We start from the raw sequence: 115,343 nt of genomic DNA, 5'->3' as shown, positions 1-115,343 counted from the left end.
TGGCGCGGTGTCCGTCGAAGGCGATGGCCAGCGTTTCAGTCCCTGGGGCTTTGCCGGAGGCGCGGATGGCTCACCCGCCAACGTCGACCTGATACGCGCCGACGGGCAGATCGAGGCCTTGCCGTCAAAGATACCCTATCGCCAGTTGAACAAGGGCGATCGCATCACGGCCTATGGTCCCTGCGGCGGCGGCTACGGCGACCCGATGAAACGGGAACCTCTGGATGTGCTGGACGATGTGCTGGACGGGCTGATCGACAATGAGGCCGCACGACAGAAATATGGCGTCGTGATCCACAATGGATGCGAGGTGGATCGTGCGGCGACCGAAAGACTGCGCACCGCCGGATAAGAGCGGGCATGCAGAAGAAACGTAAGAACTGAACCAACGAGAGGGAAACAAGAGAATGACACAGACATTCAAGAACGCCGCGATGATCCCGGCGCTGCTGCTGGCGACGAGCCTGCCCGCCATGGCGCAGGATGGCATCGCCAATGCACAGGCCAATATCGCCGCCTATTCCGGCATTCCCGAATTTGTAGCACCGGGCGTGCCGTTTGACGCCAAGGCCTGCATGGCGGACAAGTCGATCCTGACGATCCCCGCCTCCAGCGCCATTCCCTTTATCAAGGTCATTGCCGATCACAAGGGCCAGCTGGCCGAGGGGTTGGGGTTCAAACACGAGCAATGGGAGAACCAGGGCAACCCGACACAGTGGATCCAAGGTATGGAATACGCCGCAAACAACGGGTTCGATGTGATCTCGCTGCTGGCAGGAGCAGACCCGCGGTTTTTCGAACCACAGGTCAAGGCGGCACAGGAAAAGGGTGTCAAGGTCGTGACATCGCACCTGACCGGGCTCGAGATAGACGCACCTGCTGGCGTGGATTCAAACACCGCCATCGACTACAAGCAGGCGGGCAAACTTATGGCGGACTGGACCATCGCGCAGACGGGTGGCAAGACGAATGCGCTGATCCTGGTATCGAACGAAGCGTTATCGACGGACAGCCTGACCGATGGCCTGACCGAGGCGTTCGGGGCGAATTGTCCGGATTGCCAATACGAAATCGTAAATGTCCCGATTGTCGATTGGGCGACCAAGATTCAGCCGACGGTGCAGGGAAAATTACAGGCAAACGCAGATCTCAATTATGTAATTCCGATCTACGACAGCATGTCCACATTCGTGACACCGGCCATCGCCATCGCGGGCAAGCGTGACAGTGTGAAGGTCGCCACATTCAACGGCACGCCTTTCGTTCTGGACCTGATCCGCGACGGCACGGTCGAAATGGACATTGGCGAGAATCTGGACTGGATCGCCCATGCGATGCTGGACGCCGAAATGCGGCTGCTCTGCGATCAGGAGCCGATCACTGACAGCAAGGTACCGCTGCGCGTCTTCACGGCGGACAACATCGCCGAGGTCGGGAACCCGGCAGATGCCGCGATGGGCTATGGCGACGCCTATGTGCAGGGCTACCGCGATCTGTGGATGACGAACGAGTGACGACGGCTCACGCTCCACGCCTTGAGCTGCGGGGCGTGACCAAGACGTTCGGAGGGGTCCAGGCGCTGAACAACGTGGCCCTTTCGATCCAACCTGGTGAGGTACATGGGCTGCTGGGCACCAATGGGTCCGGCAAATCGACACTGATAAAGGTTCTTTCGGGCTTTCACGCGCCCGATGCCGGATCGCTTGAAATCGATGGACGACCCGTCACACTCCCGATGCCGTTGGGACGCAGCGAGGCGCATGGCCTTGCATTCGTGCACCAGAACCTTGGATTGCTGTACGAGGCGAGCGTTCTGGAAAACCTGATCGCGGGCGATCACGAGCGGCTGAACCCTTGGCGGATCAACTGGCGGGCAGAAGCCGAGCGCGCCCGCGTGCTGCTTGCTGAGTATGAGCTCGATCTCATGCCGGATCAGATCGTCGCTGACCTTTCTCCGGTTCAACGCGCGCAGCTTGCCATCGTGCGCGCCGCCGACCGCGTGCGCGAACACCGGCACTACGGCGCGCCCGGCGTACTGGTGTTGGACGAGCCGACCCCCTTCCTGCCGGAGGAGGACGTCGCCAAGCTTTTTGCGATCATGCGGCGGCTCAAGGAAAGCGGCGTGGCGATCATCTTTGTCAGTCACGACATCGACGAGGTGCTTGAGGTCACCGATCGTTCCACCGTTTTGCGCGATGGCAAGGCGATCGGAACCTATTACACCGCAAGCACGGATCGAGAAACATTGGTGCATGCCATCGTTGGCCGCGCGGTGTCGGTAGATCGGCGCGTCTCGACATTGTCCGAATCGCGGCCCATCGCGACGATTACGCGGTTGTCCGGGAAAATCCTCCGGGATGTCTCGCTGTCGGTGCGCCCAGGCGAAATACTGGGGCTGACAGGGCTGATCGGCTCGGGGCACGACGAAGTTCCGATGTTGCTGTCGGGTGCGGTACAGGCGGTGTCGGGAGATCTGATGCTGGATGGGTGCTCGCTTGACCTGACACAGTTGCGCCCTGCGGATGCTATCGCCGCCCGGATCGCTTTCATTCCGGCGGATCGTCAACGTTTGGGTATCGCGCCCGAGCTCACGCTGACGGAGAACGCCATGTTGCCCATACTGGGGCACGGCGCGTGGTTGAACCACGAAAAACTGCGCCGTGCCACGGCCGAGCTGATGAAACGGTTCACCGTCAAGGCCGACAACCCGGGACAGGCCGCGTCAGAGCTGTCGGGAGGAAACCAGCAAAAGCTGGTGCTGGGAAAATGGTTGCAACTGGGACCGCAACTGGTCCTGCTGGATGAGCCGACCCAGGGCATAGACGTGGGCGCGCGACAGGAAATCTATGACCGGGTGGCCGAAGCCTGTGCGCGCGGCGGCGCCGTGATCTGTGCCACGTCGGAGTTCGAACAACTCGAAACCATCGCGCACCGCGTTCTGGTGTTTGAGCGTGGCCGGATCAAGGCCGAGCTGAAAGGCGACGACGTGACCAAGGCATCCATCGCACAGGCTTGCTATGAAGGGGCGCAGACGCATGCGGCAGAGTGATCTCACATATCAGCTGGAACGGTTCGGATTGTTGTTCGTGTGGCTGGCGTTTATCGCCCTGTTTGGAGCTATGCGGCCTGACACGTTTCTGACCTGGTCCAACTTTTCGACTATTTTCGGGTCAGAGGCGGTGCTGGTGATCGTGACGCTAGGGTTGATCATTCCGTTGACTGCGGGGGATTTCGACCTGTCTATCGCGCAGGTTCTCACCCTTGTGTCGATGACGACCGCCATCCTGGACGCGAGGCTGGATGTACCGCTGGTCCTGGTGATTCCGCTGGTATTGGCTCTGGGTGCGCTGATCGGGTTGATAAACGGAGCGATCACACTGTATTTTCGGGTTCATTCGCTGATCGTCACGCTGGGTGTCGGGACGTTTCTGCACGGCATTACGCTTTGGATTGGCAATTCGCAGACGATCTCGGGCGTGTCTCCGATGCTGATGGAATGGGTCATTATCCAGCGGTTCTGGGGTATTCCCATCGCATTTTATTATGCCATGCTGCTGGCGGTGTTGATCTGGTACATGCTGAGCTATACAGCTTTTGGCCAGCAATTGCTCTTCACCGGACGCGGCCGTGAAGTGGGCCGGCTGACCGGTGTGGCTGTCGGGCGCGTGCGGCTGGCCGCCTTCGTCCTGTCGGGGATCATGGGCGCGATTGCCGGTATCCTCTATACCGGAACGACCGGCTCGGCGAACCCTAGCTCCGGCACGTTCCTTCTGCTGCCCGCGTTTGCGGCGGCTTTCCTTGGGGCGACATGCATCAAACCCGGACGGTTCAACCCCTGGGGCTCGGTCATCGCCGTCTATTTCCTGGTCACGGGCATCAACGGACTCTCGGTGCTGGGCTTTCGTACGTTCGTGCAGGATTTGTTCTATGGGGGTGCGTTGGTGCTGGCCGTGATGGTATCGCAACTGGTGTCAGGCCGTAAGGAGCGCGGGTTATGAACCGTCAGAATGCCATCAAGGTGAACGCGGAACGTTTGTGGGCACGTCATATGGAGCTTGCGCGCATTGGTGCCCTCGGGGAAACGGGGAGTTGCCGTTTGTCCCTGTCGGATGAGGACGCGGAGGCGCGGGATCTGTTTGCAGGGTGGTGCCGTGCGGCGGGGCTGACCCTGCACAGCGACCGGGCGGGCAACATGTTCGCGGTTCGGCCCGGCCGTGATCCGAAACGTTCGATTGTGGCGGCGGGCAGTCACCTGGATACACAGCCCCATGGCGGACGGTTTGACGGAATATCTGGCGTGCTGGCCGCGCTTGAGGTGGTTGAAGCGCTCAACGATGCCAGTGTGGAAACCGAGGCTCCCTTGGCAGTCGTGAACTGGACGAACGAGGAGGGTGTTCGTTTCGCACCGGGCTTGCTCGGTTCAAACTGGTACATTGGTGCCATCGACGATGCGGTCTTGGACGACATTCGCGCATCAGACGGTGCGCGCTTTGCGGATGAGGTCGAACGGATCGGCTGGCGCGGCGCGACACGGCCCGAGGACCTGCCGCTGGATTCGTTTTTCGAATTGCACATCGAGCAGGGACCGATCCTTGAAGCGGCGGCGGTGCAGGTTGGAGTCGTGACGTCGGTGCAGGGGCTGTGTTGGCTGGATGTCAAGGTGACTGGCATGGACGGCCATGCGGGCACGACGCCGCTGGATGGCCGACAGGACGCGCTGTTGGCGGCGGCCGCGATGCTGCTCAGGATCAACGAAGCGGGACGCGCCGAAGGCGATGAAGCGCGGGTCAGTGTCGGTCGGTTCATCCCCGAGACCGACGGGCCAAGCACGATCGTCGGCGCATTGGACTTTGTAGTCGACATCCGTCATCCGGACGAGGCGGTGCTGAAACGTCTGGAAAGCCGGTGTTTCGCGCTGTGCGATGAAACCGCCCGTTCCTATCATTGCAGGGCCGAGGCCTCGCGTCGCGTCGCAATACCGCCACGCAAGTTCGATGCAGATTGCATCGCGGCGGTGCAAGGCGCGGCGGACGATCTGGGGTACTCCAACCAGCAGATAGCCAGTGGTGCGTTGCATGATGCGTCGAATATTGCCGCTCGGGTGCCGACGACGATGATCTTCGTGCCGTGTCGGGATGGGATCAGCCACAACGTGGCGGAATATGCAACGCCGGAAGATTTGTCAGCGGGATGCGATGTGCTGCTGCACGCGATGTTGTCTCGGGCAGGACGGGTGTAAACAGCGCGCGACTGGCGTATCTGCCGGTCAGGAACCGCCGTTGCCGCCGGGGCGAAATCGCGGCGGCGTCATCAGCATGTCGGTGACGTCGGAAGGAAGGCCACCAAGCTGATTTTCGCGGGAGGGCATGCCATTCACGAACGGCAAGAGCTGATGTCGGGCCACTCCCAGAATGCGGCGCAGCTCTGCCACAGGATTGCGGTGTTCATCCACGCGCAAATCGAGCCAGGGGTATTCCTCGATGTTGAAGATCTTGAGTGCCGCGGATTGCTTGCCGCGCTTGTCTCCACCGGCGGCCTGCCCCGCTTCCATGACCAGCATCAGCCGTTCGGGGAGGTCGAGCGTGCGGCTGGCCTCGGCGGCCCCGGCCATCTGGGCGACGGTTGCGGCACCGACCAGCATGTTGCCCTGTACACTGAAGCCTTCGCCGATTTCATGACCAGCCCAATCAACGCAGGATGCTCCGGTGTAGGCGGCGGCGCGGCCTTTCGCATCGACGATGCCCAGTTGGCGGTCGTCGCGACCGGCATCGCCATCAATGAGCAAATCAAGGGTTTCCTGCGCCGACTTGCCGTCTTCCAGCAGCTTCAAGCCGTCGATGCCAAGATAAGGATTTACCCAGGATTGCGTCGCAATGGCGCCAACACCGGCTTTGACAAAGGGACAGATCGCACCGACTGCAGGAACTGCGGTTGAGACGGCGACGCCCAGCATGCCGGTTCGATCGCAACGGGCGGCAATGGAAAAAGTGTTGAGTTCAATCATGAAATGGTTCTCCTTCAGGCTTGGGCCATGATGGCCGCAGGATCGGGTACGGCGTCGATCAGCGCGCGGGTATAGTCATGTTGCGGGTTGGCAAAGATGGCATCAACGCTGCCCATCTCCACAATGCGTCCCAATCGCATGACCGCGACCGTGTCGCTGACCTGCCGGATCACCGCAAGATTGTGACTGACGAAGATGGACGTCAGCCCCATCGCCTCGCGGGTTTCGCGGAACAGGTCCAGCACCTGTGCCTGCACCGAGACATCAAGCGCGGATGTTGGTTCGTCTGCCAGCACGACCGCAGGCTTCAGGATGACGGCGCGGGCGATGGCGACCCGCTGTTTCTGGCCGCCGGACAATTGATGCGGATGGCGTGCAGCGTATTCGGCGGGCAGCCCCACCCGTTCCAGCATTTCGCTGACCCGGTCACGTCGGCTTTGGCGCGTGCCGATGCCGTGCACCTCCAACGGCGCCTTGAGGATTGCGCCGATGCTCTGGCGCGGATTGAAGGATGAGGCAGGGTTTTGAAAGATCGGCTGGACCTTGCGTCGAAAAGCCTTTTCGTCGCGACGGCGAAGGTTGACGATATCCTGACCGTCGATGACAATGCTGCCGCTCGTCGGTGGGATCAGCCCGAGAATGATCCGCAACAGCGTCGATTTCCCCGAGCCTGATTCGCCGACGATGCCCAGCGTCTTGCCGCGGGCAACCGACAGAGACACATCAGTCACCGCGGCAAACTCGGTACTTGCGCCGAACAAGCGCGTGTGTCCGAAAGTCTTTCCGACGTCGGTCAGGCTGATCATGTCGTCGCTCATCGCGCCACCGCCGGCGTCGTGTGAATGCTGGGCGTCGCATCCAGCAACATGCGGGTGTATTCGGCCCTTGGCGCGGTGAAGATCTGGCGCACGGCGCCATCTTCGACGATCTCACCGTTCCGCATGACGTAGACCCAGTCACACAATTCAGCCACGACACCAAGATCATGGGTGATAAACAGGATCGACGCGCCTTTCTGGTCTCTGATTTCACGCAGGAGTTTGAGAACCTGTGCCTGAACCGTGACATCCAGCGCCGTGGTCGGTTCATCCGCGATAATCAATTGTGGGTTCAGCGCCAATCCCATCGCGATCATTGCCCGTTGCTGCATGCCGCCGGAATACTGGTGGGGGTACTCAAGCACACGCTTTTCTGGCTCGCGAATATGGACGGAGCCCAGCAATTTTCCGGCCGCCTCCAAGGCACTTGACACGGAATAGCCGCTGTGCAGTTCCAAGGGTTCGCCCACCTGCCGCCCGATACGCATGGTCGGGTTGAGCGATTGCATTGCATCCTGTGGGATCAGGGCAATCCGATCGCCACGCAGGGCCCGCATCTCGCGTTCGCTGCGATCATGCAGCGAAGTCTCTCCCAGATGCATGGTCCCCTTGGCGATCACCGCGCGTTTGGGCAACATCCTCAGCGTGGCCAGGGATGTGAGTGTCTTGCCGCTGCCCGATTCTCCGATGATCCCGACGATTTCACGCGGCCAGATATCGATCGACACCCGATCGACGACTTTCAGGGCATCGCCACGCCGCCGCGCGAATTCGATTGACAGATCGCGAATACGTAACGTCGGTATTCTGTCTTGCAGTGCATGTTGGCGCGACTCTGTCATGTCATTCCTTCATATACGGATCGAGCACATCGCGCAGCCCGTCGCCGATCAGGTTGAACCCCAGCACGCTGAAGAAGATCGCTGCCCCCGGAACGATGCTGAGCCACGGCGCCTGACCCATGAAACCCCGACCTGTGTTGAGCATGTTGCCCCAGGACGGTTCGGGTGGCTGTGCTCCCAACCCCAGAAACGACAGTGCCGACTCCAGCAAGATCGCATAGGAAAAGGCCACCGCCGCCTCAACCAGCAGCGGGGCAAGGATATTGGGCAGGATTTCGACAAAGACGATGCGACCGTGGCCCATGCCGATGGCGCGGGCCGCTTCGACGTATTGTTCTCGCAGTACCACTTCGGTCGCGGCGCGTGCGAGACGAGAGAAGCCGGGAATGAACACGATGCCGATGGCAATCATCGCATTCAGAATTGAGGTGCCCAGGCTGGCCATGAGCACCACTGCCAGCAAGATCGCGGGGAAGGAAAAGAGAAGCTCCATGAAGCGCATCAAGACCATATCGACCAGACCGCCGAAGTAGGCTGCGGCGACCCCGATCAGGGTGCCGAAGATCAACCCGACACTGGCGGCGATGAACGCGACCTCCATCGAGATGCGGGCGGCATGGATGGTGCGTGACAGCAGGTCGCGACCCAGTTCGTCGGTGCCAAGAAGGTGGGCACCAGACGGGCTTTGCAACATCGCGACGACATCCAGATCATAGGGCGAGTAGGGCGCGATCCACGGGGCAAAGATGGCGCAGATCAGAATGAGCCCGATGATCGTTCCACCGGTAAGGACCAGTCGCCAGCGTCGCCAGTCAAAGTCGCGCAATACGGAGATCATGCCTGGCTCCCCTTGACGCGCCGGGGGTCCAGCAGGCCGACGGCAAGATCGACGATCAGGTTCACGACCAGGACGAAAACGGTGATTGTGAGTGCCGACGCCAGCAGGACCGGGAAATCGCGGTTGATGATGCCGACCAGCACCAGCGAGCCGACACCGGGCAGTCGGAAGATGTCCTCGATCACCACGGCAGAACCGAACAGGAATCCGAATTCGACGGCGGCGACATTCATGTAAGGGATAAGGCTGTTGCGCAAGGCATGCCGGCGGATGACGATGGTTTCGTTTGCGCCCTTGGCGTGGGCGGTACGGATGTAGTCACTCGACAACACTTCGATCATGGACGCACGCATGATGCGTATCAGCAACGCCGAAGAGACAAGGCCCAGTGACAGCGCTGGCATGATCATCTGTCGAAGGTTCTGAGCGGGATCGTCAACAAAGGAGGTGAACCCGCCCGGTGGCAGCCAGCGCAGGTTGAGCGAAAACACCATGATCAGAAGCGTCGCCAGCCAGAAGTTGGGGACGGCACCAAGTACAGTCGCCGCGAATGTCGTCGTCTTGTCGCTGGCTCTGGTGTGACGTGCTGCCGCCAACGTTCCCAAGGGGATCGCGACCAGATTGGCGATGAGGAAGGCAAGTGTTGCCAGTTCCAGTGTCACCGGAATACGTTTGAGCAGCTCTGGTCCCACTGGTACGGAGTTTTGAAAGCTGGTGCCGAAATCGCCGGTGATCGTCTTGGAGAGCCATTCGACGTATTGCACGACCAGTGGGCGATCAAGTCCGCGCTGCGCTTCGAAACGGGCGATGGCCTGCGGTGTTGCCTCCATCCCCAACGCCGATTTTGCGGCGGAGCCCGGCAGGATATTGATTGTCAGGAACAGCACGATGGAGGCCGCGAAGAGTGTCATGACGAACGCCGCAAGGCGGGTTGAGATCAGTCTGCCCATGAGTATTCCAACCGTCGTTTGATGCGGGGATGCCACGGGTCATGTGAACATCCCCGACGATTCACGCTCAGGTTTCGAGCCAGGCATCCTTGATGGTCTTCAGGAACCCGCTTCGCATCGGCTTGTAGTTCTTGAGCTTGTCGGTATGTGCGATCAGCAACCACGCATTGACCAGCGGCACGATAGGCATCTGCTCCAGAGACATCTCTTGCTGCTTGAGGTAATCTGCCTTGCGTTCGTCTCGGGTGGTGCCGCTCTTGGCCTTGACCAGGATCTCATCCATCGAGGCATCGCCGCTTTTCTGCACGTTGAGTGCCGTTCCACTGTGATAGTTGTTGTAGACGAAATCGTCTGGGTCGGCCAGGGGGCTGACCCAGTACATGGCGGTCATGTCAAACTTGCTCGGGGCCCAGACTTCATCCCAGTAGCGTGGAATTTCCATCGTATCGATAGAAACCTTGATGCCGACGGCGGCAAGGTTCGCCTGAATAATCGGAGCCATCGAAACCATCGCGGGGAAGGACGACGCCATGGTGAGTGAGGTTTCAAAGCCATCCGGGTGACCCGCTTCGGCCAGCAGCGCCTTGGCCTTTTCAACGTCACCGCGCGGGGCAAAGTATTCAAGGTCTGCATAGGCCCAGTTCCATTCGGGAATCACACCGCCTAGGATCGGTGTTGCCTGGCCAAAGAACGTTCCCGCGACAATGGCCGAACGATCAATCGCATGGGCGATGGCCTGTCGCACCAGAGGGTTGTCCATCGGCGACCGGTCATGGTTCGGCAGCAGCCAATAGAACCGCGAACCTTCGAGCGTCTGCCCTGTTATGCCGGGCGTGGATGAAACGGTTTGCCAGTCTTTCGGTGGAATCTCATTGGAGAAGTTGACGGTGCCCGACAGGACCGCATTTGTCAGCGCGGTCACATCCGCAATCAGGTGCATTTCGAGTCCGTCAAAATGCGGTTTGCCTTCTTCGTAGAAATCCCCGTTCTTTTCGAACGTGATCATCGAGCGTGGCTGATACGAAACGAACTTGAACGGCCCGCTGCCTACGGGTTGTGCGTTCAGGTCGTGGCCGGCTTCGAGCAGGTTCTTGGGCACGATGGAAGAACCGGGGAACGCCATGTAGGTCAGGAACGGCCCCGTTGGGGCGCTCAGATCAAAACGCACGGTATAGGGATCGATGGCGGTGACCTCTTGGATCGTGGCCACCTGTGAATCGTAGGCATAGCCCGAGTCTGGCGCGCGCAGACGGTCAAAGGTGTACTTCACGTCCTCTGCCGTCAGATCGTCGCCATTGTGGAACTTTACACCCTGACGCAAAGTGAAGGTATATTGCATACCGTCGTCGCTGACCTCATAGCCTTCAGCAAGATCGGGGTAGGGCTGTGCATCGGGGTCGAGCGACATCAATGTCGAATAGATTTGTTCGATGACGACATGGGACATGCCGGACGGACCAAGCGCGGGATCCATGCCCGCCGGATCGGCAGAAAAGGCAAGTTTCAAGACGCCGCCGTCAACGGGTGTCATGTCCTGCGCCTGCGCCCGGAGAGTCATCGCGGGCAGCAGGGCCATTGCCGTACCGGATGCGAGGAACGCGCGGCGGCTAAGGGCAGGCTTGTGTTTTTGCAAAGAAATTCTTCTTGTAATGGCCATTCTAACTCTCCCTGAGTTTCGGGGTGGTAATCATGGAAACGAAAACTTGAATTGACTTGAAGCATATGACAGTTTCTTGATCAGTCAATCCTGGTAGTGCAGATTGCTGATCAGAAATCGCGCTGAGGAATGCTTGCCCAATGAATGAACGTCACCAGACGGAGAGTCAGACCACGACGCGGGATACGAGGGCCGCGGTCGGGGACAAGCTGCGCCATGCCCGACGCAAGCAAAATCTGACGCTCAAGGCAGTGGCAGACCGGGTCGGATGCTCGGAAAGCATGTTGTCCAAGATAGAGCGGGGCAGGGTGGCCCCCGGCCTCGACCTGCTGGCGCGGCTCGCAGAATCGCTGAATGCCTCGGTCGCGGCGCTGTTCAGCGAAGCCGAAAACATGGGTGTCGTCGTCTATCAGAATGGCGAGCGTCCGACGATAGAAGTCGGAGGTGGTCAGGACGATGTAGAACCCACGGTGTTGCAACGCCTTGTCCCACTGGCAAAGGGGCGTTTGTTGAACGGCAATGTCCATGTTGTCCCTCCCGGAGGCGGATCCAGCGGCGCGTTGATCCACCAGGGAGAGGAGGTCGGTTTCGTTGTCGATGGATTCATCGAATTGACGGTGGACGGCAAGGTATCCCTCCTTGGGGCGGGTGCCTCATTCTATTTCTCGTCCACCCTGCCGCACAGCTACCGCAACATCGGCACAGACGTGGCCCGCATCGTCTGGATCAACTCACCGCCATATTGAACGTTCTGTCGCCGCTCCTGTTGCCGAGGTCCAGTCGTGGCCTGGCAGACTGGTGGCCAAGTTGGCTGACGTTACAAACGATAGTATGGGCAATGCCGGAGTGTTTCATCCGGTATGGCGTGGCCAAAGAGCATTTGCTCGTCTCGTGACGTCCTTTCTTGTTCCGTCCGCAACGCCATCACCCCTCCAGAGTTGAAGCGCGCAGCCTGTAGAGCGACAATACTGCTGGATAGGGGCGCAGGATGATCACGCCGCGATAATACAAGGCTATTGTATCCGATCATTGATACCATACATGCGCTGTGTTTCACTGTTGTGCCCTTGGCCATTTGCCCACTGGGCGCCAGCGCGACATCTCAGACCGTGGACACGAAAATGGCAGAGTTGCCACAGCTGACGCGTATCTCACCAGGCCGTTACCCGTTGATCGTCGCCTGTGCTAAACTCTGTGTAGAGTGGTGCCTAAAGGCTTGATTCCAGAAAAGGATACCCGTCTTGTTCAATCAGCTCAAAGTCTCGGCCCTTGTCTGCGGGCTTCTCTGCGCGGCGTCCCTGGCTTCGGCTCAAAGTGGAGGGGGTGGCGCGGATCTGGCGAAGAAGCTGTCCAACCCGGTGGCCGATCTGATCAGCGTGCCATTTCAGTACAACTACAATAACGGCTATGGGGCCGATGGCGAGGGGCAGCAAAGCTACGTCAATGTCCAGCCGGTCATTCCGATTTCGATCAGCCCAAACTGGAACGTTATCTCGCGTACGATTATTCCGCTGATCGATCAGGACGGGGTGATTCCCGGAATGGGCTCGCAATCCGGCGTCGGCAACATCACCCAGAGTTTCTTCTTTTCACCCAAGGCTCCGACCAAGGGCGGCTTGGTCTGGGGGGTCGGACCCGTCATCCAACTTCCGACCGCCAGCGACGATCTGGCGCCTGACCAGTGGGCGCTTGGCATTACCGGCGTGGCGCTGAAACAGTCGGGTCCCTGGACGATCGGCGCGCTCGGCAACCATCTCTGGTCGGTCAGCGGCGAGGACGAGTATGGCAAGCTATCGGCGACCTTCCTGCAGCCCTTCCTGTCCTACACGACGCCCAAGGCCACTTCTTTTTCCATCAACACCGAAAGTATCTACAATTGGGAGACGGAAGAGTGGTCGGTGCCAATCAACATCGCGGTGGCCCAGGTCGTGAAGATCGGCAAGCAACCGGTGCAGTTCAGCCTTGGCGCGCGCTACTGGGCCAAGAGCCCCCAAGATGGCCCGGACGGATGGGGCGCGCGGTTCCAGGTGACTTTGCTGTTTCCAAAGTAGCAATTGCAGATTGTGCGGGACTGTCCCGTGGGTAGCGACAATTCAACAGTCTCGGGTCGATGCGCGCCGTCGGGCTTTGGAACTGTTCATGTTGCCATATCGTATATCAACTGCGGTCACGCATTTCATTGACGGTGACCAACCTTAACCCAAGAGTTTGCGACACAACTCGTGGCGGTGAAAATCTGCTGTGTGAACCGGTAGAAGCGGCCATATGATACCCACCCTAGCAATTCATGTTGGGCCGAGCGGTCGTCCCGCGCACCACGCATTGCAATTCACATCTGTAGCGAAAGACCTGATTGTTTTCGCTGGTGATCGCTTGGGTTAACTGATCGCCCGCGATTTTGCCGATTTTCTGGGCGGGGATACGAATTGTGGTCAAGCCGGGTTCCATGTCTTCGGAGCCGACGAAATCCCCAATGCCGATCACCGAGACGTCACCCGGCACGTTCAAACCCATATGCTGTGACGCGAACACGGCACCTTGTGCGATGACGTCGTTGCCGCACAGGAGTGCCGTGGGACGGTGATCAAGCGCCAACAGATCAATACAGACCTGCTTGGCCTGAGCGATGCTGTATGGCGTTTGCGTGCGCCAGAAATCCGGCACCGTGACGGCCGATTCAGCCAGGGTCGCAAGAACGCCTGACTGTCTGTCCCCGGCGCGGTCATTGCCTGAGACAGATGGAAAAACCAGTCCGATTTTCCGATGGCCCAACGACAGCAGATGCTGGGCCGCGAGCCTCCCGGCCAGCACATTGTCAGCGCCAACACAGGACATCGTCGACTCCTGCATGTAGTTCCAGATCGCAATGGTCGGAATGTCCTGCTGTTCGATCATGTTGAAGCTTGCCGTGGTATGTTCAAAACCGATCAGAGCAATGCCATCCACCCGGTGTTCCAGCAATTTGCGCAGCATGGCGTATTCACGATCGAGGTCATAACCGTGTGAGGTAATCAACAGTGTGAAACCCGCAGCGTCGATCGCATCCGAGAAGGACTGAATCACTTGCGAAAAGATCGTGTGGTTGATGGTGGGCACGATCAGGCCAATGGTGCCGCTGCGCCGTCCGTGCATGGTCTGCGCCGCTCGATTGCGGATGTAACCCAGCCTTTCAACCGCCCGGGTGATCTTTTTGCGAGTCGCGGGATTGACCATTTGTGGGTGATTGAAGCTGCGCGATACGGTGGAAGGCGAAACACGCGCGGCCTTTGCCACAGCGATAATGTCTGCTTTTCTGGTTTTTTTATCAATCATTTAGATGCCATAATCATCAATCTTATGAAAACATTTGCATTACTATTTTCATGTCTTACCCTAAATTGTCAATCGGCAGGTAACTGTCGGGCTTTCCTGAAGGGGTTGCGCGTTGGAATTCATCTTTTACTTCGGTGACGTATTCACGCCTGTCAATTTTGCCTTGCTGCTGGTCGGTACGATCGGCGGGTTGATCCTGGGGGCAACACCGGGCCTCAGTCCCACCATGGCGGTGGCGCTGCTGATCCCATTCACCTTTCACCTTGAGGCAACGCAAGGTCTGATCCTGCTGGGGGCGGCTTACACGTCCACTGTGGCGGGGGGGGCTGTAAGCGCGATTCTGCTGAAGATTCCCGGCGCCCCGGCAAATATTGCCACCACGCTGGATGGCCATACCATGGCCAAGAAGGGCGAAGGCGCAAAAGCGTTGCAACTGTCGTTCCTTGCGTCGGCAGTCGGGGGCGTCGTTGGTGTATTGCTGTTGATTTTCCTCACACCTCTCCTGGCAAAATGGGCATTGGCGTTTGGGCCGTCGCATCTGTTCTGGCTGGCTATTCTCGGGGTCACGATCATCGGATCCCTGGATAGCGCGTCGGTGGTCAAGGGGCTGCTGTCGGGTTGCATCGGTCTGTGGTTGGCGACCATTGGGTTCGACGATATCATGGGCGCGCAGCGATTTATCTTTCACCCTTCCCTGGGCGGCGGTATCAACATCATTGCAGCGCTCATCGGCCTGTTTGCCATCCCTCAAGTTCTGACGATGTTTGCCAAGGGCCGTCAGGGCGACGGGGTTGAAGTGATCACGGTGAAAAAGCACTCGATCATGGATGCCGTGCGCGAGTTGTTGAGCCGCAAGCGCGCCTTGGCGATCGGCACCGCTGTTGGCTCGATTATCGGCCTGATCCCGGGAGTCGGTGGGCAAATTGCCGGGCTTGTGGCCTATGACCAGACCAAGAAATTTTCACCTGAGCGTGACAAGTTCGGCACCGGTCATACCGAGGGGGTGATCGCGGCCGAGTCGGCCAACAATGCCATGGTCGGACCGAGCCTCGTGCCGCTTCTGACGCTTTCGATCCCCGGCAGCCCGACCGCGGCGGTCTTGCTGGGCGGGTTGCTGATCCACGGGATATTTCCTGGATCGGACCTGTTCGACAATCACCCCGATGTGGCCTGGACCTTTATCAACTCGATGCTGATCGGGCAGGTGTTGATGTGCATTTTTGGTCTCTATGTGGCCGGACTCGCGGCCAAGGTGGCGATGGTGCCGCAATCGGTGATGGCGGCAGTAGTGCTGGGTCTGTCGGTCTTTGGGGCGTACTCGGTCCAAAGCTCGATGGGGGATGTCTACGTGATGGCCAGCCTGGGCGTGATGATGTTCTTTCTTGAACGGTTCGGCTTTTCCGCGGCGCCGCTTGTCCTGGGTCTGATCCTTGGGCCTATTGCAGAGGCAAACTTTATCCAGGGCAGCATGATCGCCAATGCCACGGGCGGTATGGGCAGCTATTTCGTTGGCGGTGCGTTGAACATCATCCTGATCGCGGGGGTCATTGCGTCGATCATCTATTCGGTCGTGATGGAATTGCGCCAGCACCGGATCACCAATACCCCGAATGAGGAGACGCTGGTATGAGCCGCACACAGCATATCATTCCGTCAGGCATCGTGTTTGCCGTTGGCTGCTGGATTGCTTGGGTCAGCTACACTCAGCAACCAAGCGAAGCGTTCCTGTTTCCAAGGCTGATCTCAACCGCGTTTGTCGTGCTGGCGGGCTGGACGTTTGTCAAAGCGTTGCTGGGCTGGTCCAAGATCGGCAGCGGTGTGACACGAACAATGGCCATCAACCTGGCGCCGGGGCTGGCTGTCTCGTTGATCTACATCTTCTGGGCGGCAAAAGGTCTGGGCTTCTACACGGCCACGGCGATCGGGTTCTTCATCCTGCTGTCGCTTTATGATCCGGCACCGCACAATCAGGCAAAAAGCTGGATCAAGCGGGCGATCATCACCGCCTGTTTTGTGACCGTGATGTACGGCGTCTTTGCCTTGCTTCTGAAGGTCTACACGCCGCACGAAATACTGTTCTAAATCCAACAACAAACAAAGTTCCACGGGAGGAAACAACTATGAAGAGTATAGTCGCAGGGGCCGCATTGGCCGCGATGGCGTTAGTGGGTAACGCGCAAGCGCAGGATTATCCGGATCGCCCGGTGATGATGATGGTCAGCTACGGCGCGGGTGGGGCCACTGATTTTCAGGCCCGTATCGTGACGATGACGGCGGGCAACGAAGATGCGCTCGGCATGCCCATCGCAATCATCAACAAGCCCGGCGCCGGAGGACGCGTCGGTTGGAACTGGTTTGCAACGCAGGCCGAAGCCGACGGCTACACTCTGGCGGCTTACAACATCCCACATTTTATCGCCCAGTCGATCAAAGGCGGCGTGGAATACTCTGCCGACAGCTTTGAACCAATCGCCAACTGGGGCGCGGACCCGGCAGTGTTTATCGTGGCCGCTGACAGCCCGATGAACTCGATGGCGGATGTCGTGGCTTATGCCAAGGAGAACCCCGGCAAGCTGACATTCTCCGGCGCGGGCCTGTTTGTGGGGCATCACATTGCGGCCTTGCAGATCGAAAAGGCAGCCGGCGTGAAAATGGCCTATATCCCTACCAAGGGTGGCGGGGCTGCGGCGATGAAATCCGTTATTGCCGGTGAGGTCCTGGGTGGCGTCAACAACCTGTCCGATGCCTTTCGGGCGCGTGAAGCCGGAAACGTGAAAATCCTCGGCGTGGCCGATCTGGAACGATCCGATTTTCTGCCGGATGTGCCGACGATGCTGGAGCAGGGGCTGGACGTAGACGATACATCGGTGAACTTCCGCGGCATCATGGTGCCCAAGGGCACGCCGCCCGAAGTCATCGATAAGCTGGCCGCCGTCGTGCCGGAAATGTTTGCGAGCACCAAGGTGGTCGGCAAGATGCAGGCTGGCGGATCCCCGATGCACATCATGACCCGTGACGAAGTCAAGGCGATGTGGACTGCGCGCGAAGAGACGCTGAAAGCGCTGCTGGCAGGTCTTTGATCTCGCCGCACAATTGAACCGACAGAAAGGGCGGACCGCGCCCTTTCTTGTAACCGAACAGGACACTACCGATGAACGCCCAGGATGATCTTGCAATTGTTGATCAGGTTATGGCCCGCGCCCGTTCCGCCCAAAAGGCTTATGAGGCGGGTGCCACGCAGGAACGCTATGACCGCGCGGCCCAAGCCGTCGGCTGGGCCATAATGGAGCCCGCCCGCAACCGTGCACTGGCGGAACTTGCAGTTAAAACCACAGGGCTGGGCAACGTGCCCGACAAGATCACAAAGAACCACCGTAAGACGCTGGGGTTGATGCGCGACATCGCCACGGTCAGGACCTGTGGTGTGATCAGCGATGATCCCGCGACCGGTATCACCAAGATTGCGCGACCGATCGGGGTCATCGGGGCCGTGGTGCCCTCGACCAACCCGGCGGCGACGCCGGCCAACAACATCATCAATGCTGTCAAATGCGGCAATGCGATTGTTCTGTCACCGTCACCCAAGGGCATCCCGTCCTGCGAATTGCTGCTTGAATACGTCTATGCCGAGTTTGACAAGATCGGATTGGATCACGATCTGGTGCAGATGGTACCCGCTCCCGGATCGAAGGCCAAAACACAGCGCATGCTTGAATCGGCGGATTTGCTGGTTGTAACCGGGTCTCAGGACAACGTCCGCCGCGCCTATTCCAGCGGTACGCCTGCGGTGGCCGTGGGTGCAGGCAACGTTACGGTCATCGTCGATGAAACTGCCGATCTGGCGGCTGCAGCGGCCAAGATCGCGGCCTCCAAGACCTTTGACAATGCCACGTCCTGCTCATCCGAGAATGAAATCGTTGTCGTTGATGCCGTCTATGACAGTTTCGTGGCGGCCTTGGCCAATGAAGGTGGTGCGTTGGTGCCTGCCTCGGAAGCGCAGGGGATTATTGCCAAGCTGTGGCCGGATGGGCATCTGAATCGCGCGGTGATCGCGCAGGACGCCGCGCCGATGCTGGAGGCGTTGGACATGACCGGCAAGGTGCCGGACGATACCCGCTTTCTAGCCGTTGAAACGGATGGGATTGGCCCGGATCATCCTCTGTCGGGCGAGAAACTGAGCCGGGTGGCGGCGCTCTACCGGGCGCGTGATTTCGACGATGCCCAGGGCATTGCGTCGCGTATTCTGGATCATATGGGGGCAGGGCATTCGATTGGTCTGCACAGCTCTGACGAAGGCCGTGCCCTGCAGTTGGGGCATGCGATCCCGACCTGTCGGGTTATCGTCAATCAGGCGCATTGCTTTGCGACCGGCGGCGCATTCAACAACGGTATGCCATTTTCGCTTTCCATGGGCTGCGGCAGCTGGGGCGGAAATTCAATAGACGACAACCTGCACTGGCGGCACTTCATGCAGACAACCAAGATTATCCGCGAGATTCCGGCCAATGAGCCAAGGATTGAGGACATTTTTGCGAGCTATTGGAAAGACGCAGGAGAATGACATTTTCCGCAGACACACCACCTCAGGGTACGCTACGCGACTGGATTGACAAACGGGCCGAGGATGGTGGCACGGCCTTTGTCTTTACCGAAGGCGAGGGCAGCATCGAATGGGCCGAATTGCGCGATACCGCCGCAGGCATCGCAGGCGCGCTGACGGCCCGTGGCATTCGCCATGGCGAAAGCGTGGCGATCATGATGCCCAACGGGCATGACGCGGTCGAGTGTCTGTTCGGCGTGCTCTACGGCGGCTTTCGCGCCACGTTGATCAACCTGGCAGCGGGCAAGGACGCAATTGCCTATGCGCTGGAGCACAGCGATGCGCGTTTTGCCTTTGTTGATGAGACGCAGTTAAGTCTGTTTGCAGATGCCTCTGGCGGTCGGATCGAGCGCCTGCACGCCCAGGCCCGCAACGCCGACACAGCACTGCATTCGGTCGTGGCCGGTGATCACGCGCTGCTCATGTATACATCGGGTACCACGGGGAGGCCCAAGGGTGTGGTGCACACCCAAGCCAGCTTGCTCGCGGGCGGCTGGACCACTGCCGTCGCACATGCGCTTACGCCGGGGGACCGTGGGTTATGTGTTCTGCCAATTTTCCACATCAACGGCCTGTGCGTCACGGTGATGGGTGCGCTGGTGTCGGGCGGATCGTTGGCGATGAGTGCCAGGTTTTCCGCGCGCACTTTCTGGAGCAACCTCGGTGACTGCAAGGCAACCTGGTTTTCCGTGGTGCCGACGATCATCTCCCATCTGTTGGCGGCACCATCGGAGCCGGATGAGGCGACGAAAGACCGGCTGCGGTTTGGACGTTCAGCGTCGTCCGCATTGTCGCCGGACGTGCAATCAGCCTTTGAAACCCGCTTTGGTGTGCCGATCATCGAAACCATGGGACTGACCGAAACTGCGGCACAGATCCTGTCGAACCCCTTGCCGCCCGGCAGGCGCAAGATCGGGTCATCCGGCATCGCATATGGCAATGAAGCCTGCATTCTATCGCCGGAATTCGATCAGCTGCCGGCTGGCCAGGAGGGCGAAATTGCAATTCGCGGTGCCAACATCATGCTGGAATACCTCAAGAACCCGGATGCCACGCGCGACACGTTCACTTCGGATGGCTGGCTGCGCACCGGCGATCTCGGGCGCCAGGACAAGGATGGGTATTTCTTTGTCACCGGGCGCCTGAAGGAACTGATTATCAAGGGCGGAGAAAACATCGCGCCTCGCGAAATTGACGAAGCGCTCTACTCGCATCCCGATATCATAGAAGCGGCTGCGTTTTCCTGCCCCTGCCCAAGCTACGGCGAGCGTGTCGAAGCCGCTGTGAAAGTCCGCGAAGGCTCGGATCTATCAACGCTTGAACTGCTGAGAATTTGTGAAGAGCGGCTTGGAAAGTTCAAATGCCCGGATCAGATCTACTTCCTGGAAGAGCTGCCAAAGGGCCCTTCGGGCAAGATCCAACGGATGAAGATAAGAGAATTGGTGCAAGACGCGAGCCAACAGTTGTGATGCTGGCACGTCAGGGTGTTCTCGATGGGGGTGAACCTGCTGATGGCGCCGCTGATGGTGGGCGGTTTGTTGCAGTGTTCGCCGCGTCGTCGGATCCGGCATTGGAAGAGGGCTCCTACACGATGGCGTCAAGCCTGCTGTCCACCCGCGTTACATAGTCCGCCGGCAGCTTGACGGTCGCAAGACCTAGTTTGATCTTTCCGACATAGTCCTTGCTCGGCCGAAATGGGCCCGGAGACCCGGGGATGGTATAGGTCATGGTTTCAACAGAGTTGTCGTGTTCGTCCCGCACTGTGATCGGACAATGCACCCACAGCCCTTCGGGCACACCGCTGGCCGCGTCCATCCGGGCCAGGTCTTCGTCACTGACCTCGAACTGGACGCCGTAGACGGTGCCGCCGGGTGTTGGCTGCAACCAACATCCGCCGGTTCCCGGTTTCTTGGTTTCGGCAAAGCCCAGTTCAAAGCCGTCCAGCCGCATCACCCCGACCGGTTGCGCCGAGGGGGCGAAATCCTGCATTGCCTTGGTGCTGAGCAGGGTGCCATAGGCAAAATAGTGTTTCATGAGATGCTCTCCTGTGACGCGTGATTTGTTTCGGACGCGCGCGCCCATGTGGAAAACTCTGCGGCTTCCATCCGCAGGCCGGGCATATCGGCGTTTCGGTGACAAGCCGAGGCGTGACCATCCCCCATCTGTTCAAGGTTGGGCCGCTGCTCTCGGCAGCGCGGGATTGCAAACGGACAGCGTGGGGCAAATCGGCATCCGGGCGGCATCGCGATCGGATCGGGCGGCGCACCGGGAATGGCGATCGGCTCATGCATCCTCTCGATGCTGGGCAGTGAATTCTTCAGGCCAAGCGTATAGGGGTGAAACGGGGCGCCGACGACACTGGCCACGCTGCCTTCCTCGACGATCTGGCCCGCGTACATGACCGCAATGCGGCTGCAATTCTCGATCACCACCGCAAGGTCGTGCGTGACAAGCAGCATCGAAAAGCCAAGTTGCACTTGTAGATCCCTGATGCTGCGGAAAATCTGATCCTGTACGATCATGTCCAGCGATGTGGTCGGTTCATCCGCCAGGACCAGTTCAGGGTTCAGCACCAGCGACATGGCGATGATAGCCCGTTGACGCATCCCACCTGAAAACTGATGCGGATAATCATGCATCCGGCGCGGGTCGACTCCCACCAGAGTCAGCATTTTGACCACCAGATTGTTCAGGTCAGCCTTGGACATGTGGCGATGGGCCTGAATCGCCTCGATAATTTGATCGCCCACTGTCATCACCGGGTTCAAGGAGTTCAGTGCGCTCTGCGTGATCATCGATATCTCGGACCAGCGGATCGACCGCAACGCTTCCGCATCGGCCCGCATGAGGTCGGTACCATTGTACATCACCGATCCACTCGTCACTTCGGCATTTTCGCTCAGAACACCGATAACCGCCTTCATCAGGGTGCTCTTGCCGCAGCCAGATTCACCGACCAAACCCATGCTGGCCTTGCGCGGAACGGCAAGAGAAACGGACTCCAGCGCATTCGCCATACCACGCTTGGTGCGAAATCTGATGGAGAGGTCCGTGATGTCGACCAGAGCAGAATCATCCGCCTCGTCTGCGTCCCGATTATTCTGATTGCCTGTCATTGTCCTGCCAATCGCGGATTGACGACGTGCTCATACGCACGACCGAGAAAATAGACGGCTGAGACCAGCACCATGATGGCAATGCCGGGCGGCACCACCCACCAGGGCGCCTGATACATCATCTGGGAAGCATAGGCGTCGTGGATGATCGTGCCCCAACTGATCGCCTTGGCGTCCCCATAGCCCAGAAACCCGATGCTGGCCTCGGTGATGATTGCCCACGCGAGGGAGAACGCAACGTTGACCAGTGCGATGGGCATGATGTTGGGGGCGATTTCGCGGTAGATGATACTCAGATCACCCCCGCCCGTTGTGCGGGCGGCGGCGACAAAGGACTGTTGCTTGATCGACAGCACCTGCGCGCGCACGACGCGCGCCGCGGATCGCCACATGATCAGGGTCATCGCAATGATAATCGTGGTGGTGCTGCGTCCGGTGATCGCCAGAATCACGATGATAAACGGAAGGAAGGGCAAGCCGAGAAAGATGTCGGTAAGGCGCATCATCACGGTGTCCACACGCCCGCCCATATAGCCCGATATCAGGCCGACATTCACGCCGATCGCAACGACGCCAAAGGCCGTGGCAAAGCCGACGACAATCGCAGACCGGAACCCCCAGAGCAGTTGACTGAAAATATCCCGACCCAGGGTGGTCGTTCCCAGCCAGTGGTCCCGCGTCGGGGGGCTGAGACGGATCAGCCTTTCCGTGACCGGATCATATACACGTTCGAACGGGCCGTAAGGGGCGATCCAGGGACCGATAAAGGCCAGCACGATACAGGCCACGACAATATAGAAACTGATACGTCCGGCGCGGGATTCGTGGACAGCCCGAACAAAGTGCATGAGCCACTTCATTGCGGCACAGGCCCTTCAGATGTTGACAAGTCAATCATAGACGATCCTCGGATCGAGAACGCCATAGAGCAGGTCGGCAGCAAACGTGCCGAGGATGGTTAGGACAGCAATCAGGAAAAACGCCGCCTGCACCACCGGAAAGTCGGAGCGTTGCACGCCTTCGATCATCATCAGCCCCAGTCCCGGCCACGAGAATACGGTTTCGATAACGACGGAACCGGCCAGCGCCCAGCCAAGGATCATCGGAATGGTCGTGGCCACAGGCAACAGCGAGTTTCTCGCCGCATGGCGAAACAGGATGCGACGTTCCCGCAAACCCTTGATCCGCGCGAATTCGATGAAATCCTCTCCCACGGTGCTGAGCATACTGGAGCGCATGAGTAACAACGGGAAACAGATCTGATAAGCCGTATGCACAATAAATGGCAGGGCAAGATGGTGCAGGAAATCGGCGGACAGATACATGCGCAGATCCTGGTCGATGAACATGCCCGGCGTCACCAGATGCCCCGTCGGGAACCAGCCAAGATTGAGCGAGAACACGAGAATGGCCATCATACCGATCCAGAACACCGGCGCCGCCTGCAACAGCGTCGCCAAAAGGACCAGAACCGCTTCGAACGCGCTACCGCGATACCAGCCCATCAGAGCTCCGAACAATGCACCCAACCCATATGCAAGGATCATCGAGGGCAGCACCAGAACCAGCGTGTTGACGATCCGCCCGCCCAACAATTCGGACACGCTGCGCGAACTGTGAAAGGAAAAGCCGAAATCGAACGTTGCGAGATTTTTCAGGTAGATCATGTATTGATGCAGGAGCGGCTTATCCAGACCGAATTGCACGCGCATCGCTTCCTGCGCCTTTGGGTACATGGCTGAGCTGATGACGGTCATCGTCGGGTCGCCCGGCAACAGTCGGAACAGAAAGAACATTATGGTGACCATCGCGAAGAGCGTGATGATCATGTGCAACGTTCGGCGAAAGATGTACTCTTTCATAGGATGGCTTCCGCGCTTTCGGTATCTGCCCGGACGTCTGATATCTCGTCCGGCTTGTGGCAGGCGACCGAATGATCTCCGCGAGCGGTCAATTGGGGGTCTACGTCCCGGCAGATCTGGCCCGCGATGGGACAGCGGTCGGCAAAGCGGCAACCTTTGGGCAGATGCACCGCATCATGTACGCCACCCTTGATCTGCACCGCGGATCGCTTTCGTTGCGGGTCGGCCGATGGGATCGCCGAGACCAGCGCATGCGTGTAAGGGTGCGCGGGGGAATGCAACAGAGTTTCCGTTGGCCCGATTTCCACGATCCGGCCCAGATACATGATCGCAAGCCTGTGGCAGATTGTCGGCACACTGGCGAGGTCATGGGTAATGTATACCATGGCCAGGCTGCGGTCGGCGACGAGTCCGCGCAACAGGCGTATGATGTCCCATTTGATCGAAACGTCGAGCATGGAAATCGGCTCATCCGCGACCAGAAAGCCCGGTTCAAGTATGATCGCCCGCGCGATGCACAGACGCTGGCGCTGACCGCCACTCAAGAGGTGCGGGTGTTTTCCCAGGTAGACTTCGGCAGGCCACAGCCCGACGAGCGCCATCGCAGCAAGCACCTTTTGGCGCAGTTCATCGGGCGAGCGTACACCCTGATAGACCAGCGGGCGGGAAATGACGGAGAATACGTCGAGACTCGGATTGATAGAACCGTAAGGGTCCTGAAACACCATCTGGACATTCCGGTAGAATGCCTTGCGGTCTTCCTTGTGAAGCCGTGTCAGGTCCTTGCCATCAAGCGTCATGGTGCCGGCGGTCGGGCTCTCCAGCCCAACCAGCAGTTTGCCGGTCGTAGACTTTCCACAACCGCTTTCCCCTGCGATGCCCAGGACCTCTCCGGCCTGGACCTCCAGATCGATACCATCAACGGCATGAACCAGATCGCCGCGATTGGCAGAAAAGATGGAACGGAGCCCGGTCACGACCGGATAATGCTTTACGAGATTGTGCGCTTTGAGCATTCGCCGCGAGCTCCGTTCCTGCTGCTGACCTGAATCCAGGCTTACTCCGCCGGGAAATGCAGGCGGCCGTCGTCGTCCCAGGTAAAGCCCGCCTGCTCCAGCATCTCGCGCGCTTTTTCCGGATTGAAGGCGGGCTTTGGCAGGTCCGCATTGTGCCAGTAGGCATTGACCGGCGTGATCGGTGTCGCCGTCAGGACCGCGTTTCCGGCAAGGATCTCTTCAATGATCCTTTCATAGGGAATCGCATGATAGAGCGCGCGCCGCAAATCTGCGTTGGCAAAGACCGGGCCGGTCGTCTTGTAGCGCAGGGACATGTTGCCGTTGGATTGAGCGGTGATGATCTCAAGGTCCGGATGAGCGCGGAACTCCTCGATTCCGGCAGGTGGAACGGGTTGGAAAGACACGTCGATCGAGCCGGTCTTGAGCGACTGCGCGACGATTTCCGCGGAACCGAACACAATATACAGCAGATCCGCCAGCGCTGGTTCAAAATGGTCGGCCCGGCGCTCCAGGTAGAGCTCGCTGCCTTCGCGGCGGTACTTCACCGTGTAAGGACCGCTGCCGATGGGGTTGTCGTTGGCAAATTGCTGCGGCGTTTCAATGCCCAGATCGTCAACCAACGTGCCCCACACATGCTGCGGGAGGACGTACATCTGCCCCAACGTGTTCATGACAAAGGGCGCATAGGGCTCTGTCAGCGTAATGCGTACGGTCAAGGGATCGACAACTTCGACGTTTTCAACATACGCCAGATGCTGGACGAAATAGGGCGCTTCCCATTGCTTCATGTAGTCGAACGAAAATTTGACATCATCGGCGGTGACGGGTTCGCCATCAGAAAACGTGTGGCCCGAACGGATCTTGATCAGAAGTTCGGTTTCGGTGACAGATTGTATTTCTTCGGCAAGGCGCAATTTGAGCGATCCGTCCGAACCGATCCACAGCAGGCGGTCATAGAGCAGAGCCGCAACCTCGGTTTCCTCGATTGTGCGCGCGGCGAGCGGGTTCAGCACGCTGTATTCCAGCGTCCAGCCAATCCTGATCAGGTTCTGCTCGCGCTTGGATTTCATCCGGACCTGATTGGCGTTGGCGCGCACACCCTGCGGATCTTCCTGGTATCCGTCGAATTCCATGTTGTTCTTGTTGATGGCGAAAACCTGTATCAACGATGACAGCACCGCTTCGGGCTGATCCTCGACGATCATGCGCTGCAATTCATAAATGACTTTGCGACGCTCTTCGTTGTCGAACATGCCCAGTTGCTCGGCGCCAAGCTTGTCAAATTCCGGATTGGAATATTCGCCGACGTTCCAGCCACCGGGCGACGCATTGGCAGAATTGAATTGGGCATTGGTAAAGAAATCCGGCTCAAGCCGATAGGGCGCGCCGGACAAGCTTGACAATACGACATCAAATTCGTGGTCGGTGAACCACATTTTCAGCATGGGATTGGGAAACGCCTGCTGATCCATGTTCACGATCAGACCAAGCTTTTCCCATTCCTCGGCGATGTAGTTTCCGGTTTCGGCAAAGTGCGAATAGGTTGCAGCTGGCCAGCTCAGAAAGTGAACCTCCGGAACCACGTCACCCTGTTGCGCCGCGACAGGCGCGGCAACGAGCGCCAGCGCTGCCGCCAGCATTGTGTTTCTTCCCAACATCTTCTCCATCCCTTTTATGATTATTCCGGCTTGTGAACTTCTTTGATGAGCCACCCAAGGGTCTCGACCGTCACGGTGCCCAACCTACGCGTCAGGCACCTGGCGAGGGCGACGGTCGCACGTCGGGACTGATCATTAACCTGACTTGCGCGCCTCCCACCGCGTGGCTCGTCCATCGTTCCGGCGATCCTGATCGCATACAGTTCAAAAATCAATACTAAAGGCATCGTTGCATCATCAGGTGTATACAGTTAAGATTCTAGGTAGGCTAGGCCATGCACTTGGCTTATTCATTGACAGTTTGACGCAATCCGCGTCATAGGGTGCGTTTACAAGACCGAACGGAACGGCGCGAGAAATGGCGAAAGAACAACCTATCCTGCCGGACGAAATGACGCCGAAACCGCGCGCGGCCGATACCGGTGAGCGCGTCTATGAATTGCTGCGCGAAAAGGCGATCAACTACGAACTGCGCCCCGGTGACCGGGTGAATGAAGTTCATCTCGCGGCCGAATTGAACGTCAGCCGGACGCCCGTGCGTGCCGCCCTGCACCGACTGGTCAGCGAGGGCCTGCTTAGGCTTGTTCCGAACAAGGGTTTTTTTCGCCCGTCCATAGATATCGACACAATCCGGTCGCTCTTTGAAATGCGCGGCGCAATCGAAGTGCTGTCCGTGCGGCTGTTTTGCGAACGCGCAACCAAAGACGATATCCGGACGCTCGAAGATCATTGGCGCAGGTTCCAGGAAAATCGGGGATCGATGTCGATCAAAGCGATTGTGGACGAGGACGAGAAATTCCACGAGTGGATCGCCGAAGGATCGCGCAACAGCGAGGCACTGCGAATGCTGCGCGACCTCAACTCGCGCATTCGCTTTCTGCGTCTGGTCGCGTTGGGGCGTGAGGATTGCAACATGGTCACCAATGTCGAGCATGGGCAGATCATCTCGGAAATCAAAGCAAAGAATGTGGATGCAGCCGTTTCCCTGATGTCCCGCCACATCAGCCTTATGCTGAACGACGTCACGGAGATTGCCCGCGAAGCAGTCGTCAAGATATACCTCGGCGACGAAACCTGATCAGGCATCGGGCGTCCCTTTTGGGCCGGCTGAAAGTTGTTTTTCGTAGCAGCGGCTTTTGGAGTTGTTAGCGCTTTCCCCCCAGCATGTGATCGGTGTGTAGCCACATTTCTCATAGAGGTGCATGGATTCGGGCTGCTCCGTCCCCGTTTCCAGAACAAGACGGGAATAGCGCCCATGAATTGCCTCTTCCAAAGCACCCATGACCGCCGTTCCGACACCGTTTTTCCGCGCCGATGGGTCTACGAAAATGCGGCTCAGCTCGCCCACGCTTTTGTCGAACGGCACAACCGCACCGCAGGCGACGGGAACGCCATCCAGATAGGCAGCCATGAACAGCACATCCTCACGTGCAAGATCAACCAGCTTGCGGCCCCCGTCGCGCCCGTACCGGTCGATCTGTTCCTGCGACAGCCGCTGAAACAGGTTCGTGCCATCGTCGGATAACGGGTCGATCCGCCTTATTTCCAACATCGCGATATCCTTTCTTTCAGATCGGGATCAGAAATGAAGCCCTAGTGGGTTTCTGCCGCGTCCGTGGGTGCATCAAGGCCGATGATCGGTGCCATGGCGTTGTCGTCGATCACGACGTCAATCAGATAGAGGCGTTCCGATTTCAGTCCGTGCTCAAGTGCCGCCGCAAATGCCTCGGGGTCGGTCACGCGCGCGCCGTCGCAATTCAGCGCCTGGGCCAGTTTCGCATGGTCGATATCAGTCAGGTCACACTCGCCATAGCTGCCAAACAGCTTGTTTTCGAAGTGGCGTTGGAAGCCGAGCGTCGCGTTGTTCAGAACGACGACGACGATCGGTATTGCGCATCGGGCGGCCGTTTCCAGTTCCGCCATGACGTAACCGAAGGCACCGTCGCCGGTGATGCAGATCACCTTGGAATCGGGTCTTGCCAACTTGGCACCCAATGCCGCGGGCACCGACCAACCGATACCGCCCGTGCCGCGAGGTGACAGGATATCGGCCCCTATGGCGACATTGTCGACATGGCTGAATGTCCAGCCCGAGGAGTAACTCGCATCGTTGACGATGATGGTATCCGCGTTCATTCGGCTGGAAATCTCGGCCAGCACCCTTTCCGGGCGCACCGGCGTTGCATTGCCAAAAGCGGCAGCGCGGAATTCCGTGTGCCAGTCTTCCTTGCGCCGTGCGTAGGCGCTGATCTGCCTGACCGCGGCACCGGGCCGATCCGTTGCCGGATGTGCGATCAAATCACGCAGGGTTTCGCGCACATCGCCAATCAGGGTAATGTCGGTGCGGAAGTTTCTGCCAGGCTCTTCCGGATCGATATCGAGGTGGATCACCTTGGTGTCCGGTCCGGGCTGTTGCCAGTTCATATAGCAGATCTGGCCCGTTCGTGACCCGGCGATCAGAACCAGATCGCTGTTGGCAACCGCCTCATTGGCGATCCGACCCCGCCCCAGCGTTCCACCCGTGGAGGAGCCTAGGGCGCCGACCGACAGGCCATGGGCGTCCGGGATCGTGCCGCGACCGGTCATGGTTGTGGCAACCGGGGCGCCAAGGCGCTCGGCCAGTGCAATCATCTCATCTGAGGCTCCGGACAGGATGGTGCCGCCGCCCGCGATCAGGACTGGACGCTCGGCCGCCGCCAGCAACCGCGCGGCGGCGTCTACTTCATCGGCTGCCGGGCGTGTCCGGTAAGCTGGGAAACGGGCAAACGCCTCTTCGGCAAAGACTAACGCGGCGGTCTGCTGTGTCATGATGTCCGCCGGGCACAGCACCACCACCGGACCGGGCCGCCCGCTTGTCGCCATGCGAAAGGCGCGGCGTACGACCTCGCAACATCGTTCGGCCGTATCGATGCGGTACACCTTTTTTGTGAACGGTGCCAATGCCACGATGTGGTCGATCTCACTGCTGGCGTGCCGATCGCGGTCCTTTGCGGGGATTTCCTGAATGAATGCAATAACCGGCACAGAGGATTTCTGGGCCTCAAGCAATCCGGTTGAGAGATTGGTGGCGCCGGGGCCAAAGGTGGATGCACATATGCCGGGCCGTCGCGCCGTTTTGGCATAGCCATGAGCCATGATGGCACCGTGTTTCTCGTCGCGGATGGTGATTGGCCGGATCCGGTCGCGGTTCAGATGGTGATACAGTTGCACCGGATCCTCCATGCCAAATATGTATTCGACACCATAGGCTTCCAGCATTTCGGCGATGAGTGCCGCGACTTTTGCCGTCTTCTTTTTGCTCCTCGCAACATTCGCAGTCATGTTTGATGCTCCACTATATGAGACGGCAGTAGAAGGTTGCACGGTGTATTTTGGTGCCGTCAACTTATGATTTGCATATCTTCTTGAATTCCGCGCAGTCTCCAATGATATGTTCCAGATAGTGAGACGTTGTGATGAAAACCTTGCAGAACGCCATGGCGGCATTGTCAATGATAGCGGACTCGTCCGAACCGGTGGCGGTCGCGGAGATCGGCAAGCGTCTGGATTTGCCGCGCAGCAGCGCGTCCCGGCTTATGTCATCGCTGCGAACCGGCGGTCTTGTTGAACAGGATGCAAAGTCCCGGCGCTACTCGCCCGGGCCGCTCGCATGGCGTCTTGGCGTCGGCTATCACGCCGTTGGGTATGACGCGGAACTGATCGAACAAGCGATGATGTCCCTGACGCTGGCGACCGGGTTCACGTCGTGGATGGCGGTGTTGAACAGCGCCAATATCGTTCTGCTGCGTCAGCATCAGGGACAGGTGCCATCACAATTCACCGTCCGGCTGGGCCAAAGCCTGCCCGCTCACGCCACCGCCGTTGGGAAGGCGCTCCTCAGCCGCCTTCCCGACAGTGCAATTTCGGCGCTCTATGATGATAGACTTCCAAGAGAAACAGATCACACAATCGCGACACCTCTCGCGCTTCTGACGGATATCAGGAATATCCGCTCAAAGGGCTACGCGGCTTCGGCGCAGGAGGCGTTTCCCGGTGTCATTTCGGTTGGCGGTGCCATCTATGGGGCGGTATCGAACTGTGCAATCGGCCTCAGCCTGTCGTTCCCTGTGGGTCTGGGCGATCCCGAAGTGGTCGCTGCACTGCTCACGGATGCACTTCGCCACGTTGGGCGCGAACTGGGCGATCACTATTGGCTGGGCACCGTCACGTAAGACCTATCGGGTTGGTTTTGGTCGTCACAGGGCGTGCCCGAATGCAAGGGTGGTGGCACAAACTCCTGGATTGCATTGCACTCGTCTGCTGTGTGATTCAGATGGCGCGCATTACACGGAATCTATGAACTCGCAGGCGGTCAATATCCACAGCGTGGTGCCAAGGCGTTGGCAATTGCCACAGGAAATCGGACAGGGATTGGGGCGGCATATGATCTGCACGGCATAGGCCTTGCGTATGATCCCGTGATCATAGGCGCCTTTTATGATCTATAAAGCATATTGACGATTTATGATCCAATGATCATACTGCTGGCGAAAGGATCGCCGTCATGAATCAGATTGCCCGAACCACCAAAGATATCGGCAACCTGCTGCGCAATGCACGCAAGGCAAAGGGCCTGACGCAAGGCGAGCTTGCCAGTCGCGCGGGTGTCTGGCAGCGCACGATCTCGAACATCGAGACCAGCACAAGCGGGGCCAAGCTCGAAACGGTCTTTGATCTGCTGGCCGCCCTTGACCTCGAAATCCACATTGTCCCGCGCAGCAAGATGACGCCCGGCGATCTTGAGGATATCTTCTGATGGGGCGCAAGCGCACCTATGCGCCGCTGGATGTCTACATGAACCGCCGCAAGGTCGGACAGTTCTTTCGCGAACCGACCGGGGCCTTTGCCTTTACCTATGCCGCGGAGTGGCTGGCATGGGAAAACACAATGCCGGTTTCGCGCTCGCTTCCCTTGCGTCCGGGGCGGTATGTCGGCCCGCCGGTCATCGCCGTTTTCGACAACCTGCTGCCGGATAATGACGACATTCGCCGGCGGGTGGCCGAACGAGTTGGTGCAGACGGGCTGGACGCCTACAGCATGCTCGCCCGGATTGGCCGGGACTGCGTGGGGGCGTTGCAATTCCTGCCCGAAGGGGAGGAGCCGCAGGCCGGTGCCCTGACCGGCGAGCCGCTGAGCGACGCGCAGGTCGCCGACATGCTCAGGGACCTGGGGCGAGTGCCGCTTGGCATCCGCCGCGAGCGGGATTTCAGAATTTCCGTCGCCGGTGCGCAGGAAAAGACCGCGCTGCTTTTCCACGAAGGCCAGTGGATCGAACCAACAGGGACAACGCCCACGACGCATATCCTGAAACCTGCGATCGGCACCCTGCCCAATGGCATGGACCTGACCGACAGCATAGAGAACGAGCATTTCTGTCTGAGGTTGATGGCAGGTTTTGGCCTGCCCGTCGCCAAAACTGAAATCGCGACTTTCGCGGACACCAAGGCGCTGGTCATCGAACGATTTGACCGCCTGCAGGCGCGGGATGGCCGGTTGATCCGCTTGCCACAGGAGGATTGCTGTCAGGCCCTGTCGGCGCCACCGACACGAAAGTACCAAAACGAGGGCGGCCCCGGTATTGTCGAAATCTGCGATCTGCTGCAGGGCAGCGACGACCCGCAGCGCGATCGTATCGATTTTTTCACGGCCAATGTCCTGTTCTGGCTGATCGGCGCCACGGATGGTCATGCCAAGAATTTCAGCATCGCGCTGATGCCGGGGGGTCGGTTCACCATGACGCCGCTCTATGACGTGCTGACCGTACAGCCGTCGCTGGATGCAGGGCAGCTTCAGATCAAGGAGATGAAGCTTGCGATGCGGGCGGGCAAGAACCGGCACTACAAGGTTGCGGACATCCTGGGTCGGCACTTTGTCGAGACAGGCGTGGCAGCGGGGCTTTCGCGCGAACAGGTCGCGCAGATATACCACGACATCGCCGCCCGGTCCGAGGAGGCGTTTGCCTTGGCCCTGAAAGAGATGCCCACCGGTTTCCCCGGCGCGCTTTGCGAGTCCGTCAGGCGCGGGTTCGATCAGCGGATGGCCCGGATGTAATCCTGTCGGCGCGATCGACCCGGAAAAGACCCGCAACCCTTCTCAGCATATCAGAGGACACCCGGTTTGCGCCGAATGTCGCGCATACCATTCAACCACTGCTGACAGCCGGGGACCTGCAACGGTGGGGCGGGCAAAACGGTTCGTCCGGGGCCGCGATCTTGCAGCGTTCGGCGTGGCGGATAGATGCTGAAACGGAACCGTTTTCCGCAGAAAGTGAAGAATCCCGAGAAATGGTGTAAACTCGCGAGGTGTCAGAATCCTCCGGGGACGATCCGGGGGGTCGGTATGTTCAATTTCGATAGAAAAGGAAACCCGACATGGAAGCCACCAAGACAGCTGAATATGCGCGCGCTCTTTATCAGGTCCACGGCGATCTGGCCGAGGCAGAAGCGGCCCGCAAGGCGCGCGAATGCGATGATGAAGGCAAGACCAGAGAGGCCGAGGACTGGGCCGCGGTTCGCCGCTCTATCCGGCAACTCCGTGGTGCAAATCAGAGCTGAGCCCTGAGAAAGAGTCTGCCGTCGCGGGACATCTCCGCGCCGGACGCAGACCGGATTGAGGGCAGTTCGGTCTCGATCGCACTGGCCGGAAGTGCTGATGCTCTGGTCGGTTCAGGCGACAGGCGCGTGTGTGTTCAACGCGGCGAAAGCTCCCTTCTGATGAGTGCGGATGGTCGGGGGTCGAGCCAGGATCGTTGGGTTCTGGCGTCCGCTCCAGCACCCCGGCGGGATCGGCCCGGGGATTTGCATATATGAGGAATTGTGTGCGGTGGGGCTGGTGCGAAGTCGGGCGGGCGTTTATGAGATTGGTCCCGCAATACAGGAGCCACAGTTGGACCAGACCACCGATCGGATCGCCCGCACCATCGCTACGGAAATTGCTGCCAGCCCGCGCCAGGTCGCCGCTGCGACGGCGTTGCTGGACGAAGGCGCGACGGTGCCGTTCATCGCCCGTTACCGAAAGGAGGTGACGGGAGGACTGGACGACAGCCAGTTGCGCACGCTGAACGAACGGCTGGACTATCTGCGCGAGATGGAGGCACGGCGCGCGACGATCCTTGATACGATCCGGGGCCAGGGCAAGCTAACCGACGATCTGGCCCGCAAGATCGCACAGGCCGACAGCAAGGCGACGCTGGAAGACATCTATCTTCCCTTCAAACCCAAGCGCCGAACCAAGGCAATGATCGCGCGCGAAAATGGGCTTGAACCGCTGTTGCGGGCCATTATGGACGACCGGGATGCCAAACCCGAGACGCTGGCAGAGCGGTATCTGGGTAAAAACTTCGAGACGGTGAAAGCGGCGCTAGACGGCGCTCGCGATATCCTGACGGAAGAGCTCGCAGAAAACGCGGATCTGCTGGGGCGTCTGCGCGAGTTCATGCAGGCTGAGGCGCTGGTTCTGGCGCGTGTTCAAACCGGCAAGGAGGCCGAGGGCGCAAAGTTCTCGGACTATTTCGATCACAGCGAAAAATGGGCCGACATTCCTGCACACCGGGCTCTGGCGATCCTGCGCGCCTCCAAAGAAGGTATCCTGACGGTCTCGATCGAGCCGGAGCCCGAAACCGGGGCCGAGCGCGCGACAGGTATCGTGGCACGTGCCATCGGCATTCCCGGCGACGGGCCGGGGGACGTTTGGCTGCGTACGGCGGCGGGGTGGACTTGGCGTGTCAAACTCAGCCTGACGATGTTCCTTGACCTGCTGGCCGACCTGCGTCGCCGTGCCCATGACGAAGCGATCCGGGTCTTTTCCCGCAACCTCAAGGACTTGTTGCTTGCCGCCCCTGCCGGCGCCAAGCCGACGCTGGGGCTCGATCCGGGCATTCGCACGGGTGTGAAAGCGGCAGTGGTGGATGCGACGGGCAAAGTGTTGGACACTGCCACGCTCTATCCGTTCCCCCCGAAACGTGACCTGCGCGGCTCGGAGGAGCGGCTCCTGCACTTGATCCGCACGCATGGTGTCGAACTGATCGCCATCGGCAATGGCACCGCCAGCCGCGAGACCGAGAAATTCGTGGGCAACACGTTGAAGATGTTGCCCTCCGGCCCGAAACCTACGCGTGTCGTTGTTTCCGAAGCGGGGGCGTCGGTCTATTCCGCGTCGGAACTGGCATCAAAGGAGTTTCCCGATCTGGACGTGTCCCTGCGCGGTGCGGTGTCGATTGCCCGTCGCTTGCAGGATCCGCTTGCCGAACTGGTCAAGATTGCTCCGGAGAGCATCGGCGTCGGCCAGTACCAGCACGATGTCGACCAGCGCCAACTGGGCCGTGCGCTGGAAGCGGTGGTCGAGGACGCGGTTAACGCGGTGGGCGTCGATCTCAACACGGCTTCTGCACCGTTGCTGGCGCATGTCGCGGGGCTTGGCCCGCGACTCGCCGAAGCCATCGTAGCGCATCGGGACTCATTAGGGGCCTTCCCGTCGCGCAAGGCGCTGCTGAAAGTGCCGGGGGTCGGGCCGAAAGCCTTCGAGCAAAGTGCGGGATTCCTGCGTATTCGCGACAGCAAGGAGCCGCTTGATGCGTCGTCGGTCCATCCCGAGGCCTATGATGTGGCGCGTCGGATCGTAAAGGCATGCGGGCGCGATATTCGCCAGATCATGGGGCAGGAGCAGATCCTCAAATCGCTGCGCCCCGAGGATTTCGTCGATGCCAGCTTTGGTCTGCCCACGGTGCAGGACATCATTTCGGAGTTGCAGAAACCCGGACGTGATCCACGACCCAGCTTCAAGACTGCGAGCTTTGCCGAGGGAATTGAGACGATGGCCGATCTGAAACCCGGCATGTCGCTTGAGGGGACAGTGACAAATGTCGCGGCCTTTGGGGCCTTCGTCGATGTTGGCGTGCATCAGGACGGGCTGGTTCATGTCAGTCAGTTGGCGGACCGCTTCGTCAAGGATCCGCATGAAGTGGTCAAGGCCGGTGATGTGGTCCGGGTGCGGGTGACAGAGGTGGATGTCGCGCGAAAGCGGATCGGCCTGACGATGCGCAAGCAGGGGGCTGCCCAGGGTGGGGGTGGAAAGCCAAAAAGCCTGCGCGATCCCAAGCCGGGCCAACAGGCCAATAATGCGCGGCGCGGCAAGGATGCGAAGCCAGGCGAACGCGGGCAGGGCGCGCTTGGGTCTGCCTTGCTTGACGCGATGAAAAATGTCTGACGTCAGCACTTATGGGTCCAAATAGCGGCATTTGATAAGAGAGAGTTCTTGGCTCATCGTAACCACTGAGGAGTGGAAGATGAGACAGACAAATGGAACCCGCAAAAGCCCTGGCGAGAAGACCGTTCGTGTTCGCTCCACCTGCCTGGTTCAATATGCCAGCAATCGCTACAGCGTGCCATCCCGGTTCGCGGGGCAACATGTGTCGCTGCGCCTATGCAGGCCGGATCGTGCTGGTGTCGGGCCAGGATATCATCGCCGAGCACACGCGTTGATTCACCCGCAATGTCAGCTATTTTTGAACCTTGGCATGACGTGCCACTGCTGGATCGCAAGCCAGGCGCGCTGTGCGACGGTGCCCCCTTTGTGGACTGGCAACTGCCTGAGGCCATGCATCGGATCAGGGAGCATTACGTGGTCGGCAAAGGCGGAGATCGGGAGTTCGTTGATCTGCTTCTGCTGGCCCAGGATCACGGGATCGAGGTGGTCGAGACGGCTTGCGAACTGGCGGTGGAACAAAACACCCTGCGCCTGCCCGCCATCATCAACCTGATCAACCAGTTGGTGGAACCGATCATCACACCTTTGAACGATACCTATACCTATCCGCAACTGACTTTGCGGTCCGAGGCAGATTGCAAACGCTATGAGACGCTGTGCTCGGCTGAGGAGGTTGCTGCATGAATGCCCTCATCGACCAACTGACCGCCCTGAGGCTGCACGGAATGGCGGCTTGCGCCCATGATTTGCTGTCCGCGCGCAAGCCACCAAGTCTGACCACTGCGATAAAGCAACTGATCGACGCCGAGACTGTAGAGCGGCGGGTGCGCTCCATCCAGTATCAAATGAGGATTGCGAAGTTCCCCCACCACAAGGACTTCGCGACTTTCGATTACGGCGTCGCCGCCATCACCCAGACCCAGATCGAGCCCTTCTGCACAGGCCAGTTCACGGAAGAGGCGCACAATCTCATTCTGGTCGGCGGAACCGGCACAGGCAAAACGCACATCGCCATCGCTTTGGGCACCACTTTGATCAACAACGGCAAGAAGGCCCGCTTCTTCAACGCGGTCGATCTGATCAACGCCCTGATCAAGGAGCAGGCCGGGGGCAATGCCGGGAAGATCATCCGACAACTGTCGGCCCTGGACTGCGTCATCATCGACGAGTTGGGCTACATCCCGTTCCCCAAGTCCGGCGGCGCACAGCTCTTCCATCTGATCAGCAAGCTCTATGAGAAGACCAGCGTCATCATCACGACAAACCTCGAGTTCGGTGAATGGGTCTCGGTCTTCGGTGAACCCAAGATGACGACCGCGCTCTTAGTTCGTGTGACACACCACTGCGCGATCATCGAAACGGGCAACACGACATACCGGTTCGCACAAAGCAAGCGACGCAGAAAAACAAAAAACGTCACGCAAGCAAAGCCCCCAGACGGACTCGCTATATCAGGGCGGCCCGACTGGGGGCCTTGCGCCACATACGGTGGGTCAATTTCAAATGCCGAAACCGGGTCAGCTTTGAACGCTCATTGACACGCAAGTAGACAAGCCCAACATCCTAGTTGTCTGGGGTGATGACATCGGCCAATTCAATGTTAGCGCCTACAACCGGAGAATGATGGGGTACAAGACGCCAATATTGACAGGATTGCTGCGCAAGGGGCTTTGTTCATGGACTGGTACGGCCAACAAAGCTGCACGGTCGGACGTGCGGCCTTTATCACGGGACAATCGCCCATGCGTTCCGGCCTGACCAAGATCGGTTTGCCCGGCGCTCCCGAAGGCATGAAGATCGAGGATCCGACGATTGCCGGTCTGCTCAAACCGGTGGCGGTGGTAAATTGAGGAACGACTGAAATTTGTCATTTGGCAATCCGATCAGATGGGGTGGTTATCCTCGCATGCGACCGTTCGTATCACGTTCGCGATGATCTGCGCGGTGTCTTCCCATGTCGGCAATGCGGAACCTTGCTGGGCAGAGGCGCTGGCATAGGTTACGCGGGTGTCGGCATCGGTCAACATCTGCCGCAGGGCCGCGCCGAATGCCCCTGCGTCGCCGGGCGGAACAAGGATACCCGCGTCGCCGACCGTTTGCGGCACGGCCCCGGTGTCGCAGGAGACGATAGGCAGACCGCACAGCATCGCTTCGCCGAACACCATACCGTAGCCTTCGTAACGCGTGGCGAGTGCGAAGAGGGTTGCGGCACCGAACCGGGCGCGCAGGGAAGCCGAGTCGATTTCTCCCGAGAACGTGACGCGGTCGTCAAGCCCGAGATCCGCGCGTAGTTGGTGTAGCGCATCCGTTGTTGCCGCATCATGCGCTTTTCCAACGATATCTGCGCACCAGGGCAGATCGACGATTTCCGCCAGTGCAGCGAGGAGCGTATCGTGCCCCTTGCGCGGGGCGAGCAATCCGACGGAGAGGATCAGCGGGGGTGTTTGCGGCAGGGCGATGTGGGCTGGGGGGCGCGAAAACCCGGGCGGCGCGACTGTGATGTCTTGTTCATCCAGGCCGAAATCCGAGCACAGGATAGCCGCGGTATGGGGGCTGGGCACTATGACATGCGCCATCTGTGCGAGCGCCGCGCGCTCCTTTTCCACCAACAGGGACGCGCGGGCGGTCGTAAGGCCGGTCTCGAACCCCAGCGGATGATGGGTGATCGCGAGAAGGGGGGCTGCCAGTTGAGCCGCGCCATATGGATCAATCGTGCCGGCGATAAAACCGTCCAGGATGACGGGAATATTTGCAGGCACCTTTGCAAGGGCTGCCAGTGTCGTTGCCATGTCATGGGGCGAGGGATCGGGAAAACTGTCGGGGAGTTGGAGGTGCATCGTCTGCACACCGATCCGGTTCAGGGCAGCCAAGACTTCGGCCTCATAGATGAAGCCGCCAGTCTTGCGATGCATGTCACCTGGGATTGCGAAGACGGCCTTCATGCCAGTTGCTCGGCGGCGTAACGGCCCAGAACCCGTCGCTCGATCGCTTCGACCAGCAGGTAAGCGATAACGGCGATCAGGGAAACGGCCACGACCGCACTCCACAACATGTTGTAGTCGGAGGTGCTGGCCGTGAGCGCCATCAACGTGCCGATGCCACGGCCGGTGGCGAGCCACTCGGTCGTTGTGACCGCCAGCAGGGCGGCGGGCACGGCCATGCGGGCGGAGGCAAAGAACGAGGGTAGCATTGCGGGGATCTGGGCGGAGATCAGGAGGCGGAGGCGGCCCGCGCCGTAGCTGGCAAAGACGTCGCGCACTTGTCCGGGCGTCTGTGCCAGGCCGTACAGGCAAGCGACGAAGGAGGGGAAGAAAATCAGGATTGCCACGATGGAGATCGTTCCCGCTGCACCGCGTCCCAACGCCAGCACCAGCAAGGGCGCCGTGGTGATGATCGGCACGGATCGGAGCATCACCGCCAGGGGCAAGACCAGCCCCACCGCCCGGGGCACAAGGGTGAGTGCGGCGGCTAGCCCGGCTCCCAACAGTAGCCCTGCTGCGTAGCCCGGAACGGTCCAGACCAGCGTTTCCCACAGGGCTGCAAGCAAAGTGTCGCTGGCAGTTGGATCCCGCAGATAGGTCAGGATGTCGCCCGGCCTTTTGGCGAAGAACTGCGGCAGGCCGAAAGCATCCATGGCGATCTGCCAGACAAGGACTAGTACGACAGTGACGCCAATTGCTTCGACTGTGCGCAGCGCGAAAGAGGCTCGCGCATCGGGCGATCCCGCGCTGAGGATGAGAACCGGCGGCCCGTCGCCGCGCAGCCGCGAGAGCGGGCCGATGGCCAGATATGCAAAGATCGAGACCGTGGCTGCGACCGCCGCGATGCCCCAAGTGGCCACCACGTCGAGGCTGCGCATCGCGCGCAGCGTCAGGACGCCGAGGCCGCGTTCTGCGCCCGTGAATTCTCCCACCATCGCGCCAAGGACAGCTGCAGGTGCCGCGATCTGCAATCCGGCCAGCAGGTAGGGTACGCAGGCGCGCATGCGTACCACCCGCAGTGCCGTCAGCGGGCCGCGTCCATAAAGGCGTACGAGGTCTGTCCACCCAGCCGGCACCGCGCGCAGCCCGACAACCAGAGCAAGGTAAGTTGTATAATAGGTGGCCAGTGCGGCGAGTGTGATCTGTGGGCCTGCACCGGTGCCGTAGAGCACGCGCAAGATCGGCCCCGTCGCAACCAGCGGCAGACAGAAAACAACGAGTGCGGCAAAGGAGACCAACCGTTCCGTCCGTGGCACCACGATCACCAGAGCGGCGATGGCGACCGCCACGAGATTGCCGCTGACGAACCCCCAGAACGCTGCCGACAGCGTGGCGACGGTCGCGCGCGCGACTAGGCCCGCGTTTGCCTTGAGCCAAAGGGCTACTTCAACCGGTCCCGCGATGACGAAACTGTCTGCGTTGAGCACTGACAGGGTCTGCCACAGAACGATTGCGGCCAGTACGCCCAGCGTTGTCAGGGCGACACGGTAGATCACGCAGCCGCCGTCAAGACGCGGGTGACCGCGTCTTTGCTACTTTCGATATCCGCAGGAGTCCGGCCCGTGATCGCAATATCCGCGATGACATGGGCAGGGCGCGGTGACAGTACGATCACGCGGTCCGAGAGAGTGACGGCTTCGGAAATCGAATGGGTCACGAGGATCGCGGTCGTGCCACGTTCGCGCCAGAGAGGGGGCAGTTCGCTCCCGAGGCGGGCGCGGGTCAGTTCATCGACCGCGCCAAACGGCTCATCCAGCAGGATCAACTCCGGCGATGTCACCAGGCAGCGGGCAATCGCCACGCGCTGGCGCATACCGCCCGAGAGGGCCGCAGGGCGGGCATCTGCGAACCCGTCCAGGCCCACCAGACCGATCAGGCGGTCGACCGCCTTGTTGTTGTCGGCCTGCTTCGCCAGTTGCAGGGCAAGGGCTACATTGCTGTGTACACTGCGCCAGGGTAGTAGAGAAGCATCCTGGAATGCCATTCCTATGCCGCCACGGTGGGCGAGGTCCTTCGGTGTTTCCTCTCCGATCATGACCGTGCCCTTGGTTGGCGTTTCCAACCCCGCGACCAGTCTGAGCAGGGTCGATTTCCCGCACCCTGAAGGGCCGACAAGAGCGGTCGTTTGCCCCGCGCGGAAGGTGATATCCACGGGGGCCAGCGCGTCCACGGGCGGGCTGCCGGAAAAAGTCTTGGACAATCCGCGACAGGTGATGTCACGCCCGGCCATGGCGCTATTGCGCATAGACGTCTTCGAGAAGCGAGCGGTCCCATAAATCCGCGCTCACCTCCCGCCCGAGCAGGGCCAGCGTTTCGATGTTTGCGGCGACGCTTTCATCGGTGAACCAGCCGAACGGAGTGTTTGCGGCTGCCGGGAACATCAGCGGCAACTGACGGCGGGCCTGCTCGCGCTGCGTCGCCGGATCAAGGCCCGCGTCGGGGAACATGGCGACCGTCAAGTCGGTGGCGGCATCGGTATCTGCCTCATAAGCGGCCCAACCCTTTACCTCACCCCGCAACAGTCCAACGACGTCGGCACGGCGGTTCGCGATGCTTTCGATGGTCGCAATATACGTCTGGGAGTGTACCGCATAGCCGTGATCGGCCATCAACATGGTGACGCTTTCGATCCGCTGCATCGCCATGGCGACGGGAAGGTCGGTGGCCCAGCACAGCAGACAATCGACCTGACCGTTTACCAGGGGTGCCGCATCGTATTGGGTCGGCACGATCTCGATCCCCTCGATATCGACATTGTTGAGCGCGCAGAGCGCCTGCAGCACGGGGGTGTTCGCAATGGCCATTCCGATCCGCTTGCCCACAAGATCGGCAGGTTTCCGCACCGGGTTTGTGGGCAGGGAGGCTATGGCAAAGGGGTTCTTCTTCATTGCGACGCCGATGATCCTGAAGGGGGCGCCCTGTTCCACGGCGGCCGAAGCGTAATCGGCTGCGGACACCCCGACAAGGGCACGCCCCGCCACGACGGGTGGCTCTACCGGTGCGTTCGGCCCGCCCGGGTTGAGCGAGACGTTGAGACCCTCGTCGCGCCAAAAGCCGCGCTCCTGCGCGATGTAGCTGCCAGCGAATTGAACCGAATGTAGCCATGACAGTTGCAGGGCCACTTCCGTCGCTTGGGCGAGCGCGGGGGCTATGCCGACGGCGCCAATGCCGAATGCCGCGGTGCCAGTGCTCAAGAGGCGGCGGCGTGTGAGGGAGGTGAATGGTGTCATATCGTTTCCGGTATCAGGATGGCTTTATGATAGGATCAGCCGCTGGACTCCGCACCAGAAATGCGAGAGCCGGCAGAGCTGCGACCAACATGCAAGCCCCGTAGGCGATCCCTGCAGCAATTCCTTGAGCCGCGGTGGCGCCCGCCAGCGGAAATAGCGCCGCCGCCGCGCCCTCGCGCCAGCCCCAGCCGCCCACCGACATTGGGATCATCATGGAGGTCAGGACAAGGGGAATCACGGTAAAGTATGCGGCGGGTGGCAGGATTGTGCCCACAGCGCGGGCGCTGGCGTAGAAACTGAAGTTCAGCAAGAATGCGATCAGGACTGCCAAGGCAATCTGCCGCCGCGTGCGGACCGTCGTCCACAAAGGCGCAAAGAACGAGCGTCTGTCGGGGTCGTCGCGACCGCTTTGCACAATACACGCGGCACAGAACAGCAAAGCGAGACACGCCAAGGCCCCGCCGGTCCACCACGGCCAGGCGATCCCGCCCGGTACGGCAAGCGATGCGGTCAGCCCGAGCACCATTGGCATCAGCGTTGCAATTTGGCCCGTTGCCCGCTCGATCACCACCGATTGCGCGGCTCGGCGCAGATCGCCTGGCTGTGTCACGCGCATGGTTCGGGCCACATCGCCCGCGATGCCACCGGGGACGACTTGATTGACAAGCGTCGCGAAGAAGTATTCGCGCAGCGACCGCGCGTAGGGCAAGGGCAGGCCAAGATCACGTGCAACCCAACGCCAGCGCAGGGCGCTCAGGCAGGTAATCGCACCGAGACCAGCGACGCAGGCGCCGAGCCACCGCAGATCAGCACCACGCAGCCGTGCACCGAGATCCGCGAGGTCGGACACTGCGAGCACCAACACGATCACACCCGTCGAGACTGCAAGCCGTATGAGACGCTGCAGCATCATTCACTGCTCCTCCTGCGACGAGAACGCAGCGATGAAACGATCGCGAAACCCGTCCATGCGAATGGACGGCACACCGGCCGCAGGGATCATGCCGGTGCTCCAGCCCCACCCGTCAATCCGTGCGAGCAGGTCCGCCGGACCGATCAGATGCGCGGGCACGTCCGTGCCGTCGATCTGGCTGACGAAACCTGCGGGCGGATGATCGCCGAGGATAAGAATGAGTGGAGCGTTCTGCCCTTGCCGTGCGGCAAAACCTGTGGCGGCGCGAAGGGCGTAGTCGATCGAGCGGCGATAGAAGTCGCGGACGGTGTCGTGGGTTTTCCATACCACACCGGGCGCCGGGCCTGCGGTCGCCATCTCGTCGTAGATAGCGCCATCTGCCGCCGTGTCCCATGCGACCATCTGCGGCACTGGCGTCCAGGGTGCGTGCGAGGAAATGAGTGCGATCTGAACGAAGTCGCGGCGCGGATCGGGACCGAGCAGATCGGGGAAGGTGGCGAGTGTGTACTGGTCAGGCATCGTCACCCATCCGAAATCTGTACCATCGTAGGCCATGTCAGCGGATTCCAGTACAGTCTCGAATCCCATCAGGCTGCTTTCGGGCCATGCAATTGTTATTGCGGGCATCACGGCGGCGGTGCGAAATCCGGCCTCGGCCGCGAGGTGGAAGAGAGTGCGCCGCCCGCTCGTCAGCATCGCGGCATAGCGGCCTTGATCGGTGGTCCACAGACCGGAGAACACCGCCCCATGTGCGAGCCAGCTTTGCCCTCCGGCCGTAGGAGAGCTGAGCCATCCGCTGCGCATTGCGAGGCCTGCGTCCGCAATGGCGGTTTCGGCGGATCGTAGCGTTGGGAGGTGAGTTGGCGCATAGAGCGGGTTGTCCACGCTCGTGCGCCCGTAGCTTTCGATAAAGATAATCAAGACATCACGGTCACCGACAATATCGAACAGGCCGTGCGCGTCGTCATAGGGATCATGCGCCGCCTGCGCAGCAAATGTGGTGAGCTCGGCTGCTGTGGCCGCGACGTCTATCCCGCGCTTCATCACGAGGCTTGTGGTGATTGACGTACCTGGAATGTCTTGCGGCAACTCCCACCAATCGAGGTTGTCGCCCGCGTCCGCGACGGTGAGAGCGGCAAAGGTCAGCGCAATTGCCCCGGCTGTGATCCGGACCAGTGTATTGATTGTCGCTCTTGCCGATTGGCGCAACGCCCACCACAGTGCCAGAAACAAACCGATCAGTCCCAGTATTCCGCCCATCCATGCGAGCACGACACCGAACGTGCCGATGCTGTCTCGCAAGAGGTTTGTACCGGCCCCGATCAGAAAGGCATCGAGCAGCGGGTTGAATGTCCGGTCGTAGGCCAGGAACATTGCGATATCGGCCAGCTTGATGAAGACCGCGACGAGCAGGACGGCGGCGGCGAGCGGCGGGAGTAGGCGTCGCGAACCCTTTTGATAGCCTACGGCGAGCATGAAGCCCAAAAGCACAGGCAGTTCCAGCGGAAATTCTGTGAATGCAGAAAAGGTCAGGGTGTGGGGATGGTTCGGAAAGGCCAGCGCCCCGAACAGGAGGGTAGCGGCAACCGAAAGCAGCGCCAGGCGTCTCATGCGCGCCGCCGCCATAGCAGCACAATATCTACGGCAAAGGACCATGCCAGAACAGCAGTCGCGCCGTATGCAACAAGCACGGACAGGGCCTGCGGCAAATTCGGCACCACCAATACAATAAGCGCGGCAATCTGGATAACGCAGATTGTCTTGCGCCGCATACTCTCGGGCAGCGGTGCCGACATCCATGGCCAGATCCAAGTCGCGACCACGAAAAGATAGCGCATGAAACCCAGAAGCAGCAGGACGTTTGCGGCGCTCGAGTGCCAGGCGATCATTGCAAGAACGCCGCCAAGCAGGGCGTCCGTCTCCATGTCGAACTGTGCGCCGAAGTTGCTGGTCAGATCGCTGCGACGGGCCAGCCAGCCGTCCAGACCGTCCAGCGACAGCGCCAGAAGCGCCGTTGCGCAGATGCTCCAGTGCGCCAGTTCTGTCGTAGGGGGGGCGATGATCGCGCCGGCGAGTATGCAGACAATCGCCGCGCGCAACAAAGTGATGATGTTGCAAGCGCCCAGCGTTGGATGGGTGTAGCGTCGCATCAGGCCCACACCCGCCGTCGCGGCGATCATGAGAAACATGGCAACAGGAAGGATTGCGCCGCCGTAGGCCCGATCCGCGACGACCCAGATCGTTGGCAGCAAGACCAGCGAGAGCGCGGCGAACGCGATGCCGGGATGCATAAAAACGGAGGCGGCGCGGGTGGTCATGACGTGGTCAGGCTGACATGGGCCGCAAGTGGCCGATGATCGGAAGCAGCGGTCGTCATGGGATGATCGAGTACGTTGACGCGTTGCACGGCGTCGCGCCGGTCGGTCAAAATGCGGTCAAGCGGCAGGATCGGCCAGCGCGCCGGAAAGGTCGGCTTGACCGGGCCGTAGAAATTGCGCCCTAGCATCACCCGGCCCAGAGCAGCGCCTCCCCAAGGGCGCCACTCGTTGAGATCACCGAGAATGACCGTCTGCATCGCCGGCCTGCGCAAGAGATATTGCCCGATGATGCGGGTTTGCACCATGCGCAGCGGTTGCGCCAGCGACAGATGCACCGACATCACGCGAAATGCGCGGTCACCGTCCAGACATTCTGCGGAAATTGCCCCTCGGTGGCAGTGACCGGGCAGGTCGATGACATCCGCATGGGTCCGCTCAAAACGTGGGTGTACCCATAAGACCGTTCCAAGAAAGCCGTCGCTTTGCGGGCCCCATCGCAACGCGCGACTGTCGTGCATATAGCTTAGTCCGACAGCCCGGCTGATGCGGTCCGCATCGAGGATGCGCGCATGCGGCGGGCATTCATCGTCCGCTTCCTGCAAGGCAAGCACATCCGGACCGAGCGGTGCGATAATGCGCTCAATCGCCGACACGACACGGGGCGCATCCACACGCCCGTCCGCGCCGCGTGCGCGGTGCACGTTCCACGTCACACAGGCGAGCGTGTTGTCAGCTGCTTTCCAGTTGTTCACGCCCGTTCCTTGCTGTTGCCTCTCTCCGCCTTACGTTGTGCCATCAGATAGAGTAACAATGCCTGAGCTTCCAGTTCTCAACTCAAGGAGTTTACCGAATGCGATTTTTGGCCGCCGCTGCTTTGACGCTCGCTGCAACATCCGTGCAGGCAGCGCCTGCGCAATACTCACTCGACCCCGAACATACCTTGGTCGCCTTTACTGTCGAACACATAGGCTACGCCCGTGTTCTGGGTGTGTTTTCAGAAGTGTCCGGCACATTCACCTACGACGCCGAGACGCAGGAGTTGAGCGATGTGTCAGTGACTGTCGGTGCGGCTTCTGTCGATACATTTCATGACGCGCGGAACGGGCATGTAAATGCAGGTGATTTTCTAGATACAGGCAACTTTCGGGAGATTACATTCACCGCAAGTGAAGGTTCACCGCTTGGTGAGAATTCCGGAACGGTCACGGGCGATCTGTCCATGTTGGGGCAGTCACATCCCGTGACGCTGGATGTGACGCTCAACAAGGCGGCCGAATATCCGTTCGGTCACAAGAAATTCACCCTTGGCCTGTCCATTACCGCCGAGATCATGCGAAGCGAATGGGGCATGACCTACGCTGTCGAGAATGGCCTCGTTGGCGACGCAGTGTCGATCTTGATCGAGACGGAAGCGACCCTGATGGAATGAGGGCGGGGAACCGCCAACTCCTGGGGTCAAGGTATGCGTGATTGATGGGGTGGAACCGCCAACCAGACGGCATCGACCGTGGTGCGGAAATAAAGTTTGGGGTGGATTGGTCCCCCAGCCATTTGTTTCAGCAGACTCGATCATACACGGCACGGCCGGGAGATGTCATATGGTCGTGCGCTTTTGCGGCAATTCTTGCGTCAACGATACGAGTGCCGACGTCACGCGCTTGCCCCAACAGGCAAACCCCGCCAACGGAAGGCTGGCGGGGCCGCTTATCACCGATATTGCGGGTCTCTATGCAATCATGAAATCATCGGTGGTAAAGTTTGTGACCACTGTGTCCTGGAATGTGATCACCTTGTCGTTGATGGAGAGTTCCACGTCGTCGCCTGCCTGCGCCAGATTCCCGAGCAGGTTGGTGGGCGTGACACTGGGATCCGTCGTTGCAAATTCGAGGCTGTCCACGCCGAACTCGAAGTCGAGGATGACGTCGACGCCGGTGTCAGCTTCGAAGAACACGAACGTATCGGCGCCTTCACCGCCGCGCATCACATCATTGCCCTGACCACCGCGAATGACATTGTCCCCGCTGTCCCCGGTGATCGTGTCGTCGAATGCGGTGCCCGTGACATTCTCGAAATTGACGGCGGTCGAAGTCCCGACAGTGCCGGCACCCAGATCGACGTTGGTGGCGGCTGCTGCCTGGCTGACGTCGAGAAGATCCACACCGTCGCCACCATCCAGAACCAAGCCGATCTTTTCGAGCACGTTTTCCGTGATGACCGCAGCATCGTTCCCGTCGCCAAAGTTTGTCTCCAGCGTTTCGGTGTTGCGAACATCCAGCTGGAACAACCCGGCCTGGGTCTGGTCGTTCAACTCGACCCGCGCGAATTGCACGCCCTCGCTGGTCACCGAGAATTCGGCCACGTCCTTGTTCTGCAGATCATCATTGACCAGATCGGTGTCGAAATTGACCTGAACAAGATCATCGCCCTTGCCCCCGTCCAGCAGGTCCGAACCATCTCCATTGTTCCAGATCAGGGCATCGGCACCCTTGCCGCCATAGACCGCATCATTGCCCTTGCCGCCGGTCAGCGTATCATCGCCACCGCGCCCGAAAATCGTGTCTTCTCCATCAAGTCCGGAAATGACGTTGTCCTGCTTGTCGCCGCGAACCACATCATCATAGGCAGTGCCAATGACGTTCTCGAAATTTTCGGCGGTCGAGCCATTCAACTTGCCTTTTCCAAGGTTCACCCGGGCTGCACCCGCAGACTGTGACAGATCCAGCGTATCGACCCCGTCACCGCCATCGAGATTGAGCCTGATCTCGTCCAACACTTCGTCCCTGATCACGGCTGTATCATCGCCGCCACCAAAGTTGGTCTCAAGTTCCTCGGTCTCGCGGATGTCGAGTTGAAACAACCCGGCCTGGGTCTGGTCGTTTACCTCGATCCGCGCGAATTGCACGCCCTCGCTGGTCACCGAGAATTCGGCCACGTCCTTGTTCTGCAGATCATCATTGACCAGATCGGTGTCGAAATTGACCTGAACCTGGTCGTAGCCGCTGCCGCCGACCATCAGGTCCGATCCGTCACCGTTGTTCCAGACCAGCTGGTCATCGCCCCATCCGCCGAACATCCGGTCGTCGCCCTTGTTGCCGATGACGACGTCATCGCCGAAACCGCCAAGCAATGTGTCTTCGCCGAGACCGCCGGAGATCTTGTCATCGCCAAACAGGCCGATGACCAGGTCGTCGCCGCCGTTTCCAGCGATTTCATCGTCACCGAACGAACCAATGATCAGGTCGGCTTTGTCTGACCCCACAATGTTGAGGCCATTGGAAAAAAGATCAAAAAAGTTGAAGTTGGGCATAATCGTCTCCATTCAAATTGTTTTGCGTTTTCATGTTCGCCGCCATCCGCCAGAAGCCTGAGAACAGTGCCCCGTCAGCAGATGCGGTACTTGTTGGTCGCGCCGGTCTGGCCAATGGTTCAAAAAAAGTGGCGGGGGGGGATCAGCGACCGAGAAAATCGTTTGAAACCCGTTCAAGCCTCTGACTTTCAGAGATGAAAGAGCGCTTGCACGGCCCGGTAAGAACGATTTGTGCGTACCGCCTGACGAGGCGACCGGACCTTTGTCGAGCAGCGCGCGCTGGCGTGGTTTCGTCGGTTGCAAGATGTCTCAAGCAAGAGACTGCCATGGAACAGCCCGAAAAACACGGTGCCATTCACCAACGCATAACGCGTCTTGAGAGAACAGTAACGGAAAGAACTCGGGCCTCAGTTGCCGCACGTCTCGTCGGCAAGTACCAGACCGTAGCCGAACGTCCGGTCGCGCCCGTTGCGACCGAGATCGGCGCTGGTCGCCGCAAGCCGGCGTCGCACCATCGAGACGTCCTGGGTGGTGGCTAGCGATGCATCGGCGGCCAGACGCGCCGTGACAAAGGGGGTGGCGATCGACGTGCCGGTCACGAAACGCGCGCCTCGCCCGGACGGCACGAGCACGTCGACGCCAGGCGCGGCCACATCCACATGCGGTCCGCGCACTGCTTTCCGGTAGATGCGCGATTGTGCATCGACTGCGGTGACGGCGATCACCCTGTCAAAGCCGGCGGGATACAGCGGATCGACCTGCGGACCTTCATTGCCGACAGCCGCCACCAGGATCAGACCGCGCGACGTCGCGCGATCGACCGCAAGATCGAGTAGTTTATTGTAAGGTCCGGCGAGCGCGAGGTTGACAAAGCGCACGTCTTCTTCCGCCAGCCAGTCAAGCGCGCGTACCAGGGCATCCGCACCGGCCTTGAGCCCTTGCGTATCGCTCTGCCCAAAAACATTCGCGCTGAAAATCGTCGCATCCCTAAGACGATTGGGGCCGGCAAGAACAGTCGCTACATTTGTGCCATGGTCGGCGGGCGCGGCGCTGCCCGCAAAAAAGCTCCGGGTCCGTATCTGCGCGTTCACCAAGGCAGGCGACGTCGTGTCGATCCCTGTATCGATCATGCCAATGGGTGCCCGTGCCCGGCACCCGTCCTTGCCCCAGCGGATCATGGTGCCGGCATAGTCCAAGCCGTCAGGGGGGACCGAACTCTGTTGCAAGCGGTAGGCGTGGTTGATGCCCACGGTCGACGCAGGCACAGCGGCTTCAAGTTCTGCAATCGCCTCGGCTCCGGTGACACCCTTTGGCATGCGAAACGTCAGCATGGAGAGGCCAAGGCCGTTCAGGTGAGTCGCTGCGAGTTCCTGGTATCCTGCCGCGCGGGCCGCATTGCGTATCTCTTTCGCACTCTGCGTATCCGGAACCAGGGCGATCACCTTGCGGATGCCCACCACGTCCGGCGTACCAGCGCCTGCTCCCGACCGAAGGTCGGGCTCTGCAGTGCAGCCTACCAGTGCCACGAAAAGGCACATCAGAACGAGGCGTCTCAGGGTATGGACGGTGATCAACATACTGCGCTTTCTCCCGGATCGGCATGTTCTTGTGCAAGCCGGCCTCTTCCACCGGGTCACCCGGATGGACCGCCGGTTCAAAAAAGGGCGCGCAATGACGAGTCCTTGAGATTAGTTTTGAACCGAGTCTCGATATCATGCGACAAAGAAGTGAACATTTCAACGAACCGGACTCGACAGCATGGATCAGGACGACGCCATTCTCGACTATCTTCAGGACCGTCTCAAACCCGAGGATCGGGCGTCCTTCGAAGCTGACATGGGGCGCGACCCAGTCCTCGCCGCCGAGGTGGACCTCATGCGGCAGGTACGGGCCGAACTCGCATCCGGCTCGAAACACGACGATGCAGAAGCGGTCTGGGACAGGCTTTCGGCGTCGATGGACGAAGCGCCGCAGGCTGCCAATGAAAACCGCCGCCCCTGGATACAGGGTCTGCGATATGCAGCCGTTGGCGTGATCGCCGTTGCCGCATGGCAGTTGGCGGTTGTTCCGCGTCTGGACGCGCCCGGCGACGGATTTCGCACGGCCAGCGAACTGCAGTCAGAGGCGTACACCCTGCAGGTGAAGTTTATCGAAGGTGTGACCTTGGAAGAGATTGCGGAGCTGCTCGGCCCGCTGGCCGGCACGATTTCAGACGGACCAAGCGCGCTTGGTCTTGTGCGCTTGTCCTTTCCCGACGCAGCCTCGCTTGCGCAGGCGCAAGAAACCCTGAATTATCGCGGCGATCTCGTGGAGTTTCTGTCAGAGGAATGATCTGGGTTCTTTCAGGAAGTCTCAGAAAATCCTGATTGTGAGAACTTGAAAGCGCTCGGCACAGCAGGCAGCGACGGATCAGTTTCTTCCGGTAGATCAGCGGCGCAAACCTGTCTCCAGACACCGCATCAAAGCCTGTTTGGCATGAAAAATTCGGGTCTTGATGGTGCCCACCGGTACAGCTTCAATGTCCGCGATCTCCGGATAGGTGAGGTCTTCGAGAAAAGCGAGGCGAATAGCGGAGCCTTGCGGAACCGTCAAACCTTCGAGGCATCGGTGCAAACGCGCTTTTTCAGTCGCCGCAATGGCGGCGGCTTCCGGATTTGGGGCGGGGTCCGCGCTGTCTGGAACCACGTCCACGAATGTCAGTTTGCCGCGTTTGCGCAGTGCATCAACCAGCTTATTGCGCGCAATCGAAAAGAGCCAGGTTTTCACAGTCGATTTCCCGGAAAACCGAGACGCGGTCCGCCACACATCGAGCATTGTGTCGTGTACGCAATCAGAGGCCAGCTCAGCATTGCCGCAGCGCGATATTGCAAAGGCATAGAGAGCTTCGTGATAGCGTATGTAGAGCGCGCGCATGGCGTGTTTGTCACCCGACGCAACGCCATCGATCAGATCGCCATCATCCATCGTCGTTGTCTCTTTGTCGGTTACAACAGTATCCGTGTCAGTAGTGACAGCGGAAATCGGTCTGTTCAACTGGCTACGGGAGATGGCTGCGTTTGATCAGGGCGGGCAATCCTAGGGTGTTGTCTTCAAGATTGCAGCGGGTCTGGTTGATCAGGAGACCAGGTTCATGTGGCGTCGTCAAATGTTCGCGGGTGCCTGTTGCCCGATGAAGAGGCGGCGCGGAGGTTCGCCGTGGCGGAATGAGAGTTAGGACCAAATTCTGACTCTCTTCAGTCTTTGCTCAGGCACTTGGATGAACTGAGTATCGAAGACGACGATGTGAAAAAGCTGCACGCCATTGTTGGCGAACATCGAAAGTAGTTTCGGGATAAACTTGGCTTTGGTCCCAACGTAAGGGTGTGGCTCTCTCCCTTGTCGCAGTCGTTAATGATCTGGAACGCAGCGTGATCCACGCACCTCAGCAATGTGAAATCAGCGATGTGCGGATTGGCCTATGGCTGGCCTTCGCCGAAACAAACCCATCAGAGCTTCGGCCCTGACCGCAAAGTGAGATCGGCGGTGGGTAGGCTGGACTCAGTTGGTTGGTCACCCCCCAGCAGGTGACACAGCCCGCCGATAGAGATGCCATGTGGTATGCCCAAGGATCGGCAAGGTGAAGATCAGGCCCAGAAACGCCGGAACCAGGGATAACAGCATGGTGACAGAGATGATCGCCGCCCAGGAAAGCATGACAACGGGGTTTTGCGTGACGACGCGAATGGAAGTGAGCATGGCGGAAACGAAATTGGTTTCCCGGTCTAGCAGCAAGGGCATGGCGACGACAGTCACTGCGAACAGTACAGCCGACAGCAATGCTCCGACGCAGGTGCCGATTACAAGGAAGGTCCAGCCCTGCGGCGTGAAGAAAACGGCGTTCAAGAACCCGTCAAAATCCGAGAACGAGGCATCCTTGAGGATGATCGCCAGCAAAAGCCGAATTTGGTATACCCACACCCAGAAAATGAACAGCGTGACAAAGGCCATCCAGCCCATTTCGCGTTTGCTCTGATTGGTCATGACAGTCAGGATTTCAGACCAGCCGAAACTCTCTGCCTTCTCCAATCGGCGGGACATTTCATAAAGCCCGGCGGCGGCGAAGGGTGCAACCAGCGGAAAGCCTACAATGGCGGGAATGATCATCCAGATCTTGCCCAGCCAGACCAGGCTCCAAACAAACAGGAGTCCGAAAACGGCATAGAACAAGCCGAAAAAGCCGCTCATGAACGGGCGCGCCAGAAAGTCGGAAAACCCGGCCTTCAGCGACGCGGTGATATCAGCCGCCGTTACCTGGTTGACCCGGGGCATGGCCTGCCGCTGCGGCGTCAGATTGTCCGGTGGTGTGGAACCCGTGGTTTTGGATGTCATGACACGCTCCTTCCACAGCAAGGTACCGCGCCAGGCGGTTTGCCACCAGACCCAGCGGTGAAACAGTCATCCCTTTTCCCATAAAATTTGCTTTCAGGTCAGGGATAAGAGAACGGTGGGAGTATGTCTGCTTGCTTCCGTTCTGTGCAAATTCGAACAGTCCGAGGATTTGTGCGCTCCGCGACAGAAATACGAGAACGGCTTTGGGCCCGGCGAAGGGTTTCTTGGCATGGACCACCCAGTCCATTTTGCGCAGCGGTCTGGGGAAAACTCCGAATGTGTCACGGTCGATAAGGTCCGCGTGGTTGCCGAAAAACCTCGGTTTTCCGGCTTTGCGTAGCCGGGCCAGCCCGCCGAGGATGAGGTGCCGGTATGGTTGCGGTAGCTATCCGCGACCTCCAATGATGAGCTACGCATGGCGGTTTGGGACAGACCCAAGACGCTCTGCGCCTCTGCTTTCACCTTTGAAATCCGCACATGTTGTCAACTTTGCTCAGAATTGCCGTCGACGGTAACCCGCGACAACCGCCAGTATCCCCAGAGACGCCACAGCATGTACCGCGAGGGCTATGCAGTCGTCTGATCTCCAACTGACCGGGTCACCGAAAAACACCCATCCTTCGGTGACTGGGCGCAGGTAGGTCAGCGGAAAAAACACACGCAACAGTGTCCCTCCTGTGGTGGGCAAATCGTCCAGCGACGAAATGAACCCGGTCAGAACGAGGTTTGCGATCAGGTAAACGGAGACCGATAGATAGGCCGCCTGTGTGCTGCGCCCGAGAAGTGCGAGACTAAGACCGATGCAGCAAGACCCAAACGCAGCCACAAGGTGCATCGTCAGAAAACCGACTAACCCTGGGCGCAGATAGAAGCCGAACATTGGTTGCAGGATCAACATCAGGAAGGCGATCACCGAAATCGTCAATGCGAGGACGAACAGCAGCTTGGCCCCCAGAACGAGTGGCCAGCTGGAACAGGGAAGGGTCAGCAACATTGGCAATGTGCGGCTTTCCAGTTCTCTCAGCATCGTGCGGGTGGTGAGAATGGACGCGAGAAACACAGTGATCATCGCGAGAAACCGAGGGATGAATATCTGTGTGTCGTCACCCGGCATCACCGAAAGGTGACGCAGGTCCAGGGCGGGCCCGCCCTTGCTGGCGTAGTCGGCCAGCGCCGCGGCCATCCAATCCTTGGTCCCGCCCATCGTTCCGGCGATGCGAGCGGCCAGTTCGAAATTCAGCCGACGTTCTAGCTGTGTGGCAGACCGTTCAACAAAGGTCGGGCGACCTTCATCGTTCAGGATCAGAGCCAGCGTCGCGCCGTGTCGCGCCATGAGCAGGTTGATTTCCTGTGCGTCACGAACGAAAATCGGAGCGATGCCTTCCATCCGGGAAAGTGCCTCGATGTGGTATCCGTTTCTGTCCCATTCGTCCTCGATATGGCTGACAACGACACGGATGGGCGCATCGCGCTGAACGAAGGTAGAGGCCACTATCAACAGGTAGAGCGGGACAAGAAACGCTCCCGCCAACACCCAGGGCTGGCGCGCCAGTTCATAGAGTTCCTTCCAGATCAGTTGACGCAGGAGGGTAGTCATGTCGGCGCTTCGATCTGCCCGTCACGCAGGGCGATCCGGCGCCATCCCTCGGCGACACCGTCGTGGGAGTGTTCGGTGATGACAAGCAATCCAGTGTCAGCGGTAAAGTCGTTCAACGCGCGTTCCAGCAGAGAGCGATTGGGCGTATCAAGTCCGGCAAAGGGTTCGTCCAGAAACAGAAATCCGGGCCGAAGAGACAACAGCGCGGCGATCGACAGCAGCCGTTGCATGCCCCCTGACAAGGTTCCCAATCGCAGGTCCAGATGGGCGTCGGTCGCATCGCCGAGCAGAGCGAGGAAAGGGGCGTCGTCGGGCAGGCGTCCATGCAGTCGCGACAGAATCAGCAGGTTCTGCCGAACGGTCAGATCGTCATATAGACCGCCGGTCTGCGGCAACAACGCGCGACGACTGTGGCGATGATCCGGGTCAATGACGATGCGGCCGCCGCTCGGTCGCGCGACGCCTGCCAGCAGGCGCAGCAGAGTCGACTTGCCGCTGGCGTTCGGCCCCCAAAGCAAGACCTTTTCGCCATGTGCCAGCGTCAGCCGGACCACGTCTATCACCATTTTACGGCCATAGGACTTGCGCAAATCCGACACGGCGATGATCGGGTTATTGGACTCAGTCATGGGCAAGCTCCGCGCGCAGCGTGAGCCCATCGAATGCCTGGGCCGGGCGCAGGGTCATCAGCAGGGTCCGATACTGGTCAAGCACTTCGAACCCACCTGTGGTCACAAGCTGACGGATCTCTTTCTGTGGATGGAGCAACATCAGCGTGACAACCTGTTCGGGATCGCCTTCGATCCACAGCTTGTCCCGCGTGTCGGCCTCTGCCATGGATGCTTCAGGGCGGGGCGGAGCAGCAATAAACCGTCGCAGGGCCTGCGCATCGGTGCCAAAGGCGATCGATCCGTCGTGCAGGCGCAAATAGGCCAGACGAAAGGCATCGGCCTGCAGCGCTTCTACATCAATTTCGCCGCGGCCGTCCGGATCAAGCAGATATCGCACGTCATTGTCCTGAACCGGCGGCGGCAGATATCCGACTTCGATCTCGGGCAGGTCGGCGCGGTAGGTCTCGGACTCGAACACGGCGGGATCAGGCTCGGCCCAGTCATAGACAGCGATACGGTCCGATTGCACATCGTACCGGTCCAGTAGATCGGGGCCCTCCAGACCAAGATATGGCAACAGAGCTTGCGGTTGCACCGGAAAAACCGATCCTGCTCCGCTATCATCCCACATCCGGGCACGGGCATGGCAGAGAATGCGGATATCGCGGCTGGTCTTCATCTCGATCTGAGTCTCACGGACAAGACGATCTGTCCGCGCCGCCGACAAACCGCTTTGAACCAGAACCACTTCCGGCACGCCGTCTCGGACATCCAGCAAATGCCCCTGCATCGGCCCGACCCGATCCAACGCCTCGAGCGCCTTGATGATGGGGGCAAAATTCCCGACTTGATCATACAGGCTGGGTGTCCGGCCGGCTGAGTCTTTGGGCTCACACATATCGACCAATTCGAGCGGCTCTTCGATCACCAGCGGAGCGCGTAACGGTTCGTCCTCAGGGAACGGATCGTCGATGGGCGGCGGACCAAGCGGCGCCGGTTCGAGTGGGAACGGATCTTCCGGCAGCAGGAGTAGGTCCGTTTCCTGATTTTCCGTTTCCATCGCGCGTGACAATTCACCATAAAACCGATCAGCCAGCTTGAAATAGGCCGCCAGCGCCGGGTCGTTGATGAGGGCCGACAGCGGCGCCTGTATCCGGTCGGACGGTGGCGGGTCGTCCGGCGATGCAATTAGCTGCTCCAGAATTCTGATGCGAAACGTGTCCATCGGCACCGTGGCCAGCATTGCGAGGCGGTCCGGCTCTACGGTCACCGCGAAAGGCATGGAACCGGCAACCGGTTCCTTTATGCCGCGCCACATTCCGATGACCGAGGCCGATCCCGCCTGCGCTGCCGCATGGAACCCGTCCACCAGGCCAAGCAGGCTGTTGTCACCAATGAAGCGAGAGCGCCGCGCAGTCTGGCGACCCTCGGCCTGTTCGATCAGGGACGGATCGCTGGAAATCAGCAGGCGATCCTCCGAGAAGCCGATGAAAAGGTCGTTGGGAAGCTGCCAGAGGTCGGGTTGCTTGGCATGCGCTCCGGATCTGCCGGTGACTGATCGAAGTCCGCCCCCGGAGGCTTCGCGCATAAAGCGCTCGCCACAGGGGCCATTGTCGATCTCGCATCTGCACGGCGCGATCGTGCCGTCCGGCAACACCGTCTCGCATCGGAGCGTGATCGCGGAGGGACCCGGTAGTTTCGGGGCAAAGAACAGCTCCGCCGTCGTCGCGCCCGGTGGCACAGGGATGTCCTCCGTTGCCGAGACCAGGCGCACATCTCCCGCCAGCGGCGCACCCGTCGTGACGTGGCACAAGACGCCGTTCTGCGGGTTCTCGACGATCAGACGAAAGGCGCTGACTTCGTGGTCGGGGTCCATAGCGGATAGCCACACGGGAACCGATGACAGGGACCATCTCTGAAGGCTGCTCCAGAGAAAATCGCGGTCTTCGACAGGAAGTGTGGTCAACAGGTCCAACTGTGCATCGCCAATTACAGCCATGGACAGGCCCTGCGACGGGTTCAGCCCGGCGGAGCGCAGATCATCCGAACTGGCGAGTGGAATGCAGCGTTCGGAGAAATTTCGAAGCGACTCGTTGATATCGGCCCAAAAGGACTCGGAATTCGGGCGACCAAGACGGGTGGTGTGCCGCGCAAGATTGCGCCACAGGCTGTCCAACGACGAAGTCACGGCAAGCGCGCGGGAATCGACCGGGATGTAGCCGATTTGCGGAGGCAATCTGCGTGCGGCCTTCGTCGCGTCCAGAATTCCCAGCACGATCATCGTGGCGGAAATGGTCAGGGCAACCGGGAGCAGCGCGACCCGCCACGCCCGCATGCGTCGGATCAACGTGTTGTCGCTCATTGACCGAAAGCCGATTTTATTGACGCCACTGCCTCTGGGGCGGCCGAGCCGTCCTCCCGGTCTCTCGGGAGAATCATCGCTTCCAAAATACCGGCGATCTGAAGCGCACATTCGGCAGTTTGACATTCGGTGGCCAGGTCCATCGCGCCTTTCGCGTCGTCCAGCAGCCGCGCTGGCAGGTCCGCGCCGTTGGCATCGACCAAATTCGAGATACGCCGTTGTAATTCATCGCTGAAATCATGCCAAACGGCGGTCTGAACATCCGGCGAAAGGGGGGGCAATCCTAGATCGCTCAAGAGCTTGGCGGTCAACCGTACCGTCAGAACCAACAATGCTTCGTTCGGCGTCGCCAGGGTGCCCGTCGCGACGATGCTGTCACCGGAAATGACGCGATGAAACCGGGTACCGTCCGCGTCGCGGGTGTTGAGATAGGCGCGCACGACAATCGCCCGTTGCCGCGAAGTGGAGTTTTCGACCTTCACCGTGGCCTCAAGAGCGATATCGACCTTTTGGCTCAGATGTTTGAGGTCCGGATGCTCACGCAGCCACAAATCCAGTTTGGTCGGCGATTTAAGATCGAAACTTTCCCGCAGCTCCAACTGCTGGGCGGGCGTGAAATTGGGATGGAACTCGAAATCGGTGCCGTCGAAGTTGCCAGTCATCAGGGTCTTTGGCCCCATGTCGATATTGGACAAAAGGCTGATGCGATCCTCGGGGCCAAGATCCGCCATCGTCGTGCCGATCAGCTGTGAGGGCGAGAAAAAGGCAACCGTCCGATCCGGCTCGGGCTGTGGCGGGCGCAAATGCCCGTGCACGGCGATCCCGGCGGCGCCAGCGACATAGACCGCACTCGCAGCCGGCAAGACAAGACGGCGCAGCGGCACAGCTGCGCGGTTCATCAGATTGAGGCGACCTCCCGAGTTGCGTAAGGCGACCCAAAGCGCCGTGAGCAATGCCAACCCGGCCAAGGCGGCCAGGATCACAGACGGGACTGCCATCGCAGCGAACACCAGCGCGGTGAAGGCCAGCAGATCGCTGATCGATCCTTTGAGGATCCGCTTTATCTCATCGTTCCAAAGGGCAACGATCAGGACGACGCCGCCCGCTGCAACGGTGAAGATCACGTTCTGCAATGGGGATAACGCGGCGCCCGCGCCCTGCAAATTGCATTCCGACGCGATTCCGATCAGGCAGGCGATGGACGACACGATGTTGTCAAACACGCGGACGCTCCAGTTGATGTCGATGCCGAGAACTCGGCCAATGGATTACTTCAATGTTCCCACAATAGCAGGGCAATCGCGAAATTGGGAAACTCTTTGCGCGTCATGCTTGCTGGATAGGTGGTTAGTTCGTGTGGTCCGAGCTTGTCGCAAGGGGCAGAGTTCGCCTTCTGCCTGATCTGGACAACAAGCCCGATTATGGAGACATTACGCCTTGGACTTGCGACTGACCATCACGAGAGTCACTGCGGAAAGCGCGACCAATGCCAATGCAATCGGATAGTTCAGGAGCGCCCATGCATCGCCATTCAGCAGAGCCAAGGTCTGAGATAGCGATTCCTCGAGACGCGGACCAAGAAAGAAGGCGATGATGAAGATGACCACCGAAAACCCCAAGGCGTTCATGACGAGGCCGAGCACGGCAAAGATAAGCATGATCGCAATGCCGAATATTCCGCCTGAGGCAAGAGAGACACCGACAAAGCACAAAAGCAACGCAGACGGGAAAATGATTGATTCCGGCGCAGAGACGACCTTGATCCAAAAGCGCATCCCGATTTGGCCCACAATAAGGTTCAACACATTGGCCATGATCATTGCACCAAACAGGCCATAGATCAGCTGCGCCTGTTTTTCAAACAACAGCGGGCCGGGTTGAATGCCGTGGATCATGAAAGCACTGATGATGAGTGCGGCGCCAACGCTGCCAGGGATGCCCAATGTCAGCAGTGGAATGAGGTTCGCGCCCATGACGGCAGAATTGGCAGATTCCGATGCAGCGATGCCGTGCAGGCTGCCTTTGCCAAAGGTTTCCGGCACCTTGGAGGCCTGCCGCGCACCCGCATACGACATGAACGCCGCCGCCGTTGATCCGATACCCGGCAACGCACCCAGAATGGTGCCAATCGCGGTGCCGCGTATCATTGTGTACCGGCACGACCAGTATTCAGCGAATGAAATGCGTTGGTCTGCGGGATCGCCGGTATCGCGGATATGAACACCCGCCCTGATCACACCAGCGTTTTCAGCCATCCGTCGCAGGATTTCAGATATCGCCAGCATGCCAATCGCAACTGCTGCAAGTGGGAGTCCATCGTAGATCTCGAAATAGCCGAAGTAGAAACGTGGGGTGGCGTGTTGTGGGTCAGTGCCGACGGTCGCAGCCAGCATACCGAGGGCGGCAGCGATGATGCCCTTTGAGACGGAATTCCCGATCAGACCAGCGATTACGCAAAACGCCAGAATGATCAGGCCCATGACTTCGACCGGGCCCATGCGCAGGGCGAGGACCGCCAATGGCGCAGAGACGGTGATCAGGACAATGTCGCTGAAGGTGTCACCGGTTACAGACGAATACAATGCCATCCTGGTGGCCTTGAGCGGCTTGCCCTGCATCGCGAGCGGATAGCCGTCCAATGCCGTGGCAGCGGCATCCGGCGTGCCGGGTGTGTTCATCAAGATTGCCGGGATTGCGCCACCAACAAGACCCCCCTTGTTGACCCCCATCAAAAACCCGATGGCCACCAGCGCATCAAGGCCAAAGGTAAAGGGGATCGCGATGGCCATTGCCATGACAGGACCGATACCCGGAACAGCGCCGACAAATTGACCAAGCACGACGCCAAGAAAAACGAAAAGGAGGTTGGTCAGGGTAAAGGCGTCTGCCAATCCAGCCAGAACAATGCTCAGCTCGGGCATGATGTTCCCCGAACATGTTCAGGAGCGGTCATGGCAGCGGCCTTTCCAGCAAGACTGTGACGGCAAACCCAATCAATGCAGGCATGCCAACAGCACCAAGACCAATCCAAAGCGGGCGTCGTTCGCCCATCACCAACATCAGAACCAAGGCAAGTGGGGGTGCAACAAACACAAACCCGATTTGAGCAATCGACCACAATCCGGTCACCAAAATTGCGATGATCAGACAGGCTTTGACCCATGGCTGTTGTCGTAGCTCAGTACCATCCGCAGGCTTTAACATCAGCACAACGCCAAACACACTGATGATCACCGACAGGATTTGCGGCATTGTCTTGGGGCGGATCGCGCCAAAATCAACCGTCTCGACCTGAGTCGGGATCAGAAAGAAAAAGAGCATCGGCCCGAATAGCGTAAAGAAGAGACCGCAAAACCGGTCCGTGAGATTAATCATGAGTTGTGTCTCGCCCGCGTGGTGTTTGGCGCAGGCGATCTCCGTTGAGAAATGGCACTATTTGCCAAACAGAACTTTGACGTTCTCGACACCATCAACCAACATCTGTTTCGTCGCGTCGGGCCCAAGGTTGACCACATCGGTATTCAATGCGTTGCGCACGGCTGTCTTGACCTCTTCCGTTTCCAATGCGGCCCCCAGTGCGGCTGCAATCGCGGTGCGCGCTTCTTCGGATGTGCCTTCCGACATGGCAAAATAGAACCACGGGTCGACATAGATATCAAAACCCTGTTCGATCAATGTCGGTGTGTCGGGCGCATATGTGTGGCGGTTGCGGTTTGCACTTGCCAACATCTTCATCTCGCCGGTTTCCAGATAGTCGACATGTGTGCCCGTGGCGAAACCGACCATCGCCTGACCGCCTAACAGCAGCTTCAGGATTTCAGCGCTGCTCTTGGTGGACAGGAACTGAAACTCCGTTCCGGCCTGCTGTGCGACCTGTTGCATCGTGAGTACCTGGGGTTGGGCATCCGAGCCGATTGCCAAGCCCCCGTTTGCCTTGGCAAATTCAATCATTCCTGCCACATCGTCAAAGGGCGCATCGCTGCGCGCAATCAAGGCAAGTTGTGCGCCTGCTGCCGTACCCAGATAGGCAAAATCATCCAGCTTGAACTTGACCTCATCGGGGCGGGTCACAAGGTTGATCATCACCGGCATGTTGACGCCCAGACCGACAGTACGGTCGTCAGCAGGTTTGTTTGCGATGGCTGTAAACATGGCCATACCACCACCGCCCGGCTTGTTCTCCGCGATGACGTTCCAGCCGGTCTGCTCCTTTATGGAATTGGCAACGATCCGACCGATCACGTCAGTGGAACCGCCCGCTCCAAAGCCGATCTCGATTGTGAGAGGGCCCGAGGGTTTCCAATCCCGTGCGCTTGCCGGCAGTGCTGCCAGCAATGCGACGCCTGCGATCGCAGCCGAGATGGTCCTAACAATCTCTCTTCTCATCGTCATGTTCTTCTCCCTTTGGTCATTCCGCACGCTTGCCATGCCTGCGGTTTTTTTGTTCAAATGTGTCGTCTGTCGTTCAGTATTTTCATAAGTTTCGCTGCCGCTGTCTCGAAATTCGCGATCTCCGACTTGGTCAACACGCTTTCAAGCGCACCGCGCCGTTCTTCCATGTAGGGCAAGAGTGTTTCGACCCACGCGATGCCCGCGTCGCAAATTGAATAGTGCCAAGACCGCCGGTCGGTCGTCGATTGACGCGAGACGATCAATCCTTCGGATTCAAGCGCATCGAGAGCACGACTGGTCTGCCCCTGGGCAAAGCCGATCCTCTCGACCAACTCCTTTTGGCTCACAGGTTCGGGGCTGTCGCTCAACGCGGACAGAATCCGCCACTCCGGTAGGCTGAGCGTAGAGTGCCGGCCCAAGATATCATTGATATCCGCGTCAAACATACGTTTGAGCCGTGACGCCAACATGTGTACCCGGCTGGCCCCCGGCGGAGGATTTCGCAGATGTCGGGGATATCCCTTGAAATCGCCAGGAGGCTTTTTTGCTAACCCCAACCAAGTCACCTTCCGTCCCACTGGGTGTCACGAAAGCCTAGCCACAGCAGGCCTTGGAGTCTAGAAATTAAATCCATTGGATATAATTTGAGAAGGAACCTCCCTACAAAGCGGCCCGCCCGGCGTCGTAGGCTTGATGCACGCCCTAAAGGTATGCGGCAGCCTAAACTCAAGACGCTCGGATCAATTGATTCTATCGACTTTGGGTTTTGGCGGTTGGTAGCAGTGCGATCTGGCGCCGGGATTGCATCGCGGGGGAACGCAGTTCCTGAGAGTCGGCTGATGCCAGTTTCCATCAAATTGTTCGGCCAAACGGGGTCGGATGCCCCAGCCAAACTGGCGAACGAATTTCGCCATAGGGAACAATCGCATATCCTCTACACCTGTGCATCAAGGCTCCGGTGTCACCCCGCGACCAGCGTTCAGGCTCTCGCACACCACGAGAATCCGAGCGTCGTCGTCGCCGTTGGACGCATAAAGATGCCCGATCGTACTGTCGAAATAGATGCTGTCACCCTGGCGCAGCTTAACCGCGTCGCGGCCGTCGAGGTAGACCGTGACTTCCCCGTCCAGCACAAACAGGAATTCTTGGCCGGGGTGGCGGACGAAGTCTTCGAACTGATAAAGTTCACGGGCCTTCAGTGTCCCCATCATCGGTCGCATGGATTTGTTCCATAGGTCCGTAAACAACATCTCATAGACGTAGTTCTGGGTTTCTTGCCGCTCGAACTCGCCCTTGCGCGCCACTGCAAAGCTGCCGGGCTCAAAACCCACGCCGGTGTCCGTGAAAAATGCCGACATGTCGACGCCCAGACCCTTTGCCAGTTGCGACAACCGATCATACGTCAGCGCGATAATGCCGCGTTCCGCTTTCGAGATCGTTGAAATGGCGAGCCCCGAACGCTCCGAAAGATCGGAGAGAGTCCAGTTCTGCTCGCTTCGCAATCTGCGAATACGGCGTCCGAATGCGATGCGTTGCGAGTCCTGCTGCAGATCTTTGGTCATGGCTAAACCATAAAGGCCGGAAGGGTTCGCGCAAGCCGGTAGTTTTCCTATTGGAAAAAAGGAGGTCTTTTCCAATAGGAAAAATATGGTAGTGCTGTTTCATGGGGAGATGCGCGAGATGATTCAGGGCGGTCCACAGAATACATCGACGCAAGACCGGTTTGACTGTGTCGTAATCGGTGCGGGTATCGCGGGCGCTTCCGTCGCCGCGGAGTTGGCAGTGAGCATGCATGTCCTGTTGCTCGAGCGCGAAAGTCAGCCCGGTTACCATACCACCGGACGCTCGGCCGCAGTTTATACAGTTGCCTACGGCCCTCCGGTGATCCGGGCATTGACGCGCGCCTCCGGCACGTTTTTCAGAGAGCCGGAGAGTGACTTTCTGTCTGCACCGCTGCTGAACAGGCGTGGCGTGGTCTTTCCGGCGCGCAAGGATCAAAGCGCAGCGATGGAGGCCTTGCACGATGATCTGGGTGATGCAGTGGCCAAATTGGACGCCGCCGAGGTATTGATGGCCGCACCGCTCCTGCGGGATGGCTATGCGGTCGGGGGTCTGTTTGATGCCGACGCCAGTGACATAGATGTCCACGCATTGCATCAGCATTACCTCAGGCGTTTCAGATCAGAAGGCGGGCTCTTGCGGGTCGACGCCGAGGTGACAGCGATCGAACACGACGGGGGCTGGACGGTGCATACCTCCACGGGGTCCACGACTGCACCCATCGTCATCAATGCCTCCGGGGCATGGGCCGACGAGATCGCCGCACTTGCCGGGGTCAGGCGCAGGGGGCTAATGCCAAAGCGACGCACGGCGCTGATCGTGGCACCACCGCCCGGCATAGAGCCACAGAACTGGCCGATGATCGTGGACGTGGAGGAACAATTCTATCTCAAGCCGGACGCTGGCAAATTCCTGATTTCGCCCGCAGATGCCGATCTGTCACCGCCTTGTGACGCACAACCTGATGAATTACAGGTCGCAATCTGCATCGACAGGATCGAGCGGGCGTTTGATCTTACTATCCGGAGGATCGAAAGCAAATGGGCCGGGTTGCGCAGCTTTCTGCCGGATGGATGCCCGCTTGCCGCCTATGAGACCGATATGCCCGGCTTTTTCTGGCTCGCAGGGCAGGGCGGTTACGGCATTCAGACCGCACCTGCGCTGGCCCGTGCCGCTGCGGCGATCGTACAGGGTCGCGCGATGCCTCCGGACATCGCTGATCAAGGGGTGACGGAGGTGTCCCTTGGATCCATAGGTCGGGGCGTTCCTGCATGATCTCTCTCGTCCCGCTTCTTGCCGCTGTGCTGCTCGCCTCGGGGCTGGCGCTGGCTTACGTCATCGGTGGGGCGGCGGTCGTGGCCTTTGTCGCTACTGACAATACACGCTACCTCGCGATCCTGCCGCAGCAGATCTTCTCCAAGATCGATGTCTTTGCCCTGATGGCGATGCCGCTCTTCATCCTTGCAGGCGAGTTGATGAACCGGGGCGGTATCACCTCTGCCTTGATCAACCTTTCCATGGCATTGGTGGGCCGGCTAAAGGGCGGATTGGGGCACGTCAACGTGCTGACCTCGGTGTTCTTTGCGGGCATCTCCGGTTCTGCGGTGGCGGATTCCGCAGCGCTTTCCAATACGCTGGTGCCGGAGATGACCCGGCGGGGCTACAGCCTCACCTATGCAAGCGCCATCACCGCTGCATCTTCGATCATCGGGCCGATTGTTCCGCCGTCGATCATCCTCATCTTTTATGGCGCATTGATGCAAACTTCGGTGACGGCATTGTTTCTCGCCGGTATCGTGCCGGGATTGTTGCTGGCGGCGGCACTCATCGCGCTCAATGCGGTCTATGCCTGGCGCGAAGGTCATCCAAGCGTCGCAAAGGCCGATATGCCGCCGCTGCTGCCAACCCTGGTTCGGTCGTTGCCCGCGCTATCGCTGCCCGTCATCATTCTGGGTGGCATCGTCTTTGGATGGATGACGCCGACCGAGGCCGCTTCCGTCGCCGTGGTTGTCGCCCTTGGCGCAGGCCGGTTTTACGAAGGGCTCACGCCCGCGGCGATCCTTGCCAGTCTGCAACGCACGGCGATGCTTTCGGGATCCATATTCATTATCATCTGCGCCGTCTCCGCGCTTGGCCATCTGGGCGCTCTGGAACGGATACCGGAGGCCATTTCCGAACTTGTCTCATCGCTTGGGCTGGGGCCGGTCGGATACATGCTGTTGCTGAATGTGATATTCATTCTTGCGGGCATGGTGCTGGATATTCCCGTCGCGCTTGCGCTTCTGGTTCCGCTTCTGGCCCCGGTCGCGCTGGAACAGGGGGCCGACCCTGTTCATCTGGGCATCGTGCTGAGCTTCAATCTGTGCATTGGCCTGATCTCGCCGCCGATGGGTGGGTGCCTGCTGGTCGTATCGACAGTGACCGGCGTAAACTACTGGACACTGGCAAAGGCGATCGTGCCCTTTGTCCTAGTGGAAATTGCCGTGTTGGCACTGCTGATTGCCTATCCTCAAATCAGCCTTGCGTTGCCACAGGCCTTTGGACTGGCGGGGGGATAGCCCCGCAGAACTGTTCGCAACCCGTTTCTGGAGGAACTTGAAATGAACAAACGAAACGTCCTGAAATCGACACTGCTGGCGGCAGCACTTGCCTTGACCGCGCAGACCGCAACCGCACAGGTAAAGATCGCCTTGGACAGCCCGCCTGATCTGGAAGGGTCAGGCAGCTATGTCTGGGCACATACCTTTGCCGAGCATCTCGAGGCCAATGGCATCGAAGCCGAGGAGTTTCAACGAGGCGCACTGGGTGGCGACGATGAGTTGTTTGATCAGGTCAGCCAGGGTCTGCTCGAGGTGAGCATGTCGCCGCTCAACATCGTCGGTTCCATCGACAAGACGATCTATGGTCTGCGCCTGCCGTATTTCTTCACGGATATGGAAGAGGTCGATCGCGCGCTGGACGGTGGCGGGATGCTGGAAAAGATCAATGCGGCCACAACGCCCGAGGGCGTGCGGGTCCTGGCGGTCGATACGGTCGGTCAGGCTTCTGGCATCTTCAACACCAAGAAACCAATCAAGTCGGTTGCGGATATGGCGGGCTTGCGGATGCGCGCGCTGGATGAAAGCCAGATCGAGCTTTACAAGGCTTGGGGCGCGGATGGCACCATCGTCAGCTGGGCCGAGGTTCCCAATGCGTTGCAGACCGGCGTGGCCGATGGATATCTCAACCCCAATTTCGTGCCGCTGCTGTTCGGGCACACCGACTTTCTCAAGCACTACACGGATGCTGCAGTATCGCCTTCGCTGCGCATCGCGATCGCGTCCGAAGACTGGTATCAGGGGCTGAGCGATGCGGATCGGCAGACCGTTGATGATGCCGTTGCCGCGGCCACCGCCGCCAACCGCGCATGGTTGGGTACGCAGGACGGCGTGCTGGACCAGCTGCGCGACGCAGGTGTGGAAATCCAGACACTGGACGAGGCTGCCCGGCAAGAGTTTCGCGATGCCTCGGCCCCGGCTTATGAGAGCGGCCTGCTGACGCAGGAACAGATCGCGGAATGGGAAACCGCCAAGGGAAACTGAGCCTGTGCGCGCGATGGTACTTGGACTGGACCGGCTTTCGGCGCTGCTGAACACCATCGCCCTTTGGGGGGCGGTGTTGGCGGTGGTGACAATGGTCGGTGCTGCCGGCTGGCAGGTCATCGCGCGCTACATTCTGGATGCACCACCGATCTGGACCGAGGAACTGGCCCGGCGCGCCATGGTCTGGGCCGGTATGCTGGGGGCAACCTGTGCCTTTCGAAGGTCTGCCGATCCGACCCTGTTTCCGGGCATGCGCGATTTGCAGGGTCGGCTGGGTGGGGTGTTGGCGATTACAAGGACCGCGGGCGTGCTGATTTTTGCGGCCCCCGTGATCTGGTTTTCCATATTTGATTCCCGAATGAACCCGCTGCGGGGCTTTCTGGGCCGCAGTCTGAACCGCTCTGCCGAAATGCTTGATGTTTCGATGATCTGGTTTACCGCGGCGGTGCCATTGGCGTTTTCCATCATCGTACTGCACGTCGTGGCCATGACGCTCTTGCAACTGACGGGGCAGGCGCGACCGACGCATTTTCCGCCCACAACCAAAGAGATTTGACACGATGAAAGTCTTCATAGCCGGATTGAGCACCGAAACAAATTCGTTTTCACCAATGCCGACGGGCATGATCTCGTTTCAGGAAGGGGCCATCCATCATGGGAATGCGACACAAGAACCGGTGCAATACTGGACCGGTCCACTTCATGTCTGGCGCCAGCGCGCCGAAACAATGGGCTGGAATGTCATTGAATCGCTCTCTGCCCATGCACAACCTGCCGGGCCAACCGTCAGGGCGGTCTACGAAGGGTTTCGCGATGAAATCCTGAGTGATTTGTCGGCGGCAGGGGGCGCAGACGTGATCCTGCTGGCCCTGCACGGTGCGATGATTGCGGATGGGTATGACGACTGCGAAGGCGATCTGATCGCGGCCTGCCGTCGGATCGCGCCCGATGCCGTGATCGGCGGGCTTCTGGACCCGCACTGCCATCTCACCGAACTCATGCTGGAAACCGCGACGCTGTTGGTCGCTTTCAAGGAATACCCGCATGTCGACATTTCCGCCCGCGCAGATGACATTTTCACGTTGGCAGCAGATGCCGCGACGGGAAAAACGCGCCCCGTCATGCGGGATTGGGATTGCCGCGTGATCTTGGCGATGCCCACGCCGTCCGGCCCGATGCGGGAACTCGTTGACAAGATGCAGGCGCGTGAAGGTCGCGGCGGTATCCTGTCGCTGTCGATTGCCCATGGGTTTCCCTGGGGCGATCATCCGCGTGTCGGCACCCGCGCGCTGGCGATCTGCGACGCTGACAGCGATCAGGCCGCCACCGTCGCCCGGCAGTTGGGGGAAGAACTCTACGCGCTTCGCCGGGTGCTCGACACTGATATCCCCGGCATTGATCAGGCGCTGGATCGGGCTGAGACGGAACCAGAGGGCCCGATTGTTCTGGCGGACATGTCCGACAACGCAGGCGGCGGTGCGCCGTCAGACGCAACGTTCCTGCTGCGTGCGATGATTGGGCGTGGCATGACCAGTGTTGCGACAGGATTGTTCTATGACCCCGGCGCGGTGCGCATCTGCCGCGAAGCGGGCGAGGGGGCCACGCTTGACCTGCGGCTCGGCGGCAAGCATGGCCCGATGTCGGGCGATCCGCTGGACCTGCGGGTGACGGTGCGCAAATGCGCCAGCGGCCTGACCCAGCGTTTCGGTGACCTGCCCGCCCCCATGGGAGAGACCGTTTGGATCACCACAGGCGGCATAGACATCGTGATCAATGATATCCGTACCCAGACCTTTCACCCCGAAGCGTTTACCCAGCTTGGCATCGACCTGTCACAACGGCGCTATGTCTGTGTGAAGTCCTCCAACCACTATCAGGCCGGGTTCAACCCGGTCGCCGCCACTGTGATCCCGGTGGCCACCCCCGGTGCCATAACGCCCGACTTTGCGAACATCCCCTACACCCGTCGCGCGCGCGACTATTACCCAGCCGTGGAAGACCCCCATTCATGACAAATGCACTGATCGCCGACCGTGACCGCTTTGCCGAACAGCATCCCGAACAACGCATCATGTTGCGCGGGCGGGAATGGGGCTACCTTGATGTAGGCAGGGGCCCGACACTGATGCTGATCCCCGGTACGCTGGGACGATGTGATATTTTCTGGCAACAGATCACGGCGCTTTCAGGCAGGCTTCGCATCATCGCTACCAGCTATCCGGCGGGCGGCGGAGTGGCCGATTGGGCCGGCGATATTGTGGCATTGATGGATCATCTGGATGTGGCAGAGGCGACGGTGCTCGGCTCCTCTCTCGGGGGGTATCTGGCGCAGTACATCGCAGGCAGCGCATCGGCGCGCGTGACACGCCTTGTCGCGGCGAACACACTGCATTCCGTGCGTGGCCTTGATCAACGGCCTCCCTATTCGCTGGATCTCGACACTGGTCCGATCGCCGACCTGCGCGCGGGGTTCGGCACCGGGCTCGAAGGGTGGCGCGCAGCCCATCCCGATCAAAGTGAGCTGGTTGACCTCTTGTTGAAGGAGGTCGGCGGGCGGATCCCCGAGGCTGAGTTGCGCACGCGGCTTTCGGCCCTCAAACACGCACCTGATTTGCCCGAGCTTGATATGGCAAATGATCGGATAATCACGATCGAGGCAGATGATGACCCCCTGATCCCCGCTGTCATGCGTGCCGCTGTTCGCGAGCGGCTGAAGCCCGATGTGGCCTACAGGTTCCTCACCGGTGGGCATTTTCCCTATATCGCGCGGCCCAAGGCCTATACCGCGCTGCTTGAAAACGTCATGGAGATTGATGTCACCGGTCCCGATTGGGGTGCTGCACCGGAGCGTGTCCTGTGATTGTGCTGACATCAGAGGATGTCGCGGCGCTGCTCCCGATTGCGGACGCAATCGAAATCATCGAAACAACCATGAAAACTGTTTCGGCTGGCGGTGCCGAGCTTCCGCTGCGCAATGTGGTTCCTGTCGGCGGCGACAACCGGATGGGTGTGATGCCGGGTGCCCTGTCCGATCCGGCGTGTTTTGGCGTCAAGCTGGTCAGCCTGTTTCCCGACAATCCGGCGCGCGGCCTGTCCTCTCATTCGGGTGCGTTCGTCCTGTTTGACGCCGTCACGGGGCAGGCAACGGCAATGATGGATGCCAGCCTGCTCACGGCCATTCGGACGGCGGCCGCAACCGCGGTGGCGACACGGGCGCTGGCGCGGTCGGAATCACAAACACTGACCATCATTGGTTACGGCGAACAGGCCGAACATCATCTCGCCGCCATCTGTGCGGTGCGCGAAATCCAGTCTGTGCACATTGCAGGCCGCAACGAAACCAAGGCACGGGCCTTTTGCAAGGCCGCCCGGAGCCGCCATCCGGATCTGCAAATCAGCGCCGTCAACGATGTGCGCGCAGCGGTTGAAAAGGCCTGTATCGTTTGTACTGTCACCGCGTCCCCCACGCCCGTTCTGGATCATGCCTGGCTGGACGAAGGATGCCATGTCAACGTGGTTGGCTCTTCCATCCCCAGCATGCGCGAGGTTGATGACGATCTGGTTCTCAAGACCTCGATCTGGGTGGACTACCTGCCATCCGCCCTCGCACAGGCCGGTGAAATTGTGGATTTGATTGCACAAGGCCGCATGGACGCGGGTGCACTGAAAGGCGAGATCGGACATGTGCTGTCGGGACATGTCGCTGGTCGTACGTCACCCAGCGAACGGACCGTCTACAGGTCCCTCGGCATCGCCGCACAGGATTTGGCGGCGGCGCAAGCTGTCCTAAGTGCCGCAAGAGAGCGGGGGATGGGGCAAACCGTCAGGCTTTGATGAAGACGCCGCCGTGGCGATTTCGCAGGGCCGCAGTGCCGCTCCAAAGCGGCATTGCAATCAATCAAGCCGAAAGTCCCTGACGTGATCAGGCAACTCGACACCTTCGAGAAGTCGAGCGTCCGGGATCGGTGTGCCGATTTGGGTCTTTACAGGTATGATCCCCGCCCAAATCGGAAGGGCATAGTCTTCCTCCTCATCACCCGGCTCGCCTGTCCGGATTTTCGCACTGCCTTCCGCGATATCCATACCCAGGACCATCGTTGCCTTCAGGTCCTGCTCATGATCAGGCCGCAGGGTATCGTAGCGGCCCGGGAACAATCCGTTGACGAAATTCCGCAACTTGACGAGCTTTTCAGCCGGATCTTCGACTTTTTTGGCAGTGCCAAACAGCATTACCGACCGTGCGTTCACGGAATGGTGCATGCCAGACCGGGCTAGAACAAAACCATCCAGAATGGAAACCGTCAAACAGACATTGGCGTCTTTCGACCTACGCAAGGCCCGGCTTGCAGAGGAGCCATGCCAATAGACACGATTCCCTTCGCGCCACTGAAATGTCGGCGTCACATAGGGGTGCCCATCGATAACATAGCCGACGCTGCACATGGGCTGCGCGTCAAGGATGCCATTGATCGTGGCCCGGTCGAAATGCCCCCGCGTGTGCAGCCGACGCAAGCGAGTTTTTTCGGTGATGACAAGTGGATCCGTCATGAGTGAGGCCCTTTTGAAGAGAATTTCTTGACGACGCCTAGAGGTCTATTGGATATATAGGAATGTCCAATGTTGGTAATAATCTACAGTCCAATTTCGATGCCGCCCTCTTTGGCCTCGTGCTGGACCGTAGTTTGCGCGAAAGCCTTCAGACCCAATTGACCGAAGCGCTGCGCGACTTGCTTCTCGGGAGTCAGGACTTTTCCGGAACCCGCCTGCCGGCCAGTCGGATTCTGGCTCAGGAACTGTCTGTATCACGCACAACCGTGGTCAGCGCCTATGATCAGCTCATCAGTGAAGGTTACCTAAGGACGAAGGTCGGTGATGGCACTTTCGTGGCCGATCAATTGCCGCATCTGACCTCGCCCATCGCGAAAGCACCGTTGCAACGCGAGCCTCCACAGGCTTGGCTGCCGTTTCACTCAGGAGTCCCGGATCAAGCCCTGTTTCCCTATCGGGTCTGGGCAAGACATATTGAACGGGCCTGGGCCAGGCCGCACGCTGATCTTCTGGGCCGCCCGGACCCGTTCGGTTGGTACCCGCTCCGGCAAGCCATTGGCGAGCATCTTTCGGCGTGGCGCAAACTGGATTGCCATCCTGAACAGATATTGATCACTTCCGGTGCGTCCGAGGCTTTCGACGTCATTTTTCGCGGTCTGCTTGAGCCAAAGCGAACGGCGGTGGTCGAGGATCCCGGCTGGCCGATCTTACGAGATGTTCTTGGCGCGCTCGGAACACGGGTGCAGCCCATTCGGATAGATCGCCAGGGCCTTGATCCTGAGCAGATCACGGGAGCGGCATCAGTGGCGATTGTCACGCCCTCACGGCACTACCCGACAGGCGTTTCAATGCCGCTATCAAGGCGTATGGCGCTTTTGGCATGGGCCAACCAACAAGACGCGCTGATTGTAGAAGACGACTACGACAGTGAATTCCGGTATCAGGGCCATCCGCTACCGTCGCTCACCGGTTTGGATAGCCTGAGGCGGTCCATCTATCTGGGCAGCTTTTCAAAACTGCTCAGCCCGGCGTTGCGTCTCGGCTATCTGGTTCTACCGAAACCGCTGATACCTGCGGCAAAGACCTATATGTCCCGCTATGGGTCACGCGCGTCGCTAACTCCGCAACCCGCATTGGCCACATTCATGAACAGCGGAGAGTTCGCCATCCATCTCAGACGGATGCGACGCATCTATGCGAAACGTCAATCGCATCTGGTATCAGAGCTTGCAGGATGTGCGGATCTTCTGGATGTGGCCCCAGATCCGTCCGGAATGCATATCTGCGCGTCGTTGGCTCCAAAACTTCGTTATCAGATGGAGGACAAGAGCATCGTAGACATCGCCCGGACGGAGGGTCTGCATCTCAGGGCGCTGTCGTCGCATGCCTCTTTGCCGAATCCGCCGCACGGACTCATACTTGGTTTTGCGGCATTCGACGAAACCACACTATCCAGAGCGACGCAAAAGCTGAACCAACTACTTCGAGGGTTGCGTTGATTGGGGCGTCAGTCTTGCAACGCCGCAGATCACGCCGCACTGACAAGATGACTCCTCAGGCCCGACTTGTGCAACAAGGCCACGCTCCGTCAAAGGATCAACCGCAACGCGCCCCCCAGAACCGAAGCGACCAGCAAGACTCTGATGATGCCCCAATGCAAGCGGAACGCCAGAAAGCAGCTGAGAAAAAACAAGGCCAATGCGAGCCATTCGATCGTTGCAAAGTCGGGAACCCACAACGTCACGGGGCCCGTTTCTTCGCGGGTGACGACGGTGAACAGCACGTGCAGCGCGAACCAGATCGAGAGGTTGAGGATGACTCCTACAACCGCAGCCGTGATCGCCTTCATTGCGCCTTTCAGCCTTGGCTGGTTCGAAATCCACTCGATGTATGGCGCACCGGCGAATATCCAGAGAAAACAGGGCGCGAAGGTTACCCAAAGCGCAACCAAGGCAGCTATCAATCCAAGGTGCAGACCGCCGTCCTTGAACCCTGCCAGAAAGCCGACGAACTGGGTCACGAGGATCAGCGGGCCGGGTGTTGTTTCGGCCAGACCTAACGCGTCGATCATTTCGCCTGCGGTCAGCCATCCGAACTGCACCACAACGTCCTGCGCCATATAGGCAAGCACCGCGTAGGCCCCGCCGAATGTGACGATGGCCAGGGTCGAAAAGAACTTGCCGATTTCCACAAGAATGTCAGGCGCGTCCAACCATGAGAGCGCCATGAGGGGAAGCAACCAGATCGCAAGCCAACTGACAATTGTGCCGAGGGTTTTTCGGGCTGATACATGTGCCATATCGACGACGCATCGGTCGTCGTCTGCAATCCCAAGATGCCAGCCAAAGAAGCCCGCGATCAGCACGATTAACGGATAGGGAATGGAGAAAAAGAATATCCCGACAAAGGCGAAACCGGCGATTGCCCAGTGCAAATTCTGCGAGAGCGCTTTCCTGGCGACGCGCAACAGCGCCTCGACCACGATCACCAGGACGGCAGCCTTGATCCCATAGAACAGGGCTTCGACCAGAGGCACATTTCCAAAGACACTGTAGATTGCGGCAAGCGTCATGATCACGACTGCGCCCGGGAGGACGAACAGCAATCCGGCGATCAGCCCCCCCAGGGTGCCGTGCAGTCGCCAACCCGCATATGTCGCCAGTTGCATGGCTTCGGGGCCGGGCAGGAGCATGCAGAAACTCAAGGCATTGAGAAACTGCGGCTCCGACAGCCACGCGCGTTCTTGGACAACTTCCTTGTGCATGAGCGCGATCTGGGCAGCAGGGCCGCCGAAGGACAGGATGCCGATCTTCCACCAGACACGCGTTGCGTCTGCCAGAGATGCGTCTGTGCCTGCCGGGGCGCCATGTGGATCGACCATGACCTAGGCCTTTGTCGAAGCTGCGGGCCAGTCGTGCCCTTCGTCGGTTGCGTCTCGCGCCCAGCGATAGAAGGCATCATAGAGCAGCATACCGGCTTCGAGCTGTTCGAGATCATCGCGGAACATGCGTGACAGGCCCAGGGACGCTGCCAGAAGACCTGCCGCTTCGGGCGCCAGATCGTGCTTGTTGGTATCCGCACCCCGCACAACGAGAGCGAGTTTTGCGAGGGCATCGTTTCGAACGCCAAATTCCTCGATCATCGTATCGAAGGTGCAGGTTTCGCCTCGATGGCTCCAGAATGCGCCCTCGATATCAAAAGGTGTTGCGTCAAACCGTTCGGCGACGTTGTTCACCTGCGAGGCCGCGACGAACAATATCTGGGCCTTTGGGTCAATGAACCGACGAATGAGCCACGGACAGGCGATGCGGTCTATCTTTGGCCTGTGTCGTGTCACCCAGACCGTGCGACCAGCGTCGTCCAGCGGCGGCAGTTTCCCGGCCAGAACCATCGGGTGTCCGGCATCTCTCCACGCGAATTGTCCTCCTTCGAGAACTTCTGCTTGCATGTCACAGCTGCGGAGTATGGCCGCTGCGCCCTGGCTGATTTTTAGCCCCTTCTGGCAATAGACGACAACGGCCCGACCTTTGAGATCATCCGCCAGATCCATAACCGTCAGGTAAGGGTGGCGATATGCGCCGGGGATCAACCTCGGTTCATCTTCAAAATCTTCGTCGGTGCGAACGTCGAGCAAGACGGGACAATCGGGTGTTCCCACCAAGCGAGCCAAGGTAGATACGGAAATTTCATTGTATGACGCCATAGAGCATCCTCCATGCAGAAGTTGGAACTGGAAGGATGCAAGATTGGGCTGGCGCCTCACGGGGTTCTTGCGGACCCCAGGCCTCTGTTTCTAAGCACTATCCCTGCCGCTGTCAAACGCACCTTGGTTGTCTCGCGGCCACCGTCACGGCGTTCAGTGGTGTTTGGGAAGGTGGTTGAACGTAGCGGAACTATGGGCTGGCATTGCAAGCGAAACCCCTGTCCACCACGTCGTTGATCGCCCCGGCCTGAAGATCTTAACCGATGGCGAAAGGTTTGGCGCAAATCGACGCTTACGTCAGTGCCCGGTGAAACGGGAGCAGGACAACACCCTGACAATTTCCCCGTACCTTATGCAAGACCCTACGACTTGGGTTCGCTGGGAAGTGGGAACATCTCGGAAGCGATCGGTTTGCGGGATCGTGATGGAAAGCTCACCCGTTTCAGGATGGTCCCCGTTTGAGAAATGACAAGCCGAACGGTACGGTCACCATAGTGGAACGTCAAACGTGCGCGTCCGGCATCTTCCCCGATGCCGGTTTCGCTCAGAGATGTGATCTCGCCACTGCGCATCAGGGGTTGAATGTTTTCCGGCTCGAGTTTGAACGCTTTTGCAATCACCTCTGCATCGACGACAAAGCCGTCCTGACTTATCTCAACCCGCGTCATGATGTCTCTCTCCAATACCCGTTTGCCGCCGCAACAGTTGCGAAATGCGTCGCAACGATCTGGCTTGAAGCAATCAGGGCGTCAAAGCTCTCTGCATACTCGGGACGCAATTTTTCGCGAATGGCAGCGTCCGGTTGTGTCATCTTGACTGCAACACGACTGAGTTTGACTGCCAGTTCATAGCCCTCTTCAGGTGTTTCTGTAGTCAGGGTGGGAAGCCAGGTTGTCATGGGTCGTTCCTTTCGGTCGAGGAGGGTTGTCAGTCCGCAACTCGGTGTGAGCAATGCATCGGCACGGTCAGGCGACGACAATCCAGACGAAAATCAGGCCAACCACGAGATAGACGAGCGTGTTGATCATCCAGCGGATCAGGCCGGCGTCTCCTTCCGGGTCCACGCCCAGGCGTTCGCAGACCTTGGTTCCCGGCCAGAGAATTGCGTCGAACAGTGACATTGATTCGATCCCTTAATAGGTATTTCTGATACGTATTACATATCTCTTTTAAATGCGCATTGTAAATGCTAAATATCTTGACATGCAGTTGGACAAATTTACCGATTACGCCCTTCGCGTGCTGATGACATTGGCGGTGCGTTCGCCCGCACGCGTCCCCACTTCAGAGATTGCGACACTCTTTGGACTGTCGGAAAGCCACCTGTCCAAGGTTTCCACACAGCTTGGCCGCGCAGGTTTCGTCACATCGGAAAGAGGCCGCAACGGCGGACTTACCCTGGCGCGCGCACCGGATCAGATCCGCGTTGGCGCCGTTGTCCGGGCGATGAAGCGCAATGACCCGGTGGTGGAGTGCTTTGGGACCGACAAATCCTGTCTTGTCCTGCCAGCCTGTGGTCTGCGTGAACCTTTGGTACAGGCCCAAGAGGCGTTTTTCGCGTCACTTGATCGGTATACGCTTGCTGACGTGACGCGCTTCCGGCAGTCGCTTGGCGCACTGCTGGAGCCACCAACCACAGACTCCAAATTGTCCGCCGCACCCTGACGGATATCCGTGAAGGAATGTGCTGACCCATTGATGACGCATCGTCGAGGAGAATGTCGAAACGCTCGATAGTCGACCCGCGTGTCGACTTGCCATTTGCCAGAAAGTACGCCGCGCGGCACTCAGTCAGAAAGGGTCGCTACCACCAGCAATGGAAAATTCGACGGTCTTGCCTCGATCCAGATAGCATATCGTGATCTCCAGCGCCGCGTCGCCTTTGCCAAGGCTCAAGGGCACGCTTGTATCCACAAAGGCAGTGTCCCCGGAATAAAGAGATTGGGTGCCAAGCTTTGGCCGTCCTGCCAACACATGCAGGGCGGTCGCCCCAGCCTCAGGCCGGATCATCGTGTGATCAAGAGGCCCGTATAGGGTGGTGACCGACCCGTCGCACACGGACGGATCAAACATCAGGTTGAGATCCGTCAGGGGACCACCTTTGAGGCGCGCAAACACCTCCATTTCTCCAGCAAAGCGGACGGGCTGCCACGGGTCGGCATCGAATTCACCATCCGGATGGTCCAACACCATGCCGGTATCGGAAACCACGGTCAAAATCCGTTCGAGCCCTGCAAAGCATGAGAATGCACCGTCGCGGGCGACATCGGCACGGCTGAGTCGCCACGCCGTGTGTGCGCCGCAGGTCGCCATGGCAATGTTCCGTGTGATCCCGCCGCCGTTTTTCCAGGGAATGTCAACCAACGCGTCGCAGCGCAAAATATCCATAGGCTGATTTCCTTCAAACCGTACTGTTGCAGGCTCTGATCTTCGGACCCTGAACTTGGGTGTCGGACAGCCGGCGATAGAAGTCCGCACGAAACGGCACATGATCGGCAACAATGCTCCGCTCTGCAATCAGGTTTTCAACGTCTGCAGCGCCGAGGTCAATTCGGAGATGGCCGAGACGGCATCAAAACTGTTCGGACCGGTGACAACAGTGCCAATTTCGATCCAAACGTGATCTATGAACCAGCGTCAGGGCTTGGCATATTCTTGCATTCGAGAAAGACGCGCAGTTCGCATTTGGCGCAAACGGTCGGGTCGAGCTTTGGAACCATATTCTCCAGCATTTCGCGCTTTCGTCGAAAGATGTTCTCCCGACCAACCAATTTGGTCACATGATACTGATCCAACTGACGGCGAAGAGGAGGGTATCGCCCGACAAGATAGAGGCTCCCCCCCTGTTCTTTGCGCGTCCGGGCTTCTTCGACCAGCCATTCTGCCCCTGCAAGATCAATTCCAACCGATCCATCAATCAGCAATGCGAGATGTAGCTGGTCCGGCCGTTGCTTTTCCAAGCGGCGAAATTCTTTTTCCAGATACTCGACCGCTCCGAAGTACATCGGTCCCTGTACCCGAATGAACATGGCTTGTGAGCATTCCGGCAAGCGCCAGTGGATCGGGCTCATGAACGGTCGTCCGACTACGCCTGCATTGGGGACATTCACCGGCAGCCCCGGGCGCATCGTTTTCCGCAGAAACAGCGACAGCGATACGATGACTCCTGCATAGTTTGCAAATTCCAGATCGACCAGCAAAACGACCATGAACGTAATCAGAAAGATCGCCGTTTCCGAAGCGCTTGTCGTCAGAATGTGTCGAATTTCCCTGACGTCGATCAGTTTCCAGGCCACCAGCATGATCAGGCCCGACATTGCAGGGATCGGAATATGGGCTATCAACGGGCTCACCAACAGCAGAATGAAAAGGAGAAATACGGCCGCCAGAATTGCGGCCAATGGTGTTTTGGCACCGGCCTCCAGGTTGAGTGAGCTGCGTGTGAACGACCCTGATCCCATATAGGCCGAAAAGAACGAGCCACCGATGTTTGACAGCCCCTGGCCGATGATCTCCTGATTGCTATTAAGAGATTGATGCGACTGTAGCGACATCGCGCGTGCAATCGACACGGCTTCCAGCAATCCGATGAGCGCCAGGGTGAATGCCCCTGAGACAAATCGCGGACGATGTCAAAGGACATTTCCGGAACCGCAAAAGGCGGAATTCCGGAATCGATGGCTTGCACAAACGCGACACCATGGCTTTGCGCGCCCAGCACATAGGCCAACCCGCGGCCAGTGATCAACGCGATCAGGTAGTTCGGCCATCCGGGTTTGAATTTCTTGATCAGGACCGCCACGACAAGCGTGGTCAATGACACTGCGAGGACATTGGGGTTGAGTTCTGGCAAAACAAGCCAGAGTTCCTTGGCAAATGCGAACAACTCGTCTGGTCTTGGCAGCGATTTTCCGATGAACCCCGGAAGCTGGCTGAGAAAAATCAGTATTGCCGCGCCTGCAGTAAAGCCCACCATGACGGAGTGAGATACCAAGCTGACAAGTTGCCCCAAACTGACGAGACCGAGGCAAAGCTGGAAAAGCCCAGCCAGCAACGTGATGCTGAACACCGCGCTGATGAATTCAGGCGATCCCGGCACGAAGTGCTCGGCCAAAGTTGCGAAGATCACAACTGAAATAGCGGTGGTTGGACCAGAGACCAAATGCCATGAATTGCCAAAGAATGCGGCGATCACCGGCGTCACCATCGCCGTGTACAGACCATACTGTGGCGGCAGCCCGGCGATGGCGGCGAATGCAATGCCCTGCGGCAGCACGATCGCAGCATTGGTCAGACCCGCAAAAATGTCGGCGCGAACGGTGTCTCGCGTCACCTTCGGCATCCAACCCAGGAACGGCATCATGCGGCGCAAACGATCACGCGCGCCAAGCCGTTCCGCGGTGGCGGATGGTGCAATGTGCGGGGCTTCGTCAGAAGGCCGTCCAAATCGCCATGTCATGGGCGGTGGCCGGTCGTTTGGATGACAGTCATAGGTGCAGCACTCGATCTTGACCGTAGAACATGGCTTGAACGTGCTGAGCTTCGGCAAAGAACAGCCAGCGCAGGGCGATCATGCCGATCACATGCGATACCAGCGCCAGAAGGAGCCAGCTGGCTCCTGCTGACATGGCGAGACAGGCGAGCAGGATGGGCATGGCAAATCCCGCGCCAAATCCGATTTTGCGCAGTTGGTCTGCGCGGTGGCGTGCGATCTGGTAGGCCATTTCATCCAGCAGGTAATTCGATCCGGTGTGCGGCGATTCAAACAGCCTCACCTTTCCGATCTTGCCGAGACCTGTGGCAGAACCGATCGAGGCACCGGTCGAACTGCGCCGCACGTGGGACGCCTTGCTCTGCCACCAGACCGCGCAGCCAGCGGCACAGACAAGTGCGAGAAGCGCCAACCACACCTGGGCGGTTCCTCCGGTCACGGCGATCAGGCTCTGATTGGTCAAGAGGTACGGTGTTGGCGTCAGACTCCAACGGGGCACCGCGCGGATCTGGGCATAAATCATCGCGGTTGAGTAGATTGTAGCCCCTGCAAGAGCTGCTGCGATCAACCCCAGCGGAAAGAGTCGCGTTCCAGCGAGACACCAGATCGCCGCATAGAGGTCAAAGACCGCAAGAGTCGTAACCAGAAGGCAGGCTTCGCGGCTGAGCCAGGACGAGCGCCATTGACTGAACGAACGCGAGGCGTTGGACGGTTTGCCCAGATGCAGCGCAGACAACATCCCGCCAATGCCCGAAATTCCAAGTGCCGCTATCGAACTGACCCAGGCAAAGGTCGCGCTATCCGGTCCGAGACCCAGACCCATCCAGATGATCAGGCCGAGCCCCAGTCCGCTCAGGACCGTGAACAATATGATGGACGGTGCCGGATGCATCAGCCTACCCTTTCCAGTGCTTTGTCGAGCCAGCCGAGAAATCCGGTCGCCTCGGGTTTGGCCAGTTCGGCCAATTGCGCGGGTGCTGTTTCATGCACGTCCTTAGGCCGCGGTGGCAGGTATTGATTGACCGGCTTGGTCCCCAGTTCCGGCATCAGGTCGTAACCGCCGCGATCCTGCACCAGCTGGCTGACATCGCTGGTCGGATCGGCGAGATCCCCAAAATGGCGTGCTCCCGTAGGACAGGCCCGGACACAAGCAGGTTCGCGGTCTTCCTAGGGCAGGTTCTCGTTATAGACACGATCGACGCAGAGGGTGCATTTCTTCATGACACTTTCCGCCTTGTCCAACTCCCGTGCGCCGTAAGGGCAGGCCCAGGCGCACAGGCCACATCCCATGCAGGCGTCCTCGTTGACCAGTACGATACCGTCTTCGGTGCGCTTGTAGCTGGCCCCCGTCGGGCAGACGGTAACACAGGGCGCATCGTCGCAATGCAGGCACGACTTTGGGAAATGCACCAGTTGTGCCGGCCCGGTTTCGGGCTGCACTTCAAAGCTGTGAATGCGGTTCAACCAGCTGCCGGTCGGGTTGGCTCCATAGGCGTCCTGATCGCTGAGCGGAGCACCATAACCACCGGTGTTCCACTCCTTGCAGTTCACGGCACAAGCCTGACACCCGACACAAATGTCGAGATCGATCACGAGACCCAGCTTGACCTGGGTGCTTTCCGGCAGAGTGGTCATGTCCAATCCTTCCCATATGTCAGCTCTGTGGGACCGGTTCCGACCGGAGAGTCCTGCGCCCCGGCATCGGGTTCGGAGTGATCGCTTGGCGCGGCCCTTTCGATTTTGACCCTCAGGTCAAACCAGGCAGCCTGGCCCGTCACGGGATCAGAATTTGACCAGAGCAGGCCATCGCCGTTGGGTGGCAACAGTTCGTTCATCAGGTGGTTCAGCAGGAAACCGCGCGTGGTCTCCGGGGCACCGTCACCCAACGCCCTTGCGCCTTTGCGTTTGCCGATCGCATTCCAGCACCACAATGTCTTGGAGTTGACGGCATCCATGCGTCATACCGGGACTTTGATCTTGCCGTGATGCGAACTGATCCAGGCCCAGTCGCCGTCTTCAAGTCCGTGCTCATCCATAACTGGGCCCGGTACAAACATCGGGTTTTCACCGTGAATCTGCCGCAATCATGCGTTTTGCGACCCCCAAGGAATGGTACATGGCGGCCGGGCGCTGAGTGATCGCATGTAGCGGGTACTCGGCATTGTCCACCGCCGTCTGCTCAAATGGTTCCCACCAGATGGGGAAGGGGTCGAGCGCTGATTTGACCTGTTCCCGCAAATGACCGGTTGGTTGGATGTCACCATGACCTTCGGCGGCAAGCTGGAAGGTGCGCATCGGTTCCGAGTAGATTTGAAAGACATAAGGCGCGGGTTTGTCGTAGAAACCCCGTTCCACGGCCCAGTTCTCGTAGTCCATGTTGAATGGCTTCATGAACCGGGCATTGTCGGGGATATGGCACTCCAAGAACCCGCCATTGTCAATGTACTTCTGAAGCTGGTCCGGGTTGGGTGCGCCACGCCCTTCGCCCTTGCCATCCTCGCCACGCCAACCGGCAAGCGGCCCGACACCGGGTCGATGCTGGTGGTTGATCATGTAGTCGGCGTAGTCTCTGTAAAGAGCGTCACCGGCATCGTTAACAAAACCCGGCAGGCCACGGCGTGCGCCCAAATCCAGCAGTGCGGACTGGAAGCCGCGAACATCTCGGTCGGGCTCCAGAACCGGCCAGCGAATGGCATCGCAGGCCGCGTCGACCTCGCCAATCGGACGATCCAGCAGCGAGATGCAATCGTGCCGTTCCAGATAGGTGGTGTCCGGCAGGATCAGGTCAGCGAACGCCACCATTTCCGACGAATAGGCGTCAGAATAGATCATCCTGGGGATCTTGTATGCGCCTTTTTCGTCCTTGTCGGTCAGCATCTCCATCACACCTTTGGTGTTCATGGATGAGTTCCACGACATGTTCGCCATATACCTAAACAGCACGTCGATCGGATAGGGATCGCCCGCGTGCGCGTTCGAAATCACCATATGCATCATGCCATGCGTTGAAAGCGGATTTTCCCAGGTGAACGCCTTGTCGATACGCTTGGCCGTACCGTCCGCTTCCAATGCCAGATCAGCGGGGGACCGGGGGAAGCCCAGGTGCGGCCCGTTCAGCGGCTTATGCGGCGTGACCTCGGAATGCGGAGCGGGGTGCGCTTCGACCGGCTTGGGATAGGGTGGTTTGAACCGGAATGAGCCCGGATTTTCGACCGCACCCAGCATCAGTTGCAATACATGCAGGGCGCGACAGGTCTGAAACCCGTTGGAATGCGCCGAGATTCCCCGCATGGCGTGAAAGCTGACCGGGCGGCCCTTAAAGCCGGTGTGCGTTTCGCCACGAAAGTCCGTCCAGTCGGCCTTGACCTCGATGGCCTGATTGAAGGCGACATCCGCCAGTTCCGCCGCCAGTCGTTTTATGGGCGGAACAGCCAGACCACACCGCTCGGCCACCGTTTCAGGAGCGTATTGCGGATCGAGGTACTTTTTTGCCATCACCTCAAAATACAGGCAATCCAGTGCCACCGCCCGGCAGCGGAACCGCCCCTTTCAGAGTTGGTAGAAAACCTTTATTATCAAAAGGTTGCATGGCGTTTGTAACCGTGTTCCAGACCAGCGGATTATCGTCGTCGTCACGCACGAACAGGCCGGAGGTCTCACCTTCGTTCTGGTCCATAAGATGCCCGGCATTGGTCCAGCGGCTTAGGTAATCGACGTCGACGTGACCGGTGCGCAGCAGTTCATGGACCAAGGCAAGAATGAACAGGCCATCTGTTCCGGGTGTGATGCCGACCCACTCATCGGCCACCGCGTTATAGCCGGTGCGCACGGGGTTGACCCCGATCACGCGCCCGCCTGCCGACTTCAGCTTGCCAATGCCGATCTTGATGGGGTTGCTATCGTGATCTTCGGCAAGACCGAAAACCATGAAGAGTTTTGTCCAATCCCAATCGGGCGAGCCGAACTCCTAGAAGGCACCGCCCAACGTATAGATCCCGCCAGCGGCCATGTTCACAGAACAGAAGCCGCCATGGGCCGCATAATTCGGTGTGCTAAACTGCTGTGCCCAATATGAGGTGAAGGATTGCGACTGGTCGCGGCCTGTGAAGAAGGCCAGTTTCTTGGGGTCGTCGTCGCGAACCGCGCCGAGCCAGTCGCTTGCAAGGCTCAGCGCGTCTTCCCATTCGATTTCCTGAAATTCACCCGATCCCCGCTCGCCCACTCGTTTGAGCGGCTTTTTCAGCCGGGCCGGAGAGTAGTGCTGCATGATGCCGGCACTTCCCTTGGCGCAAATCACGCCCTTGTTGATTGGATGCCGGCGGTTGCCGTCGATGTATCGAATTCTAGGTACGCCGGCCTTGTCGTCGCGCAGATGAACCTGAATGCCGCCGCGGCATGCGCACATATAGCAAGTGGTGCACCGCACCTCGTCAGACACATGTGGACTGGTGTCGAGAACTGGCTGCTTTGACTCAGACATGCTTGGCCTCCCTTTGTGCAATCGCCTGACACGCCGTGATTGCAATCGAACGATAGATGTCTTCGACGCTGCACCCGCGCGACAGGTCGTTTGCTGGCTTCGCGAGCCCCTGCAGGATTGGACCAAGTGCCGAAGCGCCGCCCAGACGATGCGCGATCTTGTAGGCGATGTTACCTGCGCTCAGGCTTGGAAAGACAAAGACATTTGCTTGCCCGGCGACCTGGGAATTCGGCGCCTTCTGGTCTCCCACATCCGGCATCAGGGCTGCATCGAACTGCATTTCCCCGTCGACATTCAGGTCAGGCGCCTGCTCCCGGATCATCAATATGGCCGTGCGAATCCGATCAATCGATTCATGCGCATCTGCCCTGACGCTGCCCATGGTCGAGAAGGAGAGCATCGCGACGCGTGGCGTTTGCCCGGTAAAGGCCGACAGCGATTGAGCCGAGGCAATGGCAATGCTGGCCAACTCGACCGCGGTTGGCTGCAAAATCAGGCCGCAATCCGCGAAAATGACAGATTGATTGAACGGCGCGCGCAGTGACATCAGGAAACAGCTGGAAACGACACTCGCCTCGGGTGACTTGCCAATCACCTGCAAAGCAATTCGTACGGTGTCGGTGGTCGTCGCCACCGCGCCACCGATCGTTCCGTCACTGTCGCCCAGCCGCACCATCATCGCGGCAAAGCCCAACTGGCCGCTCATCGTTGTGCGGGCCTCTTCCCGAGTCATCCCCTTGTGTTTGCGAAGCTCAAAGAACTCATGCGTGTAGCGATCCAACTTGGGTGACTCTGCAGGATCAAGGATGTCGATCCTGTCTGCACCGTCATTGTCAGCAAGCAATGCGTGGATAGAGGCACGAGGGCCTATCAACTGCATGTCGGCGATCCCGTCGCGGGCCGCCTTTAACGCTGCCTCGGCCACGCGCGAATCGTCGCCCTCGGACAGGACAATCCGTGTCCGATGGCGTCTGGCTGCGGCGCAAATCTCATCGAGAATGCTCATGCGACCGGGCCTCTCAGACCCGCTGCGGACACATGTCAGCTATATCGATGCCGGCGACCTTTACCGGCTTTTTCATAGCGTCGCGGCGGAAGGGTTCGCCCAACTCCTGGTTCAGGATGACTTCGATAAAGGTGGTCACACCATCCTTCATCTGCTCTTTCACGGCGGTGTTCAGCACATCGGTCAACTGCTCCATCGACGTCGCCTGCACACCCTTGACGCCACAGCCTTCCGCGATCTTGGCATAGTTGACACCAAGGTTCAGTTCCGTTCCGACGAAGTTGTCATCGTACCAGAGTGTCGTGTTACGCTTTTCAGCGCCCCACTGGTAGTTACGGAAGATGATCATCGTGATCGGTGGCCAGTCATTGCGGCCACAAGCCGTCATCTCGTTCATCGAGATACCGAAGGCTCCATCCCCAGCAAAGCCGACAACGGGAACATCCGGGCAGCCAATCTTGGCGCCAAGGATGGCTGGAAGGCCATAGCCGCAGGGACCAAAGAGACCCGGTGCCAGGTATTTGCGGCCCTTTTCAAATGACGGATACGCGTTGCCGATCGCGCAGTTGTTGCCGATGTCGCTGCTGATGATCGCATCGTTGGGCAGGGCCGACATGATCGCGCGCCATGCCTGACGTGGGCTCATGCGATCGGGCTGGCGGTTGCGGGCACGTTCATTCCAGGTGATGCCTTCGTCGTTGTCGTCCTCATGGTCAATCGAGCTGAGTTCCTGCGCCCACCGGGACTTGCGCGAGGCGATCTCTTCCTTGCGCTCCTTGCGGCCCTTGTCACCGGCCTCATCCGACAGGTTTGCGAGCAACTGCTCGGCGACCTTCCTTGCATCGCCTTGGATCGCCACATCTACCTTCTTGGTCAGGCCGATCCGGTCCGAATTGATGTCGACCTGGATGACCTTGGCATCCTTCGGCCAATAATCCATGCCATAGCCCGGCAACGTCGAAAACGGGTTCAGGCGGTTGCCCAGGGCCAGCACGACATCGGCCTTCTGGATCAGTTCCATCGCCGCCTTGCTGCCGTTGTAGCCCAGAGGTCCGACACCCAGCGGATGATTGCCCGGGAACGCGTCATTGTGCTGGTAGCCACAGGCGACCGGGGCGTCCAGCGCCTCTGCCAGGTGCCGGCTGGCATCGATGCCGCCGGCCAGGATCACGCCGGCCCCGTTGAGAATCACAGGGAATTCGGCATCCGACAGCAGCTTTGCCGCAGCGGCAATCGCCTCTTCACCCCCCGCAGGACGCTCCAGGCGGATAATCTGCGGCAGTTCGATATCAATGATCTGGGTCCAGTAGTCGCGCGGGATGTTCATCTGCGCCGGCGCAGATCCGCGCCATGCCTTTTCGATCACCCGGTTCAGGACTTCGGCCATGCGTGACGGATCGCGGACCTCTTCCTGATAACAGACCATATCCTCGAACAGTTTCATCTGTTCGATTTCCTGAAACCCGCCCTGTCCGATTGTCTTGTTGGCCGCCTGCGGCGTGACCAGCAGCAGCGGCGTATGGTTCCAGTAGGCGGTCTTGATCGGAGTGACGAAGTTGGTGATGCCGGGGCCGTTTTGCGCAATCGCCATGCTCATCTTGCCCGTTGCACGGGTGTAGCCATCGGCAATCATGCCGCCCGAGGTTTCATGCGCACAATCCCAGAATTTGATACCCGCAGCCGGAAACAGGTCGGAAATCGGCATCATTGCAGACCCGATGATGCCAAAGGCATGTTCGATACCATGCATCTGCAGTACCTTGATAAAGGCCTCTTCGGTTGTCATTTTCATGGTAGGTGATCCTTCGTTGATTGTCAGTTTGAGAAGCGCCGCATGCCGCGGTTCATCGAGAGTGGTCGCGATCTTCGAGCACCAGATCGCTGGCCTTTTCGCCAATCATGATCGCAGGTGCATTGGTGTTGCCGGAAACGATTTCGGGCATGATGGAACAGTCTGCAACGCGCAGTCCGCGAATGCCGTGGACACGCAAGCGCTCATCCACAACGGCATCCTTACCAGATCCCATCTTGCACGTGCCAGTCGGGTGATAGATCGACGCTGTGTTGTTTCGCGCCCAATCCAGCGTTGCATCGAAGTCATCCATATCAAGGCTCGCATGAGGGCGATACTCCTCGGAGATTTTGGACGTCAGCGGCGCATGCCGGGCGATCTTTCGGGCAATGTTCACACCCGCCACGATGGTGCGGCAGTCTGTTTCGGTCGACAGGTAGTTCGGGATGATCTTCGGATATGTTCCGGACTCTGCCCCCGCCAGCCGGATTTCACCTCGGCTCTCAGGCCGTAATTGACAGACCGACATTGTGAAAGCAGAGAATTTATCAGCCCCTTTGCCGGGGTTTTCCGCCGACAGAGGCTGAACGTGGAACTGAATGTCGGGCGTCTCCAAATCCTCCCGGGTCTTCATGAAGCCGGTGGCGAGGCTGGCGGCCATGGTCATCGGGCCAGCCCGAAACATCATGTATTTCAGGCCGATCTTGGCCTGCCCAAAGAGAGAGGACACTTCGTCATTCAGGGTCGGCTCGTTGCATTTGTAGACCAGGCGCGCCTGGAGATGGTCCTGAAGATTCTTGCCGACGCCGGCCAAATCCTGCACTACGTCGATCCCGTGTTCCGCCAGTTGGGCAGCTTCGCCTATTCCTGACAACATCAGCAGTTGCGGCGAGTTGATTGCGCCACCGGACAAGATTATTTCCCGATTTGCCTTTATGGTATGAACCTGGCCTCCGCGATCGGTATATGTCACTGCCGTCGCGCGGCGATCCTCGATCACAATCTTGTCAACCTGCGCATGCGTGATGATCTCCAGATTTTTGCGGGATTTGACCGGGTTGAGATAGGCAACTGCAGAACTGCAGCGCCGGCCATTGCGCGACGTCAGTTGAAAGTAACCCACGCCTTCCTGTTTGGCACCATTATAGTCCGGATTGAACGGGTAACCCGCATTTTGCGCCGCCGCGACCCAGGCATCGGTAATGGGGCGTTGAATGCGCATGTTCGATACAGACAAGGGCCCCTGATCGCCGTGGAAATCATCGCCGCCGCGTTCATTTTTCTCTGAGCGCTTGAAAAGGGGTAGAATATCCTCCCAGCCCCAGCCCGTGTTGCCCATCTGACGCCAACGGTCATAGTCCCTCGGCTGTCCGCGAACATAAAGCAGACCATTCAGTGAGGACGATCCGCCCAGGACTCTGCCGCGCGGCCATTCAATCGAGCGACCGTTCAGGCCAGGATCCGGTTCAGTCTTGTAGCACCAGTCGACTTTCGGATTGTGGATGGTCTTGAAGTAGCCGACCGGAATGTGAATCCACGGGTTCAGGTCACGCCCGCCGGCTTCTAACAACAGCACTCTGTTTGATGGATCTTCGCTGAGGCGGTTGGCAAGAACACAGCCCGCAGAACCTGCCCCCACAACAATATAGTCGACGTTTGACGTTTCCATTTTCCCCCCAAGCGCGGATTTCCGGCACTCAAACTTTCCCTTGCGCCAATGATCAATACATGATTAAAAATGATACTACAAGTCTCATTGGGTGAGACAATATGGGAGGAATGAAAAAATGAGTATTGGAAGCAAGCTGGGGCATCTGTCTCGCCGGGATCTGTTCAGGGTTGCTGGTCGCTACGGCATGAGTTCGACTCTTCTGGCCGCAGGGTCTTTCGGCGGGGCAATGAGCCTTGCCAATCTCGCGGCCGCTGCGAACTCGACTTATGAACGTCGATTTTCAAAAGAGGCCAAGCACACGCTGAAATTCGGCGCGTCGGGCTTTAACGATAGGAATTTGCTGATAGAACGCGCCGGTGCTCTGGAGTTTGCACGCGATCTGGAGAGCCGCACGGATGGCGAGATCCGCATCGAATTTATCGGCGACAATCAAATCTGCGGGCAGACCTCCTGCGTGGAAAAGACCCAGCAGGGCATCGTTGATATCTATGCCGCGTCCACACAGAACTCTGCCGGTGGCGCGCCCTATCTGAACGTGCTGGACTATGCCTACATGTTCCCCGGCCGGGCGTCACAGTACCACTTCCTCTACAGTCCTGAATCGCAGCGCATCCTGCGCGATCCTCTCGAAAAGCGGCACGGGTTGAAGTTTCTCTTCAGCCATTGCGAATTGCGCGGCATCCAGTTGGGCCTGAAGTATCAGGACGCGCCCACCGTCACCAAGCTGGAAGAACTGTTCGGCACCAAGAACCGCGTGACCGGCACCCAGTTGGGCCGGATTGCAATGGAGGCGCTGAACCTGAACCCGGTTCCCGTCGCATGGGAAGAAACGTTGGACGGGTTGAAGCAGGGCCTGATTGATGGTGCGGAAACATGGGCGTCCGCCGTGGCCTATGCCAACATGTCGCCCGTTGTGTCCCAGTGTGTGGATCTCAAGTTCTTCTGCGGCACAGAGCACACCTCGATGGCAACTTCCGTGTTTGATGGTCTGAGCGGCGAGCTTCAGGACGCCGTATTGGAATCGGCATACTGGACACAGACCCATGTGCAGGCGGCGAACGAGGCTGCCCTGGTCAAGACTGTCGGTTTCTCGGACCCGCAATTGCCGGGCACGATTTTTGCGGAAAACAATGTACGCAATGCATTCCTGGCAGATGATCAGATCAAGATGGCCGAAGAAATGTGCTCACCCGAGTTTCAACCACAATTGTGGGAGCAATGGCGTGAACGTCTGAACGGTTGGGCCGGTGGCATCGACACCTATCAGGAAATCTATGACATCGCGCGCCAGGTCCCCGCTGATATGAAGCCGGAAAATGTCGAACCTCGCCGCTGGTGGAAAGGCTGACAAGCTTACGCGGTGCTGGTCCGGCAAATCGGTCGGACCAGTACTGTTTTTCAAGACAGGTTCTTCCATCCGCTACCGGCGGCATGTTCCAAGAAAAAGGGAATCGCATAGATGTCTATCTGGGCTGATATGGTCACCATCGTCACATCGACGCTGACGGGTGATATCGACTTCAAGACAGTACAGGCCTATCGGTCGGACGCAGCATGGTATGTCTTTGGGCCGCTCACGTTGTTGGGCGGCACCTTGGTCTACTACCTCTACAAGGCGGTCCCGTTTCTGGACCGTCACCTGGAACGCACCATTGTCGTGTGGACCTATATCATCATTGCCGCCATTATTTTCGTGGGCGTCTTGCAGCGGTTCATTCCGTTTGTTCCGGGACAGCCCGCCTGGTCCACAACGATCCCGCCGATGCTGTTCATGATCATGGCATGGTTCGGCTGTGCGTTTAACGTCCGGCTTCGGACGCACCTGAGCTTCAACGAGTTTCGGTCGCAGTTTCCGCGCGGAGGGCAACTCTTCTGCCTGCTCCTGGATGCGGCACTGTGGTTCGGGTTTTGCGTGATCGTGGTCACAACGACGTCACGGGTCACGGTCAACTCCTATGACAATTTCCAGATCGTTCTGGGCACCGACAATCTGATGCAGTGGTGGTTCATTATCACCGTACCAGTCGCCTTTATCCTCATGGCGGGCCGCGTCATCGAAAACCTGGTCGAAGACCTGCGCAATTATCGCACGGGCAAACCCATGATCGTGCAATCAGTTATCGGTGGAGACGTATGATGGAAGACGGAACATGGATCACGATCATTTCGCTCGCTGTGACGATGCTGTTCATGCTGGGCGTTCCGGTGCTTCTGGTCATCTTGTACTGGGTCGTTGGCTGCAGCTTTGTGATGGGGCTGACATTGGACAACACCGGTGCGGAACTGCTGAATGTCTTTAACAAGGGCTTTGCTTTGCTTGCGATGCCGCTCTTCATATTGACGGGGGACCTGATCAACAAATCAGGAATTGCCCGACGATTGTCGGATTTCGCATATTCCTGTCTGGGATGGCTGCGCGGCGGTCTTGCGATGGCGGCCGTTGGGGCCTGCGGTCTCTTTGCTGCAATCTCCGGGTCGAACTCCGCAACAACGGCGACCATTGGTTCGATGCTGCACCCTGAAATGGTCAAAGGTGGCTATGACGAGCGCTTCTCGGCAGCCACGGCGGCGGCGGGCGGCACAGTCGGGATCATCATCCCGCCGTCGATCATCTTCATTGTTTACGGCTTCCTGATGAACCTGCCGATTTCCGAACTCTTCGTGGCAGGTATCATCCCGGGGACGCTGATGGTTTTTGCGATGATGGCGACGGCATTCATCGTCTGTTCGATCAACGGCTGGGGCTATTTGATCCGTTTAGAAATTGGCCGGGTCATCAAAACGGCCATCGGCGCCTGGCTGGGCTTCTTTGCCATCGGTCTGGTGCTCTGGGGTATCTATACCGGCAAATTCTCTCCAACCGAGGCGGCCGGTGTGACGGTCGGCTTCTGTATCATCGTAGGGCTGATTTCTTTTCCGCTGAACAGGATCATGGGCCAGGATGCCGACACGCCGGTATCCGAGAAATCCACCGCGTCCATGTTGGTGGTTGAAGGGTTCACCATTCGGGAGATCCCTTCGATCGTCGTCCGCTCGGCGCAGATCACCGGCATTCTCGCGCCGCTCATCGCGGTTTCGGTGGTCATGCAACAGATTCTATCGTTGCTGGGTGCTCAATCAGTAATTGGTGGGTTCGTGACCGGAATGGGCGGCTACTATCCCGTTCTCTTCACCGCAATGGCGATCGTGTTTGTGGCAGGCATGATTTTGGAAAGCCTGCCTGTAACGATCATCCTTGCCCCGATTCTCGCGCCGGTCGCAGCCTCTGTCGGGGTCGATCCGGTCCACTTTTCGGTGATCTTCCTGGTGGGCGCCTCCATCGGGTTTATCACGCCGCCTTACGGTCTGAACCTCTATGTCGCAAGCGGCGTGACAGGTGTTCCATACTTCCGACTCTTGCGGTACTCGACAATGTACCTGTTTTCGCTGATTGCAGTATGGCTTCTTGTTGCTATGATCCCCGAACTAGCCTTGGCGCTGTTGCCAAACCGTTGATATGAATTGAGTATGGCTGACAACGCTCGCAGACAGGAAGGCCAGAGTATCCCGACCAACATGCGTCTCGTGTTGTTGCTGGAGGAAATCGGGCGTGCTGGCGTGCCGATAACTCCGACAGAAGCGAACGCGGTTCTAGGCTTGCCAAAACCGACCGTGCATCGCCTCTTCAACACCTTGGAGGCGGAAGGTCTTGTTCAGCGTGATATTGACGGAAAATCCTTCAGTCCCGGGCGTCGGCTCAGAACACTCTCGGTGAACGTTCTTTCCTCGCTGCGCATAAGAACGGCGCGGCTGGCGGTGCTGCAGAAACTCGCGGAGGAAATCGGCGAAACCTGCAACATCGCCACATCTGAACGCGACGGCATGATCTATCTCGATCGGGTGGAGTCGAAATGGCCCCTGCGGATCCAGCTTCCCATCGGGTCGGCAGTTCCGTTTCACTGCACGGCCAGCGGCAAGATGTATTTGTCGTCCTTGCTGCCATCACACCTTGAGCGTTTCCTGGCCGCGACACAGCTGCAGCGGCATACAAGAAAAACCATCACGGACGCGAATATCCTGAAGGATGAAATAGAAATCATCCGCAAGCGCGGCTACTCGACCGATGACGAAGAGTTCATGGACGAAATGGTTGCGGTTGCAGTGCCCATCAAGGATGGCCGGGGCAGGCTCATGTCAACCCTTTCGGTTCATGGTCCCGTGCAGCGATTGAGTCTCAAGGACGCAGAGCTCCATTTGGACCTGATGCACAGAACCGCCGAGGATTTGGCCAGCATTGCAAGCAACAGCGAGAGTTGATCTTCCGGATCCAGCGGTCTCTGATGAACGTTGATTTAGGGACCGCGAGGCGACTGATAGCTGAGGACTTTGGCACTATCGCAGCAGCTTCCGCTTCAGTGTCCGCTGCGGATATTTATGGTTGGCGACGGTCCTGTACGAACTCCAGCACTGCGCCGGACGCCGCTTCGGGTGACACGGCCACTCCAGATGTCGTGTCGTGGGCAGGGAGCTCGGCGGCTGCCAGACAGGCGCGGGCCGCGTCGATATCGCTTACCCTGATCCGCAGAGCGGTGAATGCTCCGCTTGCCGTTTTCGACAGGTCGATATCGGGATAGAGCGCGGCCATGTCGGACCTCTTCAGCAACTGCAAAGGTGCCGAGTTCTGTCCCGTTTGCACGGTACAGCTGCCGTTGTCCTCGACCACCTGTCCGGCGGCCCACAACCGCGCAAAGCGCTGCGCATCCTCTTCGGGGGACTCGGAAATCGCCAGGATCGCGTCCAACCCGCAGGCGGTGTTCTGATGGGTCAGAAGTTCAGGAAGCCAAACGGTCTCGCGCGTTTTGTGCTGGCACATGAACACCATGCCCAGTGGCACCTCGTCCGGCGCAAAGGTCACCGTCGAGAATGCCGCCACCCCGGTGTCGCCGCCGGGCAGCGGAACCGGCCGTTCGAAACTGTTCAGATCCTGCGTGGCGATGCCCAACGCCTCAAGCGCCTTAGCGGCGGAATCGGCAGTGTCGATGCGGCAGGCGATCGCGTGCAGCCCTTCGCCCTGTTCCGCCAGCGTCTTGCGTCGCTTGGCGTTGAGTTCGGTGGGCGTGAGCAGGCCCAGCAACTCGAAATAATCATCCGGAAACATGATCGTGTAATTGGCCGATCCCTTGGCCGCCGAATGCAGTCCGCGCGGTGAGAGAGTAAATCCCATAGCCGCATATTGCGCGGCGGCGGTATCCAGATCGTTCACCAGTACGAAACAATGATCTATGCCTTTGACGGGATGGGACATGCGGGTTCTCCGATTGACTTTGGGAATGGCTTGGCGCGGTCAGTGCCGCACCGGTGCCAGGACAATTTCGTGTATGACGACCGACGGGTTCATCCGCGCCACGTAGAGCGCGGTTTCGGCCATGTCTTCGGGTTGAATCATCGCCGCCATGCGCGAGGCGTCAAAACCGGGCCTCTTGGCCAGAAGCGGGGTTGCGACTTCGGCCGGGCACAGCGCCGTGGACCGAATGCCGTTCGCGCCCTCTTCGTCGTTCAGGCTGGCCGACAGGTCCGAAAGCGCATGTTTGGATGCGCCATAGGCGACGCCGCCCACCGCAGAATGGTAACGACCGGCCCAGCTTGAGGTGTGGATCATCACCCCGTCCCGTTGCCGGCGCATCGTCGGCAGACAGGCCGCGATAACGTTCATGGCTCCGCTCAGGTTGACCCGGAACACGTCATCCCAGCTGTCCCAGTCCAGATCGGCCCACTTGCGTTGCGGAATATTCAGCCCGGCATTGTTGCACAGTACATGAATGCCACCGCCCCATTCCGTGATCTGCGCAGCCAGTTCCACCATGCCGGCCCGGTCGGTCACGTCGCCGGGCAGCAGGAGCGTCTTTGCCGTGTCGGGCAGCGAGGCGGCCACATCCACAAGGCTCCGGCGGGTGCGCCCGGTCAATGCGACGCCATATCCGGCAGCGGAAAATGCTTTGACCAGTGCCGCGCCGATGCCGGATCCGGCTCCGGTGATCCACGCCGTTTTTTGCATCTGGCGGCCTTTCTGTTCAAGTCGGGAAAACGCTGCGTCCCGTTACCGTCCAACTGTAGAGCGACCTTTCGGGGTTTCGCAATGGTGTTGAGTTTGCCGTTGACCTCCGATTTCGCAGCGCACACAGTATGGCCCATTCGATCAAGGCCCCCGCGCCATACGGGGCAAGCAATTTTGGGGATACAGCAAGATGATGACAGGACGAACGGGCCTAGCCCTCGCCATGACCGGTGCCGCCATGATGGGTACAATGTCTCTGCCCGCGATGGCGCAGGATGTGACGACGGGCGGAACGGCAATCGTGCAGATGATTTCCGAACAGCGAACGTTGAACCCGGCCTTGCGCGCGTCGACCGGTGTCTACAACATCTCTGGCAAGATCGTGGAGCCCCTGATCGACAAGAGCTACGATGGGTATGTTCCGGTGCTGGCCACGGAATGGTCCAGTTCCGAGGATGGCCTGCACATCACCGTCAAGCTGCGTGAAGGCGTCAAATGGCATGACGGCGAGGATTTCACCTGCGACGACGTGGCCTTTACCGCCATTGAAATGTGGAAGAAGCTGCTGAATTATTCCTCGGCATTGCAGGCCAACCTTGAGTCGGTCGATTGTGCTGATCCGCATACCGCCGTGTTCAACTATTCCAAGCCGATGCCGATGGACCTGTTTCTTGCGGCAATGCCCGACCTTGGTCACCCGATGCCCAAACATCTGTATGAAGGCACCGATATCCTGAAGAACGAACTGAATACCGCGCCCGTCGGCACAGGCCCGTTCAAGTTCGTGGAGTATGAACGCGGCCAGTATGTAATGGCGGTCAAGAACGAGGATTACTGGCGCGAGGGCTATCCCCATCTTGATCGGATCGTCTGGCGTTTCATCAAGGACAAATCCGCCGCCGCCGCCGCGCTGGAGGCGGGTGAAGTGCATGAATCCGGGTTCATCGGCGTGTCGATGGCCGATATCGAACGGCTGTCGCAGGACGACAGGTTCGACGTGGGCACCGAGGGTTACGAGAACAACGTCGCCCACTCGACCGTGGAGTTTAATCATCGCAACCCGATCCTGGCCGATGTGAACGTGCGTCGCGCGATCTATCACGGGCTCGATATCGATTATGCGATCGACACCATCATGCGCGGCTTTGCCAAGCCCGGTCGCGGTCCGGTTCCGACGGCGGGGGGTGCAAATTATACCGATGACGTGCCGACCTATGACTATGACCCGGAATTGGCCAAACAGATGCTGGACGAGGCGGGCTATCCCGTGGGCGACGACGGTTTCCGTTTCAAGCTGAAGCACCGCCCGGCACCCTGGGGTGAATACACCCAGCTTTGGGGTGAGTATTTTGCCCAGGCGATGAAGGAGATCGATATCGATGTCGAGCTTCAGACCAATGATGCGCCCGGTTTCCTGAACGGCGTCTATCGCGATCACGATTTCGACACCGCCAACGGCTGGCACCAGTTCCGTTCCGACCCGGCTGTGTCGACGATGGTCTGGCTGCGTTCAGGTCAGCCCGAGGGCACCCCCTGGACCAACCAGTTCGGATGGCAAAGCGACGAAATCGACCAGATGATCGACGAGGCCGCCTCGGAACTGGACCCGGAAAAGCGGGCCGAGATGTACCACGAGATCCAGCGCCGCTCGATGGAGGAACTGCCGGTGATCTTTGCGATTGAACACCCGTTCATCTCGGTCACTTCCAAGAAGCTGAAGAACCACCACAATACGCCGCGCTGGAACTCCTCCAGCTGGTATGACCTCTGGCTGGAAGAGTGATGCAAGACCGGGCAGGGCGCGCTACCTGTTCCTGCCCGGACCAAAGACATGGCCCGGCAAAGCACTGCGCAGCCGGTCGCAACCGGAAAGACCGGGAATGAGTCTGCCTGTCCCTCCGATCCTGACATACGCATTGCGCCGTCTGGTTCAGGCGGTGCCGGTGATCATCCTGATCATGGTTGGCACGTTCCTGCTGCTGAAACTGGCACCGGGCGACACGGTGGACGCCTTGGTCGGAGACATGGGTGGAGCGGATGCGGCCTTTATCGCCCGATTGCGCGCGGAATACGGGCTGGATCAGCCGGTCTGGGTCCAGCTTTGGCGCTATATGGCGAAACTGGCCACCTTCGATTTCGGCTGGTCCTTTGTTTACGAACAGCCGGTGTCGCGGGTTCTTATGGATCGTCTGGGCACCACGCTCTTGCTGATGGCGACATCGCTCAGTCTGGCCTTTACCATCGGCATCGCATTGGGTGCCTTTGCCGCGCGCCGGGCCTATTCGCTGACCGACAACGTGATTTCAACCCTGGGACTGGTGTTTTATGCCACCCCCAGCTTCTTTCTGTCCCTGATGATGATGCTTCTGTTCTCGGTCAAGCTGGGCTGGTTGCCGGTGGGCGGGATAAAGACCATCGCCGGGTTTTACACCGGGTGGGATCATGTGGTCGATGTGGCGCTGCATCTGGTGATGCCAACCGCCGCGCTGTCGCTGATCTACCTGTCGTTCTACCTGCGCCTGATGCGCGCCTCGGTCCTTGAGGTCGCGGAGCTGGATTATGTGCGCACCGCGCGCGCCAAAGGGGCGGGCGAAACCCGGCTCATGTTCCATCACATCATGCGCAATGCCCTGTTGCCGGTGGTGACGCTGCTGGGGCTGCAATTCTCCACCCTGCTGGGCGGATCGGTCGTGGTCGAGACCATCTTTACCCTGCCGGGGCTGGGCCAACTGGCCTATCAGTCGGTGGTGCAACGGGACATGAATACGCTGATGGGGATCATCTTCCTGTCCTCGGTCATCGTGATCGTCGTGAACTTTCTGACCGACCTGCTCTATGCCCGGCTGGACAGCAGGATCAAACTGACATGACCCTGGTTGACGCAGATCTGCGCCCGCCCGAGCCGTCGCGCCCGGTGGTGTTCTGGCGCCGCTACCGCCGTAACCGGGCTGCCTTACTGGGATTGTTCCTGTTTGCCATTGTTGTTTTCATGGCGTTGACCGCCGGGCTGGTCGATCCGGATGATCCGTTGCGGCGCGCCGGTGTTCCGCTGACCGCGCCTTTTGTCGATTGGGCCACACCATTGGGCACCGATCAGTTGGGGCGCGATATCCTTTCAGGCATCTTCTATGGTGCGCGGATTTCGCTGTTGGTCGGCGTTGTGGCGACGCTGATCTCGATTGCCATCGGCGTGGTGATCGGTGCCTTGGCGGGGTATTTCGGTGGCTGGGTCGATGACGTCCTGATGCGGATCACCGAAGCCTTCCAGACCATACCCAATTTTGTGCTGCTGCTGGCGCTGGTGGCGATCCTGGGGTCCAAAATCGAATGGATCACCCTTGCCATCGGCATCGTCAGCTGGACCGCCCCGGCGCGCATGGTACGGGCCGAGTTCATGTCGCTGCGGGGTCGCGAATTTGTCGATGCCGCGCGCAATCTGGGGGTGTCCAACACGGCCATCATCTTTCGCGAGATCCTGCCCAACGCGCTGCCGCCGATCGTCGTCTATGCCTCGGTCATCATGGCGCTGTCGATCCTGCTGGAAAGTGCGCTGGCTTTTCTGGGACTGGGCGATCCGAACTATGCAAGCTGGGGCAACATGATCGGTCAGGGTCGGGCCGTGCTGCGCACCGCATGGTATTGCGCAGCGATTCCCGGCGTGGCCATCGTGCTGACCGTTCTGTCGTTCTCGCTTCTGGGCGAGGGGTTGAACGACGCGTTGAACCCGAGGCAGAAACAGAGATGAGCAGTGGCCCGGTTCTGGACATCCGAGATCTCAGGATTGCCTTGCCCGAAGGGTCCGACCGGCCTTTTGCGCTGGAAGGTCTGAACCTGACAGTGAACCCGGGCGAGATCGTTTGTCTGGTGGGCGAATCCGGTTCCGGAAAATCACTGACAGCCGGGGCTGTGATGCGGCTGCTGCCGGAGCCGCATGTTCAGGTGGCAGGCGGAGCCATCGCCTTTGAAAACCAGAACCTGCTGGACAAGACCGAAGCCGAGATGCGCAAAATTCGCGGCAACCGGATTTCGATGATCTTTCAGGAGCCGATGACCGCGCTCAATCCGCAAAAGACCGTGGGCTGGCAGATCGACGAGGTTCTGGGGCTGCACATGAACGCACCGCGGTCCGAGCGGCGCGCACATGCTATCGAGATGCTCGACCGTGTCCATATTCCCGACCCTGCCTCGGCCTACAACGCCTATCCGCACCAGATTTCCGGCGGACAACGACAGCGGGTGATGATCGCCATGGCATTGTCGCTGTCGCCCCGGCTGATCATCGCCGATGAACCGACCACTGCGCTGGACGTCACGACACAGCTTCAGATCCTCAAACTGATCCGCGAATTGCAGGAAGAGGACGGCGCAGGCGTGCTGTTCATTACCCATGATTTTGGTGTTGTGGCCGAGATTGCCGATCATGTCGTGGTGTTGCGCAACGGTGTGATGGTGGAAACGGGGCCTGCGTCGCAGGTGCTGAACGACCCCAAACACCCCTACACGCAGGCGCTGATTTCCTCGGTTCCGGCGCTGACGCCACCACCTGCCAAAGCGGTGACGCAGGCGCCTGTCGTGCTCAAGGGCACCGGGCTGAAAAAGACCTTCGCGGCCAGCGGCGGGTTCCTGTCAGGCAAGCGCGAGGCGGTTGTCGCCGTCAGGGATTTGACGTTCCAGTTGCACAAGGGCGAGACATTGGGCGTGGTCGGCGAGTCTGGCTCGGGAAAGACCACGGTGTCGCGGATCGTGACGCGCCTGCTCGAGGCCGATTCCGGCGCGGTCGAACTGAACGATACCGACCTGCTGGCCTGTTCCCCGCGCGAGTTGCGCGCAATGCGCAAGCATATCCAGATGGTGTTTCAGGACCCGATGGCGTCTCTCAATCCGCGCAAGCGCGTCGTGGATCTGATCGCGCAGGGTCCCATCGTGCACGGCGAAAACCGCGAGACGGCGCGGGCCCGCGCCCGTGATCTTCTGGAACTCGTGGAACTGTCACCCGCCGCCGCCGACCGGTTTCCGCATGAGTTTTCCGGAGGTCAGCGTCAGCGCATCGGCATCGCCCGCGCCCTCGCTCTGGAGCCAAAGGTGATCGTTGCCGATGAGCCGGTGTCGGCGCTTGACGTGAGCGTGCAGGCACAGGTGCTGACACTGCTGGCGGATCTGCGCGAACGGATGCAACTGTCGCTGCTGTTCGTGACGCACGACCTGCGGGTGGCGGCGCAGCTGTGCGACCGGATCATCGTCATGCAAAAGGGCGAAATCGTCGAGAGCGGGCTGACGGCCGAGGTATTCGCCGATCCACAACATCCCTATACCCGCAATCTGCTGTCTTCTATTCCGGGGCGGCACTGGACCCCGCCGACGTTCAAGACGGCACCGGTGACGGAGGGCGCTGCATGACGACGGACGCTGTCGAGTTTCCTCCGTCTCTCTGGGCCGCAACGGCGCCGGAACGGACGCTCTCCGCACCGTTGTCCGGCAATGCCGAAACCGACGTCGCGGTCATCGGTGCCGGATTCACCGGATTATCCGCCGCCATCGAAACCGCCCGACGCGGTCATCTGGTAACCGTGCTGGAGGGCAAGGCCGTTGGCTGGGGCGCATCGGGGCGCAACAACGGGCAGGTGATCCCGATCCTGACCGCCGCCGAACCAGACGCCTGGGTCAGCCGCTATGGCGCGGCGGGTGAGCGGATGGTCAAACTGATCGGCAACTCCGCCGATATCCTGTTCGATCTGGCGCGCGAATTTGACATGAACGCCGAAGCGGAACAAAGCGGTTGGTTCCAGCCCGCGCACAGCCCTGGCCGTGTGGCCCTGTCGCGCAGGCGGGTCGAGGCGTGGCAACGTCATGGCTTTCCCGCCGAATTCAAGACTGCCGAAGACTCCGCAGACCTGCTGGGATCGGATTTCTGGTATGGTGGCATGTACAATCCGACCGGAGGGCATATCAACCCGTTGGCGCTGGCGCGGGGTATGGCCAGGGCTGCCGAGGGTCTGGGCGCGGTGATCCAAGAGGACTCTGCCGTGACGAGCTATGCCCACGACGGCGCGCAATGGGTGATCAAGACTGCGCGCGGCACGCTCAAGGCCCGCGCGCTGATTCTGGCGACGAACGCCTATACCGGTGAGGTGACCCCGTCACTGGCACCTCGGTTGGCGCGGTCGGTCGTGCCGGTGCTCAGCTGGCAGATGGCCACCGAATCTCTGGGCGACAACCTGCGCCGCAAGATTTTGCCGGGGCGGCAGGCGGTGTCGGATACGCGCGGCGATCTGCGGTTTTTCCGCTATGATGCGCGCAACCGTCTCATCACCGGCGGCGCCGTCATGGGCAATTTCGATGTGGCGAACCGGGTACGCAAAAAAGCCGCGCGGAACCTCGCCCAGGCTTTCCCCGACCTTGGTTTGCCCGAGATGACCCACATCTGGTCAGGCTATGTCGGCATGAACTGGGATCGCTTCCCGCGCATCCATCGGCTGGGACCGGAGGGCTGGGCGTGGATCGGTTGCAATGGGCGCGGCGTCGCACTGGGCACGGCACTGGGCCGCGATCTGGCGCGCGTCGTGACCGGCACCCCCGCCGATGAACTGGCCCTGCCGGTGAGCGAGCCACAGCCCTTTCCGATGCATGGCCTCGTCCGCCGCGTCGCGCCGACCTATCTGGCGTGGCTGAAACGTCAAGATCTGCGCGAACCAAAAGTCGATAAAATCCCTTGACGCGATTATCTCAAGTTTTGGGGTGCGCGACACAAGATGTACCCGGCCAGAGCCAGATTTTTCGCTCTCTTATCGCAGTGACGGCCAGTATGTTTCGGGCCTTGCGGTCAAGGGTGTAAAAAACCGGATGATTGGAAGAAAGCTGGTTTTGAAGGCCGTAAGCCTCCGGAAATTTGGACAATCTCGTGTAGCCACTGCCCGGCAGCTGCGATCATCGGTCCGGGCACATCCAGAAGATTCTACCGGGGGTTCGAAATTTCTGATAGTCTTGGTTGGTATCCAGAGTGCTTAGAAGGTCTCGTTTTGAACAAGCATCTCGTCATCGTCGTGCATGGCATAGGAGAGCAGATCGCGGGTGAAACCGTCGATGAGTTGTGCACGGCAGCAACGACGAGGCATCCCGATGGCGATGAGGAACACGGAGAAATCTCCTCCACCGAGATTTCGTTGGCGGAAGCGGACCATCACAAGGATAATCGCAATCTGAAGCTCTTTCCCTGTCACATCCGCCGGGTGAAGTCGAAACCCACAGACAGCAATCAGGTCGCGGATGAAGCCGTATTCGCCGAAGTCTTCTGGGCGGATCTCTCTCCAGCGCCGAAGGGGCCAATCTGGACGTTCGTCGACTTGCTCAGCATGATCCTTGGCCTTGGGTATCTTGCGCTCGACAACGTTCATAACAATCTGGGCAAGGCGGGCAGAATAGGCAAATTATCGGTTCATGCCTTTGTGTGGCTCTTTTACCTTTTGATTGCACCGCTGAATGCGCTCTTGTTGATCGGCGCGGGGTTCCTCCTCATCGATATTGTCGCGCCAATCGGTTCGGAGGGCGCGATTGCCCCGCGCAAGCTGCTGCTCATGATGGGTTTTTTCACGGTCCTGACCGGCGCAGTGATGCAATCATCTGCATTCTGCGGAACATATCTCCTGCGGCTTTTCTGGCGGGGCCTCCTCCTACTCGGGCTTTTGACGATCCTCGCGGCGCTGGCGTCGAATTCTTCGCTTGCGGCCAGCATTTGCGGAGGCGTACCGGAGAACGACGAGGATCTGTTCTATGTCTCTTGCTTTATTGCCAATACCGTACAGGCGTTGGGAGCGGTTTGGGTCATGACCATCTTGCTTTCCTTCTTAATGATCGTTGGTGTTCTGATCGGTTTCGTCGGACGCTTTTTGAAATGGCTGAAGAGAAAGCAGCATGCACTCAGGCATCGGGCCAATGACGCGGGTGCAAAGGACGACACCGCACAGGCCAATCTACGGCAACTGATCTATCCGGGGATCAGTGCCGCGATGCTCGTGCTTTGGATGATCTTCAGTTCGGCCTTCTGGGTCGGGTTGCAGAAGCTGGTTGAACAATCCACCGATACCGTCAAGAAAATTCAGGGCCCGCCCACGGACGGAGATGGCACGCCAAGACCGTTTCTTTTGGCAGAGATTTTCAAGGATCATCTCGAACAAGCGCTTGGTACGCTTGGTTTCGCGGCGTTGGCGCTGGTGGTGATTCTGCTGATGATCGGTATCGTGCTCTTTTTTCGCCGAGTGCTGAGGAACAGGACCGCTCCGTTTCTCAGAAAACTGTTTGTTGACCGGCTCATCCTGAACCTGCTCCTGGACATCGCTTTCATTGCGTCGAGCCTGCTGTTGATGGTGGGTATCGTGATACTGTTGTTCGGCGGTGCAGGAGATCCCGAAAACTGTGATCTGGGTTCCGATCTTTGCGCTGTCGTTGTCGTATGGACAGAGGTTCTGGACGCCTACTTCGGTATCATTCTCATGGGTATTCTGGGGGTGGCGGCCCTGATCTACTACTTCAGCGAATTTGTGGGGTCCGCTCTTGGCATCGCCCGTGACATCATCGCCTATTCGATCCGCAATCGGTGCAATTTCACCGGCACACTAGAAGACAACTACCCCCAACGCGCCCGGATCGAGGCCCGTTTCTCGCGGGTCGTCAACCATATGCTGGACACGGAGACCTTCGATCATCTGACGGTCTTCTCACATTCACAGGGCACCGTGATCGCGACGCGCAATCTGTGCGAGGATCGGGCTTCAAAAACTGGGTTGATGGCAAAAATCAAAGATGTTTCCGGCGCGAAATGCCTGATCACCATGGGTTCGCCGGTCACGCATATCTATCTTCAATATTTCTCGGCCGACTTCGGGATAACCCGCGCAGATATCCTGCCGGATTTTAGGTGGCACAATATCTATCGCAAAGATGATTTCGTCGGCACCACAATAGACTTCTTGGCGACTCCTGACCTACCCTGCCAGAATAGCAACAATGCCGAAACAGGCGTAGACAATCGATCTGCGGGGTTTGGGGGCCATACGGGCTATTTCACGGACTATTTGGTCTGGCAAGAGCTGTTGAAGACCAATCTTTTCCAGCTCTTTCGAAAACCTCGATCCTCATGAAGGTATTGCAGAATAGGATGCCAATTTGCTGGACTGTTCTCTTAATGCGCCGTAGCCCAGCCGACGTACAACTGTATGCCCTCGCCTTGCCTGAAAGGTGATCGCATTTAGCTCGGCGCGGGCTTCGTGGCCCAGATCTCGATCGTCTCCTGTACATACGGCTCGAACAGGTCGCCGCAGTATTGATAGGTGTCGCGCAGGGGTCTGTACTGGTCAGGCAAGGCGCCGTCCACGCCCTGTGCCTCGGGTGTCAGGGCGATGACCAGGCGGTTTTTCGGCTGAGCCTGCAAGCGTGGCAGTAAGGCGTGCAGCTGGGCAATATTGTTTAACCAGGGCGACAGCGGCGGCGTGGCCTCAAGCAGCAGAGCGAGGCCGGGCACGTTGTATAGGCCCAGGTAATCGGTGCCCGCAGCGATCTCGCAGGTGTCGCGCGCAGCACTTAATTCGGCCAACATCTGCGTGGTTTTCGGATCAAGCCTGAGTGTGCCAAGGCCCGCAACAGGGGTCGGTTCGGTCTGGCCGGTCAGCGGCGCGGCGAGGTGATAGGGATCGCGGGTATAGCTGCTGAGCACTTGCACCGTGATCAGGCCAAGCAGGATGGCCGCAGTCGATTGCCGGGCAAAGGCGTGGGGCGCGCCGGGCGGCGTGGATGTGGCGATCAGGACGGCCAGCACGCTCCAGCCGCCAAGCGACACGATCACCTGCGTGAACAAGGCGTTGCCGGTCCCGATCGCGACGCAATACGGCAGGGCGAGCAGTCCAAGGCACAGCAGCGCCGGTCGGGTTGCGCGCGTCCAGTGCCGGGTGCCGAGAATGCACAGGACCAGCATGATGATGAACAGGGCCTCCATCTGGTCATGATAGCTCGACCTGCCACCCAGATAATGCTTGTTGTCGACAATGGACACGACCAGCGCCAGCGGGATCAACACCGCGCTCCACCAGCGCGGCACGACCAGGAACAGCAGCACGAAGGCCAGCGCGGGCGCGAAACCCATGATGGACTCGCCCATGGATGTACCCATGGTCGCGGCATAGCGCAGCAGGCGTGTGACGATAGGTTCGGACTGGACGATGCGGAACAGGGCAAACCCATCGCGCAGGCTGTCAAGGACCGGTGGTTCGGCCGGTTGCACCAGGTAGAATACGGCGAGCGTGGCCACCCCGCCAAATCCGATCATCACCAGCAACAGCCATTTGCGCCCGCCCGTCGCCAGCGTCAGCAAGAGAAGCGACGCCAGCACGCCGGCGCAGACCCCGGCAGAGGGCTTGTTCAGGAACCCGACGGCCAGCGCTGCGCCGGCGAGACTGGCCAGCAAGAGGACGCGCCCGGTGCCTGGCGATTTCGGCACGCATAACAGTGCAAATCCGACCCCCGCATAAGCTCCGGCAGCGGCCAACAGGTTATAGGACGGGCTGGGTGCGATGGTTGACACGTATAGCAGCGCCCCAACCGCACCCGCTGCACAGATCGCGGCCCGTGTCAGCGGCGTGGATAGCGTCAGCCCCAGTTCATCTGCCACCCGCAGTGCGCCAAGCCCAAGTACGCTTGCCGACAGCACCAGGATGCCCATGCCGATCAGGCGAAAGCCCTGCAAGGACTGAACCAAACTCCACAGGGGAGCGAGGATCCAGTGCTGCGCCGAGATATAGAGCTGCACCTTGTCCGGATGCTTGGCCGACAGGATGTAATAGGCCTCGTCGGTGATGTCAAAACCCCGGTCCGACGCCCAGATGACCGCAGCAACCAGAATGGCGCCGCAGGCAAGTGCCGCACAGGAAAACAGGAATACGCCGCGCCTCGGAGCCGATGTCATTTGCCAACCCCGTTCCGGCGCAGCGACCACCATTTTGCGGTCGAGAAATTCACCGCGATGATGGCCGGAATCAGGGCCACTTGCGACCAGAAAGGATCATACCCACCCAGTTCGACCAGCGCCGTCAGAGCCGCGACGTTCATCGCGACCGAGGCCGTGCCTGCAGTCAAGTACTTCACAAAGCGCCTGCCGAAATTCAGCGTCGGTTCGGGGCGGAACACCCACAGGAAATTCAGCACGTAGGTCAGGATATTGCCGAGTACCCAAGAAATCAGCAAGGCCGCGATATAGGGCAGGCCAAGCAGCTTGAGCGTGCCGGTGAACACCAAGAACGTAAAGACAAAGTTGATCGCGCCGACGACCAGAAAGCGGGGGAATTCGGTCTGCATGACCATACCGTCACGCGCCGGACTTGCGGGCGACGACGATGAGGGTGCTGCCGAAGGGTAGGGACAGGCCCATCCTTATCAGCGCCTCGTCCAAGCGCATGATCTTGTCGAACAGCCAGTTGACCGGCCGCGGGAAGCTGACGCGAGCTAGCAGGGCCTGTGCATCATCCGTGGGGGCTGCGCCCGATATTGACCGGTCCAGCAACCGCGAGACAACAACCAGCGGAAAAAGGAAAAAGACCTGCGAGGTGACACGCTGGGGTTCGAACCCGACGGCGATCAACTTTGTCAGCAGGTCGGCTCTGGAATAGCGGCGCTTGTGGTGCACGATTTCGTCAAGGCGGCTCCACAGAAAGGCATGTTGCGGCACGGACATGATATAGGTGCCATCATCGCTCAGCATGTCGTGGATGTTGCGAAATCCCGCTTCGTCCTGCTCCACATGTTCCAAGACATCAAAGGCGGTTATGATATCAAATTGCCGGTCCAGCACGCCCTGGGTCACGTCGAACTGGATGAATTCGGCCCGGGGCTGGCGTTTCTGCGCGATTTTCAGTCCGGACAGGTAAATCTCGGACCCGGTGGCGGACAGGCCGGGCATGTCGATGATCTTGCCCAGAAAACTACCTGTGCCGCAGCCGATATCCAGTAAGTTGGCGCGACCGAGACGGGTGACATCCTGCTGGACCAGCCAGCCGAACAGGCGATTGCGCGAACGGACCCAGAAGCTGCGCTCGACCTCGGCATCGGTCACCTCGAACGCGGCATCGGGGTAATCGGCATAAGACTCGGCGACATCGGGGCTGTAGCAGGCGATACCATTGACGGTCCGGGCAGTCAGAACGCGGGTCACTTTAGAACGTCCCGGATCACATAGTTGGGGCGTTTGCGCACCTCTTCGTTGATGCGCCAGATATATTCGCCGATCACGCCCAGCATCAGCATGATCAACCCGCCGATCATCAGAATGGCGATCATCAGCGGTGCCCAGCCTTCGAACGGGGCATTGCCCGCCGCCCAGGCGATGACGATAGAGATCGAATAGAGGATGCCAAGCAGGAACGTGGTCGCGCCGATGAGCGTGATCATGCGGATTGGCAGGAACGACGCATCCAGCATCGCATCCATGAAGTTCCGCAGTTTCTTGGTGAAATTGTACTGGGATCTGCCGACGGTGCGCTGGCGCCGCTCGTAGGGGATGAAGCTGGTGCTGTATCCGGGCCAGAGTAAATCGCCCTGAAAGAACCGGTGCCTGCGGTCCATGGAATTGAACTGATCCATCACCACGCGGTCCATCAGCACGTAGTCAAACCCGCCCTTGGGGATTTGGGGCACCGCCGTGCGCATCATCCGGTAGGCCGCGCGCGACAGTACCTTTGAGGCCCACGGATCGGCCCGGTTGGTGCGATAGCAGATCACGATTTCCGACCCTGCGCGCCAGCGCGTCACCATTTCGGGAATCAGGTCAACCGGGTCCTGAAGGTCGGCCGAGATGTTGATGACCGCCTGTCCGGTGGTGGCGTTGAACCCGGCAAGCATCGCTGCCATCTGACCGAAATTGCGGGTAAAGGTGATCACCTTTACCGCCGGATCGCCATCGCGGATCTGGCGCAATTCGTCCAGCGAGCCGTCGGTCGAACCGTCATCGACAAAAATGATCTCTGGCTGGTAGTCCGCCAACGGCCCGGCAAACAGCGCGCTGATCTCCGCATGGGTCTGGGTCAGTGATCCCTTGTTCTGATAGACCGCAACAACGACCGAAATGATCGGCAGGTCGGATTTCGCCGCGTCTTTCGTCATTCACCGGCCTCGCACATCAGGAAGATGCTTGAACACAGATCCGGATAAAGCTGACCAAGCGCATAGCAGCCATCCAGATACTCAGGTGAGATGATGTCGGTGTTCAACAGCCGGTCCCATTGGAAATTTGCGAGCGCCTTGAAGAATATCCCCGAGCGATGCACCACGCGCAGACCGGCGGCGGCGGCGTCGCGTTCCAGTGTATCAAGACTGTAGGTGATGCGATGCCCATGCTCGGCCTCACCGGGTGTGATCGCGTCATTATGCGAGACCAGCCCCATCTTGACCGCGATCTGCCGCGACGGTGCGTTGGCGTTCGGACACACGAGGAAGAAGCGGCCGCCCTCTGCCAGCCATTCGGTGTTCACGCGGCGCAGGACACCCACCGGATCGTCCAGATGTTCCAGCACATGGGTCAGGATGATGTTGTCATAGCGTTTGGGCAGCGTGATCGTCTCAAACATGCCTTCGTGAAACTGCACGTTGTCTGGTATGATCTCGCGGGCCTGCTCAATCGCCTCGGCCGAGGCCTCGACGCAGCTCAGATCATCAAAAAGCGGCAACAGGCGTCGGGTGAAATCGCCCTTGAAACTGCCAAGCTCCAGCGCAGAGCCGGGGCGTAGAAATGGTGCAAAGGACCGCATCATATATTTGTGCATGACGTCGAAATCGAAGTCATAGGCGTATTTACGGTCTGTGTTGTCCTTGAACTCTGCGTCGTAGTCACGAGTGTCTGACATTCCGCCTCCGTCTTGCTTTTGCAGTGTTGTTTCGGTTTTTTGCTTTATTAGCCACCAACGAACGTGATGTACACGGGCACCGTGAACTAAACGCACAGCATCCGATGCTGTACGAAGGGGCAGCCTGTGAAAATCCGACCCTGGTTTCCTTTTTCATCGCCACCTTCTTCTTCCAGATGCGATCGCCCACGCAGTCTGGCTGCATTTCAAAATTCCACTGAGCTGCGGATGATCAAATGTCTGTTGGCCGCGCGCGGTATCATCCTGTCGCATCAGACGATGCGAATGTGGGCAGGGAAACCCGGTGGTCAACTTGATAGTATCTGGTATCTCGATGAGGGTGAGAGCGTCCCGGAAACAGGTCAGTGGCCTGTTTCGCCCAAACGCCCGGTGTCCCGGACCCGATCACGATGCGTGACAAGAACCATTGGCTGTGGCGGGCAGCATATCAGGGCGGGCTTCGCCTGAGCTGCGCGTGGCTCCACTCAGCCAACGCTACCGTCGGAGTTACACCACGTCCCGGGACACAACCGTGCAGATATTGGGATCGTCTTGAAACGGCTTCACCGTTTGATACGCATCTTGGTTGCCTCAATAAGACTGATTCGGGTCCTTTCCGGTGGTTGAACGCATGTCGGGCAACAGGTGAAAATGGGTTCAACAACCTGATTGGAAACAATTAATCGTAACACTGGCATCCCGCCACCGCACGCTATTTCAACCCTTGACACTCTAAGTCTGTTCTGTGCTCAACCTCCGGGAGTTTCACAGGCGAGATCAAGAAACACGCTTAGGTCGTGCGTCAGATGTACGATCAACCATAGATCGTTCCGACTGCCCGGATCGGACCACAAAGCAGCGTAATATCGCTCAAAGCGCGTTCCTGCAAGAATTCGTGGTTCAAAATCGTTGCTCCGCCATCTTTGGTGGAAATAGGCTTCACTACCCCTCCAGTAAATTGAGGAAGCCGGACCAAAGTATAGTCAACGTATCGAGGAGACGAGCATATGGCCGAATTTGAATTCAATTTTTTTACCTTTATCACCAAGGGGTCCGAGGGGACGCCGAACGAAGTGGGCGTCCAAAACGACGCGAGCGCATTCGATGCAAGCGTGACAGACAAAGACCCCAACAGCACCACGTTTGAAGTCGGTGACAACCTAATCACCAATGGAATTCCCACTGGTTCGGGAGCTTTCGCCGGAACCGTCACCTTGGGTGGAGAGACCTTTTTGCTAATTGAGGGTCCCGACTCCACTTATCTTGGCATTGCCTCAGTTCCTGACCCGAGCAATTTCGACGTTGGCGAAGCGACCTTCCCAGAGAGCGCGATCAATACAGATCCAACTCTTGTCTGCTTTGCGGCTGGCACACTGATCGCAACGCCCGGTGGCGAAACCGCAGTTGAAGCGCTCAAGATCGGCGATACGCTGCTGACACAGGACGGCCGCACCGTGCCGGTCAAATGGATCGGTCGCCAAACCGTGCACAAGATTTTCACTCCGGCCGAACGCTTCGTTCCTGTCCGCGTGACAGCGGGTGCATTGGGCGGAGGTCTGCCACATACCGACCTCGTGGTGACCGCCGATCACGCGCTGATCATCGACGACCTCGCGATCAATGCCAGCGCGTTGGTGAATGATACCACCATCACGTCCGAGTCGATCGACAGTCTTCCCGACCGGGTTACCTACTACCACATCGAGACAGAAAACCACGACGTGGTCCTCGCCAACGGCACACCGACGGAAACCTTCGTGGATTACATCGGCCGTCAGGCATTTGATAACCATGCGGAATACGAGGAACTCTATGGTCCCGAACGGGCCATCACTGAAATGAACCGCCCACGCGTCTCCGCCAAACGGCTGCTGCCACCGCAGATCCGGGCGCGGCTGGCCGGTCGGATAGCCGCCTAGACACTGGCACTGGTGACAGGCTTTGGCATTGCCACTGGCCTGTCGCCGGGACGGCGCAGAACAAGAGTATCGTGGGCGCCGATCAGATAGTTCAAAATATGATCCCGATGGGAGAGCTACCTGGCCCGACAGTTGAATCGGCGGAACGTGAAAAGTTGGTCTGCACTGCTGTCCATTGCCATTCATTTCCTGCGATATTGCCGAGCGCTGCAACGCCCCTGTCGAAATGAAACCCTGAATTGAGTCGGTGTTTGAGCAAGCGGCCCGACTGCAAACATCGCGTGAGTGGTGGCTCAGACGTCGAAACCGACATTGGTGCCGAGACGACGCCGATCAATGCGTCAGATGATCCTCTGGCCACCTCTCCCATTGGATGCAAGGTCCGGGACGACATCTGCAGTGCCTGGCTGATTGGATGGTCTCTTGGTTCATCGGCACCGGCGAATGGAAAGTCGACATCGAAGTGAGTTCGGACGAGACCACATTCAGTAAGGACGCGCTGCAGAACTGTTTGTTGGTCGCGCGCAACATGTTGCTGCCCCCTAACCCGGTCAGAAGCCGCGAGAATGCGGCGCGCATCGCAGTTGCAAAGTGTTTTCAGGCAATCGGCGAGTCAGCGCAAGCAGATGCTTTGTATGCTGCGGTCCTGGAAATCAATCCTGCGCACAAGAAAGCACTGCGGGCGCGGGTTGATGCCGCTCTTGCCGCCGGGCGCGCGAAAAAGGCCATTTCTTGTATTGAGAACGCGCTAGCCGTGCTGCCGGGAGATTCTGACCTGGAATCCAAGTTGGCCATCTTGCTTCGACAGATGGGCCAGAAAGCAAAGAAACGGAGCCTTGCCAAGAACCCGCCGAAACCCGCCAAGGAAATCCTTCGCAAGGCACGTGATTTCTTTGCAATAGAAGAATACATCGCGGCCGAAGAGAACTTTCGTCAGCTTGTTGCCATTGACCCAAAACAACCCGCTGGCTGGACAGGCCAGGCAGATGTCGCGCTGGCAACCGGGCAACCGTCATTGGCCGTGACGCTGTGCGATCGGGGCCTTGAAAATGTGCCTGGTGATGAAACCCTCGTCCTAAGACGCGCGTCCGGGTTGCGGCGCATGGGCGACACCTCCAAAGCGGTCGAATTTCTGAGCGGGTTTTTCGCGCGCAACCCAACAAGTCGAAAGTTCAAGATCGCTCTTGCACGATCATTTGCCGCCTTGGGAAAAACTGAGGATGCGCGGGCAATCTATTCCGAGATACTGAGAAAATCGCCAGGGAGTCGGCGGGCATTGACCGGGCGCGCTGATATCTTGTTGGCCTCGGGCGACCTTGGTGCCGCTCTTGCTGCCTGTGAAGAGGCGCTGACGCATTTTCCCGATGATCTGGATCTGTCTGAAAAACAGGCAAGAATACTGGTCCGCGCAGGAAGGCACCAAGATGCACTGACCATGCTGCATAGCTTGAAGCAGAATACTCAGGCCGGCCCGGCGCTCGATCTACAATTGGCAGAGGTACATCTTGCATCAGGCGATCCCGGCACGGCGAGAGAGCTGTTTCAAAGTGTCCTTGCCGCAGATCCCGAGAACAACAGGGCGATCTTGGGGCTTGCCGAAATCGCCGAACAAAGCGGCGAGATCGAAGACACGCTGGAGATGCTGGAGCAAGGCCTGAAAGCGGGGAGTTGAGGCATTTGTCATCGGAACCAGACATCGCCGTTCAGAAAACCCGGGACGAACCACAGACGTATGACCCGGACATGCTGCTCAAGTATTGCGAAGTTTGCCTGCGCGCGGGCATTCCGGATCGTGCCCGACCGTTCTTGCGAAAGATCACCTGGATACCAACTGATTGGAAAGCTCAACAGTTAACGCGCTTGCTGGGCGTCGCCGAAAGGATGGGAGAGCACGGCTTGGCGGCCTTGGTCCTGCGGGCGGCACTCGCAAGGAAGAGCATTCCATTGAAATTGGCACGGCATTTGTTGCGCCTTGCCAAGTTCAACGGCGATATGGACTTTGCAGTGAACATGTCTGATGTCATTGCGCGCAAAGTACCCCGCTCCGCCCGATGGGAGTTTGAAGTTCTTGCGAATTCGTTGCTGTTTGGACCAGAAACGGCTCTAGACAAAGTGAAAGAGCAACCGAAGGCGCGGCGAACCCCCAAGCAGGCTTTGGCACTTGCCCAGCTGCTACTATTTGCAGGCGAGCGGCGAACGTTGCTGCGCTACCTGCGATTTTGCCGAATCAAATGGCCGCACTCGCTCGCCTTTGCCAGGCTGCTTGTTCAGGCGTACGGACGGTTCGGCGAACCGCAGAAGGCGCTCGATCTGCAAGATGAAATCGAATGCACCTGGCCGAATGCCGATCTGAGACGGCAACGGATCGAGTTGTTGATCGAAAACGAAGACATCAAGGCCGCTCTCACGCTTGTTGAAAATTCTGACAATTCTGCCATCGGATCGCGGGATGCCAAGCAATTGCTACGTTTGTACATTTCGACCGGGCGGTTTGAGGACGCCATGGCGCTCGTCCCTAACGTGGCTGCTGCAACGGGGCGAGGAGAAAAATCGGTTTCGCAATTCCGGGCCACCCATGTCGGTTCGATGTTAAATGAAGCGCTTCTTTTTCAAAGCGCCGGTGGCGACGTTCAAGGCAAGGACCCGACAGCCGATCCCCGGGTGCTGACTGATCTGGCGCGGCAATACTATTTCCCAGCCGCCCGGATGCTTGATGAATGGCAATCGCGGCAGCCCGCACCGGTGGCGCCACCAAGCCTGGAGCAGGATATACCACAGCGCATATTTCAGTACTGGGATTCCAACATTGTCCCGAGGGATGTCAGCAAGCTCATGCTGAGTTGGCAGAACCACGACCGGTACGAATACAATCTGCTGCACCGCAATGATGCGATCTCGTTCTTGAACACACATTTTGGCGCCGATCACGTTCGGGCCTTCAAAATGGCGAACCATGTGGCGGAGGAATGCGATTTTCTTCGGTTGTGTCTGCTGTATGCCAAGGGTGGGATGTATGCAGATGCAGATGACAAGCTCATCGATTCGCCGGACAGGCTGAATTCGCTCGGCCGTGGCATCGTCCTGTTTCGAGAGCCCTTTGGTGCGATCTCCAACAATGTCATGCTTGCCAGACCTCGGCATCGGCTCGTTGAAATTGCGATAGACATGGCGCGAGACTCATTGCTTTCGCGTGAGAATGATACCACCTGGGCGAAGACCGGGCCCGGGCTGATGACCCGCGCAGCCGCATTGTACATCCGCGAAACCCCGAGCGAGGTGGTGGCACGGGACTTTAGTCTTCTGCCGCGTCATGTCTGTCGTCGTCGCGTCCAGATACATGTACCGCTGCCCTACAAAGCCACCAAGGCCTATTGGAACGACCATGATGGGCAGGCGCCTGAACAACTCGTGAAAATTCTCGGGGACGCACTGAACGCCGGGACCTAAGGCGTTTCTAACGAAACCTGAGTCGCCTAGCGCTGTTTGAAATCATACAGACCGTGTGAAAACCCGGTTGGGATTGAGTTTTGGGCCGCGTTTTCATTGAGAATAGTCTGTTTCGAATGGTTGTGGCGATCCGGAGCTCAGACGGGGTTCTCGCGGGTCTCCTGGCGTTTCTGAAGGCAAATGTGGGGCCAGTCTTTGCAAAGTGGACCAACTGTCAGGCCGATACGGCGGCGATCAGCGCTGGAATACCGACGAGAGTGATCGCCCGGCGCAGGTTGTAGGCGATTGCCGTCAGACTGAACTCGGCGCGCACGTTTTCCAGCTTTCGCATCAGGAATGCGCCCTGGCCCATCCACTGCTTCACAGAACCGAACGGGTGCTCGACGCTTTCGCGACGTCGGTCGAGCACCTCGGGCCGCGCGGCCAGACGTGCGGCCATCCGGTCCAGCACCGTTTCGTTCTCGTATCGGGTGACTTTGCGGGACGGAGCCGCCGTGCTTCGCTCCTTGAGCGCGCAGGTTCTGCACGCGACGGCATTGGCATAGTCGAACAAGCGGACCTTATCGCGAACCGGGCGGCTGCGAACACGGCTCAACGCCTCGCCGCCAGGGCATGTGTAGCTATCGGTTTTGGCGTCATACCGGAACTGACCCTTGGTAAAAAATCCTTTGGCAACGGCGGAGCTTCGCTGCGGTTTGGGAACGTAGGGCACGATGCCTGCCGCCTCGCAGCTTTCGATATCCTCGATCTTGAAGTATCCGCGATCGGCTACGGCATCGATTTTGTCGACGCCGAGGGCCTCGCGCGCGGCCTTGGCAGTCTCGGTCAGCAGGCCCAGGTCGCTGATCTTGTTGTGGACCTGCTGCTCCGCGATCAGTTTGTACCTGCTGTCCACCGCAATCTGGATGTTGTATCCGACCCCGATACGGCTGCTGGAGTGCATCGCCCGTGCATCAGGATCGATGAGCGAGATCTGGTCCTCGCCACTTTCGGCGAGGGCCTTGCCATGGGCGTCAAGGCGTGCACGCCGCTCCTGGATCGCCGCGATCTTCTCCTGAAGCCGGTCGACGGTGCCGCCGCCCGGCCCATCATCGTGAATCGCCCCGGGTTTGTCGGAGACCTATAGCTTCATTTCACGCGACCATATCGAGCACGTCGCGCTGTGCATAGAAGTTGTCTTCGGCCTCTGCTGGGGGGATGTTTCCGATGGGGCCGAGTAGACGTCTGTTGTTGA

At 59.2% G+C, this 115,343-nt stretch carries 100 protein-coding genes and 6 pseudogenes (1 of these 106 running past the window's edge); 46 read left to right on the top strand and 60 right to left on the bottom strand.

Going from position 1 to position 115,343, the window contains the following annotated elements:
- The 5 genes in view from QO231_RS11175 to QO231_RS11155 are tightly spaced (at most 55 nt apart) and all read left to right on the top strand, a layout consistent with a single transcriptional unit that may run on beyond the window.
- Positions 1–352: the end of a hydantoinase B/oxoprolinase family protein gene (locus QO231_RS11175; RefSeq protein WP_316776107.1), read on the top strand. It extends 1,409 nt beyond the left edge of the window; 352 of the gene's 1,761 nt are visible here — the last part of the coding sequence; the start codon falls outside the window, past its left edge; the stop codon is at positions 350–352.
- 55 nt (positions 353–407) lie between these two features.
- Entirely contained in the window at positions 408–1,514 is a 1,107-nt protein-coding gene (locus tag QO231_RS11170) for a sugar ABC transporter substrate-binding protein (RefSeq protein ID WP_316776106.1), read from the top strand.
- Positions 1,511–3,049: a sugar ABC transporter ATP-binding protein gene (locus QO231_RS11165; RefSeq protein WP_316776105.1), complete on the top strand. Its 1,539-nt coding sequence runs from the start codon at positions 1,511–1,513 to the stop codon at positions 3,047–3,049. The genes QO231_RS11170 and QO231_RS11165 overlap by 4 nt, the downstream gene beginning before the upstream one ends.
- Entirely contained in the window at positions 3,036–3,998 is a 963-nt protein-coding gene (locus tag QO231_RS11160) for an ABC transporter permease (RefSeq protein WP_316776104.1), read from the top strand. Before QO231_RS11165 ends, QO231_RS11160 begins: the two co-directional genes overlap by 14 nt.
- Positions 3,995–5,239 carry a Zn-dependent hydrolase gene (locus tag QO231_RS11155; protein WP_316776102.1) on the top strand — a complete coding sequence of 415 codons (1,245 nt, stop codon included), beginning with the start codon at positions 3,995–3,997 and terminating at the stop codon, positions 5,237–5,239. The genes QO231_RS11160 and QO231_RS11155 overlap by 4 nt, the downstream gene beginning before the upstream one ends.
- A gap of 27 nt (positions 5,240–5,266) precedes the next feature.
- On the opposite strand, the gene QO231_RS11150 is transcribed toward QO231_RS11155, so the two are convergent.
- The 6 genes from QO231_RS11150 to QO231_RS11125 form a co-directional block, all read right to left on the bottom strand.
- Complete coding sequence (locus QO231_RS11150; RefSeq protein ID WP_316776101.1) at positions 5,267–6,004, bottom strand: DUF1028 domain-containing protein; 738 nt, start codon at positions 6,002–6,004, stop codon at positions 5,267–5,269.
- Positions 6,005–6,018: 14 nt separating this feature from the next.
- Positions 6,019–6,822 (bottom strand): ATP-binding cassette domain-containing protein, encoded by an 804-nt coding sequence (locus QO231_RS11145; RefSeq protein ID WP_316776098.1) that lies wholly within the window; start codon positions 6,820–6,822, stop codon positions 6,019–6,021.
- The gene (locus QO231_RS11140; RefSeq protein ID WP_316776096.1) at positions 6,819–7,664 is read right to left on the bottom strand and encodes an ABC transporter ATP-binding protein; all 846 of its coding nucleotides are present in this window, start codon (positions 7,662–7,664) and stop codon (positions 6,819–6,821) included. Before QO231_RS11140 ends, QO231_RS11145 begins: the two co-directional genes overlap by 4 nt.
- 1 nt (position 7,665) lies before the next feature.
- Positions 7,666–8,502, bottom strand: coding sequence for an ABC transporter permease (locus QO231_RS11135; RefSeq protein WP_316776094.1), 837 nt, complete (start codon positions 8,500–8,502; stop codon positions 7,666–7,668).
- On the bottom strand, positions 8,499–9,452 hold the full coding sequence (locus tag QO231_RS11130) for an ABC transporter permease (protein ID WP_316776092.1): 954 nt from the start codon (positions 9,450–9,452) through the stop codon (positions 8,499–8,501). The genes QO231_RS11135 and QO231_RS11130 overlap by 4 nt, the downstream gene beginning before the upstream one ends.
- Positions 9,453–9,519: 67 nt before the next feature.
- Positions 9,520–11,109, bottom strand: coding sequence for an ABC transporter substrate-binding protein (locus tag QO231_RS11125; RefSeq protein WP_316776090.1), 1,590 nt, complete (start codon positions 11,107–11,109; stop codon positions 9,520–9,522).
- A gap of 140 nt (positions 11,110–11,249) precedes the next feature.
- Here QO231_RS11125 and QO231_RS11120 point away from each other — a divergent pair, with 140 nt between their 5' ends.
- Complete coding sequence (locus QO231_RS11120) at positions 11,250–11,855, top strand: helix-turn-helix domain-containing protein (RefSeq protein WP_316776089.1); 606 nt, start codon at positions 11,250–11,252, stop codon at positions 11,853–11,855.
- Between the two features lie 495 nt (positions 11,856–12,350).
- Complete coding sequence (locus QO231_RS11115) at positions 12,351–13,160, top strand: transporter (protein ID WP_316776086.1); 810 nt, start codon at positions 12,351–12,353, stop codon at positions 13,158–13,160.
- Between the two features lie 226 nt (positions 13,161–13,386).
- On the opposite strand, the gene QO231_RS11110 is transcribed toward QO231_RS11115, so the two are convergent.
- Positions 13,387–14,421, bottom strand: coding sequence for a LacI family DNA-binding transcriptional regulator (locus tag QO231_RS11110; RefSeq protein ID WP_316776084.1), 1,035 nt, complete (start codon positions 14,419–14,421; stop codon positions 13,387–13,389).
- 112 nt (positions 14,422–14,533) lie between these two features.
- Between QO231_RS11110 and QO231_RS11105 the strand changes: the two genes are divergently transcribed.
- From QO231_RS11105 to QO231_RS11085, 5 genes are all read left to right on the top strand, one after another.
- Positions 14,534–16,051 carry a tripartite tricarboxylate transporter permease gene (locus QO231_RS11105; RefSeq protein WP_316776082.1) on the top strand — a complete coding sequence of 506 codons (1,518 nt, stop codon included), beginning with the start codon at positions 14,534–14,536 and terminating at the stop codon, positions 16,049–16,051.
- Entirely contained in the window at positions 16,048–16,503 is a 456-nt protein-coding gene (locus QO231_RS11100; RefSeq protein ID WP_316776080.1) for a tripartite tricarboxylate transporter TctB family protein, read from the top strand. The genes QO231_RS11105 and QO231_RS11100 overlap by 4 nt, the downstream gene beginning before the upstream one ends.
- Before the next feature lie 38 nt (positions 16,504–16,541).
- Entirely contained in the window at positions 16,542–17,501 is a 960-nt protein-coding gene (locus QO231_RS11095) for a tripartite tricarboxylate transporter substrate binding protein (protein WP_316776079.1), read from the top strand.
- A 71-nt stretch (positions 17,502–17,572) separates the two neighbouring features.
- The gene (sauS, locus tag QO231_RS11090) at positions 17,573–18,982 is read left to right on the top strand and encodes an acylating sulfoacetaldehyde dehydrogenase (protein ID WP_316776078.1); all 1,410 of its coding nucleotides are present in this window, start codon (positions 17,573–17,575) and stop codon (positions 18,980–18,982) included.
- Positions 18,979–20,490, top strand: a complete 1,512-nt coding sequence (locus QO231_RS11085; RefSeq protein WP_316776076.1) for an AMP-binding protein — start codon at positions 18,979–18,981, stop codon at positions 20,488–20,490. The genes sauS and QO231_RS11085 overlap by 4 nt, the downstream gene beginning before the upstream one ends.
- A gap of 115 nt (positions 20,491–20,605) precedes the next feature.
- Here QO231_RS11085 and QO231_RS11080 read toward each other — a convergent pair whose 3' ends face one another.
- From QO231_RS11080 to QO231_RS11055, 6 genes are read right to left on the bottom strand one after another with little or no spacing between them, the layout of a single operon-like run.
- Positions 20,606–21,055 (bottom strand): gamma-glutamylcyclotransferase family protein, encoded by a 450-nt coding sequence (locus tag QO231_RS11080; protein WP_316776074.1) that lies wholly within the window; start codon positions 21,053–21,055, stop codon positions 20,606–20,608.
- The gene (locus QO231_RS11075) at positions 21,052–22,137 is read right to left on the bottom strand and encodes an ABC transporter ATP-binding protein (protein WP_316776072.1); all 1,086 of its coding nucleotides are present in this window, start codon (positions 22,135–22,137) and stop codon (positions 21,052–21,054) included. The genes QO231_RS11080 and QO231_RS11075 overlap by 4 nt, the downstream gene beginning before the upstream one ends.
- Complete coding sequence (locus QO231_RS11070) at positions 22,134–22,985, bottom strand: ABC transporter permease (protein ID WP_316776070.1); 852 nt, start codon at positions 22,983–22,985, stop codon at positions 22,134–22,136. The genes QO231_RS11075 and QO231_RS11070 overlap by 4 nt, the downstream gene beginning before the upstream one ends.
- Before the next feature lie 42 nt (positions 22,986–23,027).
- Complete coding sequence (locus QO231_RS11065) at positions 23,028–23,999, bottom strand: ABC transporter permease (RefSeq protein WP_316776068.1); 972 nt, start codon at positions 23,997–23,999, stop codon at positions 23,028–23,030.
- A complete protein-coding gene (locus tag QO231_RS11060; protein WP_316776066.1) occupies positions 23,996–25,015 on the bottom strand; it encodes an oligopeptide/dipeptide ABC transporter ATP-binding protein in 1,020 nt (339 codons plus the stop codon). The genes QO231_RS11065 and QO231_RS11060 overlap by 4 nt, the downstream gene beginning before the upstream one ends.
- Before the next feature lie 41 nt (positions 25,016–25,056).
- Positions 25,057–26,673, bottom strand: coding sequence for an ABC transporter substrate-binding protein (locus QO231_RS11055; protein WP_316776063.1), 1,617 nt, complete (start codon positions 26,671–26,673; stop codon positions 25,057–25,059).
- A gap of 358 nt (positions 26,674–27,031) precedes the next feature.
- On the opposite strand from QO231_RS11055, the gene QO231_RS11050 reads away from it, so the two are divergent.
- A complete protein-coding gene (locus tag QO231_RS11050; RefSeq protein WP_316776060.1) occupies positions 27,032–27,751 on the top strand; it encodes a GntR family transcriptional regulator in 720 nt (239 codons plus the stop codon).
- Here QO231_RS11050 and QO231_RS11045 read toward each other — a convergent pair whose 3' ends face one another.
- Together QO231_RS11045 and QO231_RS11040 are read right to left on the bottom strand one after the other, a co-directional pair.
- Positions 27,752–28,225, bottom strand: coding sequence for a GNAT family N-acetyltransferase (locus QO231_RS11045; RefSeq protein WP_316776059.1), 474 nt, complete (start codon positions 28,223–28,225; stop codon positions 27,752–27,754).
- Positions 28,226–28,266: 41 nt separating this feature from the next.
- A complete protein-coding gene (locus QO231_RS11040; RefSeq protein WP_316776057.1) occupies positions 28,267–29,994 on the bottom strand; it encodes a thiamine pyrophosphate-binding protein in 1,728 nt (575 codons plus the stop codon).
- 134 nt (positions 29,995–30,128) lie between these two features.
- Here QO231_RS11040 and QO231_RS11035 point away from each other — a divergent pair, with 134 nt between their 5' ends.
- The 9 genes and pseudogenes from QO231_RS11035 to QO231_RS11000 all read left to right on the top strand — a co-directional run.
- The gene (locus QO231_RS11035) at positions 30,129–30,884 is read left to right on the top strand and encodes an IclR family transcriptional regulator (protein ID WP_316776055.1); all 756 of its coding nucleotides are present in this window, start codon (positions 30,129–30,131) and stop codon (positions 30,882–30,884) included.
- A 332-nt stretch (positions 30,885–31,216) separates the two neighbouring features.
- On the top strand, positions 31,217–31,468 hold the full coding sequence (locus tag QO231_RS11030) for a helix-turn-helix domain-containing protein (RefSeq protein WP_316776054.1): 252 nt from the start codon (positions 31,217–31,219) through the stop codon (positions 31,466–31,468).
- Positions 31,468–32,763, top strand: a complete 1,296-nt coding sequence (locus tag QO231_RS11025; RefSeq protein WP_316776052.1) for a type II toxin-antitoxin system HipA family toxin — start codon at positions 31,468–31,470, stop codon at positions 32,761–32,763. Before QO231_RS11030 ends, QO231_RS11025 begins: the two co-directional genes overlap by 1 nt.
- Before the next feature lie 320 nt (positions 32,764–33,083).
- Positions 33,084–33,266: a hypothetical protein gene (locus QO231_RS11020; RefSeq protein ID WP_316776050.1), complete on the top strand. Its 183-nt coding sequence runs from the start codon at positions 33,084–33,086 to the stop codon at positions 33,264–33,266.
- Positions 33,267–33,597: 331 nt separating this feature from the next.
- Positions 33,598–35,916, top strand: coding sequence for a Tex family protein (locus tag QO231_RS11015; protein ID WP_316776048.1), 2,319 nt, complete (start codon positions 33,598–33,600; stop codon positions 35,914–35,916).
- A 79-nt stretch (positions 35,917–35,995) separates the two neighbouring features.
- Positions 35,996–36,118, top strand: a pseudogene (locus QO231_RS26125) (Mu transposase domain-containing protein); the annotation flags it as partial.
- Between the two features lie 83 nt (positions 36,119–36,201).
- Positions 36,202–36,600 (top strand): hypothetical protein, encoded by a 399-nt coding sequence (locus tag QO231_RS11010; RefSeq protein ID WP_316776046.1) that lies wholly within the window; start codon positions 36,202–36,204, stop codon positions 36,598–36,600.
- Positions 36,597–37,454 (top strand): IS21-like element helper ATPase IstB, encoded by an 858-nt coding sequence (gene istB, locus QO231_RS11005; protein WP_316776044.1) that lies wholly within the window; start codon positions 36,597–36,599, stop codon positions 37,452–37,454. The genes QO231_RS11010 and istB overlap by 4 nt, the downstream gene beginning before the upstream one ends.
- A pseudogene (locus QO231_RS11000) lies at positions 37,450–37,745 on the top strand (sulfatase-like hydrolase/transferase); the annotation flags it as partial. The gene istB and the pseudogene QO231_RS11000, both read left to right, overlap by 5 nt.
- A gap of 54 nt (positions 37,746–37,799) precedes the next feature.
- Here QO231_RS11000 and QO231_RS10995 read toward each other — a convergent pair.
- The 8 genes from QO231_RS10995 to QO231_RS10960 are packed head-to-tail and all read right to left on the bottom strand — an operon-like array spanning position 37,800 to position 46,110.
- Positions 37,800–38,858, bottom strand: a complete 1,059-nt coding sequence (locus tag QO231_RS10995; protein ID WP_316776041.1) for a glycosyltransferase family 4 protein — start codon at positions 38,856–38,858, stop codon at positions 37,800–37,802.
- Positions 38,855–40,393: an ABC transporter permease gene (locus QO231_RS10990; RefSeq protein WP_316776039.1), complete on the bottom strand. Its 1,539-nt coding sequence runs from the start codon at positions 40,391–40,393 to the stop codon at positions 38,855–38,857. Before QO231_RS10990 ends, QO231_RS10995 begins: the two co-directional genes overlap by 4 nt.
- Entirely contained in the window at positions 40,390–41,142 is a 753-nt protein-coding gene (locus QO231_RS10985) for an ABC transporter ATP-binding protein (RefSeq protein WP_316776037.1), read from the bottom strand. The genes QO231_RS10990 and QO231_RS10985 overlap by 4 nt, the downstream gene beginning before the upstream one ends.
- Positions 41,132–42,127 carry an ABC transporter substrate-binding protein gene (locus QO231_RS10980; RefSeq protein ID WP_316776035.1) on the bottom strand — a complete coding sequence of 332 codons (996 nt, stop codon included), beginning with the start codon at positions 42,125–42,127 and terminating at the stop codon, positions 41,132–41,134. The genes QO231_RS10985 and QO231_RS10980 overlap by 11 nt, the downstream gene beginning before the upstream one ends.
- Positions 42,128–42,140: 13 nt before the next feature.
- Complete coding sequence (locus QO231_RS10975; protein ID WP_316776033.1) at positions 42,141–43,040, bottom strand: lysylphosphatidylglycerol synthase transmembrane domain-containing protein; 900 nt, start codon at positions 43,038–43,040, stop codon at positions 42,141–42,143.
- Positions 43,041–44,651: an LTA synthase family protein gene (locus tag QO231_RS10970; RefSeq protein WP_316776031.1), complete on the bottom strand. Its 1,611-nt coding sequence runs from the start codon at positions 44,649–44,651 to the stop codon at positions 43,041–43,043. It lies immediately after the preceding gene.
- A complete protein-coding gene (locus tag QO231_RS10965; protein WP_316776029.1) occupies positions 44,648–45,358 on the bottom strand; it encodes a CDP-alcohol phosphatidyltransferase family protein in 711 nt (236 codons plus the stop codon). Before QO231_RS10965 ends, QO231_RS10970 begins: the two co-directional genes overlap by 4 nt.
- Positions 45,355–46,110, bottom strand: coding sequence for an endonuclease/exonuclease/phosphatase family protein (locus QO231_RS10960; RefSeq protein WP_316776027.1), 756 nt, complete (start codon positions 46,108–46,110; stop codon positions 45,355–45,357). Before QO231_RS10960 ends, QO231_RS10965 begins: the two co-directional genes overlap by 4 nt.
- A 98-nt stretch (positions 46,111–46,208) precedes the next feature.
- Between QO231_RS10960 and QO231_RS10955 the strand changes: the two genes are divergently transcribed.
- Positions 46,209–46,787, top strand: a complete 579-nt coding sequence (locus QO231_RS10955; protein WP_316776024.1) for a YceI family protein — start codon at positions 46,209–46,211, stop codon at positions 46,785–46,787.
- A 297-nt stretch (positions 46,788–47,084) separates the two neighbouring features.
- Here QO231_RS10955 and QO231_RS10950 read toward each other — a convergent pair whose 3' ends face one another.
- Both QO231_RS10950 and QO231_RS10945 read right to left on the bottom strand, forming a co-directional pair.
- Complete coding sequence (locus QO231_RS10950) at positions 47,085–48,665, bottom strand: calcium-binding protein (protein ID WP_316776022.1); 1,581 nt, start codon at positions 48,663–48,665, stop codon at positions 47,085–47,087.
- Positions 48,666–49,072: 407 nt separating this feature from the next.
- Positions 49,073–50,242 carry a S8 family serine peptidase gene (locus QO231_RS10945; protein ID WP_316776020.1) on the bottom strand — a complete coding sequence of 390 codons (1,170 nt, stop codon included), beginning with the start codon at positions 50,240–50,242 and terminating at the stop codon, positions 49,073–49,075.
- Between the two features lie 181 nt (positions 50,243–50,423).
- On the opposite strand from QO231_RS10945, the gene QO231_RS10940 reads away from it, so the two are divergent.
- Positions 50,424–50,996, top strand: a complete 573-nt coding sequence (locus tag QO231_RS10940; protein ID WP_316776018.1) for a hypothetical protein — start codon at positions 50,424–50,426, stop codon at positions 50,994–50,996.
- 96 nt (positions 50,997–51,092) lie between these two features.
- Here the strand turns inward: QO231_RS10940 and QO231_RS10935 are convergent, their stop codons facing one another.
- The 12 genes and pseudogenes from QO231_RS10935 to QO231_RS10885 all read right to left on the bottom strand — a co-directional run bounded on the left by QO231_RS10935 (position 51,093) and on the right by QO231_RS10885 (position 63,557).
- A complete protein-coding gene (locus tag QO231_RS10935) occupies positions 51,093–51,629 on the bottom strand; it encodes an RNA polymerase sigma factor (protein ID WP_316776016.1) in 537 nt (178 codons plus the stop codon).
- Between the two features lie 585 nt (positions 51,630–52,214).
- A complete protein-coding gene (locus tag QO231_RS10930; RefSeq protein ID WP_316776014.1) occupies positions 52,215–53,033 on the bottom strand; it encodes a DUF2189 domain-containing protein in 819 nt (272 codons plus the stop codon).
- A 178-nt stretch (positions 53,034–53,211) separates the two neighbouring features.
- A pseudogene (locus QO231_RS26255) lies at positions 53,212–53,418 on the bottom strand (IS91 family transposase); the annotation flags it as partial.
- Between the two features lie 108 nt (positions 53,419–53,526).
- Complete coding sequence (locus QO231_RS10925; RefSeq protein WP_316776012.1) at positions 53,527–54,630, bottom strand: ABC transporter permease; 1,104 nt, start codon at positions 54,628–54,630, stop codon at positions 53,527–53,529.
- The gene (locus tag QO231_RS10920; protein ID WP_316776011.1) at positions 54,627–55,259 is read right to left on the bottom strand and encodes an ABC transporter ATP-binding protein; all 633 of its coding nucleotides are present in this window, start codon (positions 55,257–55,259) and stop codon (positions 54,627–54,629) included. The genes QO231_RS10925 and QO231_RS10920 overlap by 4 nt, the downstream gene beginning before the upstream one ends.
- Positions 55,252–57,603 carry a hypothetical protein gene (locus QO231_RS10915; protein ID WP_316776009.1) on the bottom strand — a complete coding sequence of 784 codons (2,352 nt, stop codon included), beginning with the start codon at positions 57,601–57,603 and terminating at the stop codon, positions 55,252–55,254. Before QO231_RS10915 ends, QO231_RS10920 begins: the two co-directional genes overlap by 8 nt.
- Entirely contained in the window at positions 57,600–58,826 is a 1,227-nt protein-coding gene (locus QO231_RS10910; protein ID WP_316776007.1) for a hypothetical protein, read from the bottom strand. Before QO231_RS10910 ends, QO231_RS10915 begins: the two co-directional genes overlap by 4 nt.
- A 207-nt stretch (positions 58,827–59,033) precedes the next feature.
- The gene (locus QO231_RS10905; RefSeq protein ID WP_316776005.1) at positions 59,034–60,524 is read right to left on the bottom strand and encodes a tripartite tricarboxylate transporter permease; all 1,491 of its coding nucleotides are present in this window, start codon (positions 60,522–60,524) and stop codon (positions 59,034–59,036) included.
- Positions 60,525–60,552: 28 nt separating this feature from the next.
- Positions 60,553–60,978, bottom strand: coding sequence for a tripartite tricarboxylate transporter TctB family protein (locus tag QO231_RS10900; RefSeq protein WP_316776003.1), 426 nt, complete (start codon positions 60,976–60,978; stop codon positions 60,553–60,555).
- A 57-nt stretch (positions 60,979–61,035) separates the two neighbouring features.
- Positions 61,036–61,995 carry a tripartite tricarboxylate transporter substrate binding protein gene (locus QO231_RS10895; RefSeq protein ID WP_316776001.1) on the bottom strand — a complete coding sequence of 320 codons (960 nt, stop codon included), beginning with the start codon at positions 61,993–61,995 and terminating at the stop codon, positions 61,036–61,038.
- 53 nt (positions 61,996–62,048) lie between these two features.
- A complete protein-coding gene (locus QO231_RS10890) occupies positions 62,049–62,441 on the bottom strand; it encodes a MarR family winged helix-turn-helix transcriptional regulator (RefSeq protein ID WP_316775999.1) in 393 nt (130 codons plus the stop codon).
- Between the two features lie 501 nt (positions 62,442–62,942).
- Positions 62,943–63,557: a helix-turn-helix domain-containing protein gene (locus tag QO231_RS10885; protein WP_316775998.1), complete on the bottom strand. Its 615-nt coding sequence runs from the start codon at positions 63,555–63,557 to the stop codon at positions 62,943–62,945.
- 85 nt (positions 63,558–63,642) lie between these two features.
- Between QO231_RS10885 and QO231_RS10880 the strand changes: the two genes are divergently transcribed.
- The 7 genes from QO231_RS10880 to QO231_RS10850 are packed head-to-tail and all read left to right on the top strand — an operon-like array spanning position 63,643 to position 70,970.
- Positions 63,643–64,830, top strand: coding sequence for an NAD(P)/FAD-dependent oxidoreductase (locus QO231_RS10880; RefSeq protein ID WP_316775996.1), 1,188 nt, complete (start codon positions 63,643–63,645; stop codon positions 64,828–64,830).
- Positions 64,827–66,113 carry a TRAP transporter large permease gene (locus QO231_RS10875; RefSeq protein WP_316775994.1) on the top strand — a complete coding sequence of 429 codons (1,287 nt, stop codon included), beginning with the start codon at positions 64,827–64,829 and terminating at the stop codon, positions 66,111–66,113. Before QO231_RS10880 ends, QO231_RS10875 begins: the two co-directional genes overlap by 4 nt.
- 42 nt (positions 66,114–66,155) lie before the next feature.
- Entirely contained in the window at positions 66,156–67,136 is a 981-nt protein-coding gene (locus tag QO231_RS10870) for a TRAP transporter substrate-binding protein (protein ID WP_316775991.1), read from the top strand.
- Positions 67,137–67,149: 13 nt separating this feature from the next.
- The gene (locus tag QO231_RS10865; RefSeq protein ID WP_316776223.1) at positions 67,150–67,692 is read left to right on the top strand and encodes a TRAP transporter small permease; all 543 of its coding nucleotides are present in this window, start codon (positions 67,150–67,152) and stop codon (positions 67,690–67,692) included.
- Between the two features lie 4 nt (positions 67,693–67,696).
- Positions 67,697–69,148, top strand: a complete 1,452-nt coding sequence (locus QO231_RS10860; protein ID WP_316775989.1) for a M81 family metallopeptidase — start codon at positions 67,697–67,699, stop codon at positions 69,146–69,148.
- Complete coding sequence (locus QO231_RS10855) at positions 69,145–69,996, top strand: alpha/beta fold hydrolase (protein WP_316775988.1); 852 nt, start codon at positions 69,145–69,147, stop codon at positions 69,994–69,996. The genes QO231_RS10860 and QO231_RS10855 overlap by 4 nt, the downstream gene beginning before the upstream one ends.
- On the top strand, positions 69,993–70,970 hold the full coding sequence (locus QO231_RS10850) for an ornithine cyclodeaminase family protein (protein WP_316775986.1): 978 nt from the start codon (positions 69,993–69,995) through the stop codon (positions 70,968–70,970). Before QO231_RS10855 ends, QO231_RS10850 begins: the two co-directional genes overlap by 4 nt.
- Positions 70,971–71,030: 60 nt before the next feature.
- On the opposite strand, the gene QO231_RS10845 is transcribed toward QO231_RS10850, so the two are convergent.
- Positions 71,031–71,684, bottom strand: coding sequence for a pyridoxamine 5'-phosphate oxidase family protein (locus QO231_RS10845; protein ID WP_316775984.1), 654 nt, complete (start codon positions 71,682–71,684; stop codon positions 71,031–71,033).
- 62 nt (positions 71,685–71,746) lie between these two features.
- On the opposite strand from QO231_RS10845, the gene pdxR reads away from it, so the two are divergent.
- Positions 71,747–73,183 (top strand): MocR-like pyridoxine biosynthesis transcription factor PdxR, encoded by a 1,437-nt coding sequence (gene pdxR, locus QO231_RS10840; protein ID WP_316775983.1) that lies wholly within the window; start codon positions 71,747–71,749, stop codon positions 73,181–73,183.
- An 89-nt stretch (positions 73,184–73,272) separates the two neighbouring features.
- Here the strand turns inward: pdxR and chrA are convergent, their stop codons facing one another.
- The 5 genes from chrA to QO231_RS10815 form a co-directional block, all read right to left on the bottom strand.
- Positions 73,273–74,565: a chromate efflux transporter gene (gene chrA / locus QO231_RS10835; protein WP_316775981.1), complete on the bottom strand. Its 1,293-nt coding sequence runs from the start codon at positions 74,563–74,565 to the stop codon at positions 73,273–73,275.
- Between the two features lie 3 nt (positions 74,566–74,568).
- Positions 74,569–75,387 carry a sulfurtransferase/chromate resistance protein gene (locus QO231_RS10830; RefSeq protein ID WP_316775979.1) on the bottom strand — a complete coding sequence of 273 codons (819 nt, stop codon included), beginning with the start codon at positions 75,385–75,387 and terminating at the stop codon, positions 74,569–74,571.
- A gap of 362 nt (positions 75,388–75,749) precedes the next feature.
- A complete protein-coding gene (locus QO231_RS10825) occupies positions 75,750–76,055 on the bottom strand; it encodes a DUF6522 family protein (RefSeq protein WP_316775977.1) in 306 nt (101 codons plus the stop codon).
- Positions 76,052–76,285, bottom strand: coding sequence for a hexameric tyrosine-coordinated heme protein (locus tag QO231_RS10820; protein ID WP_316775975.1), 234 nt, complete (start codon positions 76,283–76,285; stop codon positions 76,052–76,054). The genes QO231_RS10825 and QO231_RS10820 overlap by 4 nt, the downstream gene beginning before the upstream one ends.
- 67 nt (positions 76,286–76,352) lie before the next feature.
- Complete coding sequence (locus tag QO231_RS10815) at positions 76,353–76,508, bottom strand: hypothetical protein (protein WP_316775973.1); 156 nt, start codon at positions 76,506–76,508, stop codon at positions 76,353–76,355.
- An 82-nt stretch (positions 76,509–76,590) separates the two neighbouring features.
- Here QO231_RS10815 and QO231_RS10810 point away from each other — a divergent pair, with 82 nt between their 5' ends.
- The gene (locus tag QO231_RS10810; RefSeq protein ID WP_316775971.1) at positions 76,591–77,052 is read left to right on the top strand and encodes an RrF2 family transcriptional regulator; all 462 of its coding nucleotides are present in this window, start codon (positions 76,591–76,593) and stop codon (positions 77,050–77,052) included.
- 126 nt (positions 77,053–77,178) lie between these two features.
- Here the strand turns inward: QO231_RS10810 and QO231_RS10805 are convergent, their stop codons facing one another.
- From QO231_RS10805 to QO231_RS10765, 9 genes and pseudogenes are all read right to left on the bottom strand, one after another.
- The gene (locus QO231_RS10805; protein ID WP_316775969.1) at positions 77,179–77,775 is read right to left on the bottom strand and encodes a HutD/Ves family protein; all 597 of its coding nucleotides are present in this window, start codon (positions 77,773–77,775) and stop codon (positions 77,179–77,181) included.
- A gap of 236 nt (positions 77,776–78,011) precedes the next feature.
- Positions 78,012–78,458: a sodium-independent anion transporter gene (locus QO231_RS10800; RefSeq protein WP_394356593.1), complete on the bottom strand. Its 447-nt coding sequence runs from the start codon at positions 78,456–78,458 to the stop codon at positions 78,012–78,014.
- 201 nt (positions 78,459–78,659) lie between these two features.
- A pseudogene (locus QO231_RS10795) lies at positions 78,660–79,729 on the bottom strand (SulP family inorganic anion transporter); the annotation flags it as partial.
- 145 nt (positions 79,730–79,874) lie between these two features.
- Complete coding sequence (locus QO231_RS10790; RefSeq protein WP_316775968.1) at positions 79,875–80,771, bottom strand: dimethyl sulfoxide reductase anchor subunit family protein; 897 nt, start codon at positions 80,769–80,771, stop codon at positions 79,875–79,877.
- A pseudogene (locus QO231_RS10785) lies at positions 80,771–81,514 on the bottom strand (4Fe-4S dicluster domain-containing protein). Before QO231_RS10785 ends, QO231_RS10790 begins: the two are co-directional and overlap by 1 nt.
- Positions 81,511–84,359: pseudogene (locus QO231_RS10780) on the bottom strand (molybdopterin oxidoreductase family protein). The pseudogenes QO231_RS10785 and QO231_RS10780 overlap by 4 nt, the downstream one beginning before the upstream one ends.
- Positions 84,352–85,365, bottom strand: coding sequence for a phosphate acetyltransferase (gene pta / locus QO231_RS10775; RefSeq protein ID WP_316775966.1), 1,014 nt, complete (start codon positions 85,363–85,365; stop codon positions 84,352–84,354). The pseudogene QO231_RS10780 and the gene pta overlap by 8 nt, the downstream one beginning before the upstream one ends.
- A 13-nt stretch (positions 85,366–85,378) precedes the next feature.
- Positions 85,379–87,157 (bottom strand): sulfoacetaldehyde acetyltransferase, encoded by a 1,779-nt coding sequence (gene xsc / locus QO231_RS10770; protein WP_316775965.1) that lies wholly within the window; start codon positions 87,155–87,157, stop codon positions 85,379–85,381.
- 52 nt (positions 87,158–87,209) lie between these two features.
- Positions 87,210–88,826 carry a GMC family oxidoreductase gene (locus QO231_RS10765; RefSeq protein WP_316775964.1) on the bottom strand — a complete coding sequence of 539 codons (1,617 nt, stop codon included), beginning with the start codon at positions 88,824–88,826 and terminating at the stop codon, positions 87,210–87,212.
- Positions 88,827–88,944: 118 nt separating this feature from the next.
- Between QO231_RS10765 and QO231_RS10760 the strand changes: the two genes are divergently transcribed.
- The 4 genes from QO231_RS10760 to QO231_RS10745 all read left to right on the top strand — a co-directional run bounded on the left by QO231_RS10760 (position 88,945) and on the right by QO231_RS10745 (position 93,125).
- Positions 88,945–90,177: a TRAP transporter substrate-binding protein gene (locus tag QO231_RS10760; RefSeq protein ID WP_316775962.1), complete on the top strand. Its 1,233-nt coding sequence runs from the start codon at positions 88,945–88,947 to the stop codon at positions 90,175–90,177.
- Positions 90,178–90,288: 111 nt separating this feature from the next.
- Positions 90,289–90,966 carry a TRAP transporter small permease gene (locus tag QO231_RS10755; RefSeq protein WP_316775961.1) on the top strand — a complete coding sequence of 226 codons (678 nt, stop codon included), beginning with the start codon at positions 90,289–90,291 and terminating at the stop codon, positions 90,964–90,966.
- On the top strand, positions 90,966–92,324 hold the full coding sequence (locus QO231_RS10750; RefSeq protein WP_316775959.1) for a TRAP transporter large permease: 1,359 nt from the start codon (positions 90,966–90,968) through the stop codon (positions 92,322–92,324). The genes QO231_RS10755 and QO231_RS10750 overlap by 1 nt, the downstream gene beginning before the upstream one ends.
- A 12-nt stretch (positions 92,325–92,336) precedes the next feature.
- Entirely contained in the window at positions 92,337–93,125 is a 789-nt protein-coding gene (locus QO231_RS10745; protein WP_316775957.1) for an IclR family transcriptional regulator, read from the top strand.
- 115 nt (positions 93,126–93,240) lie between these two features.
- Here QO231_RS10745 and QO231_RS10740 read toward each other — a convergent pair whose 3' ends face one another.
- Together QO231_RS10740 and QO231_RS10735 are read right to left on the bottom strand one after the other, a co-directional pair.
- The gene (locus QO231_RS10740) at positions 93,241–94,113 is read right to left on the bottom strand and encodes a VOC family protein (RefSeq protein WP_316775955.1); all 873 of its coding nucleotides are present in this window, start codon (positions 94,111–94,113) and stop codon (positions 93,241–93,243) included.
- Positions 94,114–94,152: 39 nt separating this feature from the next.
- Positions 94,153–94,863 (bottom strand): SDR family oxidoreductase, encoded by a 711-nt coding sequence (locus QO231_RS10735; protein ID WP_316775954.1) that lies wholly within the window; start codon positions 94,861–94,863, stop codon positions 94,153–94,155.
- A gap of 190 nt (positions 94,864–95,053) precedes the next feature.
- Between QO231_RS10735 and QO231_RS10730 the strand changes: the two genes are divergently transcribed.
- From QO231_RS10730 to QO231_RS10705, 6 genes are all read left to right on the top strand, one after another.
- A complete protein-coding gene (locus tag QO231_RS10730) occupies positions 95,054–96,646 on the top strand; it encodes an ABC transporter substrate-binding protein (protein ID WP_316775952.1) in 1,593 nt (530 codons plus the stop codon).
- A 97-nt stretch (positions 96,647–96,743) separates the two neighbouring features.
- Entirely contained in the window at positions 96,744–97,733 is a 990-nt protein-coding gene (locus QO231_RS10725; RefSeq protein WP_316775951.1) for an ABC transporter permease, read from the top strand.
- The gene (locus QO231_RS10720; RefSeq protein WP_316775949.1) at positions 97,730–98,608 is read left to right on the top strand and encodes an ABC transporter permease; all 879 of its coding nucleotides are present in this window, start codon (positions 97,730–97,732) and stop codon (positions 98,606–98,608) included. Before QO231_RS10725 ends, QO231_RS10720 begins: the two co-directional genes overlap by 4 nt.
- Positions 98,605–100,260, top strand: a complete 1,656-nt coding sequence (locus tag QO231_RS10715; protein ID WP_316775947.1) for an ABC transporter ATP-binding protein — start codon at positions 98,605–98,607, stop codon at positions 100,258–100,260. The genes QO231_RS10720 and QO231_RS10715 overlap by 4 nt, the downstream gene beginning before the upstream one ends.
- A complete protein-coding gene (locus QO231_RS10710) occupies positions 100,257–101,576 on the top strand; it encodes an NAD(P)/FAD-dependent oxidoreductase (RefSeq protein ID WP_316775945.1) in 1,320 nt (439 codons plus the stop codon). The genes QO231_RS10715 and QO231_RS10710 overlap by 4 nt, the downstream gene beginning before the upstream one ends.
- Positions 101,577–101,879: 303 nt before the next feature.
- On the top strand, positions 101,880–103,997 hold the full coding sequence (locus QO231_RS10705) for a V-type ATP synthase subunit I domain-containing protein (protein WP_316775944.1): 2,118 nt from the start codon (positions 101,880–101,882) through the stop codon (positions 103,995–103,997).
- A gap of 107 nt (positions 103,998–104,104) precedes the next feature.
- On the opposite strand, the gene QO231_RS10700 is transcribed toward QO231_RS10705, so the two are convergent.
- The 5 genes from QO231_RS10700 to QO231_RS10680 are packed head-to-tail and all read right to left on the bottom strand — an operon-like array spanning position 104,105 to position 108,743.
- Positions 104,105–105,814, bottom strand: a complete 1,710-nt coding sequence (locus QO231_RS10700) for a hypothetical protein (protein ID WP_316775942.1) — start codon at positions 105,812–105,814, stop codon at positions 104,105–104,107.
- Positions 105,811–106,203: a GtrA family protein gene (locus QO231_RS10695; protein ID WP_316775940.1), complete on the bottom strand. Its 393-nt coding sequence runs from the start codon at positions 106,201–106,203 to the stop codon at positions 105,811–105,813. The genes QO231_RS10700 and QO231_RS10695 overlap by 4 nt, the downstream gene beginning before the upstream one ends.
- A 10-nt stretch (positions 106,204–106,213) precedes the next feature.
- Positions 106,214–107,056 carry a class I SAM-dependent methyltransferase gene (locus QO231_RS10690; RefSeq protein WP_316775938.1) on the bottom strand — a complete coding sequence of 281 codons (843 nt, stop codon included), beginning with the start codon at positions 107,054–107,056 and terminating at the stop codon, positions 106,214–106,216.
- On the bottom strand, positions 107,053–108,003 hold the full coding sequence (locus QO231_RS10685) for a glycosyltransferase family 2 protein (RefSeq protein ID WP_316775936.1): 951 nt from the start codon (positions 108,001–108,003) through the stop codon (positions 107,053–107,055). The genes QO231_RS10690 and QO231_RS10685 overlap by 4 nt, the downstream gene beginning before the upstream one ends.
- Entirely contained in the window at positions 108,000–108,743 is a 744-nt protein-coding gene (locus QO231_RS10680; RefSeq protein ID WP_316775934.1) for a class I SAM-dependent methyltransferase, read from the bottom strand. The genes QO231_RS10685 and QO231_RS10680 overlap by 4 nt, the downstream gene beginning before the upstream one ends.
- A gap of 1,007 nt (positions 108,744–109,750) precedes the next feature.
- Here QO231_RS10680 and QO231_RS10675 point away from each other — a divergent pair.
- The 3 genes from QO231_RS10675 to QO231_RS10665 all read left to right on the top strand — a co-directional run bounded on the left by QO231_RS10675 (position 109,751) and on the right by QO231_RS10665 (position 114,109).
- Positions 109,751–110,662: a Hint domain-containing protein gene (locus QO231_RS10675; protein ID WP_316775932.1), complete on the top strand. Its 912-nt coding sequence runs from the start codon at positions 109,751–109,753 to the stop codon at positions 110,660–110,662.
- Between the two features lie 415 nt (positions 110,663–111,077).
- Positions 111,078–112,334, top strand: a complete 1,257-nt coding sequence (locus QO231_RS10670; RefSeq protein ID WP_316775930.1) for a tetratricopeptide repeat protein — start codon at positions 111,078–111,080, stop codon at positions 112,332–112,334.
- Positions 112,335–112,405: 71 nt separating this feature from the next.
- Entirely contained in the window at positions 112,406–114,109 is a 1,704-nt protein-coding gene (locus QO231_RS10665) for a glycosyltransferase family 32 protein (RefSeq protein WP_316775929.1), read from the top strand.
- 214 nt (positions 114,110–114,323) lie between these two features.
- Here the strand turns inward: QO231_RS10665 and QO231_RS10660 are convergent, their stop codons facing one another.
- Entirely contained in the window at positions 114,324–115,052 is a 729-nt protein-coding gene (locus tag QO231_RS10660; protein ID WP_316775927.1) for a transposase, read from the bottom strand.
- Positions 115,053–115,343: the final 291 nt, after the last annotated feature.

Source organism: Sedimentitalea todarodis (assembly GCF_032595355.1).
GTDB classification, from domain to species: Bacteria; Pseudomonadota; Alphaproteobacteria; order Rhodobacterales; family Rhodobacteraceae; genus Sedimentitalea; species Sedimentitalea todarodis.
This window is presented reverse-complemented; position numbering and strand designations above follow the sequence as displayed.

Coding starts and splice junctions, on each gene's coding strand:
- QO231_RS11170 (WP_316776106.1), top strand. CDS start 408: ATGACACAGACATTCAAGAACGCCGCGATGATCCCGGCGCTGCTGCTG.
- QO231_RS11160 (WP_316776104.1), top strand. CDS start 3,036: ATGCGGCAGAGTGATCTCACATATCAGCTGGAACGGTTCGGATTGTTG.
- QO231_RS11155 (WP_316776102.1), top strand. CDS start 3,995: ATGAACCGTCAGAATGCCATCAAGGTGAACGCGGAACGTTTGTGGGCA.
- QO231_RS11150 (WP_316776101.1), bottom strand. CDS start 6,004: ATGATTGAACTCAACACTTTTTCCATTGCCGCCCGTTGCGATCGAACC.
- QO231_RS11145 (WP_316776098.1), bottom strand. CDS start 6,822: ATGAGCGACGACATGATCAGCCTGACCGACGTCGGAAAGACTTTCGGA.
- QO231_RS11140 (WP_316776096.1), bottom strand. CDS start 7,664: ATGACAGAGTCGCGCCAACATGCACTGCAAGACAGAATACCGACGTTA.
- QO231_RS11135 (WP_316776094.1), bottom strand. CDS start 8,502: ATGATCTCCGTATTGCGCGACTTTGACTGGCGACGCTGGCGACTGGTC.
- QO231_RS11130 (WP_316776092.1), bottom strand. CDS start 9,452: ATGGGCAGACTGATCTCAACCCGCCTTGCGGCGTTCGTCATGACACTC.
- QO231_RS11125 (WP_316776090.1), bottom strand. CDS start 11,109: ATGGCCATTACAAGAAGAATTTCTTTGCAAAAACACAAGCCTGCCCTT.
- QO231_RS11120 (WP_316776089.1), top strand. CDS start 11,250: ATGAATGAACGTCACCAGACGGAGAGTCAGACCACGACGCGGGATACG.
- QO231_RS11110 (WP_316776084.1), bottom strand. CDS start 14,421: ATGATTGATAAAAAAACCAGAAAAGCAGACATTATCGCTGTGGCAAAG.
- QO231_RS11100 (WP_316776080.1), top strand. CDS start 16,048: ATGAGCCGCACACAGCATATCATTCCGTCAGGCATCGTGTTTGCCGTT.
- QO231_RS11095 (WP_316776079.1), top strand. CDS start 16,542: ATGAAGAGTATAGTCGCAGGGGCCGCATTGGCCGCGATGGCGTTAGTG.
- sauS (WP_316776078.1), top strand. CDS start 17,573: ATGAACGCCCAGGATGATCTTGCAATTGTTGATCAGGTTATGGCCCGC.
- QO231_RS11085 (WP_316776076.1), top strand. CDS start 18,979: ATGACATTTTCCGCAGACACACCACCTCAGGGTACGCTACGCGACTGG.
- QO231_RS11080 (WP_316776074.1), bottom strand. CDS start 21,055: ATGAAACACTATTTTGCCTATGGCACCCTGCTCAGCACCAAGGCAATG.
- QO231_RS11075 (WP_316776072.1), bottom strand. CDS start 22,137: ATGACAGGCAATCAGAATAATCGGGACGCAGACGAGGCGGATGATTCT.
- QO231_RS11070 (WP_316776070.1), bottom strand. CDS start 22,985: ATGCACTTTGTTCGGGCTGTCCACGAATCCCGCGCCGGACGTATCAGT.
- QO231_RS11065 (WP_316776068.1), bottom strand. CDS start 23,999: ATGAAAGAGTACATCTTTCGCCGAACGTTGCACATGATCATCACGCTC.
- QO231_RS11060 (WP_316776066.1), bottom strand. CDS start 25,015: ATGCTCAAAGCGCACAATCTCGTAAAGCATTATCCGGTCGTGACCGGG.
- QO231_RS11055 (WP_316776063.1), bottom strand. CDS start 26,673: ATGTTGGGAAGAAACACAATGCTGGCGGCAGCGCTGGCGCTCGTTGCC.
- QO231_RS11050 (WP_316776060.1), top strand. CDS start 27,032: ATGGCGAAAGAACAACCTATCCTGCCGGACGAAATGACGCCGAAACCG.
- QO231_RS11045 (WP_316776059.1), bottom strand. CDS start 28,225: ATGTTGGAAATAAGGCGGATCGACCCGTTATCCGACGATGGCACGAAC.
- QO231_RS11040 (WP_316776057.1), bottom strand. CDS start 29,994: ATGACTGCGAATGTTGCGAGGAGCAAAAAGAAGACGGCAAAAGTCGCG.
- QO231_RS11035 (WP_316776055.1), top strand. CDS start 30,129: ATGAAAACCTTGCAGAACGCCATGGCGGCATTGTCAATGATAGCGGAC.
- QO231_RS11030 (WP_316776054.1), top strand. CDS start 31,217: ATGAATCAGATTGCCCGAACCACCAAAGATATCGGCAACCTGCTGCGC.
- QO231_RS11025 (WP_316776052.1), top strand. CDS start 31,468: ATGGGGCGCAAGCGCACCTATGCGCCGCTGGATGTCTACATGAACCGC.
- QO231_RS11020 (WP_316776050.1), top strand. CDS start 33,084: ATGGAAGCCACCAAGACAGCTGAATATGCGCGCGCTCTTTATCAGGTC.
- QO231_RS11010 (WP_316776046.1), top strand. CDS start 36,202: ATGTCAGCTATTTTTGAACCTTGGCATGACGTGCCACTGCTGGATCGC.
- istB (WP_316776044.1), top strand. CDS start 36,597: ATGAATGCCCTCATCGACCAACTGACCGCCCTGAGGCTGCACGGAATG.
- QO231_RS10995 (WP_316776041.1), bottom strand. CDS start 38,858: ATGAAGGCCGTCTTCGCAATCCCAGGTGACATGCATCGCAAGACTGGC.
- QO231_RS10985 (WP_316776037.1), bottom strand. CDS start 41,142: ATGCGCAATAGCGCCATGGCCGGGCGTGACATCACCTGTCGCGGATTG.
- QO231_RS10980 (WP_316776035.1), bottom strand. CDS start 42,127: ATGACACCATTCACCTCCCTCACACGCCGCCGCCTCTTGAGCACTGGC.
- QO231_RS10975 (WP_316776033.1), bottom strand. CDS start 43,040: ATGATGCTGCAGCGTCTCATACGGCTTGCAGTCTCGACGGGTGTGATC.
- QO231_RS10970 (WP_316776031.1), bottom strand. CDS start 44,651: ATGAGACGCCTGGCGCTGCTTTCGGTTGCCGCTACCCTCCTGTTCGGG.
- QO231_RS10965 (WP_316776029.1), bottom strand. CDS start 45,358: ATGACCACCCGCGCCGCCTCCGTTTTTATGCATCCCGGCATCGCGTTC.
- QO231_RS10955 (WP_316776024.1), top strand. CDS start 46,209: ATGCGATTTTTGGCCGCCGCTGCTTTGACGCTCGCTGCAACATCCGTG.
- QO231_RS10950 (WP_316776022.1), bottom strand. CDS start 48,665: ATGCCCAACTTCAACTTTTTTGATCTTTTTTCCAATGGCCTCAACATT.
- QO231_RS10945 (WP_316776020.1), bottom strand. CDS start 50,242: ATGTTGATCACCGTCCATACCCTGAGACGCCTCGTTCTGATGTGCCTT.
- QO231_RS10940 (WP_316776018.1), top strand. CDS start 50,424: ATGGATCAGGACGACGCCATTCTCGACTATCTTCAGGACCGTCTCAAA.
- QO231_RS10935 (WP_316776016.1), bottom strand. CDS start 51,629: ATGGATGATGGCGATCTGATCGATGGCGTTGCGTCGGGTGACAAACAC.
- QO231_RS10930 (WP_316776014.1), bottom strand. CDS start 53,033: ATGACATCCAAAACCACGGGTTCCACACCACCGGACAATCTGACGCCG.
- QO231_RS10925 (WP_316776012.1), bottom strand. CDS start 54,630: ATGACTACCCTCCTGCGTCAACTGATCTGGAAGGAACTCTATGAACTG.
- QO231_RS10920 (WP_316776011.1), bottom strand. CDS start 55,259: ATGACTGAGTCCAATAACCCGATCATCGCCGTGTCGGATTTGCGCAAG.
- QO231_RS10915 (WP_316776009.1), bottom strand. CDS start 57,603: ATGAGCGACAACACGTTGATCCGACGCATGCGGGCGTGGCGGGTCGCG.
- QO231_RS10905 (WP_316776005.1), bottom strand. CDS start 60,524: ATGCCCGAGCTGAGCATTGTTCTGGCTGGATTGGCAGACGCCTTTACC.
- QO231_RS10900 (WP_316776003.1), bottom strand. CDS start 60,978: ATGATTAATCTCACGGACCGGTTTTGCGGTCTCTTCTTTACGCTATTC.
- QO231_RS10895 (WP_316776001.1), bottom strand. CDS start 61,995: ATGACGATGAGAAGAGAGATTGTTAGGACCATCTCGGCTGCGATCGCA.
- QO231_RS10890 (WP_316775999.1), bottom strand. CDS start 62,441: ATGTTTGACGCGGATATCAATGATATCTTGGGCCGGCACTCTACGCTC.
- QO231_RS10885 (WP_316775998.1), bottom strand. CDS start 63,557: ATGACCAAAGATCTGCAGCAGGACTCGCAACGCATCGCATTCGGACGC.
- QO231_RS10880 (WP_316775996.1), top strand. CDS start 63,643: ATGGTAGTGCTGTTTCATGGGGAGATGCGCGAGATGATTCAGGGCGGT.
- QO231_RS10875 (WP_316775994.1), top strand. CDS start 64,827: ATGATCTCTCTCGTCCCGCTTCTTGCCGCTGTGCTGCTCGCCTCGGGG.
- QO231_RS10870 (WP_316775991.1), top strand. CDS start 66,156: ATGAACAAACGAAACGTCCTGAAATCGACACTGCTGGCGGCAGCACTT.
- QO231_RS10865 (WP_316776223.1), top strand. CDS start 67,150: ATGGTACTTGGACTGGACCGGCTTTCGGCGCTGCTGAACACCATCGCC.
- QO231_RS10860 (WP_316775989.1), top strand. CDS start 67,697: ATGAAAGTCTTCATAGCCGGATTGAGCACCGAAACAAATTCGTTTTCA.
- QO231_RS10855 (WP_316775988.1), top strand. CDS start 69,145: ATGACAAATGCACTGATCGCCGACCGTGACCGCTTTGCCGAACAGCAT.
- QO231_RS10845 (WP_316775984.1), bottom strand. CDS start 71,684: ATGACGGATCCACTTGTCATCACCGAAAAAACTCGCTTGCGTCGGCTG.
- pdxR (WP_316775983.1), top strand. CDS start 71,747: ATGTCCAATGTTGGTAATAATCTACAGTCCAATTTCGATGCCGCCCTC.
- chrA (WP_316775981.1), bottom strand. CDS start 74,565: ATGGTCGATCCACATGGCGCCCCGGCAGGCACAGACGCATCTCTGGCA.
- QO231_RS10830 (WP_316775979.1), bottom strand. CDS start 75,387: ATGGCGTCATACAATGAAATTTCCGTATCTACCTTGGCTCGCTTGGTG.
- QO231_RS10825 (WP_316775977.1), bottom strand. CDS start 76,055: ATGACGCGGGTTGAGATAAGTCAGGACGGCTTTGTCGTCGATGCAGAG.
- QO231_RS10820 (WP_316775975.1), bottom strand. CDS start 76,285: ATGACAACCTGGCTTCCCACCCTGACTACAGAAACACCTGAAGAGGGC.
- QO231_RS10815 (WP_316775973.1), bottom strand. CDS start 76,508: ATGTCACTGTTCGACGCAATTCTCTGGCCGGGAACCAAGGTCTGCGAA.
- QO231_RS10810 (WP_316775971.1), top strand. CDS start 76,591: ATGCAGTTGGACAAATTTACCGATTACGCCCTTCGCGTGCTGATGACA.
- QO231_RS10805 (WP_316775969.1), bottom strand. CDS start 77,775: ATGGATATTTTGCGCTGCGACGCGTTGGTTGACATTCCCTGGAAAAAC.
- QO231_RS10800 (WP_394356593.1), bottom strand. CDS start 78,458: ATGAGCCCGATCCACTGGCGCTTGCCGGAATGCTCACAAGCCATGTTC.
- QO231_RS10790 (WP_316775968.1), bottom strand. CDS start 80,771: ATGCATCCGGCACCGTCCATCATATTGTTCACGGTCCTGAGCGGACTG.
- pta (WP_316775966.1), bottom strand. CDS start 85,365: ATGAGCATTCTCGATGAGATTTGCGCCGCAGCCAGACGCCATCGGACA.
- xsc (WP_316775965.1), bottom strand. CDS start 87,157: ATGAAAATGACAACCGAAGAGGCCTTTATCAAGGTACTGCAGATGCAT.
- QO231_RS10765 (WP_316775964.1), bottom strand. CDS start 88,826: ATGGAAACGTCAAACGTCGACTATATTGTTGTGGGGGCAGGTTCTGCG.
- QO231_RS10760 (WP_316775962.1), top strand. CDS start 88,945: ATGAGTATTGGAAGCAAGCTGGGGCATCTGTCTCGCCGGGATCTGTTC.
- QO231_RS10755 (WP_316775961.1), top strand. CDS start 90,289: ATGTCTATCTGGGCTGATATGGTCACCATCGTCACATCGACGCTGACG.
- QO231_RS10750 (WP_316775959.1), top strand. CDS start 90,966: ATGGAAGACGGAACATGGATCACGATCATTTCGCTCGCTGTGACGATG.
- QO231_RS10745 (WP_316775957.1), top strand. CDS start 92,337: ATGGCTGACAACGCTCGCAGACAGGAAGGCCAGAGTATCCCGACCAAC.
- QO231_RS10740 (WP_316775955.1), bottom strand. CDS start 94,113: ATGTCCCATCCCGTCAAAGGCATAGATCATTGTTTCGTACTGGTGAAC.
- QO231_RS10735 (WP_316775954.1), bottom strand. CDS start 94,863: ATGCAAAAAACGGCGTGGATCACCGGAGCCGGATCCGGCATCGGCGCG.
- QO231_RS10730 (WP_316775952.1), top strand. CDS start 95,054: ATGATGACAGGACGAACGGGCCTAGCCCTCGCCATGACCGGTGCCGCC.
- QO231_RS10725 (WP_316775951.1), top strand. CDS start 96,744: ATGAGTCTGCCTGTCCCTCCGATCCTGACATACGCATTGCGCCGTCTG.
- QO231_RS10720 (WP_316775949.1), top strand. CDS start 97,730: ATGACCCTGGTTGACGCAGATCTGCGCCCGCCCGAGCCGTCGCGCCCG.
- QO231_RS10715 (WP_316775947.1), top strand. CDS start 98,605: ATGAGCAGTGGCCCGGTTCTGGACATCCGAGATCTCAGGATTGCCTTG.
- QO231_RS10710 (WP_316775945.1), top strand. CDS start 100,257: ATGACGACGGACGCTGTCGAGTTTCCTCCGTCTCTCTGGGCCGCAACG.
- QO231_RS10700 (WP_316775942.1), bottom strand. CDS start 105,814: ATGACATCGGCTCCGAGGCGCGGCGTATTCCTGTTTTCCTGTGCGGCA.
- QO231_RS10695 (WP_316775940.1), bottom strand. CDS start 106,203: ATGCAGACCGAATTCCCCCGCTTTCTGGTCGTCGGCGCGATCAACTTT.
- QO231_RS10685 (WP_316775936.1), bottom strand. CDS start 108,003: ATGACGAAAGACGCGGCGAAATCCGACCTGCCGATCATTTCGGTCGTT.
- QO231_RS10680 (WP_316775934.1), bottom strand. CDS start 108,743: ATGTCAGACACTCGTGACTACGACGCAGAGTTCAAGGACAACACAGAC.
- QO231_RS10675 (WP_316775932.1), top strand. CDS start 109,751: ATGGCCGAATTTGAATTCAATTTTTTTACCTTTATCACCAAGGGGTCC.
- QO231_RS10670 (WP_316775930.1), top strand. CDS start 111,078: ATGGTCTCTTGGTTCATCGGCACCGGCGAATGGAAAGTCGACATCGAA.
- QO231_RS10665 (WP_316775929.1), top strand. CDS start 112,406: ATGCTGCTCAAGTATTGCGAAGTTTGCCTGCGCGCGGGCATTCCGGAT.
- QO231_RS10660 (WP_316775927.1), bottom strand. CDS start 115,052: ATGCACTCCAGCAGCCGTATCGGGGTCGGATACAACATCCAGATTGCG.